The organism is Synechococcus sp. MU1625 (assembly GCF_020514205.1).
Lineage (GTDB): Bacteria > Cyanobacteriota > Cyanobacteriia > PCC-6307 > Cyanobiaceae > Parasynechococcus.
This window is the reverse complement of sequence record NZ_VTLA01000001.1, coordinates 761744-870448: the sequence shown is the minus strand read 5'-3', so window position 1 is coordinate 870448 and position 108705 is coordinate 761744. Positions and strand designations below refer to the sequence as shown.

The window sequence follows — 108705 nt, the reverse complement described above, 5'->3', positions numbered from 1 at the left end:
CGCTGCAGGAGTTGTGGAATCATCAGCGCTCCTTAGCTCCGCGTCAGCGCCTTCCCTGATTGGGGGGAGACACCACCAGTCGGATGATGCGAATCAACCTCCAGAGAGCACCAAGCAGGAGGACTCCAGCCAGAAGCGCAATAGCAGTGATCAGCACGATGGCGGCGAGCCCGAGCATGGCTTCCAACAGTTGCTGAACGCCGCGAATCAGATCAGCGATGGCTTCGCTGAGCAACAGCATGATGTCGACCTGCTGGGGCAACTGATGCAGGAGCACGGCGAGGCCCGCTCCACCAGCCAGCATCAGCACGACGACAGTGAACTGACGCAAGACGGGCCCGTAGGGAAACCGACGCCGTGGCCTGAAGACCCGACGCTGATCGAGTTTGCTGCTCCGGCGTGCCTTCTTCATGGCCTGGTGCGGATCAGGATGCCGTCACTCCGGCGATTCTGAAGCGTGTTTCCTGCACGTCAACGATCTGACTGCGTCTCTGGCTTCTCCACGGGCGCTGGAGCTGGTGATGTCTCCTTGATCTCCTGAGGCAACGGAACCAGCCATGCGGTCGCAATGGAGCACGCCAGGGCGACCCCAGCGAGAAGTGGCGGCCCTAGGCGTTTTTGCAAAGGAATGCGATCAACGATCTCCTGGCGCTGCAGGGGCCGGTCCTCGGGAAACGTCCAGGTCAGCTTGACCCTGGTGTCGATCCTCAACTGATCGAGACAGCGCACCAGGTCAGCCAATTCAGCGTCATCGAGCTTGAGCTGAAGCGGCTCAACGCCCTCTCGGCTGCTGCGTAGTTCCAGCAGATGGTTTGTCTGATTCGGTCCGATGCTCACAAAACCGCTCTCCTGGCCAAAGCGGCGTTGCACTCCAGATAAGCGATGTCTGGCGTAGGGCATCACTGCTGCCATCAAGGCCTCGAGATGATCCCGGGTGCCTTCCAGTTCCGGTGCTCCCACCAACTGCAGCCGCCAGGACGAGAGGATTCCGACCGCATCACTGGAATGCCCGGCGGAGAGATCTGGAAAGCCCTCCACCACAAGCCGTGCTGCCGTTTGTTCGTATTGGTACGTCGTTTTCAACATGGTCGGCCTATGGAGTGGGATCGAGCAAGGTGGCGCGGAGCCGATTGATTCCGCCTGGGCCTGCGCAGAACGCCAGGGTGCTGATCAGCTGACGGTGCAGCGCTCCCGCCGGCTCCATCTCGAGAAGGCGAACCACGGCTTCCCGCCGCAGATTCATTCGCTCCTCAACAAGGTCCCGCAGACGCTCGTGGAATAACTGCCAACGCTGTTGCGTGAGCTGTTCCGGCTCGCGGCTCGACAGCAGTTGGTGGAGCATCGGATACAGCCGCTCCGCCATGGCACAGACCAGGCAGATCAGGGATTCGGCATCGACAGGGTCGAGCTGGTCTCGACAGGTGGTGCGCCTCAGGGGGTTGTGACAACGCCGCTTCCAGAGCTCAACCCGGTTAGGGAATTGAGCCTGGAGGCCCATCTGCTGGCTGGTCCAGACCATCGCCTCGCCACCATTGAGGTCGAGAGCCTCGATGGTCAGCAACAGCAGATCGAGACGCTCAACGCCCCGTCGGCTAAGTCGTGCACCCCCTTGGAGAATGCTGGACGATGGAGCTTCAGTCATGGCTGCGATGATGCCAGGGGCCATGCCATTGCGTCACCTGGATTTGGATCTTCAGTCGCACATTCGCTCAATAAGCGGATTGAGGCCAAGAACCCTGTTGACCACTAGAAACTAGCCCGCTAAGGTGTCTTTATAGGTATCTTTATAGACCTTGGGGAGGCGCAAGCACGGTCCTAGGCAGCTCAAGAAAGGTGGACCTTTTTTTGCTGTCCTTCACGTGCAGCAGAAAGACAGACCTTTGGTAGGCAAAGAGCGTCTAATCAAGTCCCTACAGACCACAGACCACACCCAAGCCTTCAAGCGGTATCCAACTGCCCTCAGTCAGCTTGAGAAGGAGCTGGAAGGACTCCTTAGACCAGAGACCCTTAGAGACCGCGTAGAGGCAGTCAGAGACCCTCTGGTCCCTCCTGGTGAGACCTCACTACCTCCTATGGAGTTAGCTCGTCTCACCCTTGGAGACTTCAACCCTGAAGATGCCTCACACAATGCGGTGTATCAGTCATTTGATACAGGGCAACCTCTGCCTCCTAGTTGGGATGAAGCCCTAGAGCTATGGGAAAAGGAAGCCAAGAGACGGCACCTCTCCCCTGCCTCTGTCCCTAAGTACCAACAGGTAGTTCAAGACTTCTCACCCTTTGGTCTCCCTCATCAAATCACTAAAGACATAGTCAGAGAGTGGATTGATGAGATGGAGGAGGAGTTTGCTCCTAATACCATCAAGACTAAAAAGGGTTACTTGGGTGCTGTCTTTGAAGCTCTGATCACAAGAGACAAGATAGATACTATTAATCCATTTAAGGCTGTTAAATATCAGCCTGAGATACCTCTATCTGAACAACGTAGACCTTTCACAGACAAAGAAATACAGGTCATTCATCAGAAGCATCCTCATGTCTTCTATATGTTGATGACTGGTCTTAGGTCTGGTGAGTTCTATTCCCGTATTGAAGAAGACTTGTGTAGAGGGTTCCTTACTATTGATGATCAACCATCAAAAGACAATTGGTCTCCCAAGACACGTTCCTCTTATAGAAGGCTTCCAGTACCACCTGAGTTCCAACTAGACCTTCACAACATCAAGGTGAGGTCAAAGTCCAGAGTGCTAGCTAGAGAGCTACGCAAAGACATTAAAGACAAACACGCTCCTGTTCACTCAGCAAGACATACCTTCTATTCACTCTCTAGAAGAGCTGACTGTAATGACGCAGTGATAGAAGCAATCACAGGTCACGCTAAGAAAGAAGGCTCAAGAGTTGCTCAGAGCTATGGCAACTTCAGTGATGAGGTGTTGTTGAGGGAGATACAAAAGGTCTGGGGCTTTGTGGAAGCAAAGATCCTGAATTAGCAAGCTCTTCTCATTCCCAAAGTAAATTGAGGGTTCCTTTGTATAGCTTCTTCTCTTTTACGTCTTCCCCTTTCAATTCTGAAAGACCATTCTTCTTGCGGTAAAACAAACCGCGATAAACAGATAAAATCAGAACAGACATCAAACAGAGATGGACTCGTCATCAAAACCGAAGAAGGGGAACAGGCTACAGTTTTTGCTTCTCTATTATGTGTTTTTTGGTTTCTTCTTAGGTTCTATCGCAAATTACTCTTTCTCTGAAATTCGTCGCTATCAATGTCTGGGTACTTATCTAAAGAGTCCATTACAACGCTCTGTAGATAGAAGTTCCGAGAAATTTCTTAAATTCAGAATCGAGTACATCAGCTCACCAGACATCTATCCAGATCCACTAGAAGAAACAGTGGAGTGCATTGAACATACCTTTAATAACAAGGTGGAGTTCTGGTTCTATACCTACGCGTACGGCTGGATTCTGATCTACATAATCACCAAGACATTTTGTATCACCAAGGACAACTTCTTGGAAATCGGAAGGAGTGACAAAAAAGAGAAGTCAGACAAAGGCTAGTGATGAGCTACTGGCTTGTCTTTACTTGCGTTCTTTTCGTCCCTTGTCTCAGCTATCCCTTGTCAGAAAGAGCCAACCAATAAACGTGGATACATAAATAACAACAACTACGAACAGGTTCAAAGGTAGGAATAAATCCCAAAGGAATGACACTCCAACTGCTGTCACTCCTGCCCATCCCAAGCCTTCAAGCCAATCCATTTCACCTCCTCTTCTTCCTATCAAAGATCAGCCAAAGGACAATGCTTGAACCAAGCAGATAAAGAATATTTTGCTTATTAAGGAAGTCAGGTGCATAGATCCTGAAGGCACCAATGACCAAGAAGTCTGCAAACAAATACCAGCCCAAGGCTTGGAAGTTGTAGCTCATGACTCTTTGACGTCATCAAATTCTTGAATAAGACATTCAGCTTCAAGGGGATTTATTTGGCCAAGTAGATATTCACATCTGACTTTCAACCAGCTTGATACCTGAATCTGCTGAGCCTGTGGTGTTTCATCCACAGTGATGAGTTTCAGATTCTTTCTCCAGTTCTGCTCCCAATAGGACATGACACACCAGAGGGGACATTGAACATAACGTTTCCACTCAATGGATTCTGTTACCTAGACAACAAAGAATTGAGAACTTAATTATGCCTAGACCTAACCAGAAGCAAATTAGCCTTAAAGAATATGGATACCTCTGTGGAGTAGCTGCTGCACGGGGTTCTTTTTACGATAGATACAAGGCACAAGCCCAGTCAAAAAAGGGCTAAATAATGCACTCTAAGCCCCTTTTTTGCCTCTCTAAGGGGGTTGAATTAAGAGCTCTGGTGTACTTACACCTAAGACAGTTTACTCAGCCTTGTAGCAGACGGAACTAATCCTTGTGAAGTTAGTTGTCCTTTGCATGCCCTTTTCTTTGTACTCACCAATCATGTGAACTCACTCCAAGAAACAAGATGAGCCCTTTCTGCTACCTGCTCTTGGATGGTAACAAGATTACTTCAGGTGTTCATCCTGATGCAATCATCACTGAATGCTATACACAGCTAGACGGACAAAAGGTTTATGTGGTTCTAGGTCAAAAGGAAGAAGACGCACTTCTGCACTTACACAGGATCTTTGATGAAGATGTAGCTTGACTTTACTTCCAAGCAGTTTCAGATACTTCGCGACCTCTCTTCCTGTATTCATTGCTTAATGCTCCTAAGATCATATAAATGTATTGATCATTTGCACCTGTCTTCTTCTTGAACTTTCTGAGTACTTGATTCAGATCATCAAACAGTTCAGGCAGCTCTTTTGTCTTAGAATCCAAAGTAGGGTTTGACAACCCGTGTGAAGCAATTTCTCTTGTTGACATTAAGAAGCCTGTGGAACAGATGTGGATGATGTGTTGGTATGAGGTCTTTAGATCCTTGTCATGAATCTCTGATGTTCTGGTTAAAGCCTGATATGTCTGGAGTCCTAATCTTGTAGTCATTCATCACCGCACCTAACAGCATTGTGATGTATTGATTGTCAGCACCAGTCTTCATTTGGAACTTTCTTAGTGAGTAGTCCAATTCATCAAATAGTTCACGTACATCCTTGAGTTGTTCTTTTGAAGCCCTGAAGGTCATTGCTCTTCAAGCGCAGGATGACAACAATCTCATAGGGACTTGCTGCTGTCTGTATCCAATAAATTTTCTCTCCTCAAAAAAATGACAGAAATGTCTGAGGTCTTATATACGAGCTTGCAAGGGCACAGATACCCCCAGTGGGCTAGGACGTTTCTGAGCAGTAGGAGGGGTACTGGGGGATAGGTAATACCTCTTTTCTGCTGTGTTCTGAATATTCCTTGGCTACTCAAGCTCTCTCCGCTGCTGCTTACAGACAAGACACTAGTGATACCAAGGGATGTGAGGGGTGGGGGTAGGGGTATGCCCTGCTGTTAGTAGTCCTAACTAGACGCAACTGCTTCATCCGCAGTTCCCTTTCACTGAATCTGAGGTGGCCAGCTGCAGCAGTGGGAAACCGTGACCCGATATGCATTGTGTAGTCCTCAGAGGCCTTTGCCCCAGCGGCCAACACAACTACGAAAGCTGCCAGTGAAAGCAAAGATGCAGCTAGCACTCACTTCGATGGGACGCCGTTCTTTGATCCTTGGAGTGTTAGCCCTCAAGTGCTTTCAAGATCAGCTCCAGTACAGACTCAATTCCATTTAAACGTTGATTGATCTGGTCCAGGCTCTTTGTGATCTGGCTTGTCGATACAGAAGCAGCTTTCGAATTGGTAGCCCGGATTTCCCACATTCCGGAGGTCACCGTTTGCACGGCTATTGACCATGTCTTTTTCTTAGTGGGTGGTGGACCGAGTTGCTCCTCAATCCACTCAAATGCTGCTTTGCAGGTCTTAAACCGACTTTTGAGTGCAGACTCACCTCTCTCTTCCAGAGGAAGCAGAGGTGGAGGTGTAATTGCCAGGCGAGCAGCTTGATCAGGCTCCTCCTGCGTGAGGTCAATCACCTGTTCGGTGACGGCTCTGTTGTGGTCTCCGATGGTTCGGAATAGCTCGGCATCCGTTTTGGCCATGCGAGCCATGAGAGCACCGAACTTATCGCTGAGATCCGTCATCAGAGATCTCCTCGCATCAATGCCTTCAGCCTGCTGAAGAGGTTTTGTAATCGATAGATGGTGAAGAAGCCGACACTGCCATCTGTTCCGTCATCCATTTCCTTGAGTAGTTCGTTCAGAGCTTTTTGACGACGCTCGTGGGAGACGATCTCTTCATGAAGCTCCTGGGCCATTTCCATTGCTTCAACCTTCTCCTCAGCCAGAACTCGGAGCTTGTCTTCGTAATCATGCATCCGAGTGAGAAAGACATCCTGCGCTTCCTTCAGTTCTCTGGTCCGCCGCTTGAGTTGGCCCCTGGAGCGCTGCAGTGTCTCATGGGACATCCTCATAAGGCGGAACTGGTCATTGAGGATTTTTCGTTCCAGGCCTACGGGATCAATGGGAAAGTCCCCAGTAGGTCGAATCCGTCCAGCTCCCTTGATGTTTTCAACCGCGATACAAGGCTCTTGGGTCATGGGGTTTGTGGTTCTCGACTACCCCATCACTTTCTGAGCAACGCAGTAGTTGCACATCCCTCAACTGGTTAGGAGCTGTCGAGAAAAGATCCCCCAAATGGGGGAGGTGATTCCCAGCTGGAACGGAGATGGTGTGTTCACGGGGCGAGAGCCTCACAACACACACAGGTAAAACTAATGATGAAGACCATTGCCCGCACAGCTGCCATTGCTTCCATCTCACTAGCAGTTGGTGCTGTTGCTCTAATTGCTACTCCTCCCAAGGCTGAAGCGAACGACTGGAGAGTCTTTGGCAAAGCACTTGCAGATGGGATGAAGCAATACGGCGATAGCCAAGTTGATTACTACCAACGTCAGATGGATCGCCAACGCAGTTGCACAACCAGCTTTATTGGCAACACCGCTTATACCAACTGCTACTGATTGCCCTTTGCTGGGAAGCCTGATGCCTTGATGAAGGGGGCTGAAAGCTATACAAGACCCGCAAGGGAAAAGCAGGGGGCGTTGTGATTGTCGCTATCCATCTCCTGGCAAAACACACAAACAAGCTAATTCCACCTACTAACAAGTTAAATGTCTGAACAAAACGTCCGTGATCACTTCAAACAGATTGAGTTTTGGCAGCAGCTACTAGTCACCAGTTTCCGCAATCAAATGGATTGGTGTGACCGTCTTGCTGTCAATGTTGTGATTGAACGCATCAGAGGGAAAGATGCAGACCACATCAACACCCAGGTTCAATCATGGATTGATAACCATAAAGATGTAGCAGTTGGATATCACGGAGATGATTATGAAGCTGGGCAGTATCCATTAGAGGCTGCTCCATCAATTGAAGCCGTCATTGAACGAGCCAATGAATTGACTGCTCTTTATCAAAAGGTAGACAAGGTATCTTAATGGTCTTCATTCTTGCTGCACTACTGCTTGGTATCTATGCCAATGCAATACGAATAATTCACTCTGATGCTGACTGAACAAACTCATGAAGCTAAAATTTCTCTTGGCTATTCCATTTGCACTGACTTTATTCGTTGGTCCTAATGCAGAGGCACGACCTGGTCAGCCTGGCTTTATGACACAGGTGAAACATCATATTGATGATGAGTATGTCAGGTTCATGGTGTTGACCTGTATGGACTACAAGACCTGCACGGCATCACTACTGGCAAACCTAAATTGCAGATTGCTTGAGTCCTACGAACTAGAGGGTAAAGAGATTGTCACTAGTAAGGTCTCACCTCACAGTAAATGGGGAAAGATGTGCAGAGAGGGTTTCCCTGAATACCATTCACGAATGAACTACTGACATGTCTTTCCCGCCCAGTATCAAGTTCATGAACGGACAACGTGTCAAGTACACGTATCCAGATGGCTTTCCTGATTGGTTGTCTACGATTTCTCTTAGAGAACTTGAAGATACGATTGGTAGGGAAGCCTTTAATGTACTGGTAGCTAGATTTAATGAACAACAGCAGGAGATCTAATGGGCATTCTATTTGGTCTTCTCATTCTTTATGTTGTTGCTTCCAACGAGAAGATGCAGCACTATCTAATTGCCGGTCTCTTTATAGTTCTTTCCTTAGCTTGGCTTCCTCTAACTGCTCTTATCTTTGGCAACACCTACTATGTTGGTTACAAGAGAGGGAGAAGTAGCCATCCTAATAAGTTGAGCTACGACCCAAAGCGAGATGATCTGCCTCTTTGGTTGAAAGTCACAGGCTTCACACTCATCCCTGTTTGGTGGGTAGCTATTGCCTTCCTAATCAAAAGCTATTCCTGATGAATGAAATTATTGGCGCAATCATTCTCTTGGTGATTGCTATTGCATTTCCTCCCACCAGATATGCTCTTGCTTGTCTTCTAATGATTGCTTTCTGCTTAATACATCTCCCTGGAATTGCTCTAATGGTCTTCTCCGAAAAAGTATTGCAGTGGGAGAAGGGAGAAAAAAGAAGAAACACTCTTGAGGGTGTAGGCATTCTTCTCTCACTCCTGTGGGTATGTTGGCTGTTCTCTTGGTTTATTTAATTTATTAGAGGAAGAAGCCATATTAATTGACTGAGCCCTTGAGGCTCTTTTGTAATGCCTGCTGATAACCCTGTCTATGACTGGGATATTTTAATCCCCCCCTTCTACGGATAAGAGCAACACTTCTCTTTTCAAACTCTTTTCTATGACTGAGATATTCAGGTCAGCTATTAAAAGAGGAAACGGACTGCTGCATTCAGTTGTTTGTTTTTTTGTGTCTCTGATAACTCAGTCTCTGACTGGGAAATTTGGATCGGACATGTATGAGGAGAACAGAAGGCTAGTGATCCGCCCCTACTGCGGGGAACAACTGGGCAGTCATCTACGTAAGTCCCAGCTCTAACAGCAACTTTCACACATCACAAAGCTAGTCAATGACTGGGCTATCTCAATAGGACCTCTTTAGGGAAAAGAACAACGCTTCTCTTTTCTTTCTCCTGTCCCTGATTGCGATTTTTTAATAGGCCGCTATGGCGGAGGAAAAGACACTACCTTCGCTCTCTGTGGTAGAACCTCTTGCTGGGTTTGCAGCTCTTTGGTCACCCCTTTTGCTGTATCCACTTGGCAATATATCGAGGGATATCTGGTCTCTCCGATTTTTATTATGCTTTTCCGTTACGGCGTAAAGCATACCGTTTGACTTGGCATTGTATGAACTTATTCTTTCAACTTTTGCCCTATTTATATTGCGGGTCTAACAATTTATGTTTGGCTGATTGAATAAAGACGGTCAGCTGACCTACAAGCAGGATATAGGGGTCCGGAAGGATCTTGCCACATTTGCTCCACTACTACTTATACTTATGACAGTGATTATTAAAGGCCCGCCGCCTATCAGGGCGGTAGCTTCCTTGCGCCAAAATGGCTGCATACAGGTCTATGCCCTTCTTTGGGAATCTGCCTATATGGACACCAGGATTGATAAACGTAGGAAAATCTCTAAGAAAGACCGAAGAGACTGTGGGGGCGCTTCAGAGTGGTCAATCAAGGCCTTGGCAGGCACGCTGAGTCTTGGAGAGCGAACTGTGCGTAATGCAGTCAAAACACTCCTGGAATATGGCTTTATCTCCGTAGATGGTCTTATTCCAACAGGTAAGGGTTCACCTAAACGCTTGTTCCGAGTTACACCACCCTCTGAGTTGGATAACAGGCGTGCTGCTATCTCAGTTATGGGGACAGAGTCGCTTGATTCATGTCACCTCCCAAGGACGCAAGAATTTTTAGACCCTTCTGACCTCTTCGAGGAAGATTCTGACTTTAATGATTTTCTTGAAATTACATTCTGATTTAAATCTCTGCGTTTATATGTTCATGGCTCTTCCGCTTTTTCTGAGAGCTTGCGTCTCTCGTTCTTAGCCAGCATTGACAGCTCTGCGTACTCCTCTGGTTGGAGCAGTACCTGAACTCTGTCTAAGGCTGTTGGCACCGTGTCCTGTAGTGGATAGGTACACACCTCTACGACAAGACATCACCTTGTCAATTCAGCCCTGGTGACACCTCCCTCTCACCCCTGCTAGTACTGATGTACTTGCTTGAAGTGTGTGGAGGATTGGGCGTTTCTGGATGACCGTGAGCTTGAGAGCTTCAAAGGTCTTCGGAGCTGTGCCACCTGTCATCACTTTGGGTATGTCTCCCTTGCTCAATGCCAGGTCTTAGGTGCCTGTCACCTCAAGCAAGGGCTCCTAGTCCCTGGCTCCCATTCCCTAAGGAAGTGCAAGCACTGGTCTTATTGCTCCGCACTACCTGCCGTGTGACACTGCCCCTCAGCCTGGAGGTGTCTTTACTAGGTGTCTTTATAGGTGTCTTTTTAACAATCCTCCCAACCCCTCCACTAGTCAGTCACAGCAATGTCTCCCGTGAATCTTGACGCTCACATTCGCTCAATTCCCGACTTTCCCAAGCCTGGAATTTTGTTCCGAGACATCAATCCGCTTCTGCGATCACCAGAGGCCATGGCTGAAGTGATCCGGCAGCTGGGCCGGGTGTGCGATGAGGTGAAGCCTGATCTGATCGTGGGGATCGAATCCCGGGGTTTCATTTTTGGGGCTCCTCTGGCCAGCGACCGACGCCTTGGCTTCGTGCCTGTGCGGAAGCCCGGAAAGCTTCCTGGTGAGGTGGTTGGTTTGGATTACGCCCTGGAGTACGGCACCGATCGGCTAGAGATCCAAGCCGATGCCTTTGAGAATTCGCCGCGGGTGCTTGTGGTGGACGATCTGCTTGCCACGGGTGGAACGGCTGCAGCGACGGGACAACTGGTGGAGCAGGCCGGTGGTTGCTTGGTGGGTTTTGCGTTTGTAATCGAGCTGGAGGGGCTTGGTGGGCGCCAAGCGTTGCCCGCAGCTCAACCCGTGGAAGCGTTGTTGCGTTACGGCTGACTGTTCTGCCAGTCGAAGACCTCTTCGAGCTGGTTCAAGCTCAACAAGCCAAAGCTCCAAAGCACGATCGGCAGTGGGGCCTGTTCCAGTTCCGCCTGGCGTTGCCCCAGTTCAAGGGCACTGGGGCTCAGTCCCAGCCGACGCTGAAGAAATTGCAGCAGGGAGTCGGCTGGTGGGGGTTGCCGATGGCTGCACAACACCATGGTCTTGACCGGCGCTGCTATCAGTTTGGCAACGCCTGCCAAAGCTGCATGGGGCCGTCACTCATAGCCCGCAGGCTGAGCCTGCGCAGACCAGAAAACTGTTTCAGAAGCTGCAGAGCCAAGCGCCGCAGCGGCAACAGCAGCGGTTGGCGGTTGGAAAACACACGCACCAGAAGATCAGTCGCCAAACCCACTTGGAGCACATCCAGCCAGCGGCTCATCCCGTAGTTCCTCGCGATCGTTGCGGCGCTGCCGCCCCGTTGCACGGCGCACAGAAGACCATCAACATCGCGCCAACACAGATTGAGCCCCTGCCCTCCTACGGGATGGCAGCGGTGAGCGGCTTCTCCGATCAGCACGCCTCGACCGCGGTGAAAGCGCCGAGCTAGCAGCCATTGTTGAGGGAAAGCTCTGGGTTGATCGAGCAAACGATCTGGCTCAATTCCTGGGGGAAGAACGGCGGCCAGCTGATCCAGAAACTGACTGCGCTTCAGCGCGCTGCGCTGTTGGCAACGCTGCCAGGGTGCGCTCCACACCACTTGGAAGCGTCCCTGCCCCAAAGGCAGGAGAGCGAACGGTCCTTCCGGCCGAAACAACTCACAGGCTCTGTCGTGGGCGAGTCCCCGCAGAACGACCTTGGCAGTGAGACAACCCTGGCGATAACGCATCTGCCAGTGATGGATTCCCCAGGCTTCTCGGGTGGGGGAAGCAGGTCCATCAGCCGCAACGACCAGGGCGTCTGAGCTTGGCTCAGGGCATGGGGCAGCCAGATGCAATTCAACGTTGTTCTGGCCCTCCAGTCGGGCCAGCAACAGCTTCATCAATGGACGGTGATCCAGGATCCAACCAATTCCGTCGTGGTTCCTGTTGGCGGCAGCGAGATCGGCCTGGTCGAACAGGACCCGAGAATTCGTGGCACCGTCCCGTAAATCCAGTTCTCGGAAGGGCACCAAGGCATTGGAAAGGTCCTTCCAGAGCCCGAGGGTCGTCAGCAGCCGACGACTGGAATGTGTGATTGCGTAGGCCCGGCTTCTTGCTTGAAGTTCGGAAGCTGTCAACGGGTCAAACAGGACCACACGCTGACCATTGAGGCCGAGGGCAAGTGCTGTGAGGGCACCGGTTGGACCTGCACCCAGAACGCGTATTTCAGGAAGGGATGGAGCCATTCATCAAGTCTGGCCAGCCATCCCTCCGGAGCGCGAGAGGATCAACCCAGGCCGAGCAGCCCGTGAACGAAGGATTCGCCGCCCAGTGCCAACTCAGTGGCAAGCAGAGAAATGAAGCCGAGCATGGCCATGCGGCCGTTCAGCTTCTCGGCGCGGTCATGGAAGCCCCAGCCTTGTTCAGCTTCAACAACTTCCATGCGGGGTTCGGATGCAAAGGCGTTGAGACGGCCACCGTCTTCCGTTGTGACCGTTGCTCCGCGGATGACCGCAGCGTTGGAGGAGGGGGTCTGGGACATGGGAACCGCTGGTGAATTGCTACGAAGTGTAAACCAGCTTTAAGAAATGTTCACTGCTGGTTGCTTGTCGGCCGTTTTAACGCCGGTTGATGCGGAGTTGGCACAGCTCTTCAAAGGCGGGTCTCAGCAAGAAGGGGTATTCACCCACCCACATCTTCAAGCCAGGCAGCCAGGCATCGCTGAGAGCACCGATTTTTGAGAAATCCTTGCGCTCACTCAGCACCAGACAGCGGATCAGGCTGCCGCGGCGAATCGATTGATGTTTTTTGTCCATCGGAAAAGCCACCCGACCGAGATAACCCTCCTCGTCCTCGAGTTCAAGAAGCATCCAGGTGCGTCGGTTCTCCACAAGTTCAAGCCGGCCGCGGCTATCGGCCTGTTCGTGGCGGTTCTCGATGCGCTCTCTGGTGATCACGTCTGCCACCTCTCCTTCGAAGAGGGCTGCCGCTGGATATCGACGCAGGGTGGCATTGCGTTGACCTGCCTGAAGGATCGGTCCCCAGAGCACGTAAAGCAGAAACACCACGCCTGTCACCAGCCAGAAGGGGCCCCAGCGGCTGGACATCTGGCTCTGACTGATCAGCAGGGTGATCACCCCGCCGATGGCGGCGACCATCAGGCGTTGCAGCACCTCCTGGGGCGTGCCGAGGGAGACGCGGAATTGGTTGCCGGTTGCAACGGCTGGAATCAGTCGTTGCAGTTCACCGGGGCGGAGGGGAATGAGCATGGTGTCGCCCTCAGATCAGACGCTCGAGGCCATAAACAAGGCTGCTCAGGCTCCCCACTTTGCGCACCGTGAGCAGCACACCTGGCATGTAGGCAGAACGATCGATCGTGTCGTGACGGAGGGTGTAGGTCTCCCCGGGGGCGCCGAACATGACCTCCTGATGCGCCACTAGCCCCGGCAGGCGTACGGAGTGAAGCCGCAGGCCACTATCCCGTTGCCCGCCGCGGCAACCCGTCAGGGACTCGTGCTCGTCCACCTCGTCCGGATTGAACGTCTTGCCGAGTTCTTCCATCAGCTCAGCTGTTTTGATGCAAGTGCCGCTGGGTGCATCCGCCTTGCGGTTGTGATGCAACTCCGTCAGTTCTGCGTGGTCGTAAAACCGCGCCGCGGCTGCTGCCGCTTGCTGCAACAGCACCATGCCCACAGAAAAGTTGGGAATCACGGCTCCACCCACGGACGCTTTCGAGGAAAACTCGGTGAGGTCGTTGAGTTGCTCAGGGGATAACCCGGTTGTGCCGATCACGGGATGAACGCCATAGGCAATCGCTGCCCTGGTGTGCTCGTACACAACCGAGGGGTGGGTGAAGTCCACCAGGACGGCACCGCTGCCGCTGTCGCGTACCGACTGGCTAACAGCACAAAGACAACCTTCGAAATCGGCTGTGACGGCCACCTCCAGCTCGCCCAACCCCAGTTCCAGCCCAACATCCACGCCTTCTTTGCCAGGAGTGTTGTCGATCGCTCCAGCCAGGCTGCAGTCCTGGGCTCCCACCACAGCCTTGATGACTTCGGCTCCCATGCGCCCCAGGGCGCCGGCGACAACGACGGGAATAGGAGCGGTCATGAAAGCGCAGCAGACGCTTCAAAGCCTATGGGGCGGCTCGTGTAACGGCCGATCCAAAATCCTCGCGCCCAAGGGGCGGTCACCGTAAGGTTCTTCACATTGCTCAAAGCGCTGATGTTCACACAGGTCCGCTCCGCCGATCGCCGCGTTGCTCCTGTGGAGGGTCAGAACCACAAATCCGTGATGAAGGCGGTTTATGTGGTGCTTGAGCCCCAGTATCAAAACGCCCTAACCCAGGCAGCTACTGCGCTTAACGCCTCTGGTGGTGATCTCGGAATCGAGCTGAGCGGCTACTTGATCGAGGAACTGCGAGACGAGGACAACTACGCCGGGTTCTGTGCAGACGTGGCCGAGGCGGATGTGTTTATCGCCTCGTTGATCTTCATCGAGGACCTGGCACAAAAGGTTGTTGATGCAGTGGCGCCTCACCGAGATCGCCTGAAAGCAGCGGTGGTCTTCCCGTCCATGCCCGAGGTGATGCGGCTCAACAAGCTGGGCAGCTTCTCCATGGCGCAGCTCGGTCAGAGCAAGAGCGCCATTGCTGGCTTCATGAAGAAGCGGAAGGAAGCCGGAGGCGCCGGTTTCCAAGACGCCATGCTCAAGCTGCTGAACACGCTGCCCACCGTTCTCAAGTACCTGCCGGTTGAAAAAGCGCAGGATGCCCGCAGCTTCATGCTGAGCTTTCAGTACTGGTTGGGGGGTACGCCCGACAACCTGCGCAATTTCCTGCTGATGCTGGCAGACAAGTACGTCTTTCCTGCAGCGGAAGGAGATGAACGTCCAGCGATGGAGGTGGCGGAGCCCGAGGTCTTCCCTGACCTTGGCATTTGGCACCCCCTTGCCCCTTCGATGTTTGAGGACCTCAAGGAGTACCTGAACTGGACGTCAAGTCGTACGGATCTTTCTGAGAAAGCCCTTAAGGGGCCCGTGATTGGTCTGGTGTTGCAGCGCAGCCACATCGTGACCGGTGACGATGCCCACTACGTCGCCATCATTCAGGAACTGGAGTTTCGCGGTGCGCGAGTCCTCCCGATCTTCTGCGGTGGTCTCGATTTCTCCAAGCCGGTCAACGCCTTCTTCTTCGACCCCCTGAATCCCGAGCAGCCCTTGGTGGATGGGATCGTCTCCCTCACGGGCTTTGCACTGGTCGGAGGGCCTGCTCGCCAGGACCACCCGAAAGCCATTGAGTCTCTGAAGAAGCTCAATCGTCCATATATGGTCGCGCTTCCTCTTGTGTTCCAAACCACCCAGGAGTGGGAACAGAGCGACCTCGGCCTTCACCCTGTGCAGGTGGCCCTGCAAATCGCCATCCCTGAATTGGATGGCGCGATCGAGCCGATCGTTCTCTCCGGCCGCGACGATGCCACCGGCAAGGCCCATACCCTCCAGGATCGTGTTGATGCCATCGCTGAGCGCGCGATTCGTTGGTCGTCGCTACGGATCAAGCCCCGGATCGACAAGAAGCTGGCGATCACGGTATTCAGCTTCCCTCCCGACAAGGGCAATGTCGGAACGGCGGCCTATCTCGACGTCTTCGGTTCCATCCATCGGGTGATGCAGGAGATGAAGGCGAAGGGCTACGACGTGCAGGGCTTGCCTTCGACGCCTCGTGAGCTGCTGGAGGCGGTGATTAACGACGCCGATGCCATGCAGGGCTCGCCGGAGCTTTCCATTGCCCATCGGATGAGCGTTGAGGAATACGAACGCCTGACCCCTTACTCCGAAAGGCTGGAAGAGAACTGGGGCAAGCCTCCCGGCAATCTCAACAGCGATGGCCAAAATTTGCTGGTCTTCGGTCGCCACTTCGGCAATGTCTTTGTCGGCGTTCAGCCCACCTTCGGCTACGAAGGCGACCCCATGCGCTTGCTCTACTCCCGTAGTGCAAGCCCCCACCATGGATTTGCTGCCTACTACACCTATCTGCAGAAGATCTGGAAGGCCGATGCGGTGCTTCACTTCGGCACCCATGGCTCCCTGGAGTTCATGCCCGGCAAGCAGATGGGCATGAGTGAAACCTGCTACCCCGATTCATTGATCGGTGCCCTTCCAAACCTCTATTACTACGCCGCCAATAACCCCTCGGAAGCCACCATCGCCAAGCGTCGTGGCTACGCCTCGACCATCAGCTACCTCACCCCACCGGCTGAAAATGCAGGCCTCTACCGGGGTCTGAAGGAGTTGGGTGAGCTTGTTGGTTCCTACCAACAGCTGCGTGAAGGTGGCCGCGGCGTTCAAATCGTCAACACCATCATTGAGACGGCGCGTCAGTGCAACCTCGATAAGGATGTCGACCTGCCCGAAGATGATGCCTCTTCCATCGACCTGGAAGGGCGCGATGCCTTGGTCGGTGCCGTCTACCGACAGTTGATGGAGATCGAGAGCCGTCTTCTGCCCTGTGGTCTCCACACCATCGGTAAACCTCCCACTGCAGAGGAAGCCATTGCCACATTGGTGAACATCGCTGCTCTGGAGCGTGAGGAGGATGGCCTCCGTTCGCTTCCCGGATTGTTGGCTGAAGCGATAGGTCGTTCCATCGAGGATGTCTACAAAGGCAATGACGAGGGTGTGCTCGCCGACGTTGAGCTCAATCGCACGATCACGGAGACATCCCGAGCTGCGATCGGAGCCATGGTTCGTACGCTCACCGGTCGTGACGGTCGGGTCAGCTTGCGCAACAGCTTCGGCTGGTTCTACGACCTCCTGGCCAAGTTTGGTTTCAAGCTGCCCTCCCCCTGGCTGCGGGCCTGCTGCACCGCTGGCTTTGTTCAGATCGACGCCACCGAGCTCGACAAGCTCTTTGCTTACCTGCGCTTCTGTCTCGAGCAGGTGTGTGCCGACATGGAGATGGAGAGTCTGTTGAAGGCTCTTGATGGCGAATACATTCTTCCGGGTCCTGGTGGCGACCCGATTCGTAATCCTGGCGTGCTGCCCAGTGGCAAGAACATCCATGCACTGGACCCGCAGGCGATCCCTACCCGCGCTGCGGTCGCAGCAGCCAAGGGTGTTGTTGACAAGCTGATTGACCGTCAGCGCGAGGAGCAGGGCACATGGCCCGAGACCATTGCCTGTGTGCTCTGGGGAACTGACAACATCAAGACCTACGGCGAATCCCTGGCTCAGATCCTCTGGTTCGTTGGTGTCAAGCCGATGCCGGATTCCGTTGGTCGAGTCAACAAACTCGAGCTGATTCCTCTGGAAGAACTGGGACGCCCCCGTGTTGATGTTGTGGTGAACTGCTCCGGTGTGTTCCGTGATCTGTTCATCAACCAGATGGCCCTGATTGATCAGGCCGTGAAAATGGCGGCCGAGGCCGATGAGCCCCTGGAGCAGAACTTCGTGCGCAAGCATGCCCTGGAGCAGGCGGAGAAGGAAGGAACCAGTCTTCGGGATGCAGCCTGCCGGGTGTTTTCCAATGCCAGCGGCAGCTACAGCTCCAACGTGAATCTGGCTGTTGAAAACAGCACCTGGGAAGAGGAGGGCGAACTTCAGGAGATGTATCTCTCTCGTAAGACTTTTGCCTTCAATGCCGACAATCCCGGCGAGATGAACCAGAAGCGGGAGGTGTTCGAGAACGTGATGAAGACAGCGGATGTCACCTTCCAGAACTTGGACTCTGCTGAGATCTCCCTCACCGATGTGAGCCACTACTTCGATTCCGACCCCACAAAGTTGATCGCTGGACTCCGTGACGACGGCAAAGCTCCAACCAGCTATATCGCTGATACCACCACTGCCAACGCCCAGGTTCGCTCCTTGAGCGAAACGATTCGATTGGATTCACGCACAAAGTTGCTGAACCCCAAGTGGTATGAGGGCATGCTTAATTCCGGATATGAGGGTGTGCGTGAGGTTTCAAAACGGCTCAACTTCACTCTGGGCTGGAGTGCTACCAGTGGCGCCGTCGACAATTTTGTCTACGAGGAAGCCAATGAAACCTTCATCAATGATCCGGAGATGCGCAAGCGTCTGCTGGAACTGAACCCCAATAGTTTCCGCCAAATTGTGGGCACGCTTCTCGAGGTGCATGGTCGGGGTTATTGGGAGACCTCAGACGAAAACATCGAGCAGTTGCAGGAGCTTTATCAAGAGGTTGAGGATCGTATTGAGGGCGTTGTTACAGACTAATCGCGTTGTTTTAATGCAATTAAGCCTGCCTTAGATCAATATATTTGCTTGAATGGCTTTGCACGTTTTTTAGCGCGACTTTGCATGATAGTTGAATGACTAAAATGCATAAAAATGCGATAGCACGTCTATCTATTGACTAATTCCTGTAATTGTTAGTCTTTTGTCTGCTGTTAAGTGTTAATGGTTCAATCCTGTTTTGATTGTCCAATTAGAGCAAATGCACTTGTTGTTAGAGTAAAGGTGTCCGTCTTCGCCAACTGTGGTAAAAAATATTTTTGAAGGCTTGAGAAGGTAAATATTTTTTTCCCATGCTCTATACATCGCACGATGCTCTCTTGCATATATTTTCAACTCTTTTTGGGATTTGATGTTTTTCTCAGGGCAATCTCGCTTCATTTTTTGAATGTAAGCCTTGCTTGAATTGGTGTATATTGTGTTGACAATGATATTTTCAAACCTTGAAAAAAATTGATGCTTGAGAAAGCTGGACACCATTAAATCGCAAATTTTTTGATCTGCTCTTTTTTTGCGAGGTACTGGAATTTTTGTAAGCGATGCAATTTTTCTTCTGTCGCTTTCGCTTGAGGCATGATGTCCAAGAATAGCGGTTAAAAGTTTTAGATCAATATGCATGAGAATATGCTTCGAGAGCTGCTTCTGGTTGTTTAAATTATTGATAAATCTGCCCTCAAACGTTGATCCATTTTTAATTGCTTCGATGTAATCATCATATTCCTGATGGGGGATGCCACTCCTTGTTTTCTTGAAATCTTCGTGGAATTTCTGGCCGTAGAGATTTACGTCAAGAGTGTGAGAATGTTTGATTATTGTCGATTTCCCTGCCCCTGAGCATCCAGCAATAATCAGGCAGGTTTTTAAATCTTTTGCAGTTGAGCTGTACTCAATTTTATTCTTCTGATTTATCGGTTCTGATATTTGCATCTAGCAAGCCAGATCTAATCCTAATCTTAGCTTAATTTCTTCTTAATGTCTAGTTTTGATGGGCTCTATGCCTTTGCTTGCTCCTCTGGTATGTGCTTTGTGTTTTGAATGTGCTAGTGGTAAGCCTGGATAGCAACAATTGCAGCTCACATTAAAGAATTAGTTTTTGCTTTCGGATTTCCTGAAATAGGCGAGAATTTTGTTGAAATAATTTGGATCATTGTTCGGGCTTACTTTTGAAGTCCAGTCTGGGCAGATGCATTTATTGTTAGAGTAAAGCCCTCCGTCTTCACAGACTGTGGTAAAGAATATTCTGGAAGGTTTGAGCAGGTAAATATTTCGTTCCCACGCCTCGTACATGGCGTGATGCTCCCTAGAAAATATTTCACTTTTTTTGTTGCTTTTGATTTTTTCGTTTGGTCGATCTCTTTTCATTTTTTGCACGTAATTTTTATCGCAATCGGTGTAGACTGTGTTGATAACAATAGCGTCAAACCTTGAAAAAAATTGATGCTTGAGAAAGCTAGATACTAATAAGTCACACACCATCGGATTCACTCTGTCTTCGTGGGGTGTGGGGAATTTGGTGATCGATTTGATTTTTCTTTTATCGTTTTCTGATGCAGCACGGTGACCAAGAGTGCGGATTAAAGATTTAAGATCGACATGCATAAGGATATGCTTTGGCGGGTCTTTTTCATCCTTTAGATTTTTAATGTGCCTTCCTTCGAAGGTTGCCCCATTTCTGATTGCATCGGAATATTTATCAAATTCTTGATGGGGGCTACCACTCCTTGTTTTTTTGAAATCCTTATGGAATTCTTTCCCGAAGAGCTTTACGTCAAGAGCATGGGAATGTTTGACGATGGTTGATTCCCCTGCTCCAGAACAGCCCGCGATGATGAAGCAGGTTTTTAAATCTTTTTCGTTGTGCCCTTTCTTTTTTGCTCTTTTTTGCTCAGCCGTTTCTGCTATTTGCATCTAGCCATCTAGACCTCAATCTAACCTTAGCTTAATTTCCTCTTAATGTCTAGTTTGGAGCGGTTCTCCGCTTTTGCTTGCTCCTCAGGTCTTCACTTCTGTGTGCTGATTGGGAGTGGTCAGTTTTTATGCGTCTTCAGTTTTGCGTTGTGCCGAAATGACCACGCTCAGCACTTTCGCTGATCTCTGACGTCCTGAAATTCACCCCCGCCCATCGCTCGTAGTCATGCAGGGAGCGTTGCTCTCCAAGCCAGTAGTCGTGGATGTCAGTCACGTCACGGGCCGTCGGCCTCAGTTGCTGAGGAGCGCGATCAAGGCTTTGCAGGAGCGTGTGCACCCGCACCAAGGATTTTCGGTTCAGCTCAAACCAGTTGTCGTGATCGCTCCAATGGTTGGCTGATGGCTCGACCGGTGTGGCTTCCGTCTTGTAGAGATGGAAAAGCAGCAGACGATTCGGGGCGTAAATATTGAAGCCTGAGGTCCACAGCCGTGCCGACATGGCCACTTCCTCCCCATAGAAATAGAGCCCTGGGTCGTAGGGCACTCTGCTGGCGATCGACCCAGGCCCGAAAAGGAATCCTCCGGCGACAAATGCCCCGGGTATTGGACGCTCAGGCTTTTGTTCTGGCAATCGGAAACGACTGATGCCTTGGAACCTGAGAATGCCGTTCTCGTCAAAGCCGTCGGCTCCCATGACCGGCAGTGTTGACGTCTGTAGGAAGCACGGTGGCTGGAAGCCATTGGGGTAAACACTCAGAACTGCACCTGGATCGCTGCATTCCGCCCAGGTCATGAGCAGCAGCTCATCCCAGTGCTCCACAGCGCGCATGTGACTGTCGATCTGGAGCAGAAAATCTTCCCCGCCGTAAAAAATCTGAGCCTGTCGCCGCGCCCAGCAGGCTCCCAGGCTGTCAGAGGCACGAAACGAGCAGACGCTGAGCTGAGGATGATCCGGAAACGCATTGGTTCCCCAATGGTTCGGATCGTTATCGGCAAGTTGCAGGCAGATGCCGAAGCGCAGGAGTTCTGGGTGGGCTGCCCTCTCGATCAGGTTGTGAAGTGTGGCCGGAAGATCTGGGTCTCGGTAAGCCGCAATCTGCACGAAGATCGTGGCAGTCACCAGAGTGCGGCAGCCATGCGTAGTGTCTGGCTGATCGGGCCCACATCGTGCACCCTCAGCACGGCTGCACCGGCCTGAGCGCAACGGCAGGCCACCGCAGCGGTTCCCCAGAGCCGAGCCTTTGGTCTCGGCTCGTCGAGCACGGCACCAATGAAGCGTTTGCGTGAAGGGCCGATCAGCACAGGTCGAGGCCCCCGGGTCAGTTGTTCCAGATCCCGCAGCAGCTGCAGGTTCTGCTCGTGAGTCTTGGCGAACCCGAGGCCTGGGTCCCAGATGATCTGGCTTTCTTGGACGCCCGCGTTGATGGCGGCCTCACTGCGCTCCACTAACGCCCCTTTCACATCCGCTACGACATCGGAGTAGTTCGTGAGTTGATCCATGCTTTGACTGTTGCCTCGGCTGTGCATCAGAACCACTGGACACCGGGCATCGGCGACCACCCGCAGCAGATCGGGGTCACGTCTGCCACCGCTCACATCGTTGATCCAGCTTGCACCTGCTTCCAATGCTCTGGCGGCAACCGGAGCGAGAAACGTGTCGACGGAGATCAGGGCGTCTGGGCACCGTTCCCGGATGGCTTTCAGTGCGGGCAGGAGCCTGCGCAATTCCTCCTCTTCACCCACCTCCTCCGCGCCAGGTCGAGTGCTTTGGGCTCCCAGATCCAACACGTCGGCCCCGCTGTTCAGTTGCCGCTGGGCTTCAGCGAGGGCACGATCGCTTGCAAGGAACCGTCCTCCATCACTGAAGGAGTCGGGGGTGATGTTGATGACCCCCATCACCGTCGTGCGTTGGCGCCAGCCCTGGGGCCAGCCGTCGGCTTCAGGCTGCTTTGTAGTTGGCAATGCGTCCAAAGCTCTCTGGTTCCAGGGAAGCGCCCCCCACAAGCACGCCGTCGATGTCGCTCATGCCCATCAACTGATCAATGTTGGTGGGTTTGACGGACCCTCCGTACTGGATCACGAGATCAGGTGAGCCGACCCAGCTCCGGATCAGACCGCAGATACGGTTTGCTTCCTCGGCTTCGCAGGTTTTGCCTGTTCCGATTGCCCAGATCGGTTCGTAGGCCACGACTAACTTCTCGGCGTCGAGTCCCTCCAGACCCTGCTCGATTTGGCGTCGAATCACCCGTTCGGCTTCGCCGCGTTCGCGTTGCTCATCACTTTCACCGACACAAACGATCGGAATCAAACCGTTCGATTGGGATGACCTGGCTCGGTGGTTGATTTGCTCGTCGCTTTCACTGAAATATTTTCTTGGTTCGCTGTGGCCCACGATCGTGTGGGTGACCCCATGCTCCTTGAGCATTGCAGGGGAGATCTCGCCAGTAAAAGCTCCTTGGCCTTCCCAGTGCACGTTCTGGCTGGAGAGACAAAGGCGGGAGCCTTGGCTGAGATCCGCCATTGTGGATAGCGCCGTGAACGGTGGTGCCAAGACCAGGTCGCGGTCGTCAGGGGTGTCAGCGATCAATGGCAGGAAGGCCGCCATGAACTCCCGCGACTGGGCACACGTCATGTGCATTTTCCAGTTGCCAGCGATCACCGGTCTTCGCACGCCTTGCTTCCCCATGGAATGGCAGCCAACTTACGGCCCGGCCGCGTTTTCGCTCCCCACAACGGACTCCTCCCCAGCAAGCACAACCCGATCTCCCGAGGAAAGTTGGCGTCCTCGCCGGGTTTCAACGCTTCCATTGACTTCCACCTCACCCATCTGAATGCGCTGTTTCGCTTCACCACCTGTGGACACCCAACCCTTCCATTTCAGGAACTGATCCAGCTTCATCGGAGAGAGTTTTGAGCCCACCATTGATACTGTGCCGCGATGCTGACACCATCCCAGGCCGGTTTCCGCCGACTGCTGCCGCTGCTCCGCCCCCACCTGCGTGAACTGCTCTGGGGGGGCTGCTGCATGGTCGTCTACGTCGGTAGTTTTCCGCTCCTTGTTCAGCTGGCAGGAGATCTGTTTCCCGCATTGGGGTCGGGTGATCTCGCCCGAGTGCTTCAGCTGATTGGCTTGGCGTTGCTGATCTTTGCTGTTCAGAAAATCGCTCAGTTCGGCCAGGACTCTCTGCTGGCAGGTCCTGCTCTGCTGGTGAGCCAGGGGTTACGTCGGGATCTGTTCCGTCGCTTGCAGACCGTTGAGCTTGGTGCGCTTGAGAAGCTCTCGGCCGGTGATCTCACCTACCGCTTTACGGAAGACGCTGATCGCGTCAGTGAAGTCCTCTACAAGACCATCCACGACACAGTCCCAAGCGTGCTGCAGCTCCTCGCGGTGCTGGGGATGATGCTCTGGCTCGACTGGAAGCTGACGCTTGCCATCCTGTTGCTTGCGCCTGTGATCGTCTGGCTGATCAGCCTGTTTGGTGCTCGCGTCATGGCAGCCACTGAACGCAGTCAGCAAAAGGTGAGCGAATTGGCCGGTTTGCTGGGTGAGGCGATTGAGGGCTTGCCTTTGGTGCGAGCTTTCGCGGCTGAGCCCTGGCTGCAGGACCGTTTCGAGACGGAGATTGACCAGCACCGGCAGGCCCGTCACCGCACCTACAGCCTTGTGGCTCTCCAGCATCCGGTGGTCGGCATCATCGAGGTGGTGGGCCTGTTTGCGGTGTTGGCGCTCGGCGCCTGGCGAATCCAGACCGGTGATCTGAGCATTGCCGGGCTGAGCAGTTATTTGACGGGTCTGATCGTGCTGATCGATCCCATTGCGCACGTCACCAACAACTTCAACGAATTCCAGCAGGGACAGGCATCGCTGCGACGTCTGCGTCAGATCGAAAGAGAACCTCAAGAGGCCGCTGATCCAGCGGAGGCGCAATCCATCGGCACTCTCAAGGGGGATCTGGTCTTTGACCAGGTGAGCTTTGGCTATGACCCTGCCGAGCCGGTGCTGCAACAGCTGGATCTGTGGGTCGATGCGGGCCAGGTGTTGGCCATCGTTGGGCCCTCAGGTGCTGGCAAAAGCACCCTGCTTTCGCTCTTGCTGCGCTTCAACACGGTGCAACAGGGCCAGATTCGTCTCGATGGCACCGACATCAGCCTGATGCGCGCCCGTGAGCTGCGTCAGCAGGTGGCCCTGGTTCCCCAGAGAACGACCGTGTTCTCTGGAACGATTTCGGAAGCCATCCGGTTTGGACGTCGCGCGACGGACGACGAGGTTCGTCATGCCGCGCGTTTGGCCAATGCAGATGACTTCATCCGTGCCTTGCCTCGTGGTTACGACACCCAGTTGGAAGAAAGAGGGACCAACGTTTCTGGTGGACAACTGCAGAGAATCGCCATTGCTCGTGCGGTCTTAGGCAATCCAGCGCTGTTGCTGCTTGATGAGGCCACCAGTGCTCTTGATGCTGAGGCGGAGGCTGCCGTTCAACTCGGTCTCAAGCAGGCGATGAAAGGACGAACGGTGTTGGTCATCGCCCATCGTCTGGCAACGGTGCAGGAGGCGGATCGAATTGTGGTTCTTGAGAAAGGTGCTGTTGTTGATCGAGGAACCCACGATGAGCTGATGCAGCGTGGTGGGCGTTACCGCGAGTTGTGCGAACGCCAGTTCATTAGGGATCGGCAGACGTCCTGAATCCATCTACGATCTGGCCGCCGGTTCCACGCCATCCCGGCGATGAACGATGACTGACTCTGCAGCCAACAACCCTGTCCTGACGTTTGAGGGCAAGCGCTACGACCTCAATACACTTCCTGATGAGCTCAAGGAGCTTGTGCGTGGCATGCAGGTTGCCGATGCTCAGCTGCGGATGCATGAAGACACCCTCAAGGTTCTGGCTGTAGGACGTCAGAGCCTCGCCACGCAGCTGAATGACAAGCTTCAGTCCGTTACCCCGCTGCCTGATGGTCAGGGCTGATTGCCTGCCAATAAAAAAGGGGGCCAGGAGCCCCCTTTTTGGATGAATCTTTACGGCATCAATCGCTGAACTTGTAAGCCTTGGTGAGTTTGAACACTGTTCCCGAGAGGAGCAGAAGGGCAACAAGGTTGGGGAGGGCCATCAGCCCGTTCAGCGTGTCGGCAATCGACCAGATCACGCCACGGTCACCGGCCACAGCGCCGATCACAACAACAGCCACCCAAACCAGACGGAACGGCATCACGGCAGACTCACCGAACAAGTACGTGGTACAGCGTTCGCCGTAGAAGCTCCAGCCCAGAATGGTGGTGAAGGCAAAGACCACCAACCCCAGCGTGACCACCACGCCACTGCCGGAGATTCCGGTATTGAAAGCAGTGATGGAGAGGTCTGCCCCGCTTAGTTTTTCGCCAGCTGCATCGAGGATCAGATTGGCTTTCGTGGTGATGATCACCAGAGCGGTCATCGTGCAGATGATCAGGGTGTCGATGAAGGTGCCCAGCATGGCCACCGTGCCCTGTCGAACGGGGTCATCGGTTCTTGCGGCAGCGTGAGCGATCGGTGCGCTGCCGAGGCCTGCTTCATTGGAGAAGATGCCCCGTTTGAAACCCATCAGCACCACCTGACCAAGAGCACCACCGGCAGCTGCTTTGCCGGAGAAGGCGTTGGAGAAAATCGTTGCGAAGGCTTCAGGTACGCCCCCCAGATTGAGAAGCAGCACCAATAAGCATGCCGCGACGTAGAGGATCGACATCAGGGGAACGATGGCTGAAGCCGCTTGGGCGATGCGCTTGATGCCTCCGATCACAACAGCAAAAACAAGTGCTGCCAGAACGATTCCGGTGACCAGCTTCGGAATGCCGATCAGGCTCAAGGCAGACGAAACCTCAAAGGCCTGAACCCCATTGCCGATGCCAAACCCAGCCAACATGCCGAAGAGAGCAAACAGGCCCGCCATCCAGCTCCAGCCGCTGCCGAGCCCATTGCGGATGTAATACATCGGGCCACCGACATGGTTGCCTTCCCCATCGGTTTCACGGAATTGAACCGCGAGCACCGCTTCGGCGTATTTGGTTGCGATACCGAAGATCGCGATGATCCACATCCAGAAGACGGCTCCAGGCCCGCCAACGGCGATCGCCCCTGCAACACCGGCGATGTTCCCTGTGCCGATCGTGGCGGACAAGGATGTCATCAGTGCCTGAAAGGGCGTGATCTCCCCTTCGGTTTGTGATGCAGCAGGGCGGAGCATCATCGAGATGCCATATCCCAGCCTTTGCAGCGGCATGAACCGCAATCCCACCATCAAGAGAATGCCGGTCGCGGCAATCAAAATGACGGTGGGCCATCCCCAAACCACACTGTTGATCGGGCCATTGATGGCCTGAATGGTCGACTCGACTCCGCCCATGCCTTTCAACAAGTTTGGGCGGATGGTCTCATAGCCGGCTGGTACCGGCAATCAACTCAGAGTGATTCGAGATCTTCAAAGCGGAAGGTCTGACGTCCGGCTGGGGTGTCGCCGTGGGCTTCGGTGGTCACGACCCGCTCGGTCAGCACCCAGGGACCATCCCCTGGAAGAGGAGCGAAGGTGTCTTTGAAGCTGCTGCGGCCGCCCCGGGCTTCTCCCGTTGCTGGGTCGGCGTATTGACTTGTGTAGGTGTGGCTGAGGTATCCCGAGCCGGTGTGGGTGACATCTGTGGTGTAGATCGTCACGACGGTGCCGTGGATGTGTCGGTGAACCATGGTCACCACGTCATCCTTGATGCGGTATTTATCACCTTCTCCCTTGCCGCCGATCAGAACTTCGGTTCCCACCTCGTTGGTGTCACCGGCCGTGAAGGTGTTCTCCCCGTGGGTCTGATCGAAGCTGCGACGAACGCGATGGATCGCCACCTCCCAAAGCTGTGAGTTCACCGCCTTCAGAATGTCTTCGTTCTCAATTCCCTCAACCTTGGCCTTCAGATCAGCGCCGATTTCGAACTGGCCTTCGACCCGTTGATCGTTCTGCTCCCAGATGCAGCGTCCGCGATAGCCGGAAAAACCAGGGGCCCAGGTGTAGCGGTTCTCGTAGGCGCGACGAAAAACATCACGCAGGTCGCATCCAGGCTTGACGGGAACGGAGGCTGTCACAGCAGTGAGGTGGCTTCTGCAACCCTACCGGTGGTTTAACGCTGCATGGCGTGGACGTCTTGCAGTGCATGGATGCTGAGCCTTGGCTGTTGTTGGAGCGCGGAGATTGCTTCCACCGCAGCCCGTGCGCCCGCGAGGGTGGTAACGGTTGGTACGGCGTAATCAAGCGCTGCCCGGCGTAGATATTTGTCGTCATGGGCTGCTTGACGGCCAATCGGTGTGTTGATCACCAGCTGGACCTGATTGGAGCGGATCTGGTCCTCGATATTGGGTCGACCCTCGTGCACCTTGAGCACGGATTGCACTTTCAGTCCTGCGTTGGCGAGCGCTTGAGCGGTTCCTGAGGTTGCTGTCACATCAAACCCGAGTTCGATCAGCCGAGCGGCGATGGGCACCAACGCTTGCTTGTCGCGGTCGTGGGTGGAGAGGAACACTGTTCCTTGGGTGGGCAGCGCTTCGCCTGCGCCGAGTTCGGCTTTGGCGTAGGCCATTCCGAAGCTGTCGGCGCACCCCATCACCTCCCCAGTGGAGCGCATTTCTGGCCCCAGAACCGTGTCAGCTCCAGGGAATCGCCTGAAGGGAAGGACGGCCTCCTTGATCGACTGCAGCGGCGGCTTCGGTTCGCGGGTCAAGCCAATGTCGCTGAGGGTTTCGCCCGCCATCAGACGGGTCGCTAGTCGTGCCAGAGGTTGTCCTGTGGCTTTGGCGACGAAGGGGACCGTCCTGGAGGCGCGTGGATTGGCTTCGATGATGTAGACGACTTCCGAACCATCGGTGTTGCGCTGAACGGCGAACTGGAGGTTGATCAGTCCACGAACCTCCAGGGATTGCGCCAAGGAGCGACTCCAGTCGCGAATGGTGTTCAGCGCCGCTTCACCAAGGGAGACCGAGGGCAAACAGCAGGCTGAGTCACCGGAGTGGATCCCAGCCGGTTCGATGTGCTCCATCAGACCCCCGACAATGACGGCGCCGTTGTGATCGCAGAGGGCGTCAACGTCTACTTCGACGGCATTTTCCAGGTATTGGTCAATCAGAACCGGATGGTCGGGCTCCACCTGAACGGCCTCGCGCATGTAGCGGTTGAGCTCTTCTTCGTCGAAGACCACCTCCATGGCACGTCCACCTAAGACGTAGGACGGCCGAACGACAACTGGATAGCCCACCCTGGCGGCCACGGCCCGCGCTTCCTCCTCACTTCGCGCCAGGCCGTTGCGGGGTTGCCGGATGTTCAGATCGCGGAGGATGGCCTCGAACTGCTCGCGGTCTTCGGCGCGGTCGATCGATTCAGGGGAGGTGCCCCAGATGCTGGTGCCTGTCGCGCGTCCTTCCTCACTCTCGAGCCAGCGCAGCAGGGGAATGGCAAGTTTCAGGGGGGTTTGTCCACCGAACTGCACCACCACTCCATCGGGACGTTCCGCTTCGATCACATTGAGAACGTCCTCCAACGTGAGTGGTTCGAAGTAAAGGCTGTCACTGGTGTCGTAGTCGGTGGACACCGTTTCGGGATTGCTGTTCACCATCACTGTGGTGATCCCTTGCTCCTGTCCAGCAAAGGAGGCATGACAGCAGCAGTAGTCGAATTCGATGCCCTGCCCGATCCTGTTGGGGCCTCCGCCCAAGATCATCATCTTGCGACCGTCCTGGCGACGCGTCACTTCAGAAGAGGCTGGAAGGGGCTTGAGGGACCCATCCGCCTGCAGGGTCTGCAGGGGACGTTCATAGGTCGAGTAGTGGTATGGGGTGGATGAGGCGAACTCCGCAGCGCAGGTGTCGACGGTTTTGAAGATGGCGCGAACATCGAGCTGATGACGTCTCTGACGCACCAACAATTCATCGCTGTTGGTCTGCCAGGCGATCTGTCGGTCTGAAAACCCCAGCTGCTTGGCTTCAAACAGGCTCTCGGCATTGAGCTGCTCGAGGCTTTTGCCCTTGATGAGCCTTGTTTCCGCCTCGATGATCCGCCGCAGTTTTGCCAGGAACCACGGGTCAATCTTGCTGATTCGATGAATTTCTTCATCGCTGCGTCCGCGCACCATCGCCGTTCGCACGCTGAGGATGCGCTCTGGTGAGGGGGTCCTCAGCCGACGATCGAGCTCACCGTCGCTGTGGTTCGGTTCCTCCCGGTCGCCTCCCCAGCCCGAGAGCCCTGTTTCCAAGGAACGCATGGCTTTCTGGAATGACTCTTCGAAACAGCGGCCGATGGCCATGGCTTCGCCCACCGACTTCATCGACGTGGTGAGCACCGCCGGACTGCCCCGGAATTTTTCGAAGGCGAAGCGCGGGATTTTGGTGACGACGTAATCGATCGTCGGCTCGAAGCAGGCTGGCGTCTTGCCGGTGATGTCGTTGATGATTTCGTCGAGGGTGTAGCCAACGGCGAGACGTGCGGCGATCTTCGCGATCGGGAAGCCGGTGGCCTTACTCGCCAAAGCAGAGGATCGACTCACCCTTGGATTCATCTCGATCACCACAACGTCGCCGTTGTCCGGGTTGATGGCGAACTGGATGTTGCTGCCGCCTGTGGCAACACCGATCTCGCGAATGATGGCGATCGATTGGTCGCGCAGCCGCTGGTATTCCCGATCCGTGAGTGTTTGGGCCGGGGCGACCGTGATCGAATCCCCTGTATGCACCCCCATCGGGTCCAGGTTTTCGATGCTGCAGACGATCACCACGTTGTCCGCCAGATCACGCATCACCTCGAGCTCGAATTCCTTCCAGCCCAGTAGCGATTGCTCGATCAAGATTTGGGAGACCGGACTCGCCTCAAGCCCGCTCTTGCAGATCGCTGCGTATTCCTCCGGGTTGTAGGCAATTCCCCCGCCACTTCCGCCGAGGGTGAAGGCAGGCCGGATGATCCGGGGGAAACTGCCGATCGCGGCCCCAACGGCTTCGGCTTCCTCCTGAGATGAGGCAATCCCTGATGGGCAGACCTTCACACCGATGCGCTCCATGGCCTGCTTGAACAGCAGACGGTCCTCCGCCTTTTGGATCGCCTTGAGATCGGCACCGATCAATTCGACGCCGAAGCGCTCCAAGGTGCCGTTTTCAGCCAGGGTGACGGCCAGGTTCAGAGCGGTCTGACCGCCCATGGTGGGGAGAAGAGCATCCGGTCGCTCCTGCTCGATCACCCGGGTGACGATGTCCGGCGTTAGCGGTTCGATGTAGGTGCGATCCGCCATCTCCGGGTCGGTCATGATCGACGCCGGATTGGAATTGATCAAAATGACCTCATATCCCTCGGCTCTGAGGGCTTTGCAGGCCTGGGTTCCGGAGTAGTCGAACTCGCAGGCCTGGCCGATCACAATCGGACCTGACCCCACCAGGAGAATGCGACTCAGGTCAGACCGCCTGGGCATGGGAAATCGTCCTAGGCCAAACAGTTCAAGCCTCTCACGCGGCCAAGACCTGAGCCCCGAGCTTGGCCTCGCTACGGTGATGGAATATCAGCGCCAGATTTGCGATGAGTGAGCTCCAGCGCCTGAAGGGGGTGCTGCCACCGGAAATGCAGAGCTGGGTGTTTGTGGAATCAGCTGCTGCAGTTGATCCTCCATTGATCACCCTTGAAGAGATCGGTCGGGATGAAGTGGAGATCCAGGTGGATCTCGACGAATGGGACTCCCTCGCGTTGGACCACCGAAATTTGCTGTTCTGGCACGAGGTTGGTCGCATTCAGAACGACACCATTCCCAGGGATGGTTGGGAGATGGCCGCCCTGGCCATCGGCCTCGGCGGTGCCATCGGTGAATTGTGGGTTCAGGACGGCCTGCTGCTGCTGATGGCCCTTGGCCTCTCGGGCTTCGCGGGATACAGGCTCTACTTGAAGAACAACTCGGAAAAGCGTCTTCAGGACGCCATCAGTGCCGATGAGCGTGCGATTGATCTGGCCTGCCGGTTTGGTTACAGCGTTCCGAATGCCTATCGGAGTCTGGGGGGAGCACTGAAAGAGTTGGTCGAAAAGACCCGCAAGAAGAGTCGCCGCAGCTACTACGAGGACCGTCTGGAAGCCCTGCGGAAGAGCGCCAGCAAGGCCAGAGCCGAAATGGCTCAGCAAGAGGGCTCGCGCAGCTCAGTCACTAGCGAGAATGTCTATGGATAGTCAAAATCTTGCCGAGCTGGTCGCCGACGCTTGCGATGACCGTAAGGCCACCGACATCCGTCTGATTCGCGTTGATGAGGTCTCCAGCCTGGCCGATTGGATGGTGATCGCTGGTGGTCAATCCGACGTTCAAGTTCGTGCCATTGCAAGGTCTGTTGAAGACCGGCTGGAGGCTGAGGTAGATCTCTTGCCCTTGCGTAAGGAAGGTCTCAATGAAGGGCGCTGGGCTCTTCTGGATTACGGCGATGTCATCGTTCATGTGCTGATGCCCGATGAGCGCGGCTACTACGACCTTGAGGCTTTCTGGAGTCACGGTGAAAGTAGAACCTTCTTACCGTCAGCTCAATAGCCGCTTTTCCCATGCCTGAAGCGGTGTCCTGCCCCGTTCCTCCGGAGCAGCGGCCTCTTGAGGAGTTTCAGCAGCTCTGTGAGTCGTGGTTTTTTTCTTGGCCGGCCGGCCAGGATTCCCGTTTGATGCAACGCCTTGCAGGCAGCTGGCTGTTGATGCTGCCGGTGTGCAGTTTGATCGCCAGTGGCAGTTGGACTCTCAAGCAGGATCCGCCCAGGCTCGTGGCTGCAGCCGCAGTTGCGGCTCTCGTTCTGCCTTTGCTGCTCCTTGTGCGCCAATGGCTGGGATGGACCTACGTCATGCAGCGTCTGCTGCGTGAATCCGTCGACTACGAGGAATCCGGCTGGTACGACGGGCAAACCTGGGAAAAACCCTTGTCATGGCGAGAACGAGATTTGCTTGTAGCTCGCCATGAGGTTCGACCAATCCTTGGGCGTTTAGGCCGTGCAATGGCCACCTCGGCCGGTTTGATGCTTGCTGGTGCCAGTCTCTGTCAGGCTCTTTGAACCACTCGGGGTGACCGATGACTTTGCCCTCGGGCTTCAGCCCTGCAGCCCGGTCCGGGTCAGCGCCCCTTGAGGTTTGTCTTCGGCGGGGATCCATCACGGAGTCGTTCCATCGTGTCCATGCGGTGGTCTGCGATGGACGTGGTCGGGTGCTGATGTCGGCTGGAAATCCTGGCTTGGAAAGTTTCATGCGCTCGGCGCTCAAGCCGTTTCAGGCTTTGCCCTTTCTCAGCAGTGGCACCGCCGGCCAGATGGATGTCGATGACCGGGGCATTGCCATCAGTTGCGCGTCCCATGCGGGCACCAATGCCCATGCGCGGGAAGCCTTCAGGTTGCTGTGGAAAGCGGAGTTGGACAGCGCTTCACTTCAATGTCCGGTTCCGGATGGTGCTGACAGTCCGCTTCAGCACAATTGTTCCGGCAAACACGCTGCTTTTCTGGCCACCAGTCGGAAGATGGGATGGCCGCTCGAGTCGTATCTGCAGAACGACCATCCGCTGCAGGTTGAAGTGAACCGTCGGGTTGCTGAACTGATTGGCCTGCCTGCGGAGGAATTGGTTGCAGAACGGGATGATTGCGGCGCTCCGACCTTGGTGCTGCAGTTGGCCCAGATGGCGCTTCTGTATGCCCATCTCGGGGCCTCACAGCATGCTGAACTTGAACAGATCAGTCGGGCCATGCTGAGTCATCCCGACCTGGTGGCAGGCGAGGGGCGTTTCGACACCGAGCTAATGCGCCGCAGCCATGGTCAGGTCTTGAGCAAAGGTGGAGCTGAGGGCATTCAATGTCTGAGCCGCATTGGTGAAGGTCTTGGGGTAGCCATCAAGGTTGAAGACGGCTCCCGTCGTGCCAAGCAGGCGGTTGCATTGCATGTGTTGCGTCAACTGGAGTGGCTCACGCCCATGGGGCTCGACGAGCTGGACGAGCAGGTGCTGGTCGTGAACCCGAGCGTCAAGCTCACCGTGAATGGTGCTTTGCACACCTGACCTCTGCAGTCATGCGTGACACCGACATGTATGATTTTCAAGTCGCCGCGGGGTAGAGCAGTCTGGTAGCTCGTCGGGCTCATAACCCGAAGGTCGGGAGTTCAAATCTCCCCCCCGCCACCAACTCTGATTGAATGAATGATCTCCCTCAGGGGGGATCTTTTTTTGTCTGTGGTCGTTCCATGAGCAGTCGCTCTATGAACTGCGATGGTCCCTGGGACGCCATCGTCGTTGGCTCGGGAGCGAGTGGAGGTGTGGCAGCCATGACGCTGGCTGAGGGCGGCGCGCGGGTGCTTGTGGTGGAGGCTGGCCCTAACCTCACCAGCACGGAGGCCTTCGGGTCTGAGCCGGGCAATCTGTTGCGGCGGATCGTGGGACTGACCAGCGGCAGTCATCGCCGGCAGTCGCAGCATCCTGGCTACTGGAAAGCAAACCCTCGGCTGTACGCCGACGAGAGACTCCACCCTTACGACCACCCGACGAACCAGCCTTTTCTCTGGACGCGAGGTTTGCAGGTTGGCGGTCGCAGCTTGACCTGGGGTGGCATCACCCTGCGTCTTTCCGATGAGGATCTGGCCGGTGTCAACGTTGACGGCGAACAGGTTGGTTGGCCCCTGCGTAGCCGTGACCTGATGCCGCATTACGCCGAACTGGAGCGCTGGCTCGGCGTTCATGGTGGGCGCGATGGTTTGGATCATCTGCCGGATGGAGAGACGCAACCGGCTCTGGTGGCGACGCCGGCAGAACAGCGCTTTGCCGAGGTTGTGCGGCATCGGTTGGGTTACCCCGTGATTCAGTCCAGGGGGTTTGGTCCCTGGCTACAGGAGACAAACGCACCTTGGCCTCGCTCAAGCAGCCGCGGCAGCAGCCTTCCTCGTGCCATGGCCACAGGACGCACACAGCTGATGTCTGAGCATCTGGTGGAGCGTCTACTGGTGAATGCAGGTGGCGACAAAGCCACTGGTGTGGTTGCCGTTGATCAAGCCAATGGCAACAGAAAGGAGTTGAAGGCGGATCTCGTGGTCTTGGCTGCTTCGACGATTCAGACCGTTTCCATCCTGCTGCGTTCCCGTCGTGGAGAGCAGAGCAACGGTTTTGACGACCCTTCAGGACGTCTCGGTACACGCCTGATGGATCACGTCTCTACGTCGCAGTTTTTTGCTTTCCCCGAGCAAGTCCATGCAGCGCAGCCACCTCTCACGGGGGCCGGAAGTTTCTTTGTGCCCTTTGGGCGGCACCTGTCATCTGCTGAATTTCAGGGCGGCTATGGACTCTGGGGAGGTATTGGGCGGTTTGACCCACCTCGATGGTTGAGGCGTCGCCCGTCCTGCATCACCGGGTTCCTCATTGGCCACGGTGAAGTCCTCCCGAGAGTTGAGAACAAAGTGACGCTGAGTGAGCGCAGCGATCGCTGGGGCGTGCGTGTTCCCTTGATTGCGTGTCGTTGGAGTCCCAATGAGCTGGCGATGGTGACGCACATGCGCGCCTCCATCAAGGCCTGTATCGACGCTGCCGGAGGTGAGGCCAAGCCAATTAAGGACCTTTTCCATCTCCCCTTCGTTGAGCCTTTCCTGGATGGGGCGGTTGCGTTGTCTGACGGTGCAGCACCACCGGGCTATTACATCCATGAGGTTGGAGGGGCTGCGATGGGCTCGAACGAGACAAGCAGCGTTCTCGATTCCTCCAACCGGCTCTGGCGCGTCCCCAATGTGCTGGTGGTTGACGGTGCCTGTTGGCCCTCCTCGGCCTGGCAGAGCCCAACCCTCACGATGATGGCCCTGAGCCGTCGGGCGTGTCTGCTGGCCCTTAGTGGTCGGGGCGGATAAACAAATCGTCGAGATAGCGCTCGGTTACGGCGCGGTCGTCACTGCCGTTCTGAAACAGAAAGTGGGCAAGGGCGGAACTCATGACGCGGTATTGATCCCAGGTGGGGTTCTCACCGATGAAATCCTTCATGCCTCGATAGAGCACTTCGGGAATTTCAGTCTCCAGGCTCACGTAGCTGGCTTTTGCAGATGTTCCGCGTTCCGTTGTCCCCATCTCATGGCATCGCTCGAGATGATTTCGCTCCATGTTGTCTAGCTCGCCCATGTCCAACGCCACTAAGAAAGCCACACAACCGCCATTTGCGTCAAAGCCGTCTCCATTTGCTGAATTACGAATGAGACGAGATGAGACCGCAGTCTGAGACTGGGGTTGGATGCATGAAGGGCGACGAAGGTGGCTTGGTCTAGGGAGTTGGAGCGGACTGTCAACCCGATGGCGCCCTTCCCGTGGAAATTCACAGGTTGACCGTCACGTCCGGCAAGCCACCTTCAGCCTGTGGAAAAGGGTTGTGTTTCCTGTGGAGAAAGCGGGCGAACCCCTGTAAAGGATGTTCGATAAGCAAATCTGATCTTTGCCCCGTCGCTCCTGTCGCTTTCAAGATCCGTGTCATTGGTGACCGAGGAACGCTTTTCCTTAAGGGTTATGGATTCAATCTTTAGGAGCGTCGCTGGTGCGCTTCAGCGTGGTGGGCCCCAAGGGGTGATCGGCATGGGGATAAGGGGGGTGATGATGGTCATGGCTGTGATTTGCCCCATGGCTGTGGTCTGCCCCATGGCTGTGGTCATGGGCAATCGGTAGGCCGTCGGGTTGGCAAGCCCCTGTGCACTCCAGTTCGCAGAGCGTGCAGCTTTCCGCAAGTCCTTCCACGTGATGGTGGTGGCTTTCCTGCGCACGCCCCACGTCCTGTTCGAAGCCCAGCACCTGGGCTCTGTACTTGCAGAGCGAGCAGTTCATGGCAGTGTCGCCTCGCAACACTTCCTCGACCCGCTCTTTGAAGGTGTCCACCACCAGTGTGTGGTCGCCCAGGTACCCCGCCGAGAGAAACTCCACCTCAGGGTGGTCCGCTTCTACTAGAGCGGTGTGTTGGCGGATTCGGCTCACCAAAACCCCTGAAAAGAGGAAGTAGGGCACCACCACAACACGTTTGAAACCCAGCTTCACCGCATGGCGTAGCCCTGGTTCCACCAGCGGGAAGGTCACGCCCGAATACACCGTTTCTCCCCAGCCGAAGCCAAACCCTTCCACCAGTAGGCGCGTCACCTTGGCCACGTTGGAGTTGGCGTCTGGATCGGATGAACCTCGACCCACCACCACCAAGAGGGTTTCGGTCAGCGGAACGGTGCTCGTGGCGGCGTCGAGACATTCCTGAACCCGTGCTCCGGCAGCCGACACCATCAGGCGATCCACGCCCAGCTCACGGCCGTAATCGATCGTCAGACCAGTTTCGGCGGTGTAGGTGTTGAGAACGGAGGGGATGTCGTTCTTGGCATGCCCCGCGGCGAAAAGCATGGCTGGAATGGCCAGCACCCTGGTGACGCCCTGTTGCCGAAGCGAGTCAAGGCCATCCCGAAGGATGGGGCGGGCAAATTCCAGGTAGCCGTGTTCCACCGGCATCGGGGCGAGCCGAGGCCGTAGGGCTTCCACCATCTGGGCGAACTCTTCAACGGCCAGTCGGTTGCGACTCCCGTGGCCGCAGATCAGAACGCCAAGATGCTCATTGCCGGTTTCCGCGTGCTGTTCGGCCAAAAGGTCGCTCTGCTGTTCCAATGGATTGACGATATCGGTCGCATCGCGATGGATTCAGACCGTCCCGTTTTCATCAATGCGCAGGCGGCTGATGCGAGGTGCTCCGGCCTGGTATCTCCACGGCCGGAAACCTTGAGTGATTGCATTCGGGATTGGAGTGGTCCGCGGCCATTACGACTCTGTGGGGGTGGCACCACATCTCGCGCCGCCGCCGCCGACAACTGGACGGTGGATGTTCAAACCCACTTCAAACGTCTTGATTGGGAGCCTGCCGATCAGACGGTGTTGATCGGTGCAGGGTGCCGAATGGGAGAGGTGCTCGATGCGTTGCTTCCTTACGGCCGAACGATGGCTGCCGGTTTGTCGGGGCTGCCCGGGCTTGGTTATGTGCTCACCGGCGGCATGGGGCCGCTGAGTCGACAAGTGGGGCTGGCTGTCGACCAATTGCTGGAGATTCATGGTGTGTGGGGTGATGGCACCCCCTTTGCGCTGTCACGAGCAGCTGATGGTGGCTCGTTGGAGTGGCGCGGCCTGTGTGGAGCAGCACCGTTTCTGGGTGTGGTGAGCGAGGTGCGCATGACCACCCATCCCGTTCAGCCGCTGTGGGTGGAGCAGCGTTCGGTTTCTCCGGATCAACTCGCTGCACTCATGCTCCAGGCGGAAGCATCGGACTCCAGCGCCAGCCTGCAATGGCATTGGGAGAGCGCCGACGCGGTGCAGTCGCTTTGGGTTGGTCATGCTGCATGGGCCGGAGCGCAGCGGATCGAGGGGTTGCATCAGCTCCCATCGTTGAGAGGATCAGCTTCGCTGCCTCCCCGTTGTCATTCGGAGGTCGTTGGTTTGTTGGGCCCTGCAGCTGCTGAGGCCTGGGGACATTTGATGCCGGAGCTACGCCATCTACTGCAGCACCGTCCGCATCCGGGCTGCAACCTGGCCTGTCAGCAGCTTGGTGTGGTGACAAAAAAGGTTCCAGTCGCGGCTACCTCGTTTGTCCACCGCGATGCCGAGTGGAAACCTTGGATCACGGCGGCTTGGACGCCAGGGGATGCCGATGGCCGATGCCGCAGCCTCGCTTGGCTGCAAGCGGTTTGGCAGATCCTCCAACCGGTCTGCCCTGGAGTGCATCTGGCGCAGTTTCATGACCACCTGCCGTTTCACCAAAGGGAGTTGGAGGCAGCGTTTGGACCCTGGTTGCTGGAGTTGCGAAAGCTGAAACAGCGCTTGGATCCGGCAGGCATCCTGCCGGCGCTCTGATTTACGGTCGCCCCTAACCGGCATCCGCTGATGGCCAAGCGATCCAACCCAACCCTGGTGAATCAGTGGTTTGCTAATCCCAGCAAAGACCTTCTTTCCGGACTTGTGGTGGCTTTCGCCATGATCCCGGAGGCCATCGCTTTTTCTGGGATCGCTGGAGTGGATCCCAAGGTCGGTCTGTTCGGAGCGTTTTGCCTGTCGCTGACCATCGCTGTGGTTGGGGGCCGGATGGCGATGATCACGTCGGCAACCGGCTCCACGGCGCTCTTGATGACAGGCCTGGTGGCGACGGGTGAGGCTCGGGGGCCAGGCCTTGGGGTGCAATATCTGATGGTGGCTGGTCTGGTGACGGGCCTGCTCCAGATCCTTTGGGGGTATCTGCGATTGGCGTATCAGATGCGCTTTGTTCCCCAAGGGGTGCTGAGCGGGTTTGTGAACGCGCTGGCCTTGCTCATCTTTCAGGCCCAGTTGCCTCAGCTCGGTTTGAATCTCCATGCTGGAGAAGCCGATCACGGAGCCTCCTCTCTGTTGCCCCATGGCGGGCAGATCCCAGTCGTCTGGGGGTTGGTCCTGCTCGGCCTGGTCATCATCTATGGCCTTCCAAAGCTGACCCGTGTGGTGCCATCGCAGCTGGTCGCCATCGTTGTGCTGACGGCGATCAGCGTGGGTTTCAGCTTCGACATCCCTACGGTCAGCAGCCTGGGCACCCTTCCCTCTGGCCTCCCCTCCTTCAGTCTTCCCTTCGGCGCCGGAGGTGTTCCCTTCAGCCTGGACACTCTGGGGCTGGTGCTGCCCACCGCCCTGGCCATTTCGCTCGTGGGCCTAATGGAAACCTTCCTGACCCAGGACATCCTCGACGACAAGACCGACACCACCACCAACAAAAACGTTGAGGCCCGGGGTCAGGGCATTGCCAACATTGTCGCGTCCTTGTTTGGTGGCATGGCTGGCTGTGCCCTTGTGGGCCAGTCCGTGATGAACGTGGACAACGGTGGTCGCACGCGCCTCTCAACCTTGTTTTCTGGAGTCAGCCTGCTGGCGATGATCCTTCTGGCTGGACCTTGGCTGAAGCAAATTCCGATGGCGGCTTTGGTGGCCGTGATGATCAGTATTGCCGTCAGCACGGCTGACATCAATGGCCTCCTCAACTTGAGTCGCATTCCGAAGAGCGACACGTCGGTGATGCTGATGACCTTCGCCGTCACCATGCTCACGACCCCTCACAACCTCGCCCTTGGTGTTTTGGCTGGCGTGGCCTTGGCAGGAATTCTGTTCAGTCGCAAAGTTGCCAAGGTGATTCAGGTGGAGACCATCGAGATCAGTGATCAGGAGCGTCTGTACCGGGTTGAGGGGCAGCTGTTTTTTGTGAGCAAGGTCTACTTCCTTCAGGCATTTGATCTTCACGACCATCCCAAGCGCATCACTCTTGATCTGTCTAAGGCCCATATCTGGGACCAGAGCGGCGTGGCTGCACTGGATCAGGTCATCCGCAAATATCGCAACGGTGGTTCGGTCGTCAGCGTTGTAGGCCTCAACGAAGAAAGCCTTGATCTGTTCGAGCGGATCGGGGGGCAGGAATCAGCGCATGCCTGATCTTGAGCTTTGATTTCAGAATCTTGAGGCTGAATTGGGAGCCCCCATCGTGGCGAGACAGACACTGAGGTCTTGGTGCATGGCCAGGAGGCGTTGCTGAACCTGCGCATCTTCAGGGTTGGTCTCCACGTACCTTTCGGTGACGTCGTTGCTAATGCTCAGCAACAGGCAAAGCGTCTGAAGGTCACCACCAGCGCGTTGCTGAGCACTCTCTAAAAGAACCCCCAATAGAGCCATTTTGTTGTTGTAAGCCCCCCGATCGCTGCCCTCCCATGAGAGAGCAGGGGGGGCGGTGGTTCCAGCGATCAGTCCGGCCAAAAGCCCGGCCAAGACTTTCATTGCGGTGAATTTAATTAAGGCGAAATTAAGTCGGTTCCAATCGATTTGCCCGGGATCTGGGACAATCCCACCCGATCCGTACCAACGCTGATGTTCCGATCCCATTCGCGTGCTCTGATCGCTGCATTGGCAGGTCTGTCTGCCCTGCTCAGCTCTTGCGCTTCACTGGATAGTGCGGGTGGTTCGCGCCTGGATCTCGTTAAAGCGCGAGGCGAGTTGCTCTGCGGGGTGAGCGGCAAAATTCCAGGTTTCAGTTTTCTTAGTCCTGATGGGCGTTACACCGGATTGGATGTCGATGTCTGCCGTGCCATGGCAGCTGCTTTTGTGGGGGACGCTGAGAAGGTTCAATACCGGCCTTTGACCGCGCCCGAGCGATTCACTGCATTGCGATCGGGAGAGATTGATCTGTTATCCCGCAATACGACCCATACCCTCAGTCGCGATGCGGTGGGGGGGAACGGTCTGCGCTTTGCTCCAGTGGTGTTCCACGATGGCCAGGGATTAATGGTGAAGGCAGCCAGCGGTGTGCGCTCTCTGGCTGATTTGAGCGGCAAGTCCATTTGCGTGGGATCAGGCACCACCACCGAACAGAACCTCAACGACGCCTTCGCATCTCAAGAGCTGCCTTATACCCCGATCAAATATCAGGATCTCAATCAGGTGGTCGGTGGCTACCTCCAGGGGCGATGTGAAGCCATGACCTCGGATCGGTCACAACTGGCGGCTGCACGTTCCGGCTTTAGCGATCCACAGCAGCATTTAATTCTCGACGACAGGATCAGCAAAGAGCCTTTGGCTCCGGCCGTGGTGGGTGGTGATCAGCCCTTGGGCGATGCCATGGCATGGGTGGTCTATGCCCTGATCGAGGCGGAGGAGCGGGGCATCACTCAGGCCAATGTCGACGCCGTGGTGAAGCAAGTTGAAGCCGACCCTTCCCAGACGGCTCTGCGGCGATTCCTGGGTGTGGATGCAGGCCTGGGTCGCAAACTCGGGCTCCCCGATGACTTTGTTGTTCAGGTAATTCGTTCGACCGGCAATTACGGCGAGATCTACAACCGCCATCTGGGTCCGGAGAGTGCGGTGGCCATCCCAAGGGGTGCCAATCGCCTTGCCGGTGAGGGTGGTTTGATGATTGCTCCACCCTTCACCTGATGCGGCATCGTCGTCTTCTGCTTCAGGTTGGTGTTGCCGGGGTTCTGTTCGGCTTGCTGGCCCTGTTGGTCAATAATCTGGCCGTCAATTTGATTCGCACGGGGTTGGGGCTGGGTTTTGGCTGGCTTGGCCGACCGGCAGGCTTCGCTCTGGCGGAAACCGCTCTCCCTTATGCCCCATCCGACAGCTACCTCTGGGCGCTGACCATCGGTTGGCTCAACAGCCTCAAGGTGATCGTGGCTGGTCTTGTGCTGGCCACCATCTTGGGTGTGGCTGCCGGTGCAGCCCGCAGCAGCGGCAACCGTCTGCTTCGCAGCCTGGCCGGGGGGTACGTGGCGCTGATTCGTCAGGTTCCCCTGCTCCTGCAGTTGCTGTTCTGGTATTTCGTTGCCTTCCTCGGTCTTCCTGCAGCACCGATCGGCGGCTTGATCAGGCTCTCGAATCAGGGCATTCAGTTGTTGGGCTTGAACCTCAGCGTTGAATTTTGCGCTGTTCTCGTCGGACTCACCGTGTTTACCGGTGCATCGATTGCCGAGATTGTGCGCGGTGGCATCAATGCAGTGCCAAGGGGCCAATGGGAGGCCTTCCGCAGTCTTGGACTCGGAGAAGGTCTCGGGTTGCGTCGCATCGTGCTGCCCCAGGCGTTGCCGGCGATTCTTCCTGCGCTAACAAGCCAGTACCTCAATCTCGCCAAGAACAGCACGTTGGCGATTGCGGTGGGTTATGCCGATCTCTACGCCGTAAGTGACACCACCATCACGCAAACCGGCCGCGCGATTGAAGGATTCCTGCTTCTGTTGTTCAGCTTTCTGCTGCTGAATTTGCTGATCAGCGGTGGCATGGCCGCCTTCAACAGTGCGGTGCTGGGCCGTTTGAACAGGAGCCGCTGATGAACCGTTGGTTGGATCGTTCGATCACCCTCCTCCTGGTGGCCCTGCTCGGTTGGGCCGGCTGGTCGCTGCTGCATTGGTTGATATACACCGCCGACTGGTCTGTGGTGACAACGAATCTGCCGCTTTATGCGGTGGGCAGTTTCCCGGCGGATCAACGTTGGCGCCCGCTGCTGTGGATAGCTGGATTGATCACCCTCACGTTGCTGACCCTCTGCGGCCCGAAGCGTGGTCCCGTTCGCCGTTGGCTGCCGCTGCTCTGGATCGCAATGGCACCGCTGGGGCTGTGGCTGTTGGCAGGAGGCCTTGGCCTTTTGCCGGTGGGATCGCGTCGTTGGGGTGGGCTGACACTCACGCTGCTGCTCACGGGAGGCAGCGGCGCTTTGGCGCTGCCGCTAGGAATCCTGCTGGCTTTGGGCCGCCGCAGTGACCTTCCGGTGTTGCGCTGGAGCAGCGCCACTTACATCGAATTGATGCGGGCTGTCCCGCTGATCGCCGTTTTGTTTTTCGGACAACTGCTGATTCCGCTGTTCCTTCCGCCAGGGCTTGAGATCAACAGGGTTGTACGGGCGGTCTTCGCCTTCGCCTTGTTTGCAGCGGCCTATATCGCTGAGGATGTGCGCGGTGGATTGCAGGCGATTCCGCCCACCCAGCGGGAAGCGGCAGCCGTGCTTGGCCTTTCACCACGTCAATCGCTGCAACTGGTGGTGCTGCCCCAGGCGCTGCGGGTGGCACTGCCGTCGCTCACCAACCAGGCGGTGGGTCTGCTGCAAAACACCAGCCTGATGGCCATTCTCGGTTTGGTCGAATTGTTGGGCATCAGCCGCAGCCTGTTGGCGAATCCCGCTTTCATCGGTCGCTATCTGGAGGTGTATCTCTGGCTTGCTGCGGTTTACTGGCTGGCGTGTACGGCGATGGCTCTGCTGGCCCGGCACCTGGAACTTCAGCTCGATCCTGCCCGCTCTGCCCCATGACCGTTGCCATTCGTGCCACTGAGTTGGTCAAGAGCTACTCCCAAGGGGTGAAAGCTCTTGATGGCGTCACTTTGGAAGTGAACAGCGGCGAAGTTCTGGTGGTGATGGGTCCTTCGGGATCCGGAAAGAGCACTTTGATCCGTACCTTCAATGGTCTGGAATCGCTGGATGGCGGTGTCTTGGATGTGCTGGGGGAACGCTTGGATGCCACCCATGGGGAACGTCAGGTGCGGTCGATTCGCAAACGTGTGGGCATGGTGTTTCAGCAGTTCAACCTGTTCCCCCATCTCTCGATCCTCGACAACATCACGCTTGCCCCGATCAAGGTGCAAAAGCGAGCAAAGGTTGATGCAGAGCAGCGCGCCATCGAGCTTCTCGACCAGATGGGAATTCGGGAGCAGGCACGGAAGTACCCGGCGCAACTCAGTGGTGGTCAACAACAGCGGGTGGCGATCGCCCGGGCTTTGGCCTTGGATCCGGAGGTGATGCTGTTCGACGAGCCCACGAGCGCTTTGGATCCGGAGCGGGTGAAGGAAGTGCTGGATGCGATGCGCCAATTAGCCCAGGGCGGCATGACGATGGTGGTGGTGACCCACGAACTGGGCTTTGCCCGTGAGGTGGCGGATCGGGTGATGTTTATGGACCGGGGCCAGGTGGTGGAGACCTCCGACCCGCAGACGTTCTTCACCAACGCCAGAGAAGAACGCAGCCGCAGATTCCTGAACCAGATGCAGCACTGAAAGAGCTGAGCGACTTCGTTTCAGCCATCAGGCTGACTGTCGTTCCCTCCACGGTTCAGCGGCCTTTCTGCTGTTGGCTTGAGGTAATGGAGCTTTGCTGGATGTGGTTCGCGTCGACTGATGCCCCTTCCAATGGAAGTAGGCGGTGACGCTGACCAGCCAAAACATCACAAAAGCGAGGGTCAGCACCAGACCATGCATCCGAAAAAAGGTCAGCACAATATGGATCGAGAGGGCAACTGAACCACCAAATAGAAACGTATTGCTCAGGACCGAAGCGACAGCTGCCTTGAAGGATTTCAACGCTGTCGCTCCATTCCGGCTCACCATACCGAGCAAGCATTGCTGTGCCAGCCCCATAATCTCTGCAGGAGCGTATTGGTTGTTCAGTCCTCAATAAAAAAAAACCTCCCATGGATGGGAGGGGTTGGAAGAGGTTGTGAAACTTCAGAAGATGGATCTGCAGATTACTCGTCTACTTGGTCTGCGGCTTCGCTGTGCTCTGCAGCTGCACCTGTGGGGATCAGACGGATGGCTTTTTTGCCCAGTTTGATTTCAAACTCATCACCTGGCTCGAGATTCAGCATGGCGGTGTAGGCCTTGCCGATCAGCAGGTTGCCGTTGCCCTGCACTTTGGCGATGTAGCTCAACTTGCGGCCACCTTTGCCAATTGCAGCACCGCCGCTGCTCAGATTGACGCCTTTGGCCTCAAGCAAGGCCTCGTAGAAGGCAGTGAAATTCAGGCGATCGCCGCCGTCTTTCTTGTCAGAGACGTAGCCACAAGCTCTCACTAGATCGGATTTGGAAACATCCCCTAGTTCTTTGACCTTTGTAAGCAGCTCGGAACCGGTCAGCATTGTGAATGCATCTCATTGGATGATTAGTTCATAACTGATTGGTTGGCTGGGTGTCAATCAGTTGACCCAACATTTTCATGACTTAGTGGCCTGATTTTTGGCATCTAGGGATGCGTCTCTGTGGTCTGACACTTGAGACCGCTTTCTTGTTATGAACCTTGACTGGGTGATATTGAGTCCTGTGCAGCGGTTTTACGGCAGGATCATTCAACCGGTCGTTTCACGCTCGAGTCGTGGAGACTGTCTGAACCCTCACCGATGATCGTGTAGTCGACACGATCATCGTCAGAACAGCAGAAATCGCTGTAGTACCGCTCAAGTTCATCGTATGCAGCGTCGTAGCTGTCAAAACGTTGCCGCGTCAGGCGGTCCTCCGTACTGTCGCTACGCACGATGCGATGGCGTGAAGCTGGATTCATCAGCTGGGTTCACGCGACATGCCGGAATGCAGATTAGGCGCGTTCGTGGGTGAATTAGGACGGCGTCTTCATGGAATCTGCTTGTCGTTCAAGCTGTCGTTGTTGCGCGATTGAACGGTTTTGGTCTGATGCGTCAGCTGCCTCAGCTTTCTAGGGTCGTGATTTGATCCGGATGTGCCGATGCTTCGGTTTTTGCTGGAGCTTGCGCCTTCCCTGCTGATCGGGTTTTGGGCTGGAGGACGCCATGAAACCCTCGCCGCCCGCTTGGCCACACCGTTGGTGAGGTTTGGGGTACCGATCAGTGTGATGGGCCTGCTGTTGAAGGGTGGCCTGAGCGGCGACATGTTGCAGGCAGCGGGTATTGCGGTGCTGGCCATGGGCCTTGTGCTGGTGGGGGCGTCGCGGTTACCGGGATTGGCTGAGCTGGTCTCTCCAACGCTGCGGTTGGGCAGCTGCACTGGAAACACGGCCTATTTCGGAGTGCCTCTGGCCTTGGCCTTTCTGCCTGATGAGGCCCTCTCTATCAGCATTGGCTACGACCTTGGGGCGACACTGCTGACTTGGAGTCTTGGTCCGCTGCTGATCGGTGAGCGGGTCAACGGTTCTAAAAGGCTGCACGGTCTCATGAGCAGCGTTGCGGCGAGCCCAGCGACCCGCGGGCTGATCGGTGCATTGCTGATTCAGGCGACCCCCTGGTCTGAGCTGGTAACCGACGCTTTGTGGTGGCCTTCCCGCTTGGTGATCTTGCTGGCTCTGATGGTGGTGGGCATGCGCCTGGGCAGCATCCATCGCAAGGGAATCACTCCATCGGCCCGACCGTTGCAACTGCTGAGGCCACTGGTAGCCAAACTCCTGCTTTATCCGTTGCTGCTGCTGCTGCTTGCATCTCTGCTGCGGTTCGATCCGCTGATGGTTCAGGCGGTTGCGCTGCAGGGGGCCGCGCCGACGGCGATCTCACTGCTGTTGATTGCGGAGTCTGTGGGGGTTGATCAGGAGCGGGCTGCAGGTCTGGTGTTTTGGAGCACGCTGCTGGCGTTGGTCACGGCGCCTGCTTGGGGTGTGCTGCTGCGATCTCAGTTTTGAAAACGGCGAAAGGTGAGATTGATGCGCGTGGTTTGTACTTTTCGCCGTTGCGGAACACTGTGCATCCATTGGCTCTGACACCCCGGGTGCATCACGAGCAGATCACCATCGGCCAAAGGCAGCGATATCCGGCGTTGGGGAGTGCTGCGATGGCGGAGCTGAAAATCGCGTGTCGCCCCGAGTGAAAGGGAGGCAATCGGAGCCCGTTGATCAATCTCCGGTTCGTCATCAGCGTGCCATCCCATGCGGTCGTCCCCGTGGCGATACAGATTGAGCAGACATCCGTTGAACTCGCTCTCACAGGCTGCATTGACCTGAATCAGCAATGGCTTGAACCATTCGGGCCAACCACAGCCCTTGTGAACGGCACCGCTATAGCGATATTGAATGCCTTCGTTGGCAAGAAACACCGTCATCCTGGGGACTGGATGACGCTTGCCATAGACCTGCACGATTGGCTGTTGCCAGAGGAGCTGTTGTTCAAGCAGCGTTTGCCAGCGCCTTGCTTCGTTTGCCTGGAGCCACCCCTCTTGCAGGGACCATTCCGTTTCGGGAGCGGCCGGATTGACGTTCATTCGTGACGTCGGATGACGAGGTCGGTTCCATCTCGAGACTGTCCCATACATTCGAATGCATGGGAGCCCGAATCACTGAAGAAGAATTCCTCAAGCGCGCTGTTCAGCGTTTTGGTGATCAATTCGACTACAGCCTGATCCGCTGGCGTAGTTACAAGAGCCCTGTTCAAATCCGCTGCAAAGAACATCCGGTTCAACTGATCACAATCACGCCGGAAAAGCATCTCCAAACCTTGGGCGGATGCCGCCACTGTCTTCGTGAAAGGCGCATTGCCTCGCTGGAGCGGGAACTCAACCGTAAGTCCGCTCAGCGTCCTGATTCCGTTCCTCTTGAGTCTTCTCCTCTTGAGTCTTCAATAACCCTCGAAACAACCCCTAACCGTACGGTTTAAAGCTCGCGATGGTGGTGTCGCTGGTTGGAGTTCTGGGGCTCACCCTGACGGGATGGTGGATCAGTCGCTCGACAGGCATTGGACGCCAGCTCGGAACCACGATGGTGGTTCTGCTGATCGGATTTCTGGTGACGAATGTCACCGGTTGGCAGCCGCAAACAGCTGCAGTGAATTGGGTGAGCGGTCCGCTGACGTCCTTGGCCATCACGCAGCTCCTGCTCGCTGTTGATCTGCGACGGATCTGGCCAGAGGCTCAGCGTCTTTTCGCTCCTTTTGTTGTGGCTGTGGTGGCGACGCTGCTCGCCGTTCTGCTCGGGGCTGTTTTGCTCAAGCCCTGGCTTTTGGGCAACAGCACTGTTCTTGCAGGCATTTACACCGCCACTTTCACGGGAGGAAGCCTCAACTTTGTATCCGTCGCCCGCACCCTTCAGCCGCCGGAGCCACTGCTCCTCTTGGCCACGGCAGCGGATCATGTGGTCTTTGCCACTTGGTTCGGCCTCAGCATCCTGATCGGTCGTCGTTGGGGGAAAGAGGTGGAGTCCGTTGCCCCCCAGTTGCATCGAGACGAGCTCGATGCGCCATCGCGATCTGATGGTTCCCGGGTCCTGTGGTCACTGCTCTGGGGCGGTGCCGTTCTGTGCACAGCGGAGTTGATGACGGCTCTGATTCAGCGGGGTTGGAGTGACTGTCCATCCATCCTGGTGCTGACCACGACGGCGTTGATCGCTGCCCAGCTCCCTGGTGCGTCTTTGCGCTCGGGTTGCTACGGGCTTGGCTTGCTGTTGATCCAACCTTTCTTCACTGTGATTGGACTCAGCTCTCCCTTGACCGGGTTGTTTGGTTCTGGATGGCCTGTCTTTTTATATGCCGTCTGGATTGTTGCTGTTCAGGGGGTTCTGTTGTTGGTGCTGCGTTCCTGGCAACGTTGGCCTCTGGTCGAATCTCTGGTGGCATCCCAGGCAGCCATCGGTGGCCCAAGCACTGCTCTGGCCCTGGCAACATCCCTCAACCGCCCAGCGCTTGCCATGCCTGGGGTAGCCATCGGTCTGCTGGGCTACTTAATCGGCACCTACCTCGGCTTGTTGTCTGCGTTTCTATTGGGTTTGACCTAACGCAGCTCAGGCCCTAAGGCTGACCCGCTGGTAGCAGAACCACAGCCATTGTTGGAACAGAAGGTTCCGATGGGACCGCCAGAGAGTCTGGGGACGGGCGGGATCAAAATTCTCGGGCGGGGGAACATCACCCCGGGCCCGGTCACGTTCCATTTCTCCGACGATTCGCCCGACGTTGTATTCGGGGTGGCCCAAGTGCATCAGCTGGCGTTGATCCGGGGTCTCGAAAATGGTGTAGCCCACCTGCTCGCCGTGGGCGAGCAGACGGAGACGTCCATCCCGTTGCGCGGCTTCCATGGCAGCGTCCGGCAGCCCTGCATGACGGCTTTGGGGACAGACGAAATCATCGTCTTGGGTGCCCATTAAGGAATGACCAGGAACCAGGCTGCGCATGGGGTAGATCCCGAACAGTTTCTGCGGGAACGAAACCTTGTCGACGCCAGCCAGGTAGGCGAGGGCGAAACCGGCCCAGCACAGGCCAAGGGTGCTGGCGCAAGTTTGTCGCGCTTCCTCGATCAATTTGACCAGCTCTGTCCAGTAACTGACCTGTTCAAAGGGCAGGTGCTCCACGGGGGCACCGGTGATGATCAGGCCATCAAGGGGACCCTGGGACAAGGCCTCATCCCAGCTCACATACAGCTGGTTGAGATGGTTCTGATCCCAACTTTTGTAGGCATGGGAGTTGAGTCGAATCCAAATCGGTTCGATCTGCAGCACCGAAAGGCCCAGCGGATGCAGCAGGTTGAACTCGTACTGCTTGCCCAGCGGCATGATGTTGAGAATGCCAATACGCAGGGGCCGGATGTCCTGGCGTTCGGCCTGTTCAGGCTCAATCCAGGAGATCCGGTTGCGTTCAACCTCCGCGATTTTGTGGTAGCTGCGAGGAAGGATCAACGCCATGGGGGCTGTGTCGGCATTCAGCTGAGAACGGCGAGGGCCTGCTCGAAGTCGGCCTTGATGTCGTCGATGTGTTCGAGTCCGACGGAGACCCGCACCATCGTGGGCGTGACGCCAGCAGAGGCCTGTTCAGCCTCACTGAGTTGCTGGTGGGTTGTGGACGCGGGATGAATCACCAGCGTTTTCGCATCGCCCACGTTGGCGAGGTGGCTGGCCAGCTTGAGGCTGTCGATGAAGCGCACGGCATCGTCATAGCCGCCGTTGAGGGAGAACATCAGCATGCATCCCATGCCCCGTCCTGTCAGGTATTTCTTGGCGGCAGCGTTGTAAGGATCGTGCTCCAGGCCGGGATAGCTCACATGGGTGATGGCGGGATGCGAATCCAGCCAAGTGGCCAGAGCCATGGCGTTTTCGGTGTGGCGCTCCACGCGCAGGCTCAGGGTTTCTAGACCCTGCAACAGCAGGAAGCTGTTGAACGGACTGACGGCCGGACCCCAATCCCGCAGACCTTCCACCCGGGCCCGCAGCGCGAAGGCGATGTTGCGGTCTTCCGGCAGGCCAAGCATCTTGCAGACGTCACTGCCGAAGCCAAAGGCATCCCAGTGCACCAAACCGTGATATGCCGCACTGGGCTGGCTCATCAGCGGGAACTTGCCGTTGCCCCAATTGAAGGTGCCGGCATCCACGATCACGCCCCCGAGGCTGGTGCCGTGGCCCCCGATCCATTTGGTGGCACTCTCCACCACCACATCGGCGCCATGCTCAATCGGTCGCAGTAGAGCACCACAGGCGCCCAATGTGTTGTCAACGATCAAGGGGATGCCTTTCTCTTTGGCGAGCGCTGAAAGGCCCTCGAAATCGGGGATGTTGAAGCGGGGATTGCCCATCGCTTCGACATAAAGCGCTTTGGTGTTGTCGTCGATTTGTGCCGCAAAGCTTGCGACGTCGTCGCCTTCTGCAAAACGCACGTTGATTCCCAGCCGCGGGAACTGCACCTTGAACTGGTTGTACGTGCCGCCGTAGAGGTACGACGTTGAGACGAAATTGTCTCCCGCCTGCATGCAGTTGGTGATCGCAAGAAACTGAGCCGACTGCCCTGAGGCGGTTGCTAGAGCTGCCACTCCGCCTTCGAGGGCGGCAACGCGTTTCTCAAACACGTCTGTGGTCGGATTCATCAGTCGGGTGTAGATGTTCCCGAATTCCTTTAGACCGAAGAGGTTGGCCCCATGTTCGGCGTCATTGAAGACGTATGAACTGGTCTGATAGATGGGAACCGCCCGCGCGTTGGTTGCACTGTCGGGCGATTGCCCAGCATGAAGCTGCAGGGTCTCGAAGCGGTGAGACATCGTCCTCGGCGTTGGGCACTGCCCCTGTTCTAGTCGTCAGCGAGCTCAGGTTTGTCGGTTTCCGCCAGAGAAGGGAATGTGCTGCGAATGACTGCCTGGATGTCGCGGTGGGCTTCGCTGCGGAATCCAGCCACGCCGTCGGCACTGAGCAGGGGGTAGGTGCGATCACTGGAATCCACCTCGCGTAGGTGCTTCCACCGGTTGCTGCTGTCTTCCGCTTTGAGTGCGATGAGGGGCGCCTGGAAGTCGTAGGCCTTGGTGTTGCCGAGGGCGGCCACCTGGGCGGTGAGCTTTTCACGCACTGGGCTGAGGGCTTTGGCCTTCAGCGTGTCCGGCAAGCCAAGCACAGGCTCGTAATGGTCGAGAAGACGGAGTTCGGCCTCCAGCAGCACGGGCCAGGCACCGCGTTCGCCTTCTGTCAGGCCCATCGCCGCCTCGGCCTCGGTCATTGCCTCTAGATGGAAGCGCAGCCATCGGTAGTAGGTCTTCTCTTTGATGGGTTTCTTGGCCGCAGCCCTTCCAGACACAATCGCCGGGAGAGCTTTCTCGGCCTTACGCAGGAAGAGACGATCCTCCCGTTCCAAATTCATGGCCCCCCAGCGCTGCCGGTATTCCCAGAGCTCGATGTAGCGAGCCACATCAATCTCGGACCATCCGAGACCTTTCAGTTCATCACCGCGATGGGAGGTTTCCTTGGACACCCGCTTCCTGGATCACGCCAGTTCTCAGCGTAGGTGTCGATGCTCACCGGTTTGGTGATCTGCTGGCGGGGTTGGTCTGCAGATACTCCTGAACACTGATCCGCTGCGGCTGGTTGTAGCCCACCGGCAACCAAAGATCACCGGCTGCAGCATTGAAGTGGATTTCCCAGTGATACAAACCGGTGTAGGCCGCGGGATCCTCCTTCATCAGCGAGGCATAGAGGAGCACCGCGCGGCCGTAGTAATCGCTGTTGTTGTAGCCCCAAAGGCCGCGGCGAATGTCCTGAAGTCCGCCCCGACGCACCAGATATCGCGCCGCAGCCTGGATGGCGTCGTGGGGATCGCGGATGCTCCCGGCGCCAATCCCTGGTTCTGCCCAGGTGGTGGGCAGAAACTGCATGGGCCCCTGGGCATTGGCCACGGAGACGCCATCGATGCGCCCCATGCCGGTTTCCACGAGGTTCACTGCAGCTAGAACCTCCCATTCAATCCCCGTCGCCGCCTCGGCTTTGCGGTAGTAGCTGAGCAGCTTGTCCGCTGCTTCGGGTTGAATGATCCGCCAGGCGGGGAGCATGGACGGTCCACGGCCACGGCTCATCCGCACGAATTCGCGCCGTGCTGCGAGGTGCCTTTCTGCCACGCTGCGCCAGCGCGGAGGCAGGCCGTTGATGACCGCTTGGGCTCTGGGCTGCTCCGTGGACAGCACCCGGTAGATCACCTGTTGTTGATGCCCAAGATCGGGCAGCGCATCGGCCGGCGTGGCTGGGTCCCGTAACGCCTGTTCAACAGCTGCCAGCAGCGTTGCCAGTTCGGTTGTGTCGGCTGGCACAAGGGGGTATCGCCTGCCGTCTCGTGTTTTGGGTTGGGTCGCTTGGGCAGGAAGTGCTACAGGCGCCGTCATCACTGCCGCGGTCACCACCGGTGCGGTCACGAACGCTTCTGCTTCGGCCCGTGGCTGTTTCGGTTTAAGCCACAGCCCCCCCAGCAGGGTTGCCGTGAGAGCCGAGACAATCAGCACGTTGCGGCTGCGCATGGTGAGGCAGGGGCGCTGTGCTGACACTACCGGTGCGGTTCAGGCCGTAAGGAAGGTGCTGCGGTCGTGAAAGTCCGGCTTGCGTCCGTGGCAGAGAGCCCAATGGCTCAGACCGTCCTGACCGCGATCGATCACGGCCGTCAATGCCAGGTCTGGGCAGCCCCCTGGCGTCCACCAGGGCTCCAAAGCAATCCTGGCGTCCAGCCGCAGTTGATGCGCCCCGCGTTGCAGCCGCACCGTTGGGGGTGTGCTGAGCTCTTGCTGGGTCTGGCCACTGCGGTAGTGATCAAAGCGATAAACCGCCCAATCCCCATTGGGAGCCAGATTTACTTCCCAATAACGTTGCTCGCCAGGGGCGGCGAGAAACGCCTCGAAGCACGTGGTGGTCCAGAGATCATCCCTGCGATGTCCCTGTTGTGGCCCATCATTCAGATCCCTCGGCAGACGCAGCGCATTGATGCCTGTGGCCGAGCGGGCCAGGACTCCATAGCTGAGTTCCAGCCATCCATCGCGCGTCCAGACGAGCTCGGCGCTGATCTGGAACCCTGGAGGCATGGACCGTTCAAAGGGGATCAGGCGGCATGCCTGACGCAGCATCACTGCAGAACGACCCATCTCAGTGGCTTGGTCCCTTCTGACGCTGCAGCCGCTTGACCAGGTGTTCCAAGTCGCTGAACTGTTGTTCCACCGCTTCTGTGAGTCGGAATTGAACCAGGGCCCGTTGCAGATTGTGCCCAGGTCGATCGCAGCGGAAATACACGTCGCCCTCAAGATGATCGGTGAGGAACCTCAGTCCCAGTTCCATCGGGATCAGACGGATGCAGTGGGGCAGATAGTGCAGGTCCCAGTCACTCAGAAATCCACCAGCAACTGACAGATAGCCCTTGAGAATGGCCTCACAGAGGTTCATGTCAAATTCCACATCGTCCAGGGAGAGTGTTTCTTCTCCGGCTGGATTGCAGCAGGACCGCAAACAGTCGCCGATGTCGTAGTGAACGAGTCCCGGTTTGACCGTGTCCAGGTCAATCAGACCGATGGCCTGACCACTGGCCTCGTCAATCATCACGTTGTTGATCTTCGGGTCTCCGTGGATGGGACGGTGATGGAGTTCGCCGCGTGCAAGAGCTGCTTCGAGAACATCCACGCCCTGGCGGCGCTGCTCTACAAACGCGCAGGCGTCACGCTCGGCAGGGCCCATGCGGCCCGTGGCCGCGGCGGCGACATCGAAGCGTTGGAGATAGGCCGGTGTGACATGGAAATTTTCCAGGGTGTCAGCCAGTTGATCGGTCGGCAGGTCACTGATCAGGTGGTGGAACATCCCGAGCCCGTAACCCACTTCCTGGGCGTGGGCACTGTCCCTGATCACATCACTGGTGGTGGCTGCACCGATGTAGGTGATCGAGCGCCAAAACTCGCCGTTTTGTTCGATCCAGGGGGAGGCTTCCCTCCGACAGGGAACCACTCTGGGTACTTCCCAGCGGCGTCCCTTCAGTTGTGGAGGTGGAGAGGCGAGACGGCGCTCCATGTGTTCGCCCAGGGCCTGCAGGTTCTGCATCACCAGGTCGGGACGATCGAAAACGCTCGTGTTCAGCCGCTGCATGACGAAGGCGCCGTCTTGTCCCTCATGAGTCACGAGGAAGGTTTCGTTGACGTTGCCGGAGCCAAGGGAGCGGATGGCTTTGATCCCCTCGCGAGGATGGAAGCGATCGGCGATGGCTTCCAGGGCCTCGGTCATGAACGGTCGCATGGGTCTCAAGCCGCACATTGCCGCGCTTCCTGCGTTCTGCCCCGTTCAGGTGTGCAGAACAGAAGCCGACTCAGGCTTTGAGCTGGCTTTCGATGACGTCCATCAATTGCAGGTAGGCCGGTGTTCCGGTCTCACCGTTCTCGTCGAGGGCCATCTTTTTGCGCATGGCCTGATTGGCATTGTCCGCAATGACGGCATTCACCACGAGGTCTAGAGCTTTAGGCACCTCCAGGTTTTGCAGAGCCTCGGCATACCGACGGCTGTGGCTAGGTCGTACTGATTCCTGGCAGTAGCTGGAGAGTTCCCGGCTTTCCGTCATTACCCGGTAGGCGGTGTCCTTGACGCCAGCACGCCCGTAAATCGCCATATACAGCAGATTCACCATGGAAGCGTCGTGGGCTGGGATCGCGTATTTGCGGGCGATTTGAGGCCAATACCGCAGAGATTTCAAACCCTCTAGTCCGCCTTTGCGCAGGCCTGCGGCTTCACACCACTGTTCCAACTCCTCCATGGAATGAGGACAGCGGCCCTGATCGCGCATCTCCTGTGCCATCACTTGGCCGGCCTGGAAATTACGGGTTGGGCTACCGGAGACGGGCAGCATCATGCTGCCGCGCACATCAGCCACCATGGCCGTGAGCTGGCTGAAGGTGTGGTCCCGTACCCGCTCGAAGTCGCCGTCGCGCACCAGGGTGGATTCAATTCTTGGTACGGCGTAGCCCAGTTCTGTTAGAGGGAAGGGCTGACGGTGGTACAGCCGTTGCCGGTCGGGTCGTGCCATGGACACGGTGGCCGCCTGATCCAGGCACTGGTTCAGAAGCAGGGTTAGGAGCGTTGGCAACACACCTGGGTTGTCCTGATGGAAGCCATAGCCGAAACCGGCAAACACCGACGCCATGTTTTTGGCGGCTTTGATGAACTGCCCCTCCACGTTGTGAACACCAGCGGAGACCTGGATGTTGGGGGACAGTTGATCCATCAGCTGGGCACCCAACATCGCTGTTAGGGCGTTGGGATGGCAGAAGTTGGCGGTGAAGCTGTCGAAGGGATTGCGTAGAGCTCCATGGCGGTGAAAGCCGGAGAAGAAAGCGAGCTCCGGTTGTTGCTCACAGAGCACATAGGCGCTGTTGTTGATCGGGTCATGGCTGAAGGACCCCGCCAGGCAGGCCAGCACCACTTGGTCTCGATTGAGCTCTTGCCGTAAACGACAGGCTTCGTGGAGATCTTCTTCGATGTGATTGCTGTTGGCGCTGAGCACAACCAGGTCGCAGCGCTGGATGAGATCGCTGAGGGTGTTGGCCACAAGCTCACCGCCGCTGCGATGGCAACCCATCTCGAGCACGGTCTCCACGTGCTCGTCGTCCATGTTTTCAATCGTTTCTCTGGGGAAGGCTCCCAGCAGGTCCCGGCCAGGACGAGGGGCGAGTAGCAGACGCCCTTCTGCGTTTTGCATGGCGCAGTTGTATGCCAGCGACGCGGGGTAGAGCCCGACGCTGTAGAAGCCGACCTTGCCGTTCGACAGCTCCTGCACACGCCGCCGTATCGCTCCGGCATCCAGGCTCTGGTCGAAGAAGGAGTTGCGCATCTGGCAAGACTAAGCAGCGCCCTGGGTGAAACTGCTCACAGCAGACAGATACCGTTTCCAATCACGATGCAGAGGTCTCTCGGCATCGTTTTTGGGTGGGATTGGGGTGATGAGTTGACGGTAGAAGCGGGTTGGTTGAATGCACGCCATAGACGATCAATAGAAGCTTTGACATTGGGTGATTGTCTTCGGAACCTTGGTAGATCCAAATTTTGGAATATTTGAACGCAATCAATCATCTGGCTGGAGTTTCAGGTGAATACCTTGAGGGCGGCACCGTGTGCCTTTCTTTTGTTCTGTGCTTGGTTGGGCCCAGAGTCGAACGCTGAAGGATGTCGTGCAGGTTGATGGGTCTGGTGTGGTCAGTAACCAGCTTTGAATTTGTTATTGGGTGATTTTGTAATCATGTAGATCTCATATTGCTTCTTAATCTTTAGGCTCTGGGGTGAATGTTTTGCTGGTTTTGAAGTTTGAGTTTTGCTACCGCGCTAACAAGTTAACCTCAGATCAGGCTGGATCAAAGGCCCATGATCAGTCTGTAATTTTGGTTGGAGCGTGTCCGCTCATTGAGGGACTGGATTTCTGGATAGGCTGAGAGATCTTCGTTGGGATAAAAAATGGGGAGGTAGCCGAGATATGCGTTGACTGCACAATCGGCGGCAGTCCAGCAATCCCCCACCAAAAACTTTTTCTTGCTGTAGAGGTCATTCAGTGTCGCCATAAGTCTTGGAAACTCCCGCTCCTTATTGGAGGGAACAAATAAAGCTATCGCCAGTGTGGAGTTGGCGAAAAGAATCCACTGGATGATGGAGGCGCGTGTTGCCTGGTCTTTGACTTCGTTGGTGTAATTCTCGGAGAGATACTGAAGAATGGCGCCTGACTCAAACAGCACTAAACCATTGCTGTCGTCTTTAAGGGCAGGTAACTTGCCGAAAGGATTCACCTCCAAATAGCTCGGATCAAGATTTTGTCGAGCTGCCAGGTCAATGTTGACGTAATTGTAGGAAATACCTTTTTCTGCTGCGTACCATTTTGGCATCGATGCACGGGTCTTGGGGCCGCCATAGAGATAAAGCGTCATCACTGGTTTGCGATCAAATCTATGCTAGCTCTAGTGATGCTTCCTGGCATTTTCATTGCCTAGCGGCTTAGTTTGTTTCGGGAGTCGTGATGGGTTTGCTGGGCAAGATTGTGTTTAAAAGGGATTCAATTAATAGTTTTAACCTGGCACTTCCAAGCCTTCAAAAGTTGCTCTTGTTTGATGGTTTTATGAATTTATCTGTCGCCTGATTCCCCTTGATGTATCGATCGAGAGGTGGTGATGGCATCTGGGCGGGCGTGTTCACTCCAAACACGCTGTAATGCGCTCAAGTCATTGTTCACATGCCAGTGTCCAGCCGTGATCTGCTGATGGCGTACCGCTGGCCTGCGGCGGTCGTCCTGTCCAGCCTGGTTTTGGCGGCCACGGCAGTCAAGCTGCTGAGTAGGCCAATTCCTATCTCCATTGAAGGTGGATTGCAGGTGGACAAGCTGGTGCTTCCGCCCAGTGTCACCATCCGCTCTGATGCGCCTTTACCGGTGGTGGTGCAGGAGCAGGTGACCATCTCCGGAGATGCCCCCCTTGCGATTGAAGGTCCCGTGTCGGTGAAATCGATTGCGGGGGCGGTGACGGTGAATGCCGATGCACGGGTCAGTGGCCTTGACGGCGAGGTGTCCGTTAAGGCGGATCAACCGCTCCCTGTTCGAGCCGATGTGTCTGTCGACAACAAAGTCACCATCGGCGGCAAGGTCGACATTGAGGGCAAGGTGAAACCGACCTTGCTTCCTGTTCCAGGGCTCTGATTAGCGGTTGCGGGGGGCCTGGCCGTCGCCGACGGTCAGGCCCTGCTCCCAGCGGTTGAGCTGTCGCAGTACTAGGCCCGTCACTGCGGCGGTGACCAATCCGACGCTGCTCCAGGTGTTGCCTTGTTCGATGCCAACAAGAACGGCGGAGCCCCAGAGCAACGCCCAGGTCCATGGACGAGCCTTTTGGATGTTCGCCAGAGCTGCAGAGCAGCTGCGGCAATGGATGGTGTGGCTTTGGTACCGATCCATGAGCTCTGTTGTGGTTTGCCTGGGTGGGAGGCGTTGCCCTGCGAAGGGCTCGCCGCCGTTGGCGTTCAACCAGCGATGCAGGGCAGCGACGTAGACGTCTGACGTTGTGGGCATAAAAAAGCTGCGCTCCACGGCGGAGCTACCGCCGGCCTGCTCCAGTACCCGTTCCTGCCAGTGCAGAAACACCTGATCGTCCTCTAGCACCTTGTGGTTCGCGATGTGCTGCAACCAGCGGGGACGCAATCCGATCAGGACGCGAGGTAACGCGGATTGGAACTGGAAGGGGAAGCGGGCGAACAGGCGGCACTCGCCGCGTCGGATCGGGACGGCATACACAACGGTGAGGATGCGGCCAAACCCCTTGGCGGTGAGGTCGTGCCACATCAGTTGGGGCGCCCGAAAGCAGGTGGACTGGGCGCCGAGCTTGCCCCGGCGAGGCCCCTCCTCCCAGAACGCTTTGAAGCCATCAGCGTCTTCATGGGTGACTTTGGCTTCAACGGGGGCAGCGTTGTCCCGCTTGCCCACGGTTTTGTGGTGGGTGAAAGGAACGTGACTGACGTCGAGCACGTTTTCCAGCAGGGTCACCGCATCCATCGGCAGATCTCGGAAGGTGTCTTGCACCGTCCAGCTTTCGGGGTTGTCTTCAAGAGCTGGAACCAGGGGGAGCTGACTTGGGTCTGCGGCATCGGGGGCACCCATCCAGACGAACAGCAGTCCCTGCCCCGTCGCTGTCGGCAAGCTGGCGCAGCGGGACCGTCGGTTGTTGGGCTGAGTGTTCTCGAGCGCTTGCGGCACGCGCTGGCACTGGCCGCTGCCATCGAAACTCCAGCCGTGATACGGACATTCAAGGAGCCCTTCGTCGTTGATCCGACCTTCGCTGAGGGGAACCAAACGGTGGGGGCAGACATCGGGGAACACTCGCCAGCGTTCCTTGCTCTTATCCCACCAGATCACCAGATCCCGCTCTAGCAGGGTGAATCGACTCGGCTTTTTAGGGTCGAGGTCCTGCACATAGCTGATGGGCCACCACTGTTCGGTCCAGGTGGGGTGCATGGCAGGAGCATCAAGGCCGCCATGTTCGCTAGCCGGATGGCTTGACCGCGGTGTTTCGCTTGCCATCAGCGCTGCTCCGTGCCTCCGCCACTGGACTTCTCACTCGTTTGGAACTAAGGAGTTGCGCGAAGAAATTGCACTGTTGTGCATTCGTCTGAAGCGACATCTCTGAATCTCCATGCCCCGTCTGACGCCCGACCAGTTCCTGCAAGAGCTCACAGGTGCTGAAGACCTGTTGATCGTGCAGGACCTCGATGGCGTCTGCATGCAACTCGTCAAGGATCCACTGACACGGTGCATGGATCCTGCCTATGTGGAAGCAGTCGCTGCCCTGGATGGCCAATTCGCTGTGTTGACCAATGGTGAACATGAGGGCCGTCGCGGGGTGAACCGTCTCGTGGAACAGGCCCTGGCGGATCCCGATTTACCCAAACGTGAGGGCCGTTATCTGCCGGGTCTGGCGGCTGGAGGGGTGCAGTTGCAGGATCGCTTTGGCGACCTGAGCCATCCCGGCGTCTCGCAGGAGGAAATGACCTTCCTTGCTCAAGCCCCCAGCAGGATGGAAGCCTTGCTGATGGAGCGGCTGCCGGCCCTGCTTCCGCAGCTGCATGGTGACGATCTGGCTCAGGTTGCCAAAGCTGCCGTGTTGGACACCCAGGTCTCACCGACGATCAATCTCAATGGGATTTTTGCTTTTGTCCCCGGTGATGTGACTTGTCAGCAGGCTCTTCAGACGATGCTGTCTGAGCTGATGCATCAGTTGCTTGCCGAAGCTGCAGATCAGGGGTTGGAGGGGTCTTTCTTTTTGCATGTGGCTCCCAACCTGGGCCGCGATGCACAAGGGGATGAACGGATCAAACCCGCTGCTTTCGGGGATGTCGGAACCACCGACATTCAATTCATGCTCACAGGTTCCATCAAGGAGGCTGGCCTTTTGGTGCTGCTCAATCAGCACATCAAGCGCCGTTGGGGTGAATCCCCCTTGGGTGATGCCTTCAACGTGAGAACGGCTCCCCACGCACCCGATGCGCTGTTGGCCTTGGTGAAGGAGCGGATCCCCGCGGAACGGATGCCGTTGTTGGTGGGGGTGGGCGACACCGTTACCTCCACGGCATCAGCTGATGGCGCGGGGTGGCTGCGAGGCGGCAGTGATCGAGGCTTCCTCAACCTGTTGCAGGACCTCGGGGCCTGGTCTGGTCAACCCAACCGCGTTGTTCTCGTCGACAGCAGCCATGGCGAAGTGGATCGGCCCAGCCACGCCGATGGGAGCTTGCAAGGAATCACCGATCCAGAGGATTCCCTGCGGATTGACGTGCTGATGCCCGACGGTCCGGACCAATACATCGCCTGGTTCCGCCAGCTTTCCGCGCGGCGCTCTGCGGACCCTGTGCGCTAAATCACAACCGCGCTTGACCGGTGTCATCGGGAATCAGCGCTGAATTGAGGAGGGTTGCTTCAGCACCAACCCAGTTCTCATGTTTGCCAAAACCGTCGCTGTTCTCGCTGTCCTCAGCGGTACCGCCCTTCCGATCGCCGCCTTGTCGATTCATGCGGTGATGGAAGCTCAGATCCCCCACTGCACGATTGATTTGCCGGCTTCAGCACCTATCTGTACTGATGCGGTTACCGGCCTCAAGTTCGACCATCAGTATCACCGCAGTGGAATGTTCGCCTCCGTCGGTGAACGCAGCTGATCAAGAGAAGACCCGTTGATTGTGTCGACAAGAACCCACTCCACTCCGATCTGCTGTCTGGAAGAATCGGCTTTATCTGTTAGGTGCCGGTGACTGTCGTTGAGAGGGTTTTCCCGCCACTGAAGCGCGGACTGCTCACAACGTTGCAGGTCAATCTTGGGTACCGCTGCAACCAAAGCTGCGCCCATTGCCATGTGAATGCTGGGCCGACCCGCACCGAGATGATGGCTGCGGATCTTCTGGCGTTGATTCCTCAGATTCTTGAGCGCCATGGGATCGCCTGCCTCGATCTCACGGGGGGAGCACCGGAGCTGCATCCGGGCTTTCGTGATTTGGTTCGGCAGGCACGATCACGCGGAACCGCGGTGATTGACCGCTGCAATCTCACAATCCTGAGTGAACCGGATCAGGAGGACCTGGCTGAATTCCTGGCGGATCAGGGTGTTTGCATCACAGCCTCCTTGCCCTGTTACAGCGCTGAGAATGTCGATCGCCAAAGAGGTGATGGCGTGTTTGAACGCAGCATCAGCGGCCTACGACAGCTCAATGCTCTGGGCTACGGAACGGGCGATCCCAACCGGCAGCTGGATCTCGTTTACAACCCCCTTGGCCCGGTTTTGCCTCCCCCCCAGCAGGCCTTGGAGGCTGATTACAAGACCGCATTGGCTGGGTTGGGGATCCGGTTTGATCGTCTACTGACGCTGGCCAATATGCCCATCCAACGCTTCGCCAGGCAATTGGAACTCAACAGCGAATTGCAGTCATATCAAGCCCTTCTGGAGGAAGCGCACAACCCCGAAAATCTGGAGTCTGTGATGTGCCGCCAGCTGATCAGTGTGGACTGGCAAGGCCATCTTTATGACTGCGATTTCAACCAGCAGCTCGGACTCCCCTGTTCCGGGGAGCTCCGTCACCTTCGTGATCTGATGCGCCTCTCAACCGTTCCTGCGGATCAGTCGATCCACACGGCTCAGCATTGTTTCGGCTGTACCGCTGGCGCAGGGTCAAGTTGTGGTGGAGCACTTCAGGGCTGATTCTCTCTTCATGGGCATAGTGGGGAGATATGTGTCGAGGCCATGCCGCTGAATCGCATTTTTTCCTCTGCTGTTGTTCTTCTGATGTCTGCGACGGGAGCCATGGCTGAGGCGCATGGCCAACCCAAACAGGCGATGTTCAGCTCCAAAGCTGAAGCCGAAGCGGCTGCCCCGGGATTTGGTTGCAAGGGTGCGCATCAGATGGGTGAGATGTGGATGGTCTGCGACAAGCACGGTGAGGCGGATCACCATGGAGCGCACTGATTCATGAGTGAAGGTGGGCACTGCGGCAGCAAGCCGAAGCGAATTGCGATCGGGGTAGCTCCTCTGGGCACCATCTCCATCGGCATCGTGCCGATGGGGGTCATCTGCATTGGGGTGGTGCCGATGGGGGTGGTCTCGATCGGTGTGGTGGCGATGGGCGTGATCAATGCAGCCATCGTTGGGATGGGATTGGTGGCGGTGGGTGTCAACACCATGGGGGTGATCACAGCCGGCCCGATGAGCATGGGCTTGATTCAGATTCGCTCCACGACCAACCCGCGCTATCTGGCTTATCCAAGTCGAGAGGAGGCGGAGGAGCAGGCACGCAAGTTGGGCTGCAAAGGAGTGCACCGCATGGGCGATCGCTACTGGATGCCTTGTAACGAGCACCCTCAGTAAGGCCTCCACAGGAAGGTCTCCAAGGGTTCGCTTCACAAAAGCTTCGGAAGACTTCTGTTGCAGGCACCTTCTCAGAGGTCGTTCTGCTGGCTTCAGTGTGAGAAAGAGGGGCGTACCCGATGTCATCGTCTCCACGTGAGCGTCTTCAATCCCTACTCAGTGCCCGATGGCTGGAGATGGGTGAGGTGTCGTTGATGCATCACCGCCAGGTTCAAGTCTTGTTGAACACCTTGAGGCGCGAAAAAGAGCTTGTTTCCGTGCAGCTCATTGACCTCCTTGTGACAGATCTCTACGACAGGGAATTTCGCGCTTAATGATCAGCTGTTAGGCGCTTATCCCTGGCACTTGGGGCAGATCGCGCGCACATTCAGGCTGGATTCAATGAGTTGAAAGCCAACATGTTCTGCGGCAGCAGCCCCTGCTGCAAGAACGGATTCGCTTTCAAATTCTTCTGTCCGTCCGCAGCGGATGCAGACCACATGGTGATGTTGACGATGATCTTCGACGGCCAGCTCGAAGCGTCGTCCACCCTCACTGAGTTCCAGTTCTTGGAGCAATCCCATGTCGGCCAGGAGGCGCAGGGTGCGATACACCGTGGCCAGGGACACCTTCATGTCGAGTGCCGCCAGCTGCTGGTGCACCTCTTCGGCACTGAGGTGGCAACCGGATCCACAGTGTTCAAACAGTTCAAGAACACGTTTGCGCTGCGGGGTGAGTCGACGCCCGTCCTGATGCAGGCCCCGCTGCAAAGTTGTGTCAGTTGAGGCAGGCGCGGAGGACGATGTCACAGCTTCTCCTCGCTTGTTCTCAATAGTAGTCCTTAATGAGAGTGCCGTCTCGCCTCTATTTCATTGTCGTGATCTAATCCCCTCGGTTGCCGAGAAGCAAGACGAATTCTGGTGATAACGTCCGCCAGCGATGTCGTTCTGGTCGATGGAAACCCACGTCCTCACCTTCACGATCACTAAGTCATTTGCTGAATGGGTCGCCACCTATGACGCATCTCTGCCGCTTCAGAAAATCGCTGGTATTACTTCCCTCTACCGGGGAGTCAGCAAGGAGGACCCCACCAAGGTCTGCGCCGTGATGCAAGCCTCTCCCGGTGTGATGGAGCAATTCATTGCCGACAACACCGACATGATCGAGGCTTCAGGGCATGTGATTGAGAGCACCATCAGCCAGGTGTTCGTCGCCAGCTGATGGTTTGGCGTCCTGCGCGGGCCTGGACCAGCCAGAGCCCGGTTGCCGGTTATCGCCATTTCGAGTTGATCACGCAGGGTGGGAGCGGTGATCAGCGCTGGGTGGAATTGGCCGCTGTCCTGAAGCCATCCCATCGGGAACGGGTGCTCTGGAGCGAGCTCAAAGATTCAAATCGCTGGAGCAGCGGCTGGCAGTCCATTCCTGAGGACGATGCGAATTCTCCAACTGAGTGATCCACACCTGGTGGGAGCTGATCAGGGTTTGGTGCGGGGAAGGCTGGCCCTCGCACACCTGGAGCAAGCTCTGCGGGTTGGCTGCGCCATGGACCCCGATCTGGTTCTGGTCACGGGTGATCTGTGCCAGGACGAAAGCTGGGGTGGTTATGTCCGGCTGCGAACAGCTCTGACCAACCACGTGCGCTGCAAGGTTGCTCTGGTGCCCGGTAACCACGATCACCCGCTGTTGCTGGATGCGGTTTTGGGGAGGGCGTGCGTGACAGGCCCCGCTGATTTTGTGGTTAGAGGAGTGCGCTTGGTACTGCTGAACAGCCACAAGGTTTCTTCTGCAGCCGGTCAGCTCGGCTTGGCTCAGCTCCAGTGGCTGGAACGGCGTTTGCAGCATTCAGAGCGCCGTGATCTGCCCCTTGTGGTTGCTCTTCATCATCCTCCGATCGCCATCGGTGATGACGGCATGGATGCGATCCGGTTGCTTGATCAAGATTCTCTTGAGGCTGTGTTGCGTCCCCATCTCGCTCTGCGGGCGGTTTTGTTTGGCCATATTCATCAGCATTGGCTAGGCCACTGGGCGACGCGCCCTGATGTGACACTTCTGGGCTGCCCTTCCACGCTTTGCAGTTTCAAGGCAGTGCAGGATTGTCCCCTCGACCGAGCTGGTGATCCAGGCGGGAGGCTTCTCGACCTGACGTCTGATGGAGATCTTCAGCATCAAGTGCTGCGTTGGTCTGACGTCAGCCCATCCCTTTCTGGGATGCGCGGAAGGCCTTGAGCTTGTCGATGTCTTTTTCTTCGTCGATGGAATAGTCCGTCAGGATCAAGGCCTTGCCAATGGTGCCCAGGGCATACTCGATCCGGTCGAGATCCCGACGTCCCTCTTGATCCAGCCTCGCTGAGCGAATCACTTCAGGGCGCAACTGATCGGCCAACTGCTCCAACGCCGATGCGATCGCTTTGGCCTGCTCGAGTGGCTCTGTTTGACCCATGAATCCTGAACAGATGCAACCAGTTGACTCTGGCAGCTCTTCTCAGAATCCCTTGGCGGTGGGGCGCTGACTCGAGAGGGAGACGTTGCCAAGGGGGTGCTGCTGGGCGGGCTGTTGCATTGCGGTTGGTGCAGCACCAGGTGCTGCCATGGCATTGAAAGCGAGGGACCAGCGCTCCCCTTCACCACGGAAGGGCATCACCGAATGGGGTTGCCAGGCCGGGAACACATAGAACTCTCCGGGGACGGGCAGCACGTAGTGCGCCATTCCGGTGCGGAACGATTGCAGATGCCAGTCTTCCGGACCGTGGAAGCACAGTTGGCCATCAAAACTATTGGCATTGATCTGGGGTGGCACCTTTAGAAAGATCACCCCGGAAAAGCTGCCGCCATGGGTGTGGGTGGGGTTGTAGTCGCCTGCGGTCTGGCAATTGAGCCAGAGATCAATCATCTGCAAGCGGTATCGACCGGGAACCCAGGGGCCGCGACCTTGGGGAGGCTGACGGTCCATCACATGGCGGATCCAGCGATCACAGGCAGGCAGCAGGTAGTTGTTGCTGAGGTCCTGCACGCCGGGTTGGTCCGGCCGCAGTTCGCGTTGCTGACGCAGTTGACCGGCCAGCTTCGCTGATGCATCGGGGCTGGAATCAGGATTGGCGAGAACGCTTTCGCTTAGATCAATCAGCTGCTGGAGCAAAGGGTCCGGCAGGGTGCCCCGAAGGATGGAGCGTGGAAACAGATCGAGAACGTCCACCAATGACTGGTCTGCTGCAGGTCATCGTGGCAGCCCCAAAGTGGGTGGACTGTTCATGCCGATCGTGATGCTGCGCCACGCACTCCTGCTGCCTTTGGTGCTTGTGGGCTCCGTTGCTGTGGCGGCTCCTGATCTACTGGGGCAACAGGGGCCCACGACAGCCTTGCTGCAGGGAGGGGCACTGCAGCTCAGTACCCGCCGAACTGCTGAGCGGTTCCCTGACGGCAACCGCATCTGGAAGGTTGAGCTGCATCGAGGCTCTCGACTCCTGGCCAGTTGGCCAGCAGCCAGTGGTGTTGCCGGGCGCCAAACCGCTGATCGCCGCTGGAGTCCCGGTAATGCTGCCCCCTTACCCGCCGGCGAGTACAGCTTGGGACGTCCCGAACCTTGGGGTAACGATCTTTGGTTTGACCTGACCCCTCGCTTCGACACCACTCGCAGTGCTCTGGGAATCCACCGCTGTTACCCCGGCACAGGGTGCATCTGCATTCCAAAGAGGGCTGACATCGATGCACTCGCAAGTTGGGTTAAGGCCTCGGGAATTCGCACTCTGAAGGTGGTGAACTGACTTTTTGCGGCCTTAATCAAAAATCGACTCTTGATAGGTCAACTCGGTTTTCAGTGAGATTGTTGAGCAATACAGACTGCTTCTTGAAACCAGCAGACGTATTGAATTCATCGTCACAGGGCTTTGGCTCATTTGAACAATGTCGTTGACTCATCGGAACGCCATCGAACATTTCACTGAGAGATATTCGTAGTGGACGCTTGGAGAAGCATCCAAATCGATGATTGATCGTGTCATCGGGCGCTGGTACACCAACTGACTTCTTCGTCGTAGGGGGAGTCGGTCCAGCGTTATCTCACCCTGATGAGTCGTCTTGCAACTTGCTCCCGTCTCATTTGGTCAAAGTCACTGCTTCATCGGAACGGTAATTGCCACTTTTCAAGGTCATCGTTGCTTTGAAGGGCAGCTTGACGGCGCCTCTTCACCCGATGATTCTGGCGAGCCATCGGGCGCTGGAGCAGAACTGACTCTTCTTCATGAGCGATGGAGAGTCAGTCCAGCGTTACCGCATTTGTCTTCGGCAGCTTTGAAACGAGACCTGGTTTCATTTGAGTGATGCCAACTTCTCATTTTTATGCAACGCCTGCGTGAGCAGGAGGCAAGATGAAATTTGAAGGTTCTCGCGAGGCACCTTCAATTCGATGACTTATCCGGGTCATCAAGCTGGGGTTACAGCTGACTCTTCTTCATGAGCGATGGAGAGTCAGTCCAGCCAATTTTGTTTTGATTGCAATTTTATTTTCATGGCTAAGAGCAAAGGTGTTCGAATTGTTGTCACTCTTGAATGTACAGAGTGCAGAACAGCTGCAACTTCCGAAAAACGCTCGCCAGGTGTATCCCGTTATACGACCACAAAAAACCGGAGAAATACTCCCGATAGGCTTGAGCTTATGAAATTCTGCCCGCAGCTCAACAGAATGACATTGCATCGTGAAATCAAGTAATAAGAGCAAGAGTTTATTTGTGCTGGTTTTGGAGTAATTGAATTGTTCAAAAGCTCTAATGTGAGACAGGAAGATGCACTCTTATAGGCAGTTTTATCTTCCTGATGTATCTTTGCCTAGGTGTCGCGATGAGCTCCTATGAGCACAATTGGCGATGAGGGGATAGTGGATTCGATTCATGCCAGCGTGCCTCTTCTCTCTTGGTTCTAAGTGAATACCATGGCAATGCTCATTGTCAATGATTGGCGAATTATTAATTGATCAGCTCTTAGGTGTTTGAATATTTTTGCGTATCAATACGATTGGCCATTGGTAGAATTTAAGACGACCCTTGAGCAGCAATCAGGCTAATTTCTAGGCAACTGCATTCTAGTCATGACAAACATCGAAGCATTTGCCCATATCATTGACTTGGCAAACCGAACCACTGATAAGACTACCTATGACTATTTAATGCAGGAGGCTCAGGAGATCATGAGAGATAAAGAGACAGAAGATATAAGCTATTGTGATTTTGCGGAGTTGGTGAAAGAGCGGCTTGAAAATGAATCGCAAAGACTCAAGATTGACTGATTTTGACTCAACCCAAAAGGGATTGCGGCATCGGTGGATATGGTTGGGTGAAGCTAATGGCAGTCACTGAAGCGCATTGTGAGGGAACTGTTGTTGCTTCGGCTTGGCACTGACTCGTCAATCCTGTTCTTGGCAGACCAGCCAGTCAGGCTTCATGTTTAGGAGCTAGCCGAGAATGACTTGTGGATTCCAGGGGAACCAGCCTGAGAACCCACTTGTGGTTTGTCACACCGTTCTCAAGCCTTGCCACTCCACCACCACTGTTTCATGGAAGATCGAGAGAGTTGATCCCTCAGTCTGGGGTTGCATTGGTCACGTTGTCATTGCTCAAAGGAATCTCGCTGTAGCGGCATTGGAAGCACATCTTTCCAGGGAGCCAGCCAATATTTGTTTGAACAGTTCATTCCAGCCGGAGCTGTTCCTGCAATGGATTCGCTGCTGTCGAATTCATTGGCGTCGTCTGACCCTTTTCCCCTCCAGGTTTAAGGGTCAGTCAGACGTGCACTAAAAACAGTATTAATGTCGGTGCTGATTGGGTTGCTTTTTGCGCTAATCACTCGCCTGCATGAGTCTTTCCCACTCTGGCCCTGCTCTCTGATGTCCCGTAAGACAACTCGTCTCACCAACCTTGATGCATCAGTTTTAGAAGCAGAGATGCGTTGTGGAACTGAATGGCCGATTGGTCTTATTGATGCTATTGCACAAGCCCATCAGACCACAGTTCGATGCGTTATTGAGCGGCGTCGAGTGTTGCGTCCCACCGTTTGGAATGATCCCTATAATCCACACTCCACCAGTAATTCGTAATGCTGATGGTTTGCTAGGTCTCAGGAGTAAAAAACAATAGTCAAAATATTGTTCCATTGTTTTGACGCCTCTTTTTGGCTTTGATATGAACGTTGGTGGAATTGCCCATATTCTTCAATCTGGTGGTAAGGATGGTTCGAAGTCATCGCATATGCATTGCCTTCTGGATGGGCATCACTAAAGGTGTCGCTCTTCCTTTCGATCAATTGACTCGATCAACGTTTTAGATTTAACATGATCTTGATGCGTTAATTACGTGCCTGTGCTGTCAAGTCTTGATAATAGTTAGGTCGCCCTTGGACGGGGTTCGGCAAAAACATAAGTGATTTACTCCTCGTCAATAATTTCGAGGGGTAGATCTCTTTTTTATTCTGTATTTAAAAGACAAGCCATGGGTGGATGAACCATGGCTCGCCTGAGCCTGCAAAACCCCTGCAGGCTCAGGCGAAATCTAAAGACTGTTCTTCTATGCCTGCGCATTCATTTGATACTTCGAATGCTCTCAATTGCTTTTGTGCTTTGTTGTGGATGCCGGTGGATTTTTGCAGCTAGCACGATCCAGCATGTTCTTGATTGATCCACTGCTTGCTACAATTAGTCTTTCCTGCTGTCTCCATTGATGCGGTCAAGGTTTAATTTGTGCAAATGATTCTTTTGCTGGTTAAATAAGATCTGCCCCTAAAAAGTAATGTAAAAATAAGGCGAATTGGGTCGGGCCAATTCTTAAGTTGCGAATGCCACATTTTTTTGAAAATGCAGTCTTATGGAAGTTCATCAGTCAGTTATGACTGGTGGGCTGGAAACTCAGGCGTGGCTAAACGCAGCGGCTCTTTTATTGCAGCCCATGCAGCCCATGCAGGCTTGATCATGTTTTGGGCTGGTGCCTTCACCTTGTTTGAGTTGGCCCGTTATGACGGAACACTGCCAATGGGAGAACAAGGGCTGATTTTGATTCCACATCTCGCCGGCCTTGGCTTCGGCGTAGGAGAAGGTGCTGTAATCATTGACCAGCAACCCCTCATCGCGATCGCAGCATTCCATCTGGTTTCATCTGCTGTACTTGGAGCAGCTGGAATCTGGCATACGCTTCGAGCTCCCAAAGACCTTTCAGAAGCTGAGGGCCGCGCCCAAAAGTTTCATTTTGAATGGAGTGATGGCAAAAAGCTCACTTTCATCCTGGGTCATCACCTGATTTTTCTTGGCCTAGGAGTCATCGCCTTCGTTGAATGGGCAAAGCGCCATGGAATTTACGACAGCGCCATCGGAGCTGTTCGACGGGTGGAGCCAAACATTGACCTCGGCATGGTGTGGGGTTATCAGGCTAATTTTCTTTCCATCAGTAGTCTTGAGGACGTGATGGGTGGCCATGCTGTTTTGGCCTTCATTCTCACGATTGGTGGTGTTTGGCATATCATCTCCAGCCCTTTCGGTCCATTCAAAAAGGTCTTGATCTACAACGGCGAGTCGATTTTGTCTTACTCGCTTGCAGGTATAGCTCTGATGGGATTTGTGACCGCTATTTGGTGTGCACAAAACACAACAATTTACCCCGTTGAGCTGTATGGCGATCCATTGAAATTGAATTTCGCTTTCTCTCCCTACTTCAGCGACGCAACTACTCTTGAAGGTGGTGCCCACTCAGCCCGGGCTTGGCTGGCCAATACGCACTTCTACCTTGCATTCTTCTTCCTGCAGGGGCATTTTTGGCATGCCTTGCGCGGCATGGGCTTTAACTTCAAGCGCGTTTCTGAGGCGCTTGACAACATGGGGAATTCCAAGATCAGTGCCTGATTGATCTGCCGTTTCTGATGTACCCCTCATCTCAGTGAGATGGGGGGATTTTTTTGTTTCGTGATTCGGCCGGAAGTCCGCCTGGTCTGATTCTTTCTGAAACCACATCATCCTTTTCCTGGATTATTTCGTCTTGTCGGTAACCTCTTAGCCGTATTTTTTCAGGCTGCGGTGCAGATATCCACTTCGTTGTCATGAGACCTATGGACTGTCTCGCGTCAAACATCTCAAGGGCTACAAGAGTATTGCAAGGGCTTGTCGAGCTCCTGACCGGCCTATTTTGTATTGGATGGATTCTCTAAATGAAGACTTTTGTCTTTGTATTTGTCGACAAAATGTCGACCTATCGTCTGCGATTTTGTTCTTTGCGTCTCGTTTTGGTTGCTTCAAGCCTTTGATCGCTGCTTTCAGTGATGCCTGCCAGGCGCTGGGATTCGCCTTGGTTTTGGCTTGTGTCAAGTCTCTTCGCCCCTTAAGAAATTCGGTGGTGTATCGGTAGGCACGGATTTGTCCGTCAACGTAATTCCGTGGTCGAATCGCTCCGGTGGTGCATCGCCGTCGACCACACAACATTCATCGTCGACGCGCAGATTGCAGCGGACGGATCAGATGCCATCCGATGACTGGGTGGTCTGTAGCACCGACGTTCCCTTGGCAGAGCACTACAACGGAGTCAATCCAGCACCTTGACCGGTTTCATGGACGTCAGCCTCTGGATGATTGTCGGTTTCCTCCTGGCGGCGTACTCCATCGTCGCGAACGACTCTCTTCAGACCCTCGGCACTTACATCTCGTCCAACAAAAAACGCACGCCAAAGCCGGTGCAGATGCTTTTCATCTGCTCGGTAACGAGCGTGGTGTTGATGCTGGGCTGGGTTCTGTCCAATGGTGATCCCGCCTGGGGAAGGCTCAGTGTTCCTGGCAAAGAGTTCCCTTTGCCTGAACCCTTTACCTGGGTTTATGTCCTTCCCCCGCTCGCTGTTCTGGCGTTAACCCAATGGGGGGCGCCGGTGAGCACTTCGTTCTTGGTGTTGTCCTCGTTCCAGCCGGCCAACATCGGCAAGCTGCTGAACAGTTCTCTAACGGGCTACGTCCTCGCCTTCGCCGTGGGCCTTACCGCCTATGGCCTGGGCATGTGGTTGCTGGAGCGCTGGGTGTTCCGCTGCTCTGAGGAGGGCAACGTTCCCAGCAAAATCTGGTACCTACTGCAGTGGTGCTCCACCGGTTTCCTTTGGAGCATGTGGTTGGTGCAGGACTTGGCCAATATCTTTGTGTTCCTGCCCCGTCAGCTTGGGTTCTTCCCCATGCTGATCTGCACGCTGGTGCTCTGCGTGGGCCTATGTGTTCTGGTAGCCACCGGGGGTGGTCCTATACAGGCTGTGCTCCGCTCCAAGACGAACACGTCCGATCTTCGGTCGGCCACGGTGATCGACTTCTTTTTTGGCCTTTGTCTGCTCTATAAAGCGTTTCTTTCGACGTTCCCTTTGAGCACCACCTGGGTGTTTTTGGGGCTGCTCGGCGGTCGAGAGATTGCCCTGAGGAGCAAGGAAAGGGAATTTGAGTACGTGTTCACCAACCAGGAAAGCGGCACGCTCGCCAAGATCATTGGTAGTGATCTTTGGAAAGCCGCCATCGGCGTGGTGGTGAGTCTGGTGATTGCCCTCAGCATCCAGCCTCTCGCTCAGTTCACTGCAGGTTGACCGCTTGATCTCATGGCAGCTTCCCGATCCACGTCCAGAGATTCTGGTGGTCGCTTTCAGGCCAGCAAGGAACCCAAGGCCAAGCCGGTGCAGGTTTGGTTGAAGCCTGATGTCTTGCAACGGCTCGACACCTACTGCGCCTTTTACGGCGTCGGACGTGGTCGGGCCATTGGCCACCTCCTGCAGGGTGCTCTGCCTGACCCCAACTGGTTGCCCCCGGTGATTGATTTGCTGGAGGAAGCTGAGCCTGCTGCTACACGTGGAAATGAGCCTGATCATTCACAACATCAACAGGGGCAGGCGTTGACGCCGATGCCTTGTTTTCATGTGGGTGATCGTGTGTGCAACAAGGCCAGCGGCCGTTGCGGTGTGATTGCTGATGAGCCCCTTCTTTGGGTCGAGCCGGGGCCATCTTCCACCGGAATGCGCGGTGAAGGCCATTGGAGTTACGCCGTGGCCTGGGACGGTCAGCTGGGATTAACGATCCGTTATGCGGAGTATCTGCTTGTCCCAGAGGGTGTGGCCTGAGTCGCCTGATCCTGTGGTCAGCCGATGAATCCATGGCTATGGCAGAGAGGGATGAGGCCCTGCATGGGACGTTGTGTTCTCCTATCGCTTTTGCTCCCCTGGTTGATGGGAGGGTCGGTGCTTGCCAAGCCTGAGCCCCAGCTCAGTGCCAGACAGACCATCCTCGAGGCGAACCGCCATCTGATCGCCGATGGTTGGCGTCCTGCCCCTGAACAAATGCCAACGCCGGAAGAGCGGCGCTGGTCGTCTGTTGCACTCAAAAGTCTCTCCGCCTGTTCCGGCACAGGCGTCGGCTTCTGCCGTTTTGATTACCGACGTGATCTGCAGCGGTTATCGGTGGTGACAGTACCTAGTAAACCGGGCCGCCCTTCTGTTGGTCGCGTCGATCGTTGGTGGTGATTAGGGGTTTAGCGATTGCTCCTGCCAGTGCGTTGTCGCGCTCCAACGCGTGCGTTCATGGGGATGAGCTCCCAGGTGGAGCCGCTCGACGGTCTCTATCTGCAACCGCAGCACCACGAAATGGTTTGGTAGCGGTGACGTTTCACTGAGTTGCTCGGGGAAAGTTGCTGAGGGATCCAGTGGATCGGCCGGTGTGGGCCAGCCCCAGACAGCACGCCCTGTATCGGAGAGCTGTTGCCAGCGCTGCTGACAGAGTTCAGCTTGTTCGGCAGGTGTGATCAGCTGCACCATGCCGCGAAGCCTGAACTGCTGGCGGGCTTTGGGGAACAGCCAGCACAGTTCTGCTGCTCCATCGTTGGAGAGTTCTTTCCCTTTCTCGCTGCGTTGATCAGTGAATAGTTCCAGCTGGTCCACACCGGACCAGCCTCGGAACACCAACGTCCGCACCCGGGGCGTTCGATCGCGCCCGTTCGTGGCCAGTTGCACCCAGCGGGCGCTAACGGAGCGCCCCTCCCGCTGCAAGGCAGCGCGAAGCAGAGGTCTCCAGGGGGGCAAGGCCTCAGTCATGGCAGATCGAACAAGCGAGCTTGCTCGGCAGCGGCACGCACAACGATGGCGTGGCGCTGCACCAGCGGGGTGAGGGCGTCATAACCACCACCGATCACGGTCGCGGTTGGAATTCTGCGGCGCAGACAGGCATCGAGCACGAGTCGATCCCGCATCATTAATCCCGCATCGCTGAGTGCAAGTCGGCCGAGCCGATCATCGCGGTGGGGATCGACGCCGGCGTTGAAGAGAACCAGTTCCGGCTCGGTGTTGTCCAAGGCGTCTGGCAATCGATCGGCAATGGCGGCGAGATAGTCGTCATCGCTGGTGTGATCGGCGAGGGCAATGTCGATATCCCCCTGCACTTTGCGCAAGGGGAAATTGCTGCCGGCGTGCACCGAGAGGGTGGTCACCCTGGGGTCGTGTTGAAAACAGGCTGCTGAACCATCGCCCTGGTGCACGTCGAGATCAATGATCAAAATCCGCTGCACCTCCCCTGTTGTCAGCAACACCCGTGCGGCGACAGCACAGTCGTTAAAAATGCAGAATCCGCTCCCGAAGTCGGGGTGGGCATGGTGGGTGCCGCCAGCGAGATGACACGCCAGGCCTCGCTGTAGAGCCAGGCGTGCCGTTAACAAGGTTCCGCCCACGGCGAGCCAGGTGCGTTGCACCAACGGGCGTGTGGCAGGGAGCCCAATGCGGCGTTGCGCCGGATGGGGCAGGCGGTCGCGGCTGAAGGCTTCGTGATAACCGCGGGGATGCACATGTTCCAGATCCTTGCGGGCGATGCTCAAGGGCCGATGGACCTGGTTGGCCTGGATCACCCCCTGCTCCAGCAGAAGTTGATGCAGCAGCCGGAACTTCGCCATCGGAAAGCGATGGGTGCTCGGCAGCGGAGCGGAGTAGCGCGGGTGGTAGACAACCGAAAGCGTCAAGGGGTTGTTCTCACCCAAGAGTTCTCAGGCCCATTCAAGGATTATGCAGGCTGCTGGTGCAGCAACCAGTCGTTGAAGCCACTGGTGTTGAGTTCGCTGATGCAGCTCTGTATTTTGCGCAGATGACTCTGTTTGATCTGGGTGAGCCGTTGGCCCTCCTCGGATGATGCTCCGACGCGGATTCGCTGTTGGTTGAGGAGGTCCATTTCGCGATCCAGATGCTCCATCAGGTTGAGCAGTGCGTATCCCTGCTTGACCTCTTGCGCGCTCAGCTGCTTTGCGAAGTAACCCATGCAGCGCCCCTTAAGGATCGCTTAATTATTTCATGGTGAGACTCGCCGGTCTCTTTCATGGGTTCAATAAAAAGGCCCCCGGATTGAACGGAAGCCTTTGGTCCGCGTGTGAGGGGTGTCTCGCCCCCGAGCTGAGTGTGGTCTCAGCGAGCGGATTAAGGATGACCAGGCTGTGCCGAGGGAGTGTCCAAGTGTGACTCCCTCGGCATGGAGTGGGTTGAGCTGAAGTGCAAATCCGGGATTTCAAGTTTCTGCTGGGGCCAGATCAGGCTGGTCCCTGTGCTTGAGCTGATCCGTAAAACCCCATAGACAACTTCGCTTCCGAGATCGATGCGTGCATTGCAGCTGCGGGTTGTGATCCCGTCTTGGTGGCTCATCCGCCAGCGCCCCAGGCGCTTTGCTTGCAGCATGAGATCGGGTTCAAGCTTCAGTTCAAGGCTGTTGTCGTCGAGCTTGACGCTACAGACAGCTTCTCTGGTGCCATTCCTGCAAACCGTCTGATCAAGCTCAGCGGCCTTGGCTGCCTCTGGTGCGATGGCACATGCGGCGATAAGTGCTGCGAACAGCATTGGGATCGATCGCTGAAGCTGAATCACTTGCGGTCAGTTCGGGACAAGCTTGTCGGTAGAGACACACCGGGCCCAGCCAGTTGATGGCAGCTCGGGGTTGTCACGGTCAGCAATTTTGTAGATCAGCTTGAACTGGCAGAAGCCAGCGGCGTCTTTCTTCGGTGGAACATGAACACGTACTTCCGGCAGCTGCAGCAGAAGCTCTTGCTTGGCTTGAGGTTTGGAATAAAACGACGTGCCGGGTTTGACGGTGAAAACAGCTGCTTGCCCTGCAGGGAGAAGCGTGCAAAGCAGGAATCCAGCCGTCAGAAATCCGCGCATTCGGCTGAAGTGGGTGCGGCAAAGCTAAGAAGTGTCGGTTCCACCGTCAACGTCAGGCCTGACTCTCCGATCAGCTCTCGTAGATCGAAGTGGTTATGGTCTGATGGATTTGATGCATGGACATGGGTGACTACGCAACAGCGATCTGGGTCACCATCGGCTTAACAGTCATCATCACAGTTCCTGTCGTTTGGCAATTTCTTCAGCCAAACGACGATGATTTTGGAGACCTCACGCGTAGAAAGTGAGCCAACACGAAGCCGTCACCATCCGTTGCTGGCAATTGACGGGTGAAACAGCCCTTGAAGACATGGTTCTCGGTGTCGACGAACGTGCTGTTCGCGATGGCGTCAATGTTTTGTCCTCCGAAGATTTTGATGCCTGTTTGGCGATCGTCTTATGTCGAATGGGGCTGAATTTCTACGCACACCTTTCGCAGGTGGTGGGGCATTACAAGGGGGACCCCAATGGGATCTGGGACCGCAGTCGAGGCGGCGGTGCTCCCGAAGGAACGGCCTATGAAATCAGGCCGATCACTCGTATTCATCGGGTTCCGGATGCTTTGATCGGTCCCGATTGCTCCGATGGAGTTGGGGTCGCCCATCGAGTTGCGGTGATGCACTATCTGCTCGACATGGGCTGACCTCTACAGCGGATGGATTTGATTTGGCCATCAATGCAGGAATTGTGATCGAACAGTGTCGCTTTCTTGTGCCAATCATCGCCGTTAAGATTGCTTCTGATTGAGACAGGGATAGATCACATGCGACCCGTTGAAAATGCTTCTGAATATCCTCGTCCCCCCTTGGTTGAGCTGGTGTCGGGTTCTGTCGAAATTTGGATTTTGGGAGAGTTGATTGCACAAGATCAGCGCTATGTGCGTGTCTGTGAGACATTCCACCCTCCTACGATTTATCTTCATCCTTCGGCTTTTAAACCTGGCACGCTCCACCCTTCAACGGGGCGGCCGTCGTTTTGCGAATGGAAAGGAGTTGCTTCCTACTGGGATGTAAGCGCTGATGATGGAACCAGTCGTCGCGTTCGTGCGGGGTGGAGCTATCCCGATCCAACCCAATCGTTTGCTCTCTTAGCCGGATGGATCAGCATTTATCCAAGAAGTGTTGATGGTTGCAGGTTGGAAGGGGAGACGGTTTTGGCTCAGCCAGGTTTGTTTTACGGAGGCTGGATCACACCTTGGACACGTGGTCCGTTTAAGGGGGATCCCAACCATCCGGAACTGATATGAACAGGACGTGTTCAGTTCGATGGAGCCATGGGATTGGGATCTGTATCCAACATGAATTGGTTGCTGAAGGTGTTCATCAGAATCTCCCAAAAACCAGGTCGGCGAGCGAGTTCATGGCTTGCCTCTTGGATGGCTAAGTCTTTTTGAAGCTCCGTAAGATCAAGACTCTGAGTTAATTGATCGAATGCTTTGCGTTCTGCCGAGTTAACAGCAAACCCGTAGTCCTCTCGGCTGCAGCCAATCACCATATAAGCGAGCTTCGCGGCCAGAGGGCGGTCGGCAATTGCAATCTCCTGGGCGAGTTGCTTCAGATCCATCGGGTTTTCAAAAGCCTGATCCCAGCTATCGAACTCTGACTTCTTGAAGTATTGCTTGCTCAATCTCTCCAACATCACAAGCTCCTCTGGTGCAAGGACACCATCGGCAATTGCCATCAGCACCAAGATGCGAAGCAATGCACCTGAAGAACGAAGATCCACAGTCGGTTGTGCTCAGCTTTTCAGATTCATCTTGCAGGAGCTGTCATGTATCGAACATGCCCCTGTATGACCTTGACATCTGATTGGTACGTCTAAGAGCTGGGGCGGTGAAACGGAGCTGCTGATGACTCGAGCTTGGCGTGAGCCTTGTCAGCCTTCTTCAGGATCTTCTGGGCTTCGTCGCGGGTCTTGCACTCTTCAGCAGCGAGCTGGAGGGACTCGAGACGTAGGTGAGCAGTGCTTGTCTTCATCGCTTCATAACCAATTCATAACCTTCTAACGCAAAACGTCCATAACTTCAAGAGTCATTGCAACAAGCGGGTTTAAAGGCGGCTTCTGCATGATTTCCCTTGTAGTGGCGATGCGATGAGTGGCAGTCCCCATCGAAGGCTTTTGGGGATGGCCTGCAGATATCGATGGAGTGGGGGCCTGGGAGTCACTGCTGAGGTGTCCAGGAAGCCCCCGAAGTAATTAGTTGCAGCCGAAAACCCCGAAGGTGATCTGACTGACGATCCCGTGTCCCGTCAGGGCCTCCGTCAGGACGCCTACAACAAAGCCAATCATTGCGGTGCGGCCATTGAGTAGTTCGGCTCGCTCAAAGCGCTCGTTGCGGATTTGTGCAGCGGCGGCGTTTTGGAACCAGTCGTCATTGGGGGTGGAAGAAGCCATGACTGTTCTGAAGATTTCAAAATGTTAAGCCCTGCGTAACGCTTTGTAAAGCGCGAGCTGAAGAGTCGTCTCGCTAAGGAGAGTCATCGACTGCTGGCAAAGGGATTGGTTTGGATGCAGGCCGGAGGCATGTCATCTCCGCCAGCCATGTCAGCCTCGAGAAACCGAGCCCAGACACGCTTCTCGTCCCTCCGGATCGATCAGGAATTGCGGTGGTTGCCGGCGCGGATGTCCTGTTGCTTAACGAGTTCAGCCCCTAGTCCCTGGCAACCTTGGTTCCCATGCTTTGTCCTCAGGCAGAGGCGCGCCCTGCTCGGGCCTCCATCGTGCTGGCAGCATTTGGGGGCAACCCTGCCGACTTGAAGCTCTACGCCAAAACTGGGGTGGATCTGAACATGCGCTTTGCGCTGAGATAAGTCGCGACAGCGGAGCCGGTCATGGTTCAAGGCGCACCAACTGCAGGGCATCTGTGCAGCCTCGATGCCCCTGGTCATAGATGCTTGGGACGAAACAGCCTCGCCATCCGGCCGGCAGCTCGGCCAGCAGAGCCTCTGCATAGGGATGGCGGAGGGCGTTGAGGGCGATGGTGTGGGCCGGATAAAGCCGAACCTGTCGGCGACTGACACGGCACAGTTCCGCCAGAGCACGACGATGCCAGGTCAGATCCAGCCCCTGACCAGCCATCAGCCCCCCATCGGCCAGGGGCGCATAGGAGAACAGCAGGTGACCGCAGAGCACCAGATCAAAGCTCTGATCCTTGAAGGGCAGATCGGGTAAGGCCGCACTCAGATAGCGATCTGGATGGGCCCGGTGGTCGTCGAGAAATTCTTTTAGGGCGACTAGGTGCTCCTGTCGACAGGCCTCAAGATCAAAGTCGCTGCGCAGTGTGGGGCTGGTGGCTTGTATGGCCATGGTCTGCTCCAGATCCGCCAGGGCGCGGCGCTCCAGGTCCGCCCGGGGGAGCGCATAGACAGGATCGATGGCCGTGACGTCGCAGCCTTCGGCGCGCAGGTGGGCCGCCAGGGTCCCCGGACCTCCAGGGCAGTCGAGAACTGTGGAGCCCCGCCAGCGGTCGAGTTCAGCCGCGAGACCGAACATCTGCATGGCCTGCTCCCCAAGTCTCCCGTAGAAAACGACACGATCTAATTTCATGAGGGAGAAATCTTCGTGAGAGGCCCAATCCACGAACATCAGCCATGGATCTTTCGTTCAAGTTTATCGATGTGAAATGACAAGCCTGGGTAATTGTTGAGGCCGAGACAACGAGGGCTTGCAGACTGCATTTTTCACAACAAGGATGAAAGTTGGTCTGTCTCATGTTGCGATGTTATTTGTGTAATGTCTCCACGGAACTCTCGTTAGATAAAAGTATTTCTAGTTCATGCAGAGAGATATTTTTGCAAGCTCTGCTACCAATTAATGCTTGCCGGGATTATGCCTTTCAAGCATATTGGTTGAAAAGACAACACAACGCCAATTAACAGTCCGCAGGTATTGGCTAGAAAATCCATGCATTCTCCTTGGCGATTCACACGGGGCTGGATCAGTTCGATGAAGCCGCTGTAGAGCGCAAAGCCGAGGATGATGAGCCTCGTCTGGGCTGGCGCCTTGCGGTTGGAAAGGCCAGCGCTGCGTAGGCAACGAAATGATGGGTTTTGTCGGAACCTGGAACTTCAGGAAGCGTGTTGAGGGGATGTAACGACAACGCTGTGATGCACACAAGCAGGGTTGAGCTCAGGTTGAGCCAGTGGCGTTGAATGAATTGCGTCACTGTCTTCCTCTGTGCATTGGCCTGAGGCCAGATCATTCGCACTTAAGCGAAGCGTCGGTGACGTTCTTCCCGCTTCTTCTGTTGTTGGGATCCGATGGCCAAGTGGTGAAGTTCCTCTGCATTCAAGGGACGCAATGCAGAGATGAGTGCGTCATCAGTCCAGTAGTCAGGACTGTCGAGAAGTCCTAAGTGCAATGGGCAGGACGGGCCAGCAATCATGGCTGCTCCCTTAAGAATGTCTTCATCATGGCGCAGCATGATTCCATCGCTGTGTTGACGCTCTCCACCAGATCTAGTGTCTGGCCAATCACTAGCTTGTCGCCGCGACAAGCATGGTCGATGTGGGTGAGGATGCCTAACTACCGCTAGCACTAGATGCAGTGCTGCCCGCGCCTGATGCAGCTTCGTTACGCATATTCATTTGAGTCTTAAGTGACTGTTGTCGTCCCCTACATCTGGGGGCTAATGGGTATTATTTTTTTATTGCATCAAAATCTGGTGCAGATTGCCGGGTGATGGGGATTGCTACGGCTCTTGAAACCGCTCCTGCGATGGGGCGGTTTTTTGTCTGCACCGAACGATTTATAACCTCGGTCTCCCTTCGAGCAAGCCTTTTGCGGCTGGATGCGGTCAGCTGTTGATCTGCACCTGCAACCCTTGCTTTGGCAAGCCATGGTTCGCACTCAAGGAGCTTGTGGAGCCTGATCAGGCTTGGGTTGTTTGTTGGCGCCGCTGAAGGCCGCTTGCAGTGGTGACGGTTTTTCTCTTGCGCGCCAGGCTTGTCAGCACCATGCCAAAGCCAGCTAGCCGGATTGAATGCAACAACGCTGCGGAGAAAAGGACCGATCGGGTGGCGCCATTGGAGTGAGGTACTCCCATCGCCAAAGTGTTGATGAATTCATCTGGAGACTGGATGAAGCCATCGATTACGAAAGAGGAGCAACTTCATGAAAGCGTCAAAGAACTCAGCACATCTCGAAATCAAGATCGATCTCTCAGTGCAGAGATTAATGGGTTTTGCATATTTGTTTTTATAGCTTAATAGTGATTTTTAGTCACACGGATGCATCGGGTGAAGTGTTGATATGGCTTAATCAGTCACGCCGATGGCGTGGAGCATCACCAAGCAGAATATATGTTCTTAATAAGCCCAATCCAAAAGCGAGGTATAGGCAAAATTCTGCCCATTCTTGATCGATATTAATTATAAAGTCAGTTCCCGATTCCGTGGCTACGAAATAAGATAGAAATGCGGCGCAGAAGAATAGCGGCCAGAAACATCTTGGCACAAAGAATACTGTGGGAGAGGTTGCCCCGCCGCTAAGAAGTCTTGATCGGATAAAGCCAACAGAAGGTCGCCATAGCACCAAAATCAGGATCAAGGCTGAAAACAAGAAAAGGTTGAGATCGAGATGGTTTTGGAAGAACTTTAGGTTGTGAAATGTGGTTTGATTCTGAGCGTTAACAGCTGCAATATTCTCTGGTGTTTTCCATCCAAATAATACTTGACCCCAAGCAATCTCCTCTAGGCCAACGAAGAACATGCCAAAAGAAATGATGGCGTAAATGACAGCGTGCAAGCGCATTAATAGACGTCTCCATAGATCCCTGGAGATCAGCCAAGAAACCCACGCCGAAGTAAATAAGATCAGGGCTTGCAAATACTCAAGAATTCCTCCCTCACCAAGCAGGCGCTTGTAACGCAAGACATCCTGAACGGAAAACTTGAGCAGAACCAGGCAGCCCATGATCAAGCCCGCAAGGGCAAGCATGAGCAGTGAACGTCGAGCTCGAGCTGAAGGGCTGAATTCCGAAAGCAAGGACGTTGAAAAAGCTGATTTTCGGACAATGCTTCCTGAGATAACCAACACCAACCCAACGGCTCCAAGCAGCAGCTCGGGCCAGGGAGAAACATTGAGCCAAAAAGCGCTAAAAAATTTATAAAGTGAAACCCCCAGAACAACGACTCCAAAAAACACAAAGGCTTGGCCACATATCTTCTGCACAGTCTTTTGCCTCACCAAGCTCTCCGATTGACCATCTCCAGAGGATTGCTGAGCCTCAGGACTCGGCTTCAGGGAGCGATTCATGCGGCAGTGCTCTGCTGTTTAACAGGAGGTTATGACGCGATGCCTTTCATTGGTGCAGGCCGATGAAGAGAGGGTGATCATGCAGCTGCTGCTTGCATGGCGCAACCCATGCTGAAGCCCCGCCATTGCTCAGCCTGGGCTGAGCCTCTCGTTCATCGTGGAGAGGTTGTCCCGATGTAACGCCGCACTGGCATTCGAAGTCGATCGAGCCAGTCGATCGTTGAATTTCATCCGCCCAGTGCGGTGGTTTGTTCTGAGGGAAGCCCTCACATGATCGTCAAGACTCAACCAGCAATCCTGGCTTGACGAATCGATTCAAAGTCGAATCCCATCACCTTGGTTAAATAAAAATAGGCGCCCCAAGCGACGATGTTGAGAGCAAGGGCCCAGATGAATAGCTTTCGTCTGGCTTGCGATGTCTCTTCTTTCATGGATTATTGCCGGTTCAGCAGACACCAAGCTCCGTAGATGGCCAGCCCAAGCAGAATCCACGGGAAAATGGCCCGCAAAAGCGTTAAACCGACCAAGACGACCACAAGCGTGATCGCGGATCGTTTGACCATTGCTTTGCTGCTGTCAGTCATGTACTGCCAGCGGGGAATCAAGGCCATAACGATAAGTGTGTTGACTTGCGTTCTAGGGGACTGGGGCTGAAAGCGCCAACTCCCCTAGAGCTGTGAGACCTCCATGGCATTTCGGCCGAGATCCTGCTATTTAATCGGGAGCTCTTGGCGCGGGGGGGGGGATTCTGAGTTCTTCCAGTGGGATCACTTGAAAATTCGAAGTGGCTTCTTCATTCACTTCGCATCCATGGTTTTGGCAGGTTCAGCAGTCGTATTCAAGAGTTGATTTCTGCTGTCTCTTAATTTCATTTGCTTCTCTCATCTGCGATTCGTCGTAGGCAAATTCGCTGTAAATTGTTGACTCTGAAAAGCTTTTTTTCAGACGTAGAGCGGCGATGCGCTGACCCAGAAGATCAAATGACCATTTGGCTGCGGAAAGAACCTTGCCCATGACAACTCTTTTCAACTCTTCTCTGGTGATAGCGCATTGCTACTGCCTGAACATTGGTGCATATACTTATTGCAGGCTGGGCCAATACGCGATTTTGGTTAAGTCACCTGATCGTTGTTGAGGATTCAAGCCTCGGTTGCCCCATCGGCCTCTTGCTTCAAGGCATGTCGGCGACGTTTCGCTTCACAGTTCCGGCACTCTTTGCTGTCCAAGCCAAAGAAATTCAGGATTTTGATGTCACCGCAGCTTGTGCACTGACGTCCCTCTGCAGGGGGAGCTTCAAAGGCCATGGTTGTTGCATCACGCACCCAACACTTAGCAACTGAAACGCAGCTGTAGCAGCCGGCAGTGTCTGAGCTCAGTTGCAGAGAATCAGTTCGAGGAGTTTTGCTGCCAGCCTCCGTTGGCCTGAGGGGAGACAAGATCGGAGATCCTTCTTCTATCAACGACAAGTCGGACACTCACAGTCGTCGTCCCATTGCTGTCGCTGACGGTATCGACCGAAATAAAAATGACCGACCGGTTTGTCACCAGAGTTTTAACCCCAGCTTCAGAACCCATGGGCTAGTAACGGCCTCTTTTGAAGCACTGCACTGAGCGGTCATCCCATCCGAGGAGCGGGATGCCTTGCCAAAACACCCCAATACGAGTCATCGTCCGTGCTGTCTTCAGATTGGTTTTGGCTGGCTCTTCCTTACTTTGAAACGATCAGCACATGGATTGGGTCTCCATGTTTCTCTCTGCGCAGTTGCCCTAAGGCTGCTCAGATCGTCCGCTTTTACGTTGCACTGAGGGCAGTCGACTCTCACGCTCGAGTGCATGTGACCACAGTGAGCACAACAAATGAGTGACATCCTTGTCTTTGCTGATGAACCACGTTGATCGTTCAGATCATGGAATGCATCGGTGTTTGTCCCTAGGCATACCGATAGCCCTGTTCCCTAGGTCATGGCCATCGAGGTAAGAGCATCAGATGTGAGTGATCAGGATTGATCAAAGATCTTTTGCAGGATGTTTTTTTCATTCTGGAGTGAATTAGCTCGCATCGGTTTGCCCAAGGGTCTTGGCTGTCGAGGGCGATTCAAAAAGACCTTGCTGAGCCACCACAGCTGAAGACCGACAAAAGCAAGAGTGAGCAGTGCCAGTTCTGTTGCTCCCTGCATCAGTAGTGCTTGCTGCGGTTCTCAATCGCATCTGCTTTAAAGCATTCCAGCTCTTCAGGTGTGTGCAATGGAGGCTTTTCCCGTTTGCCTACCAATCGCTGAAGCAGTCGCTGCAGTCGTTTCATTTTCCTATTTTGGTCAATCACACTCAGTTCTGCTCAGGCCATAACGGTGAAGGGTGAGCCTATCGATGTCTGCCCAGAGTTTAACGCCATCGATGATGGATGATGGATTCATGCAGGCTGAGAGACATCCAATCCTCTCTGAGCGTTCCTTATGATAAGCAGGTTTAAAAGTAGCTGATTCCAATGACGTTCCAGGAGCTTGTTGCCAGTTTTAATCAACAACAAACAACATGGGAAGAGCTCTGCCTGGAAATCAGGTGCGAAAGCTGCTTCGCTTCGGTTTTTGATGAAGTCACCGAACAAATGGGCTCCGCAAGCCATGCGCTTGTTCTTCTTGCAGATGAATTCCCGAATCATTTCAAGAGTTATGCGAAGGAGAGAGGTCTTGATCAACCTTGATAATTTCTTTCCTAATCATCTGTTTGAAGACTAGCTCTTGATTGATGTGGAGAGCAGTTCTCTTTTATAGATTCTCAGAGTTGAACTCAAGCTTCTTAAACGTTTTGCTGGCTTCGACGCTAATCAGGCTAAATGAAGTTTCTCCACTAACCTTCGGGTTTAAATCGCCATGTAATTGAAAAACTCGATTAAAATGCTTGTATCCACCTCTGGAGCTGTAAGGCTCAAAAATATAATTCTTTTTGTATGTAGTTATTGTCAGGCTTCCAGAGTTGAAGTGCTGCATTGTGCATGATTGCTTGCGTGGCTGTGAGTTCCCTTTCGTCCAGGTGCAGGTGCCCATCACGCTCTGCTGAGCGAGCGTGCTTGTGGGCATCATCGATACAAATATAGAAACGACAACTAATCCGAATGAAGAGGCTCCGAAGTGGTTTTTTCTCAAGCCAAGAAGAGCAATGCATCTTTATTGTTAGCAATACATTTAAATTGTGCCAATTCTTTGCTCGTCTAGGCCTTGCAACCGCTGATGTCGCTTTGAGCAAGTGCTCTAGATGGAGCCATTGGCTCCATTCTCGCTCATTTTTATCGCTCATACCCGCGAGGCAGGTCATCGAGTGCTCCATTGAGGTGCACCTGAATATCTCTACTCATGGGCGGCTCAAGCTGAAGCCATAACTGATCTGATGGCTCCACTCAAGGCCGAATCACCTTGTCTTAGACGACTGGAGTTGCTAGAGCGCAACCAAGCAACCATCCGTCCATGAACAGAGCACTCTTCGCGCTGCTGCCTTTGGCACTTGCTTCAGCCATGCCTGCTGCAATGGCTCAAAAGGAGATCCCTAAAGCTCCGGGGCATGACCAGTGCCCGCTTGGTTACGTCAATACCCTTGGTACGACATGTGTGTCGCCCATCTATTACGAGGTGGCCCCTACTGCCGGCGAAGCTTGCCCGTCAGGATGGATGAATATTGGCGCTGGCTACTGCAAGAAGAAAAAGGGACCTCTCGGCATCCTCTGAGCTCTTAAGCGGGGCTCAGTTTCGAGGGACCCCCCCCATTCCTCAGCTGAGCTCAGGAGGTCAAGGTTCGCTGCTCCATCGCGATCTTCAGATCCTGGTGTGGGCGATGCCATGCCCGCCTGACCTGAACAAAAAATAGGCAATTGTTCCCCACGTATGCAATTGAGAGAATGATCCTTTGACGGTCAAATAATGAAAAGAAAATAATTACCTATTTGCGTAATATAAAGCCTTTGGCTTGGTTAAGCGGGTAAGTGCTTAAGTCCACTTGTATTTTATGGAGGACAGTATGCACAGCCAGAAGAACTCCCCTGCGTGTTTCTTGCGCTGGTCTGTCAGTAAGGTCGCTGACAAGCTCTATGCCGTAGCAGCAACGGTTGATGGAAAAGAGTACGATTTTGTCGGTAATTTTAAAAGTGTCCGTGAAGCACAAAAAGCAGGTCGCCAATATGCTCAAGATTTAGTTCATAACTCGATGGCTGGAGGTCGCTTATCTCTTAAGCAACAGTCTTTGGCTGCATAATTACAATGTTTCTGCTCTGTTGATCCTTTCTGGGTTGTTCCTGAATTGGTCCAAGGCTGATGGGTGTTATCGCTAGAAGAAAAATCGCCTTTGGTGTGTTTCCACTCCAAGGGTTTTTTATTGCTTCTCAGGATTGCTGCTGATGCTTTCCCGGGTGTCGGTGCTGAGTGGGTATCGCTGTGTTCCACTCAAATGCTGCTTTTCAACGCAGCTGCCGTTGATGAGGCGCCAGAAAAGGAGTGAAATGGCCGACAGCTCGTTAACCACGCATCCATCGAACAACCGCGCCCGATGTGGTTTCCCTCTCGCATCTAGGCGACAGGTCTGCATAGAGATTATGGCTGTGTGATGCTGATTCACAGTGAGACCATCATCGAAGGTGGAGCGACGATGCAGAAGTTAGGCCGTCTGCGTTGCAACCCTCCAAGCGAAGAAACGCTGGTCTGACTCCCCGCATCGCCAGAAGAGAGTCAGTGCAGTGACCAGCGCCCAATGGTTAACGGAAATACCATTGGAAAGAAGGTGCCTTCGTATGCGCCTTCTTTGGTCAGCTTGGCGCTTACAAGACCTCTCGTGTCTGACTTATGAGCAGATTGCGCCGCTCAAAAGATCCTGGCGCGGGTTCAGGATTGGCCAGCATCTCTCTGTTAGGCATCAAAAACGCCTTCTACGAGACCAGTTGATGGATTAGTGGGTTGAATCGGTACAGCAGGAAATAATGCTGCCGCTAATTTGATGTAATAAGATAATAATCGTGTGGGCTATTTTATTGATAATTGATGAAAGTTTCCAGTTGTGTTATTGCCTGTTGGACGTCAATCGAGTGCAGAAGCAACGAAGGAGCATTGACTCATTACATAATTTTTTTGAATGCCATTCAACAATCTGGCCTCCTGTTTGGAAGATGCCTATGAACATGATTCCAGAGCCTGGTTAGGTACTCACGTTTCTATGTCCTGCTACTTGCATTTCGTGCATCCAGCGTTTCGGCAAGCAGATCAACAGGACGCTTGATAGGAACCTCAGCTCTTCTGCGTCATCCCAGTGGACATCTTTTGAATCACGGCGTTGCAGCCATGATTCCCATTCGTTGACTGATCGCGATTCAAGCATTCCTCTACTTCAGCATGGGCCGAGACGGCAGAACCGCTTCTGAGACTCTTCTGAACATTGCACGAATAGCTCACCCCGTATTCCGTCCGTCATCGCTTTGCCTGCGCGGAACTCGTGATGAACGTGGAAAAATTTGGATGCCATGAAGCGGACGGCTTTCGGCACATCCTGGGTTGAGAACTCAGCCTTCGTTGTGGCTTGCAGCACTCTGCAGGAACTGACTACTACTTGGTTAAGTGCAGGCCGCCACGGTGCCGCCGGCTCTCATTAGTTGGGTGATTCAGCCTTTGCCTCCTGTTACTCGGCCGGCGACGAAGCCGACGCCGCCAGCGACGACGGCAGCCTGCATCTGCCAGATAAGACGCCGGTTACGCCATGCAGTCTTGTTGAGCCAAATCCCAGTTCCTATCGCCAGGATCAGCAGGATGATCAGGACCGCCTGATTGAGGTTTCTCATGTGATCTCAGCTCCGACCAACTGTCTTGGCAAGGGCCTGCTCCATGCGCACATACAGCGGGAGAAGTTTCGATGGGACCTGCTTGAGAAACTCCCTCTCCGCTTTGACTGTTGCCAAAGCGTGGATCTCCTGTCCTTTCGGGTCTTGGTAGGTGAAGATCTCAAGCCCTTCTGGTGAGACGGCAGCCCCGACCTTGTTCCCGTCTCTGAGTAGAAAACGCGCCACGTTCATTTGAAACCACCGGTCATTTTTAGATGGTTTTTGCCTGGCTAAGCCGTTGTCTGTATACCGAGACCTGGGGGCCCTAGCCCGCTTCTGGTGCCCAGCCCATTTCCTTCTTTCAGATGGGCGCCCAAGGCTTGCAGCTCTTTTTTATGCGAGCTGTAGCTTTGCCGATGGTTTGTTCCAACACAGTTCTCACCCCTGCAGACGCCTTACAACGGAGTAACAACCGAAGGTGGTGCCATGAGCCGATCAAGGTCGTTCAACCGCTTTCATCGTTATTTGGCTCGGCAGAAACGTCGTGGACTGCGCTCCGTCCTGCCGCAGTTCCAGATGGATTTCGAGTACTACGGATCGCCCATCGATCACAGCCGCGACATGCTCAACAGGCTGAAAGGGCGTGAAGTGGAGATTGAGCTTCTGGACGCTGAGTCCTGACTGACTAACCAGCCTGAGGTGCCCAGCCCATCTCCTTCTGCCAGGTCGGTGCCCAATGCTTGCATCGCTTCTTCAGGTGCTTCCGCTGTTGCAGGTGCTTTGGCATGGGCTCGCACCCCACCAGGCAGCCAACGCTTGAAGAGGTCAGAAGTCTTGGCTCGTAGTGCTGCCACGAGTTCCCCCAGCAGGAACAGGGCAATGCGGGTGTCGCGGGTCATGGTTGAGACGTGACTGCCCTGAGAGTTCTCCGCTCCAGACTCCGGATATGCCGAACAAGGACCGCAGCTTTCACGAAGCGCCAAAGAAGCCGGGCGTTGAAGGCTGGTCTCGGTAAAGTAGCTATCTGGGTAAATGATCGTTATGAATAAGAGGGAGTACACCGGCAAGCAAGAACCATGGTGAGAAAGATTTCGCATTAACTGGTGTGGATGGTCTCCGGTCCTCATGAGCAGTTGCACACCTCACAAACCCGCCAACCTCTACGAAGCACGGATTGATGCGGAAGTAGCCTCAAAAAACTGGATCAATGACGAGGGTGTAGTCAAGATTTATGTGGACCAGACTTTTAGCAATAAAGTCCTTTTTGAGGAGGAAGCAGAAAGGCTCAATCAGGAATGTTTGCAGACGCCTCGAATGCAACTCAAATCCTCAAAAGCAGCATGCACCAAGCCAGCCGATTACAATTCAGATTCCTGTTTCTGCGACAGCACTGACATCAAGCTGGTCAACAACAATGGACGCACATTCCTGATTAAACCCAAACAAGCATGCGCCTGGGCGCAGGATGAGAAATTGTTCATCTGCCAACAAGTGGCCTTTACAGCCGATTACGCCACACGCGATCAGTGGAGTGAAGCGAAGAGAAACTCTCAAGCCTTCCGTTCAAAGTGACCTTCAGCTAAGAGCACCATCAAGAAGACAGCAATGCGGGTGTCTTGAGGCATCGAACAGATGTGACTGCCTTGAGAGTTCCCTGCTATCACTTACCCGGAATCTCGTCAATACATCTTTGAAAGCCAGAAGCGTTGTCAGGGGAGGTCGTCACCAAGAAGTATGTCTCCACTGTTTCTTATGCATGAAGCAGAAAGAACCTGTAATTAGCTTGGCTACCTTAAAAGCATCTTCTGCGTCATACCCAAATCCAGCGGTGAATAACCCGGTTTTACAGTTCACTGAAAGTGCAGTAGGTATATCCAATCTGTTTTTATCTTTGGCTTGATTTTTAGTCGTAATCGCAAGAGCAAATAAAGCATTGTCCTGCGCTGATCTAGCGTAACTCACTGACATCAGGTAAGGCTTGTTAAATGCAAAATTGCCAAACTCGATGTTTGGCTCCACAGCACCTTTTGCAAGCGCAGGGTGCAAGGTCATAAGCAGTGCAATGAATAGTCTTTTCATTGTTTGAGTTGTTTCCGATGTTGAGCAGTTGACCTTGGCCTTTTCAGATGGAGTCCGGGGCGCTCAGCTTGATCTTCGAGACCGTCTTCGACTTAGTAGCTAGTAGCGCTAGGGGTGCTTCAACCTTGTCAGTATTGCTTTCAGGCAGACAGTGGTTCCTCATGTAGCAACGTCTGCCCCACCCTGAGGGGTGTTTGGGCTGAATTTCGGGCTTCGCATCCCCCATCTGGGTAGGCGGCTCAATTCATCAGCGGTCAACCACCTTCACCCCAAGGCAATAAACCACCCTCTTCTTCTCCTCTGTTCACATCAATGGATGTGGTCCTGCCCTCTCACCACACCGTGACCCAACACGTCTGCGCAAGCAACAAAAAACCGCCCCTTGCGGAGCGGTGGAGATGTCAGCTGGGGACTGACTTTGATGGGCATCGGGGAGACAGGATTCGAACCTGCGGCATCTTGCTCCCAAAGCAAGCGCGCTACCAAACTGCGCCACTCCCCGGCGCCTTAAGAGGTTAGCGGTCAGCGTGCAGTTGTTCAGCGAGGTCGACACCGCTGCGAATCGCTCCTTCCGCTGTTCCAAAGCCAGGGCCCTCGATCCAATCCCCGCAAAATCCCACTCTGCTTTTGGGGCACCACTGAAGCTCTGGGTCAAGAGGGTGGTCGAGGGGGCGTGATGCTCCCCAGCGCATCACGCCGAGGGGTTTTGCCTCGTTCCCCGCGGCTGACAGAACCGATGAAGACTTGAGCAGTTCGGGCAACAGGTTTACAAGACGATGTTGCTCTTGCGCGAGCAGGCGAGCCTGGCTTTGGGGCGTGATCGCTTCTCCCGAATCCAAACCATGCACCACCAGCCCCCAGCGTCCATCGCTTTGAGGCTGAAAAACGAGCCTTTCCACCTGCCAGCGCGCCTTGGCAGCTTCGTTCAACCAGATTTGAGCAGGGATGACGTCACCCTTGAGGTCGGGCACACCGATGTCCACCATTAAGTTCCAGCGCACCTCGGCGCGCATGCGTTGGAGCTGACTCAGAACGGCATCGAGGTCGACGTCCACGCCCTTTGCAACGGCTGATCTCAAGGGGACGTCGTCCCACGCCAGCATCTTCAGGGAGCGGGGATGGGCCAGCAGGGTTCCACTAAGCACCAGTTTCTGGGCCTTAAGGCTCCAGCTCCGATCTTCGTTTTCGAGAATCCAATGATCGCTGCGTCGTTCCAGCCAGCGCACGCGGGTTTCGAAATGACGGCTCACTTGCGCTGAGCCAACACCATTAAGCAGCTCTTCGCAGATGCGGGCCATGCAGGGAACGCCATGCCACCACCCGCCCTCCGGGCAGGCCTCAGGGCTTGTGGCGGCAGACAAGGCTGCGTCTGCGTCCAGCGAAAGCACAGGACGCTTGTTGCGCTCCAGGACTCCTGCCGACTGCAACGGTGACAACAGTTCCTTCATCCCAAGGGATGGAGGGTTTTTGAGAGCAAAACCAGGGGCTCCATGGTCGAGCAACCAGCCGCTTTGGTCTCTCCTGCGACGGCTGGCAGCCCTGCCCCCCGGCCCCCGGCCGGCTTCAATCAGCGCAATGTTCAGATTGGATTGCAACTGGTGGAATCGACCGATCAGGCTGCATCCGGACAGCCCAGCTCCGACGACGGCGAGATCAACCTCAGCCACGTTCGCTGCAGCCACCGCTCTTGATCACATCCAATAACGTTCTGCAGCGACCCTGGAAAACAGTCCGCCCAGCAGAGCCAGAAGAATCGTGACGCCAAAGAACGCGAAATACGCCATCTGAACCGCAGGCCTGATCAAGGATTCACGGCTTTCTAACAGCCGCCGCAGTGATGGCCAGCCTGAGTCACGAGACGACATCAAAGCGTTGATATGGGTCGCCTGAGATTCGAACTCAGGACCAGCCGGTTAAAAGCCGGATGCTCTACCGCTGAGCTAGCGACCCGTGCCCGCTTGGGCATGCCGTTTTTGGCACCAGCTGAGGTTATCACTCAGGTCGCCGGAGAGACTGGTGGCTGCCGAACCATGGTCATGACTGGATCGAAGCCGTGGCCCGATCCTCAGATCGACGCTGATGCTTGGGTCGCCGATTCCGCCGTCGTCATTGGCAATGTCCGGATGGCAGAGGGCAGCAGCCTCTGGCCTACGGCAGTGGCTCGCGGTGATTTGGAACAGATCAGCATCGGAGCGGGGAGCAATGTTCAGGATGGCGCCGTGCTCCATGGCGATCCGGGGCAGCCGGTACGTATCGGTATCAACGTCACCATTGGTCACCGGGCCGTGATCCATGGCGCCACCCTGGAGGATGGGTGCCTGGTGGGGATTGGGGCCATCGTTCTGAATGGCGTCACCGTTGGTGCAGGTGCTCTGGTCGCCGCCGGATCAGTCGTCACCAGGGATGTGCCCCCTGGGACTCTGGTGATGGGCGCCCCGGCCGTCGTGAAGCGGGATCTTCCTCCGGAAGCGCTCGAAGAGCAGCGCCGCCATGCCCAGCGCTATGCGCGACTGGCGGTATCCCACGCTCAAATCACTCCTTGAACTCAACCCCTTGATTGCTGCGAATTTGATCAGCTTTCAAGGAAGGTCGTGGGATCCACGTAGAAGTCCGTAAGATCGGCGACACTGATTTCCGTTTTCAAGAATGGTCCGAGTTGCCATCGGTCTGGTCCTCATCCTGGTGATCGTCGGTTACTCGGCCTTCAGCGTGATCACCACGGGCCAAGTACTGGGTATTGATGCCCGTCTGTTCCTTGTGGTCGCTCCGATCCTCGCCGCTGTCAGCTGGGCTGCCTTCAACATCGGCCGTGCTGCGGTGGGTCAGTTGCAGCTGATGCTCAAGCGCAGCCGCGCTTGATTCACAGGCGAGCAAGCTTCGTAGGCTGAAGGCTGCTTGATGCAGCTGGTTGTCTCAATCTCCCCATGTCACTGTGCTCGGTGCCGGTCTTGCCGGTACCGAAGCGGCTTGGCAGATCGCCCGTGCTGGGGTTGCAGTCACCCTGGTGGAGATGCGTCCGATTCGACGATCTCCCGCCCACCACAGCAGCGACTTCGCTGAGTTGGTCTGCAGCAACAGTTTCGGCGCCCTGAGCAGCGACCGTGCAGCGGGTTTGCTGCAGGAGGAGCTGCGTCGGCTGGGATCCCTCGTGATCGGCACGGCCGACACCCACGCTGTCCCGGCGGGTGGGGCGTTGGCCGTCGATCGCGGTCGCTACAGCGCTGCGCTGACTGAAATTCTGGATCAACACCCTCTGGTCACGATTGAACGCCGCGAGCAGCACACCCTGCCGCCGGCTGATGCGATCACGGTGCTGGCGACGGGGCCGCTAACCAGTGAACCCCTCGCGGAGGATCTGCGCTGTTTCACCGGCCGAGCTGATTGCCACTTCTTTGATGCGGCGAGTCCAATCGTCCATGGCGACAGCATTGATCTGTCGGTGGCTTTTCGCGCCAGCCGCTACGACAAGGGTGATGCGGACTACATCAACTGCCCCATGGACAAGGAGCAATACCTGGCCTTCCGCCAGGCCTTGCTCGACGCCGAACAGGCCGAACTCAAGGACTTTGATCAGAACGACGCCACCTTCTTTGAGGGCTGTTTGCCGATTGAGGAGCTGGCCTGTCGGGGTGAAGACACCATGCGCTATGGCCCGTTGAAGCCGATCGGGCTCTGGGACCCTCGTTGGGGTGATGTGAATGATCGCGACGTGCGCCGGGCCAAGCGCGCCTACGCCGTGGTTCAGCTGCGGCAGGAAGACAAGGATGGTCGTCTGTGGAATCTGGTGGGCTTCCAGACGAATCTCAAATGGGGAGAGCAGAAGCGTGTTCTTCAGATGATTCCTGGGTTGGGCCAGGCGGAATTCGTGCGGTTCGGTGTGATGCACCGCAACACCTTTCTTGAATCGCCGCAGCTGCTGCAGCCCACGCTGCAATTCCGCCAGCGTCCCACCCTCTTGGCTGCTGGTCAGATCACGGGCACCGAGGGCTATGCCGCCGCCGTTGCCGGTGGCTGGTTGGCCGGCACCAATGCGGCTCGCTTGGCCCGGGGGCTTGAGCCCATTGATCTGCCGTCGACCTGCATGAGTGGAGCCCTCACCCATTTCGTTAGCGAGGCGCCCACCGCGAAATTTCAGCCGATGCCCCCCAATTTCGGGCTTCTGCCGGATCTACCAGAGCGAATCCGCGACAAGCGAGCCCGCTATGGCGCCTACCGCGATCGCGCTCTGCATGACCTGGAGCCGGTGCAGGCCCTTCAACCCGAGACTCTGACGGTATGAACACCCCTGCTGAGGCTCGCCGGATCGAACAGCGCTCTCTGCGCTTTGGGGTCGGAGCCAATGCAGTGATGGCACTCGCCGGGTTTTCCGCCCATGTGCTGACCGGTTCTTCGGCCCTGCTGTTGGACGGTCTCTATTCCGGTGTGCTGGTGGGTTCATCGTTGATTGCCAGCCGCATCAGCATGAATGTTGTGCGTCCCCCGGATCGAGCCTGGCCCTATGGCTATGAGGGGCAGGAGGCCCTGTATGTGTTGTTCCGCTCCCTGGTGCTGCTGGGGGTGATCGGCTTTGGCGTCGGCAGCGCCTGCTCCACCCTGATCGACTGGTGGCGGGGCTCCAGCATTGCTCCTCTGCATCTGGAACCGGTAGGGCTTTACACCGTTCTGATGACAGCGCTGTGCGGGCTTTTGGCCTGGCGGCATCGGCGGGATTGGCGCCGCACCGGGGGGGTGTCCCTACTGCTGTTGACGGAGGCCCGTAATGCTCGGATTGATGCGGTGATCACCCTGGCCACAGGCCTGGCCCTGCTGGCCTCTCCGTTGTTGCTGGCAACGCCGCTTTCCGCTCTGGCGCCGATTACCGATGCACTGCTGGTGCTTGCGGTCAGCCTGGCCTTGTTGCGCGAACCCTTGGCGGCGCTGCGTGATGCCATGGCCCAGGCCGCCGGCTGCGCCGCCGACCCGGATGTGTTGCAGCGCACGCGGATTGTGTTGATGCAGGAACTGGTGGGGCTTCAGTTGCAAATGATGGACTTCACCGTCCAGCAGCTGGGCCGTACAGCCTTTGTCGTGGTCTACATCAATCCTCTGCAGCCCCAGGAAAGTTGGGTGATTGATGGGCTGCGCCATCACATTGATGCCCGTTGCAGTGCCGAACTCGGGCGTCCTGTGCGGTCTGAAGTGATCCTCACGGTGATGCCGCCGATTCATCGTCCGGATCCAAGGCCGCAGACGGCCCCTTAGCGTCACTTCAAAGAAGCGATGCCATGAGCGAGAAGCAGCAGTGGGATGCCGTTGTGATCGGTTCCGGCATCGGTGGCTTGGTCACCGCCAGTCAGTTGGCGGCGAAAGGAGCCAAGACTCTTGTCTTGGAGAGGTATCTGATCCCCGGAGGCAGTGGGGGAGCCTTCAAACGTGAGGGCTACACCTTTGACGTTGGGGCCTCGATGATTTTCGGCTTCGGGACGAAGGGATACACCAACCTGCTCACTCGGGCCTTGGCGGACGTGGGCGAGCACTGCGACACCATTCCCGACTCCGCCCAGCTGGAGTACCACATGCCCGGTGGCCTGCGCATCGCGGTGGATCGCGACTACGAGCAGTTCATCGCTGACCTCACGGCACGGTTTCCCCACGAGGCCGAGGGAATCCGCCGCTTTTACGACACCTGTTGGCAGGTGTTCAACTGCTTGGACGCCATGCCGCTGCTGTCCCTGGAGGATCCGGCCTATCTGACCAAGGTGTTCTTTAAAGCGCCACTGGCCTGCTTAGGCCTAGCTCGCTGGCTGCCGTTCAATGTCGGAGCGGTGGCTCGACAGCACATCAAGGACGAGCAGCTGTTGAAGTTCATCGATATCGAGTGCTTCTGCTGGTCGGTGATGCCGGCGGATCGCACGCCGATGATCAACGCAGGCATGGTGTTTTCCGATCGCCATGCAGGGGGGATCAACTACCCCAAGGGAGGGGTTGGCGTGATTGCCGAAAAGCTAGTGCAGGGATTGGAACGCCACGGTGGCGCCATTCGCTACAAGGCTCGGGTCACCGAGGTATTGATCGAGAACGATCAGGCGGTGGGCGTGAAACTGGCCGATGGCGAGATCATCCATGCCAAGCGGGTGATCTCCAATGCCACCCGATGGGACACCTTCTCGGGTGATGGTGATGAAAAGCGCCGCTCTGGCCAGGCCCTTGTGGATGCGGCCCACACGCCTGACAAGGAGCAGTTCTGGCGCAAGCGCTATGTGCCTTCGCCGTCCTTCCTCTCGCTGCATCTGGGCGTTCGGGCCGATCTGATTCCGGCCGGCACTCACTGCCACCACCTGCTTCTCGAAGAATGGAGCCGGATGGAAGACGAGCAGGGGGTCATCTTCGTGTCGATGCCTTCGCTTTTGGATCCGGATCTGGCCCCGGCGGGCCATCACATCGTCCACACCTTCACGCCGTCATCGATGCAGGCCTGGCAAGGGCTATCGCCCAGTCAGTACCGGGAGAAAAAGGAAGCCGATGCCGCGCGATTGATCCAGCGACTCGAGGCGGTCCTGCCCGGCCTTGCGGAGGCCATCACCCACAAGGAGATCGGCACGCCCCGCAGCCACCGGCGTTTTCTTGGCCGCTTTCAGGGCAGCTACGGCCCGATCCCGGCGATGCAGCTCCCGGGTCTTCTACCGATGCCGTTCAACCGCACCGGACTGAAGAACCTCTATTGCGTGGGTGATTCCTGTTTCCCCGGCCAGGGTCTGAATGCTGTGGCCTTCAGTGGGTTTGCCTGTGCTCATCGGGTTGGGGCCGATCTGGGCCTGAACCCCTGGGCGCTGCCGGCCTGATCTTTTTCTTAGCGTGATTTCATCTAGGAGTTGGGATGCCGCCTGAGTTTCAGCCGTCGTCGGAAGATCTGGCCCGCTACCTCGAGCAGAGGGGTGAGCTCAGCAAGCCCTGGAATCTGCAGATGCTGCGGCTCAAAAAGCTCAAGGAAGCCAAAGACTCGATGGATCCTCAGCTATATCTCGAGAAGGTGCAGGAGGCCCACGCCGATCTAATGCGTTTGGGCCAGTTCTGGAAAGGCCGTGAACAGGAGGTGTTTGGTGGCACCTACCAACCCTCCGAACTGATCGAACCGCTGCCGGGGTCCCCGGACGACCGATGACCGGAATCGAACGGTTCGGCCTATCACCCCTGATCCGCTTCACCCTGCTCAGCCTCTATGGGGCCTTGGTGTTGCCCTTGCCGTTGCTCGCTCCTGCTGAGCTTCGATGGCTGATGGTGGCAGGGCTGCTGCTGGGCCTGGTGTTGGTGATCGGTTTGTTGAGTGAACGGGTGGAGACCGATGCCGAGGGAATTCAGGTGCGTTACCCCGCCTGGATCCGCTGGTTGCTGCGCCGCGGCTGGACCATGCGTTGGCAGGACATCCGTGGCTTGGTTCCCGTCGGTACCAGTCAGGGCGGAACGGTGTACTACGTGAAGGCAGCCGATCTTCGTCACCAGCTGTTGCCGCAACGCATCGATCGCTTTGATCGATTCCTGGCTCTGCTGGCGGCCAACACCAATGTGTCGACCAAGGGCATCGGGCGTTTGACACCACCCTGGACCTATCAGCTCTTGGCCGGCCTAGCCGTGATGATGATTGCCGGCGAACTGCTTGCTTCCCTGGCCCTGGCTCAAGGCTGGATCGGCTTGCCTGCAGGTTATCCAGGCTGACGAAAGAAAGCCCCGGATCGTGCTTCTCGGTGGCTTTGTGATTGATACAGGCTTCAACACCGAGGAACCCAAGGACTATTCCTACCCACCCTCCGGTGCAGAAATCCGGCGAAGACGTCTGGTTCGTTAACGCCGAACCGCAACTGAACCGCAACTGGTCTGTCAGCTCAAGCAGATGCAGCAGCAGTTGATTCTCAGAGAGTGCCTTGCTGCAGGGGGCCAGCACATTTTTTCCAGCCCATCGACTTGAGCGTGTTCCATTTCTCCAAAGCCTCTTGGCGCGTCATCAGCTGACTGCCCTGGGGGATTGGGTCATCAGGTGGTCGCCAATGAAAATTGCGCAGGCAAATTAATTCATTTCGAGAGCCATCCCGATGGCTTGTGAACTGGCAGAACATCTGCTGTGGCTCATTGCTTAGCCAAGCGCCTTCAGTTTTGTAGGAAAGATCTTCAGTAATGGTTTCGCTCCATATGAGCTTGCCTTGATTCGGAAACCAGCTGCTGCTTTTGGTATTGGAGCTGGCGGAGTTTCTCAATGTGCTGCGCGTGCTCTCCGCTGCTCCAGTGTTGAGGGAATGCAACTCGGGCCTGAAGCTCTGAAATTTCGTTATTGAGTGTTCGCGCTGGGTCCTCGGACCGAAGTACCCCTTCACTGTGAACCATCACAGCCATCTATGCCGCAGAACCGCTTGGGGATACCCAGGCACAAGACCGTCCATCGAGGATGTGGAGCCAATGCTGAATCCAGCCAGGCCAACCCAATGAGCAAAGTCAAAGGCCTCATCAATGCTCACCTTTGTCCTGTACTGATCAGCTTTGTGGTGATCGATGCAGCCATCCAGATCGCACCGATCGGTGGCACTTCAACCAGTGCGTTGAAACCATTGAGAAAGTGACCGGGAAGCCTCTGAACGGCATTGGTGCTGTAGCCGTCTGTAACGGTCGCCCCGCGGCTGACGTGGTGATCGTCGACTGATTTCAGACAGGTATTTCTGCTTCGATCTCCCAGCCTTCATTGGCAAGCTCTTCCGACGTCTTGGGGGCGTCTTCAGAAACGACATCGATGAGGAGAAACTTCTCTCCTTGGTTGCAATAAATCCTGGTTAATCCGATCACGGCGGGGGCTCCCGGGTGTCGACCCCGCCATGGTTACCCGTGTGAACGGATAAATCAACTGCGCCTGGGCTGGAAACAACTCTTGATTTCGTTCAGATGTTTGCGGTTGCCAAGTCGCTTCAAGACGCTCAAATCGACCCAGTTGGTCTTACGGGATGACAACCGAGCTAACAAACCTCCCCTGTGGAACGGTTCAGGTCAAAGTCTGTTTGAACCACGTCTGTGAATTGGGTTGGGTGACCTCACACCATTTGGTCCCGCCTAAAGAGGCTCAACTGAAGAAATCAATCCGCCTCCACTCGGAAGGCATTAGCGAATCTCTCTGAATGCTGCCCTGGCGGTGATTCGTGATGGAGCGGTGGGATTTTGTCGTCTCCTCATGGCTGCTTGTAAGCGATCCCTTGCGGTGACTTTTGGCGTCTGGAACCCAGAGCGAACCAAGAAAGCTGCATGAACATTGGAGCCGTACATCAACACCAGAGGCCTTAGACGGTCTCCAAGGGGTGTGAGCAAATATCCCAGGGTTGTGAGGACGTCGATTTCAACTCATCCAACGACGGTAAGAATCCAGTTTCTGACTGGAATGACGACACCTGATCTAGCTCGCCGGCAGGTTGTCCAGGCTGAAGCGATAGCCCCGCTGACGCACGGTGGTGATTCCACCGCCCTCGCCCAGACCAGCCTGTTCCAACTTGCGGCGCAGGGTCAGCACCTGGGTGTCCACGGAGCGGGGGCCACCACTGAAGGGTGGCCAGGCCATCCGCAGCAGTTCCTGTCGGCTACGCACCAGCCCAGGGGGCATCAAAAGGGCACAAAGCAGGGCGAATTCTCGAGGGCTGAGCTCCACCGGCTGCTCCCTCAGCGTCACTTGGCGCAGCAGCAGATGCACTTCGAGCGGTCCGACGGTGACCCGTTCCTGCAGACCGCTGTGCCCCCGCTTGAGCAGGGTGCGGCAACGGGCGGCCAATTCCTCAAGACCGAAAGGCTTGCGCAACACATCATCGGCGCCGTCATCCAGCAAGCCCACCACTGGTTCTGCACCGGTACGTGCCGTCAGCACAATCACAGGGCAACGCAGCTGTTCGGCCAGACGGAGTGCAGAGCTGCGCTCCAGCAGTTCCGCGCTGATCAACAGATCGGGAGACTGTTCCTGACAGACCTCCAAAGCTTCAACGGCATTGGCAACAGCTGCCGTGAGATGTCCGTCATGACGGAGCCGCTGGACCAGCACCGTGCGCAGGGTTGGATGCGGCTCGACCACCAAGACCCGAGAAGGCTCCTGACCGGTGTTTGAGGTTGGCATCACAACCGAATCGGAGCTGGCTGCAGACGTTTCAGCCGAAAGGTTGTGGGGAGTGGAGGTCACTGGATCGGCTCAGGCGCGCCTACGCTAAGCCGAATTTCCTGGCAGGCTGGTAACAGGGGCTGCTGTTGCATCTGATGACATCACTCGACGACCCTGAAGCTATCCGTCATTTCCAGTCGCTGTGCGATGCCTGCCAGGAGCTGACCACGCGCTATCACACCCCTTCGGAGCTGCGGCTGTACTCCGACGGCTATCTGCATGCCTTGAGAAAATCAGGTTCTCTTGACCCTCGTTCTCAGCATCGCCTTGAGCAATTAATCGATCGCTGGATCATGGATCCCTCCAGCTTTATTGGCCCTGACGGGGATGTCAGCACTTTGTATATGCAGCATCCCCGGGGCTATTGAGTTAGCTCGCCAGAGCAATTTCCAATTTTTCCCTGAGTTCGCCGGAGTTGTACATCTCGATCAGGATGTCAGAGCCGCCCATGAATTCCCCTTTGACGTAAACCTGGGGAATGGTGGGCCAGCTGGAAAAGTCCTTGATTCCCTGGCGAATTTCCATATCGGAAAGAACATCGAATGTCTCGAATGCCACACCGAGCGAGTGCAAAATTTGGACCACGTTGTTTGAAAAACCGCACTGGGGCATCAACTTGGAGCCCTTCATGAACACGAAGATCGGGCTGGAGGCGACCAGAGTTTCGATTCGAGCTTTGGTGGAAGGGTCCATCGTTGATCGTGGGTTGAGCGTTAAGCGGACGCAGCGTCCGAAGGAGTTGAGGTGTTGAGCGCGAGGGCATGAATCGCCTCGCTGGCTAATTCTTGCTGCAGAGCGCCGTAAACCATCTGATGCTGACGGATGCGTGAGAGGCCCGCAAAAGCGGACGACACAACCGTCACTTGGAGGTGGTCACCGCCGCCGGTCAGATCCTCAACGGTGACCTTGGCGTCTGGAATGACCTGTTGGATCGCGGCTTCAACGGCATCCGGCTGCACCATGGCGGTGGTTGCGCAAGTGGGAACTGGCTCAGATGCTGACAGACCGGCTCATTGGCCGGCTGCAGATGCACCTCGGAATTCCGTTTCGACAAAGCCCAGTTCCAGAAGGCTTTGGTAGGCCTGCTGACCCTGGGGCTTGGCGGGTGTCATCAGCTTGACCACCTCGACCAGCACTGGAACAGCCACTTCCGGCTGGTTTTGGCGACGGAACAAGGCTGCAAGTCTCAGGTTGGTTTCGGCCAGCAGCTCGAGGGCTTCACGGCCCTTGTTGTCCATCTCACGGGGAATGCGCGCGTCCAGCCCGCGGAAGGCACCACTGAGATCGCGGTAGAAGGCCAGCAGTTGCTTGGACGCTTGACGGGCCTTGTCGTAATCAGCCCGTGCCGCTGCAAGGTCTCCCCGGCTGGCGGCAGCATCGCCGCTGGCGAGCATGGATCGAACAGCCGCAGGGTTGAATCCACCCTGGGTTTGAGCAAGTACGCGGTTTCCTGCTGACGTTTGTGCGATGCCAGGAGCCGCAGTGACACCCAGGGTCGCCACCAGTGCAGCAGCTGTCAGCAATGCGCGACAACCCATGAGAACAGCAAGAAAAGTTTGGCGGACTTTAGAAGCCTTTTAGTGGTCGGCCAACGGCAGTACGGGCCGCTTGTTCAGCCGTATGCATCGCATCCGCCAATTGGATGTTGAACTGGCGTGTTGCCTCACGTTCGCCTTTTGGTGGCACCGTCAGGGCGGAACCGAAACAAATGGCAGCCCGGCTGAAGGGCCTTGGTGGGGCCTGGCTGTACCCGAGCCCGACGGGAACGACAGGAACGGAAACGCCTTGGCTCTGGGCGAGCTGAGCCAGACGCACCAGACCCGGCCACAGCTGAATGGCCTGGTCGATTCGATGGATCCTTCCTTCGGGGAACATCACCAGCTGCTGTCCGGCGGCCAAAAGATCGATGGCGAGGCGCAAGGTGGTCATCGAGGGTCGTCCCTGGTCCACCGGAAAGCAGCCCAGCCGTTGGAGAAACCATCCCTGCAGCCCACGCATTTCTGTGGTTGTCACCATGAATCGACAGTCGCGGCCACTGACCCGTCGGCCTGCGGCCATCGGCAGCATGAGGGCATCCCAGCGGGCGCGGTGCGTTGGCGCCAAAATCACCGGTCCTTGATGGGGCAGATGCTCCGGATGCAGCACCAGCCGCTCACGAAACTGAAGACGCAGCGCGAGGTCCTGGGTGGTGAACATCGCCAGGGGCGCCCAGAAACGGTCGATTCCGACACTTAGGGCGCTTTCTCGGTTCGCCAGGGCCGCTTGCAACGGGCTCTACAAATTCGACGTTTGAGAACTTAAGGCCCCCAGGCAAAGCTGCATAGGATCCGGCCAACGACTGCCTCGTCATGGCCAGCCTCGGCGTCAATATCGACCACATCGCCAACATTCGAGAAGCGAGACGAACCGTGGAGCCAGACCCAGTGTCGATGGCTCTTTTCGCCGAACTCGGCGGTGCTGATGGGATCACCGTGCACCTGAGGGAAGATCGCCGCCATATCCAGGATCGGGATGTGGAGTTGCTCAGGCAAACCTTGCGCTCCAGGCTCAACCTGGAAATGGCAGCCACCGAAGAGATGGTGGCCATTGCGCTGAGGATTAAGCCCGACATGGTCACGCTGGTGCCGGAACGGCGTGAGGAGGTCACGACCGAGGGAGGCCTGGATGTGGCAGGACAAAAAGACTCCCTGCGTGGTTTTGTGCAAACCCTTCAGGCCGCCAACATTCCGGTCAGCCTGTTTGTGGATCCGGAGTCCAATCAGCTTGATGCCTGCAGAAGCACGGGTGCCTGCTGGGTGGAATTGCATACGGGACGGTATGCCGATGCCAACTGGACCACCCAGCCGCAGGAGTTGGCGCGGTTGCACGAAGGCACAGCCATCGCTCGGCAGCTGGGTTTAAGGGTCAACGCCGGCCATGGCCTGACATATCAGAACGTTGAGCCAATTGCAGCCATTCCCGGCATGGAGGAACTCAACATTGGCCACACGATCGTGGCGCGTTCCGTGGCCGTCGGACTGCAACAGGCGGTGCGGGATATGAAGGTCTTGGTTCAGAATCCCCGCCTGGATCCCCTTTTTGGACAAGCGCCCGGATGACGACGTATCACTTCATTGCCGCCAGCGAGCGCTTCCTCACGGTTGAGGAGCCGCTGGAAGAGGTGCTGCGGGAGCGTCAGCGCAACTACGCCGAGACGGGCAAGGAGATCGATTTCTGGTTGGTGAAGCAACCGGTGTTTCTTGAGGCCGCTGAGATGGCTGACGTCAAGGCGAAGGTCCCTCAACCAGCTGCTGCAGTGGTGTCCACCGACCCCACCTTCATCACCTTCCTCAAACTGCGTCTCGAATACGTCGTGGTGGGCTCCTTCGAGGCACCGTCCGAGGTGATTCCCGATGCTCTTGCCAATGCCGTCTGATGAATCCCAGTTCCCTTCCTGTTCAGCAGCGCATCGCACTTCTGGTTAAAGCCCTCGATGGTGCTGAGAAAACCAATAAGGCGTTGGCAACCTGTGCCGATGGCGACGCGATGGTGGACATCCTTCTGGGTGCTTCGACCAAGCTGGGGTTAAGGCTGACCCGTCGCGATCTCACCGAGACGCCCCCGATTCGTGACTGGATTTGGTTCAAAAACAATGACCCTCTGGTCACCGTCGGTGATACCAAGCCCCGTTATCGACGAGCAACCCCAGAACAATCCAAGCCAGACTCTGCAGAACAGCCGGAACGCAAGCGTTTTCTCGGATTGTTCTGATCTGCTTTTTGGTTGATTGCTGGGGTCCGTGGGGTAGACAGAATTGGGAGATCTCCATGGCCTTGTCTTGAACCAGAGCAGACGCAAGCACTGGGTGATTGGAGATGTGCACGGCTGCTACCAGCCTTTGCTCAATTTGCTTGCGATTCTGCCGCCGAACGACCATCTGGTGTTCTGCGGGGATGTGATCAACCGTGGTGAGGCCATCCCCGCAACGATGGATCTGGTCTGGGATCTGATCCAGACGGGCCGTGCGACGTGGTTGCGCGGTAACCACGAGCAAGATCTCATCCATGCTTTGGAGAACCACGTTGTTGCTTCATCGCAGGATGGCTTGAGCCAACACGCCACCGTTGGCCAGTTGGGCGAGAGCAGCGCGAGACAGTGGCTCCCGCGACTGCAACAGCTCCCCCTCGTGTATCGCGGTGAAGGCTGGTGCGCCACCCACGCCGGATTCAATGCTGATGGCCTGCCAGATCTCTCCATTCGCGACCCGTTCTGGGAGACCTATGACGGTCGTTTTGGCCTCGTTGTTGTGGGCCACACGCCCCGTCCCCAGGTGGAGCGCCTGGAGCGCATCGTGTTGATCGATACAGGTGCGGTCTACGGCGGTTGTCTATCGGCGTTCTGCCCTGAAACGGATGCTGTTGTGCAGGTTCAGGGGGTTGCAGCGGACACATCCTTTCCCAGGCCTTCGGATCTCCAGCAAAGACCGTCTGTGCTGTCTGCAGATACAGGCTCTTGCTGACGGTTTACCGAAGCAACAGGGCTGAATTTTTGGCTCGCTTGCTGTCTCGGCAGTTGATTGAGCAGCAGCTGGGGCCTTTGGAGACGGTTGAGGTGATGGTGAACACCTGGCCCACCAGCCGATGGCTGGGGGAGCAGCTGGCCATGGCCAATGGCATCAGTTCTCTGGTGCGTTTCCCGTTTCCGGGCAGTCGCTTGCGGCAGCTGGTGCGCCAGGTGCTCCATCTCCCTGCGCAGGAAGATGATCCCTGGCGGGCGGGCCAGCTGGTCTGGGCTGTGCTCGAGCTGCTTCCCGAACTGTTGGACCAACCGGTCGCCCAGCCTCTTCAGGTGTGGTTAGCCCAGCGAGAGGGAACCGCCTCGGGGTTGACGCGGGATCGCTGGCAGCTCGCACGGTCAATCGCCGATGCCATGGACGATTACGCCCTCTACCGCCCCGATCAACTGGAGCAGTGGAAACGGCCGCGGCCCGATGACGACTGGCAGCCCGTGCTCTGGCGACTGCTGGCCCAACGGCTGCCCCGCGCCCCCTTTGGCCTGCAGGTGCGTGAGGCTGTTGATCGTCTCCGGCGAGGAGACATTGATCCATCCCTGCTGCCGGAGCGGCTGCGGCTGTTTGGCATCAGTGCTCTGGCGCCAGTGCAGGTGGATCTGATTCAGGCCTTGTCTGGGCTGCTGGAGGTGGAGATCTACCTGCTGACGCCTTGCCCGGACCTCTGGCAGCGTTGCGGCAGTCGGCGGGCCTCACTTGGGGAGGACTGGCTTTCCCCTCCCGATGGTGGCTGGTTGGCTGAAGCGCCTCGTTTGGAGGCTGTTCTCGGGCGGATGGGTGCTGAATTTCAGCAGTTACTGGAAGGCTCCGGTGAAGCGCAGCTGGGGGAGCGACGCGAGGGTGACCTGTTTGCGGGTTCTCTGCAGATCGCCGCTGCTGAACAGCGTCAGCCCACTCTGCTCGATCAGCTTCAGCAGCAGCTTGTGGATGCCGAAAGCATCTCCGCGTTAACCCGTTCCACCGACGACCAGTCGCTGTTGTTTCAGGCAGCGCCGGGGCCTTGGCGGGAGGTGCAATTGGTGCGTGATCGCATTCTTCAGTGGTTGGCGGCCGATCCCGATCTTGCGCCGCGGGACGTGCTGGTAATGACGCCGCAGATTGAGCGCTATGCACCGCTGCTTAGCTCTGTGTTTAACGACACGGCTGCCATCGGTATCGATTTGCCCTGGCGCCTCACCGACCGCAGTCAGCAGAGCAGTCCTGGGTTGTCGATGGCGATGTTCACGTTGTTGGAGCTGGCGGCCACGCGCCTCACCGCTACGGGTCTGGAACGTCTTCTGGCCAACCCGGCTATTCAGGGCCAGCAGGGACTCACGGCGGAGGACGCGGTGTTGATGACCCAAACGCTTCAACGCAGCGGTTTTCGCTGGGGTCTGGATTCCCGGGAGCGCGGGAGTGATGAGGTGCACAGCCTGCGCTGGTGTCTGGACCGCTGGCTGCTCGGGCTGGTGCTGCCGGTCGAGCCGGGCCTGGCGCCAGCGGGGGCGGCACCGTTTCAGCAGGGGCTCGACCCCGACCACCTGGTGCGTTGGTGGAGTCTTCTGGATCGTCTGGCGCGCATGCTGGATCGCTTGCGCCAGCCCCGGCCATGCCATGGCTGGGTGCAGCTGCTGCAGTCCCTGCTGGAGGAGCTGTTCGCTGATGGTGGAGCCTGGGCCGACGAGTTGCAGAGCTGGGCTGCGGCGCTGGAGGAGTGGCGGCTGCGGGCGGAAGACTGCCCCTTGGACCTCGACGCTGCCGTGGCGCTGGAGGTGCTGCAGGAGGCGTTGTCGGTGGACAGCGGCCGCTTCGGTCACCGCAGTGGTGCTCTCACCATCAGCGCCCTGGAGCCGATGCGAGCGATTCCCCACAAGGTGATTGTGTTGATGGGGCTCGACAGCGCTGAATTCCCTCGCCCGAGCCGGCGTCCTGGCTTCCATCTGCTGGAGCAGCAACGGAGTCTGGGGGACCCCCGTAGCAGCGACCAAGACCGCTACGTGTTGCTGGAGGCTTTGATGTCCGCTCGGCGTCATCTGCTGATCAGCTGGTGCGGTCGGCTGGAGCGCACGGGTGAACCCCAGCCGCCAGCGGCGCCCGTGGAACAGTGGCTTGCCGTCCTGCAGGAGCAGTTGCATCGGGCCAGCGCTTCTACAGAGGGGTTGGTGATCACTCCGGCGGCCCACCCCCTGTCCCCTGAAAACTTCAGCCCCGAGGCGCCGCTGAGTTGTGATCGACGCCAGCTGGAGGCCAGGCGTTGTCTCGATCGCGCCCCAGCATCGGCCCAGGACTCCCTGGGGCTGGCCTGGTCATCGCTTTGGCGGGAACCGCTGGCTAGGGACGGTGACGTTCCGACCTCAGTCTCGGCGTTGGACCCTGAAGCGTTACTGACCTGGATGCAGCAGCCCCAGAAGGCCTGGTTGCAGGCGCGGGGGTTGCGTCCAGGTGAAGGCATTGAGGCTGTGGAAGACCTTGAAGCCCTCGAGCTGGACGGTTTGCAGCGCTATCTGCTGCTCAATCACGAGCTTGAGGAGCAATTCATTCTTGGATCGGCTCCGGATTGGACGGAGTTGCTGGCGGGCCAGGGCGTGCTTCCTGCGGGTGCTGGCGCTGCTCTGGAGCAGGAGGATCTGCAGCAGCGTTGGCAGGCCCTGCAGCGTCAGCTGGCATCGCTCGGCCCCTGCCGGCGGGAGGTACCTGTCCTCGCGGGCTTGCCAAGGCCCCTGCTTTTTGCCGGGGACACCCAGGTGGTGGTGCAGCCCGGCATGCTTACGGCCGCGGCCGTGATGCGCGGTTGGTTGCAGCATCTGCTGCTTTGTGCTGAGGGTCTGGCGCCTGCTGGTGGTTCAGCGGTGGTGGCCCGCAGCACACGGGTTGCCGGAGCTGAGGTGCATCTGCGTTGGGCTGCGTTGCCGGAGGCTGAAGCCATGGATCGGCTGCACCAGCTTCAGGATTTGGCGCAACAGTGCCTGGTGCGGTGCTGGCCGGTTCCCCCGAAGAGCGGCTGGCAGATGGTGGCCAAAGAGCAGCGCAAGCCAGGTTCGGGGGAACTGGGATTTCGAGCCACCTGGCAGGAGGAAGGAACCACCCCTGTGATGCAGCTCTGCTTTGGTACGGAGATCTCCGCGGAGCAGCTGATGGAGCAGGACGGATTCCAAGAGGCTTGTCAGCTGCTCTATGGCCCCCTCCTGGCGCAACTTCGCTAAGCGAAAAGCTCGTCCAACATCTCGCCCATGCGTTCATTCGATATCACCACGGGATCTCCTGCCTGACGTCGAAAGAAGTAAGCCCGATGTTCCTGGCCGATGCTTTCGACAGCGGCGGCCTTGCTCACGAGCAGCTGAGCCAATTTCTGACGACGTTCAGGAGACACAACAACGCAGGTGCTTTTCACCAACCTGTTCGCTGCTGGCACCGCATCGATACAAGCCCCTGTTCTCTCAAGGGTTGATTCGTATCGCTTCATAAGCCCACAAAAAAGCGAGGGTTCTTCAGGCCCTCGCTCAGGTCGTCTTCTGTTCTGGGATGTGAAAGCACCCAGTCCAGTTCGCAGCTTTCGCCGGCAACTTCATAGAAGTTAACACTGCTCTTGAGGTCTGTGCCGATCAGACTTCATCTATGGCTCAGCGCTTCGATGCCAACTCTTACCCCCTCAGTCCCGGGGTCCGCTTGCTCGAGGCAAGTGCTGGGACAGGCAAAACCTTTGCCCTGGCCCATCTCTGTCTCCGTCTGATTACGGAGGCCGATCACGCTCTCGACAGTCTGTTGGTGGTGACGTTCACCGATGCGGCGGCTGAAGAGCTGCGTTCCCGCATCGGCCAACGCCTGCAGCAGGCGTTGCAGGGTCTGGAGCAACTGGAGCAGGGTCGAGATGCTTCCGCCCCAGATCCTGTTCTTGAGGATTGGCTGGCGGGAACGGACTCAGGGGATGCGCGTCAGCTTTGGATTCGCCGCTTGCTGGTGGCTCTGGAGCAGCTGGACCGGGCTGATATCACCACTATTCATGGCTTTTGCCGACGCAGTCTTCGCCGTTTGGCCCTCAGCAACGGTGCTGCGATGGAGCCCCAGCTCGACCCCGATGCCACCGCGCTTCAGGCCGAAGTGGTGCAGGACCTCTGGCAACAGGAGCTGTTGAGCCTGCCGCCGGACCAGCTCAAGGGTTTACGTCAGCGTGGACTCTCCCCGCAGGCTCTCCGCAGGGGGTTGGCGCAACTCGATGGTGAACAGCAGCCGCGCTTCAGAGCCAGCGAAGCGGCAATCGATGTGGACGGCTCCCTCGCACCGCAGCTGGACCACTGGGTGGCGCAACTCTGGGAGGACTTTCTCCCGCTCTGGCACCGGGACCATGCCGCCCTTGATGCCGGGTTCCGCCAGGCCGCGGAACAATGGAAAGCCCAGGGATGTGGTTCCACCACCCCCTACTCCGCCAAGCCCAAGAGCGATCGCTGTGCGCAGATCAATCAGTGGCTCAGTGTCCAGATGGCTGTTCCCTCGCTGCTGGAGATTGCATCCCATGAGAAGCCACTGAAGGAGTACTTCCACCCCTCCAGTTGGTGCCGTATCGCGCGGAAGTGCGGTGAAACCGACCCCAGCCTTGTGATGCCGGGATT

At 56.3% G+C, this 108705-nt stretch carries 130 protein-coding genes and 3 tRNA genes (2 of these 133 only partly in view); 65 read left to right on the top strand and 68 right to left on the bottom strand.

Translation table 11 applies throughout. The features are described 5' to 3' along the window. Positions 1-59, top strand: partial view of an EF-hand domain-containing protein gene (locus FZX13_RS05115; RefSeq protein ID WP_226407893.1) — the 3' portion only. It extends 406 nt beyond the left edge of the window; the window shows 59 of its 465 coding nt (coding positions 407-465); its start codon lies off the left edge, out of view; its stop codon occupies positions 57-59. Here FZX13_RS05115 and FZX13_RS05110 read toward each other — a convergent pair. Genes FZX13_RS05110 through FZX13_RS05100 form a run of 3 tightly spaced genes read right to left on the bottom strand, consistent with a single transcriptional unit; the run spans position 44 to position 1642 of the window. Further along, positions 44-412: a hypothetical protein gene (locus FZX13_RS05110; RefSeq protein WP_226407892.1), complete on the bottom strand. Its 369-nt coding sequence runs from the start codon at positions 410-412 to the stop codon at positions 44-46. The two genes, FZX13_RS05115 and FZX13_RS05110, sit on opposite strands and share 16 nt — an antisense overlap. A 59-nt stretch (positions 413-471) precedes the next feature. Next, positions 472-1086 (bottom strand): DUF4335 domain-containing protein, encoded by a 615-nt coding sequence (locus FZX13_RS05105; protein ID WP_226407890.1) that lies wholly within the window; start codon positions 1084-1086, stop codon positions 472-474. 7 nt (positions 1087-1093) lie between these two features. Then, a complete protein-coding gene (locus tag FZX13_RS05100; protein ID WP_226408255.1) occupies positions 1094-1642 on the bottom strand; it encodes a DUF3038 domain-containing protein in 549 nt (182 codons plus the stop codon). Between the two features lie 151 nt (positions 1643-1793). Between FZX13_RS05100 and FZX13_RS05095 the strand changes: the two genes are divergently transcribed. Then, positions 1794-2987, top strand: a complete 1194-nt coding sequence (locus FZX13_RS05095) for a hypothetical protein (protein WP_226407888.1) — start codon at positions 1794-1796, stop codon at positions 2985-2987. 937 nt (positions 2988-3924) lie between these two features. Here FZX13_RS05095 and FZX13_RS05090 read toward each other — a convergent pair. From FZX13_RS05090 to FZX13_RS05075, 4 genes are all read right to left on the bottom strand, one after another. Next, positions 3925-4110: a hypothetical protein gene (locus FZX13_RS05090; RefSeq protein ID WP_226407886.1), complete on the bottom strand. Its 186-nt coding sequence runs from the start codon at positions 4108-4110 to the stop codon at positions 3925-3927. Positions 4111-4964: 854 nt separating this feature from the next. Then, positions 4965-5165: a hypothetical protein gene (locus FZX13_RS05085; protein ID WP_226407884.1), complete on the bottom strand. Its 201-nt coding sequence runs from the start codon at positions 5163-5165 to the stop codon at positions 4965-4967. 531 nt (positions 5166-5696) lie between these two features. Next, positions 5697-6158 (bottom strand): hypothetical protein, encoded by a 462-nt coding sequence (locus FZX13_RS05080; protein ID WP_226407882.1) that lies wholly within the window; start codon positions 6156-6158, stop codon positions 5697-5699. After that, the gene (locus tag FZX13_RS05075) at positions 6158-6613 is read right to left on the bottom strand and encodes a hypothetical protein (RefSeq protein ID WP_226407880.1); all 456 of its coding nucleotides are present in this window, start codon (positions 6611-6613) and stop codon (positions 6158-6160) included. The genes FZX13_RS05080 and FZX13_RS05075 overlap by 1 nt, the downstream gene beginning before the upstream one ends. A 177-nt stretch (positions 6614-6790) precedes the next feature. On the opposite strand from FZX13_RS05075, the gene FZX13_RS05070 reads away from it, so the two are divergent. From FZX13_RS05070 to FZX13_RS05050, 5 genes are all read left to right on the top strand, one after another. Then, positions 6791-7036 (top strand): hypothetical protein, encoded by a 246-nt coding sequence (locus FZX13_RS05070; RefSeq protein ID WP_226407878.1) that lies wholly within the window; start codon positions 6791-6793, stop codon positions 7034-7036. A gap of 150 nt (positions 7037-7186) precedes the next feature. Next, on the top strand, positions 7187-7513 hold the full coding sequence (locus FZX13_RS05065) for a hypothetical protein (RefSeq protein WP_226407876.1): 327 nt from the start codon (positions 7187-7189) through the stop codon (positions 7511-7513). Positions 7514-8099: 586 nt separating this feature from the next. Continuing rightward, positions 8100-8396 carry a hypothetical protein gene (locus FZX13_RS05060; protein WP_226407874.1) on the top strand — a complete coding sequence of 99 codons (297 nt, stop codon included), beginning with the start codon at positions 8100-8102 and terminating at the stop codon, positions 8394-8396. A gap of 1051 nt (positions 8397-9447) precedes the next feature. Next, positions 9448-9930, top strand: a complete 483-nt coding sequence (locus FZX13_RS05055) for a hypothetical protein (RefSeq protein WP_226407872.1) — start codon at positions 9448-9450, stop codon at positions 9928-9930. A gap of 561 nt (positions 9931-10491) precedes the next feature. Further along, complete coding sequence (locus FZX13_RS05050) at positions 10492-11019, top strand: adenine phosphoribosyltransferase (protein ID WP_226407870.1); 528 nt, start codon at positions 10492-10494, stop codon at positions 11017-11019. Here FZX13_RS05050 and FZX13_RS05045 read toward each other — a convergent pair. The 5 genes from FZX13_RS05045 to dapB all read right to left on the bottom strand — a co-directional run bounded on the left by FZX13_RS05045 (position 11010) and on the right by dapB (position 14255). Continuing rightward, complete coding sequence (locus FZX13_RS05045) at positions 11010-11222, bottom strand: DUF2949 domain-containing protein (RefSeq protein WP_115025373.1); 213 nt, start codon at positions 11220-11222, stop codon at positions 11010-11012. The genes FZX13_RS05050 and FZX13_RS05045 overlap by 10 nt on opposite strands. A gap of 20 nt (positions 11223-11242) precedes the next feature. Next, positions 11243-12388 carry an FAD-dependent monooxygenase gene (locus tag FZX13_RS05040; RefSeq protein ID WP_226407868.1) on the bottom strand — a complete coding sequence of 382 codons (1146 nt, stop codon included), beginning with the start codon at positions 12386-12388 and terminating at the stop codon, positions 11243-11245. 41 nt (positions 12389-12429) lie between these two features. Beyond that, positions 12430-12684, bottom strand: a complete 255-nt coding sequence (locus tag FZX13_RS05035; protein WP_226407866.1) for a high light inducible protein — start codon at positions 12682-12684, stop codon at positions 12430-12432. A 76-nt stretch (positions 12685-12760) separates the two neighbouring features. After that, positions 12761-13411, bottom strand: a complete 651-nt coding sequence (locus FZX13_RS05030) for a hypothetical protein (RefSeq protein WP_226407865.1) — start codon at positions 13409-13411, stop codon at positions 12761-12763. Between the two features lie 10 nt (positions 13412-13421). After that, entirely contained in the window at positions 13422-14255 is an 834-nt protein-coding gene (dapB, locus tag FZX13_RS05025) for a 4-hydroxy-tetrahydrodipicolinate reductase (RefSeq protein ID WP_226407863.1), read from the bottom strand. A gap of 114 nt (positions 14256-14369) precedes the next feature. On the opposite strand from dapB, the gene FZX13_RS05020 reads away from it, so the two are divergent. Further along, positions 14370-18380, top strand: coding sequence for a magnesium chelatase subunit H (locus FZX13_RS05020; protein ID WP_226407861.1), 4011 nt, complete (start codon positions 14370-14372; stop codon positions 18378-18380). A gap of 180 nt (positions 18381-18560) precedes the next feature. On the opposite strand, the gene FZX13_RS05015 is transcribed toward FZX13_RS05020, so the two are convergent. The 6 genes from FZX13_RS05015 to FZX13_RS04990 form a co-directional block, all read right to left on the bottom strand. After that, a complete protein-coding gene (locus FZX13_RS05015) occupies positions 18561-19325 on the bottom strand; it encodes a hypothetical protein (protein ID WP_226407859.1) in 765 nt (254 codons plus the stop codon). A 159-nt stretch (positions 19326-19484) separates the two neighbouring features. Beyond that, complete coding sequence (locus FZX13_RS05010) at positions 19485-20306, bottom strand: hypothetical protein (RefSeq protein ID WP_226407857.1); 822 nt, start codon at positions 20304-20306, stop codon at positions 19485-19487. A gap of 136 nt (positions 20307-20442) precedes the next feature. After that, positions 20443-21426: a GlcNAc-transferase family protein gene (locus FZX13_RS05005; RefSeq protein ID WP_226407855.1), complete on the bottom strand. Its 984-nt coding sequence runs from the start codon at positions 21424-21426 to the stop codon at positions 20443-20445. After that, positions 21423-22277 (bottom strand): dihydropteroate synthase, encoded by an 855-nt coding sequence (gene folP / locus FZX13_RS05000; protein WP_370630777.1) that lies wholly within the window; start codon positions 22275-22277, stop codon positions 21423-21425. Before folP ends, FZX13_RS05005 begins: the two co-directional genes overlap by 4 nt. Further along, entirely contained in the window at positions 22246-22977 is a 732-nt protein-coding gene (gene tpiA, locus FZX13_RS04995) for a triose-phosphate isomerase (RefSeq protein ID WP_226408253.1), read from the bottom strand. The genes folP and tpiA overlap by 32 nt, the downstream gene beginning before the upstream one ends. Positions 22978-23007: 30 nt before the next feature. After that, entirely contained in the window at positions 23008-23205 is a 198-nt protein-coding gene (locus FZX13_RS04990) for an RNA-binding S4 domain-containing protein (RefSeq protein ID WP_170952230.1), read from the bottom strand. A 39-nt stretch (positions 23206-23244) separates the two neighbouring features. On the opposite strand from FZX13_RS04990, the gene FZX13_RS04985 reads away from it, so the two are divergent. Both FZX13_RS04985 and FZX13_RS04980 read left to right on the top strand, forming a co-directional pair. Next, a complete protein-coding gene (locus FZX13_RS04985) occupies positions 23245-24990 on the top strand; it encodes an ABC transporter ATP-binding protein (protein ID WP_226407852.1) in 1746 nt (581 codons plus the stop codon). A 49-nt stretch (positions 24991-25039) separates the two neighbouring features. After that, on the top strand, positions 25040-25273 hold the full coding sequence (locus FZX13_RS04980; RefSeq protein WP_115093491.1) for a DUF6447 family protein: 234 nt from the start codon (positions 25040-25042) through the stop codon (positions 25271-25273). Between the two features lie 58 nt (positions 25274-25331). Here the strand turns inward: FZX13_RS04980 and FZX13_RS04975 are convergent, their stop codons facing one another. From FZX13_RS04975 to carB, 3 genes are read right to left on the bottom strand one after another with little or no spacing between them, the layout of a single operon-like run. Continuing rightward, positions 25332-26684 (bottom strand): sodium:alanine symporter family protein, encoded by a 1353-nt coding sequence (locus FZX13_RS04975; protein ID WP_226407850.1) that lies wholly within the window; start codon positions 26682-26684, stop codon positions 25332-25334. Between the two features lie 56 nt (positions 26685-26740). Further along, positions 26741-27406 carry a DUF3386 domain-containing protein gene (locus FZX13_RS04970; protein ID WP_226407849.1) on the bottom strand — a complete coding sequence of 222 codons (666 nt, stop codon included), beginning with the start codon at positions 27404-27406 and terminating at the stop codon, positions 26741-26743. A gap of 35 nt (positions 27407-27441) precedes the next feature. Continuing rightward, positions 27442-30765: a carbamoyl-phosphate synthase large subunit gene (carB, locus tag FZX13_RS04965; protein WP_226407847.1), complete on the bottom strand. Its 3324-nt coding sequence runs from the start codon at positions 30763-30765 to the stop codon at positions 27442-27444. Positions 30766-30869: 104 nt separating this feature from the next. On the opposite strand from carB, the gene FZX13_RS04960 reads away from it, so the two are divergent. The 6 genes from FZX13_RS04960 (at position 30870) to FZX13_RS04935 (ending at position 35172) form a co-directional block, all read left to right on the top strand. Then, positions 30870-31505, top strand: a complete 636-nt coding sequence (locus tag FZX13_RS04960; RefSeq protein ID WP_115025203.1) for a DUF3318 domain-containing protein — start codon at positions 30870-30872, stop codon at positions 31503-31505. Next, a complete protein-coding gene (rsfS, locus tag FZX13_RS04955) occupies positions 31498-31854 on the top strand; it encodes a ribosome silencing factor (RefSeq protein ID WP_226407845.1) in 357 nt (118 codons plus the stop codon). The genes FZX13_RS04960 and rsfS overlap by 8 nt, the downstream gene beginning before the upstream one ends. Positions 31855-31865: 11 nt before the next feature. Continuing rightward, a complete protein-coding gene (locus FZX13_RS04950) occupies positions 31866-32360 on the top strand; it encodes a CGLD27 family protein (RefSeq protein ID WP_226407843.1) in 495 nt (164 codons plus the stop codon). 17 nt (positions 32361-32377) lie between these two features. Then, a complete protein-coding gene (locus FZX13_RS04945) occupies positions 32378-33346 on the top strand; it encodes an asparaginase (RefSeq protein WP_226407841.1) in 969 nt (322 codons plus the stop codon). A 46-nt stretch (positions 33347-33392) separates the two neighbouring features. Further along, positions 33393-33469, top strand: a tRNA-Met gene (locus FZX13_RS04940). 59 nt (positions 33470-33528) lie between these two features. After that, positions 33529-35172 carry a GMC oxidoreductase gene (locus FZX13_RS04935; protein ID WP_226407839.1) on the top strand — a complete coding sequence of 548 codons (1644 nt, stop codon included), beginning with the start codon at positions 33529-33531 and terminating at the stop codon, positions 35170-35172. Here the strand turns inward: FZX13_RS04935 and FZX13_RS04930 are convergent. Both FZX13_RS04930 and FZX13_RS04925 read right to left on the bottom strand, forming a co-directional pair. Next, the gene (locus FZX13_RS04930) at positions 35153-35419 is read right to left on the bottom strand and encodes a DUF2811 domain-containing protein (protein ID WP_226407837.1); all 267 of its coding nucleotides are present in this window, start codon (positions 35417-35419) and stop codon (positions 35153-35155) included. The genes FZX13_RS04935 and FZX13_RS04930 overlap by 20 nt on opposite strands. Before the next feature lie 402 nt (positions 35420-35821). Further along, positions 35822-36919 carry a sirohydrochlorin chelatase gene (locus FZX13_RS04925; RefSeq protein ID WP_226407835.1) on the bottom strand — a complete coding sequence of 366 codons (1098 nt, stop codon included), beginning with the start codon at positions 36917-36919 and terminating at the stop codon, positions 35822-35824. On the opposite strand from FZX13_RS04925, the gene FZX13_RS04920 reads away from it, so the two are divergent. Together FZX13_RS04920 and FZX13_RS04915 are read left to right on the top strand one after the other, a co-directional pair. Continuing rightward, positions 36884-38173 carry an FAD-binding oxidoreductase gene (locus tag FZX13_RS04920; RefSeq protein WP_226407833.1) on the top strand — a complete coding sequence of 430 codons (1290 nt, stop codon included), beginning with the start codon at positions 36884-36886 and terminating at the stop codon, positions 38171-38173. The genes FZX13_RS04925 and FZX13_RS04920 overlap by 36 nt on opposite strands. A gap of 30 nt (positions 38174-38203) precedes the next feature. Then, on the top strand, positions 38204-39766 hold the full coding sequence (locus FZX13_RS04915) for a SulP family inorganic anion transporter (protein ID WP_226407831.1): 1563 nt from the start codon (positions 38204-38206) through the stop codon (positions 39764-39766). A gap of 15 nt (positions 39767-39781) precedes the next feature. On the opposite strand, the gene FZX13_RS04910 is transcribed toward FZX13_RS04915, so the two are convergent. Beyond that, the gene (locus FZX13_RS04910; protein WP_226407829.1) at positions 39782-40105 is read right to left on the bottom strand and encodes a hypothetical protein; all 324 of its coding nucleotides are present in this window, start codon (positions 40103-40105) and stop codon (positions 39782-39784) included. A gap of 90 nt (positions 40106-40195) precedes the next feature. Between FZX13_RS04910 and FZX13_RS04905 the strand changes: the two genes are divergently transcribed. From FZX13_RS04905 to FZX13_RS04890, 4 genes are read left to right on the top strand one after another with little or no spacing between them, the layout of a single operon-like run. Continuing rightward, complete coding sequence (locus FZX13_RS04905) at positions 40196-41257, top strand: amino acid ABC transporter substrate-binding protein (RefSeq protein WP_226407827.1); 1062 nt, start codon at positions 40196-40198, stop codon at positions 41255-41257. Continuing rightward, positions 41257-42147 carry an ABC transporter permease subunit gene (locus tag FZX13_RS04900; RefSeq protein ID WP_226407825.1) on the top strand — a complete coding sequence of 297 codons (891 nt, stop codon included), beginning with the start codon at positions 41257-41259 and terminating at the stop codon, positions 42145-42147. Before FZX13_RS04905 ends, FZX13_RS04900 begins: the two co-directional genes overlap by 1 nt. After that, complete coding sequence (locus FZX13_RS04895) at positions 42147-43121, top strand: amino acid ABC transporter permease (RefSeq protein ID WP_226407823.1); 975 nt, start codon at positions 42147-42149, stop codon at positions 43119-43121. The genes FZX13_RS04900 and FZX13_RS04895 overlap by 1 nt, the downstream gene beginning before the upstream one ends. After that, a complete protein-coding gene (locus FZX13_RS04890) occupies positions 43118-43861 on the top strand; it encodes an amino acid ABC transporter ATP-binding protein (RefSeq protein WP_226407821.1) in 744 nt (247 codons plus the stop codon). Before FZX13_RS04895 ends, FZX13_RS04890 begins: the two co-directional genes overlap by 4 nt. A gap of 27 nt (positions 43862-43888) precedes the next feature. Here the strand turns inward: FZX13_RS04890 and FZX13_RS04885 are convergent, their stop codons facing one another. Together FZX13_RS04885 and FZX13_RS04880 are read right to left on the bottom strand one after the other, a co-directional pair. Further along, complete coding sequence (locus FZX13_RS04885; protein WP_226407819.1) at positions 43889-44164, bottom strand: hypothetical protein; 276 nt, start codon at positions 44162-44164, stop codon at positions 43889-43891. A 164-nt stretch (positions 44165-44328) separates the two neighbouring features. After that, positions 44329-44718, bottom strand: a complete 390-nt coding sequence (locus FZX13_RS04880) for an AbrB family transcriptional regulator (RefSeq protein WP_226407817.1) — start codon at positions 44716-44718, stop codon at positions 44329-44331. Positions 44719-45317: 599 nt separating this feature from the next. On the opposite strand from FZX13_RS04880, the gene FZX13_RS04870 reads away from it, so the two are divergent. Further along, positions 45318-46220 carry an AEC family transporter gene (locus FZX13_RS04870; RefSeq protein ID WP_226407814.1) on the top strand — a complete coding sequence of 301 codons (903 nt, stop codon included), beginning with the start codon at positions 45318-45320 and terminating at the stop codon, positions 46218-46220. Here the strand turns inward: FZX13_RS04870 and FZX13_RS04865 are convergent. Continuing rightward, positions 46211-46795: an alpha-ketoglutarate-dependent dioxygenase AlkB gene (locus FZX13_RS04865; RefSeq protein ID WP_226407812.1), complete on the bottom strand. Its 585-nt coding sequence runs from the start codon at positions 46793-46795 to the stop codon at positions 46211-46213. The genes FZX13_RS04870 and FZX13_RS04865 overlap by 10 nt on opposite strands. 59 nt (positions 46796-46854) lie before the next feature. Between FZX13_RS04865 and FZX13_RS04860 the strand changes: the two genes are divergently transcribed. Both FZX13_RS04860 and FZX13_RS04855 read left to right on the top strand, forming a co-directional pair. After that, entirely contained in the window at positions 46855-47187 is a 333-nt protein-coding gene (locus FZX13_RS04860; protein WP_226407810.1) for a hypothetical protein, read from the top strand. A gap of 8 nt (positions 47188-47195) precedes the next feature. Continuing rightward, the gene (locus FZX13_RS04855) at positions 47196-48299 is read left to right on the top strand and encodes a DUF819 family protein (protein ID WP_226407808.1); all 1104 of its coding nucleotides are present in this window, start codon (positions 47196-47198) and stop codon (positions 48297-48299) included. Between the two features lie 6 nt (positions 48300-48305). On the opposite strand, the gene FZX13_RS04850 is transcribed toward FZX13_RS04855, so the two are convergent. The 8 genes from FZX13_RS04850 to FZX13_RS04815 form a co-directional block, all read right to left on the bottom strand. After that, entirely contained in the window at positions 48306-49199 is an 894-nt protein-coding gene (locus tag FZX13_RS04850) for a homoserine O-succinyltransferase (RefSeq protein WP_226407807.1), read from the bottom strand. A gap of 17 nt (positions 49200-49216) precedes the next feature. Then, a complete protein-coding gene (locus tag FZX13_RS04845; protein WP_226407805.1) occupies positions 49217-50542 on the bottom strand; it encodes an O-acetylhomoserine aminocarboxypropyltransferase/cysteine synthase family protein in 1326 nt (441 codons plus the stop codon). Between the two features lie 29 nt (positions 50543-50571). Beyond that, positions 50572-51243 carry a hypothetical protein gene (locus tag FZX13_RS04840; RefSeq protein WP_226407803.1) on the bottom strand — a complete coding sequence of 224 codons (672 nt, stop codon included), beginning with the start codon at positions 51241-51243 and terminating at the stop codon, positions 50572-50574. A gap of 43 nt (positions 51244-51286) precedes the next feature. After that, entirely contained in the window at positions 51287-52276 is a 990-nt protein-coding gene (locus FZX13_RS04835) for a transglycosylase SLT domain-containing protein (protein ID WP_226407791.1), read from the bottom strand. Between the two features lie 39 nt (positions 52277-52315). After that, on the bottom strand, positions 52316-52891 hold the full coding sequence (locus tag FZX13_RS04830; protein ID WP_226407789.1) for a DOMON-like domain-containing protein: 576 nt from the start codon (positions 52889-52891) through the stop codon (positions 52316-52318). Between the two features lies 1 nt (position 52892). Then, entirely contained in the window at positions 52893-54023 is a 1131-nt protein-coding gene (locus FZX13_RS04825; RefSeq protein ID WP_226407787.1) for a phosphotransferase enzyme family protein, read from the bottom strand. Between the two features lie 70 nt (positions 54024-54093). Then, the gene (locus tag FZX13_RS04820) at positions 54094-55608 is read right to left on the bottom strand and encodes a hypothetical protein (RefSeq protein WP_226407776.1); all 1515 of its coding nucleotides are present in this window, start codon (positions 55606-55608) and stop codon (positions 54094-54096) included. Between the two features lie 517 nt (positions 55609-56125). Then, the gene (locus tag FZX13_RS04815; protein ID WP_226407774.1) at positions 56126-56689 is read right to left on the bottom strand and encodes a glutathione S-transferase family protein; all 564 of its coding nucleotides are present in this window, start codon (positions 56687-56689) and stop codon (positions 56126-56128) included. A 302-nt stretch (positions 56690-56991) separates the two neighbouring features. Here FZX13_RS04815 and FZX13_RS04810 point away from each other — a divergent pair, with 302 nt between their 5' ends. Further along, positions 56992-57450 carry a hypothetical protein gene (locus tag FZX13_RS04810; protein WP_226407772.1) on the top strand — a complete coding sequence of 153 codons (459 nt, stop codon included), beginning with the start codon at positions 56992-56994 and terminating at the stop codon, positions 57448-57450. Here the strand turns inward: FZX13_RS04810 and FZX13_RS04805 are convergent, their stop codons facing one another. Continuing rightward, positions 57451-58755 carry a Rieske 2Fe-2S domain-containing protein gene (locus FZX13_RS04805; RefSeq protein ID WP_226407770.1) on the bottom strand — a complete coding sequence of 435 codons (1305 nt, stop codon included), beginning with the start codon at positions 58753-58755 and terminating at the stop codon, positions 57451-57453. It abuts the gene before it with no gap. 178 nt (positions 58756-58933) lie between these two features. On the opposite strand from FZX13_RS04805, the gene stpA reads away from it, so the two are divergent. The 6 genes from stpA to FZX13_RS04775 all read left to right on the top strand — a co-directional run bounded on the left by stpA (position 58934) and on the right by FZX13_RS04775 (position 62460). Continuing rightward, on the top strand, positions 58934-60151 hold the full coding sequence (gene stpA / locus FZX13_RS04800; RefSeq protein WP_226407769.1) for a glucosylglycerol 3-phosphatase: 1218 nt from the start codon (positions 58934-58936) through the stop codon (positions 60149-60151). Positions 60152-60230: 79 nt separating this feature from the next. After that, positions 60231-60449 carry a hypothetical protein gene (locus tag FZX13_RS04795; protein ID WP_226407767.1) on the top strand — a complete coding sequence of 73 codons (219 nt, stop codon included), beginning with the start codon at positions 60231-60233 and terminating at the stop codon, positions 60447-60449. Positions 60450-60538: 89 nt separating this feature from the next. After that, complete coding sequence (gene arsS / locus FZX13_RS04790; protein ID WP_226398136.1) at positions 60539-61483, top strand: arsenosugar biosynthesis radical SAM (seleno)protein ArsS; 945 nt, start codon at positions 60539-60541, stop codon at positions 61481-61483. Positions 61484-61525: 42 nt separating this feature from the next. Next, the gene (locus FZX13_RS04785; RefSeq protein WP_226407765.1) at positions 61526-61747 is read left to right on the top strand and encodes a DUF3721 domain-containing protein; all 222 of its coding nucleotides are present in this window, start codon (positions 61526-61528) and stop codon (positions 61745-61747) included. Between the two features lie 3 nt (positions 61748-61750). Beyond that, a complete protein-coding gene (locus FZX13_RS04780; protein ID WP_115025176.1) occupies positions 61751-62146 on the top strand; it encodes a hypothetical protein in 396 nt (131 codons plus the stop codon). A 119-nt stretch (positions 62147-62265) separates the two neighbouring features. Further along, positions 62266-62460 (top strand): hypothetical protein, encoded by a 195-nt coding sequence (locus tag FZX13_RS04775; protein ID WP_115025175.1) that lies wholly within the window; start codon positions 62266-62268, stop codon positions 62458-62460. Positions 62461-62478: 18 nt separating this feature from the next. On the opposite strand, the gene FZX13_RS04770 is transcribed toward FZX13_RS04775, so the two are convergent. Then, entirely contained in the window at positions 62479-62934 is a 456-nt protein-coding gene (locus FZX13_RS04770) for a Fur family transcriptional regulator (RefSeq protein ID WP_226398135.1), read from the bottom strand. 145 nt (positions 62935-63079) lie between these two features. Between FZX13_RS04770 and FZX13_RS04765 the strand changes: the two genes are divergently transcribed. From FZX13_RS04765 to FZX13_RS04755, 3 genes are read left to right on the top strand one after another with little or no spacing between them, the layout of a single operon-like run. Next, entirely contained in the window at positions 63080-63346 is a 267-nt protein-coding gene (locus FZX13_RS04765; RefSeq protein WP_115025365.1) for a DUF3764 family protein, read from the top strand. Further along, complete coding sequence (locus FZX13_RS04760) at positions 63346-63579, top strand: TIGR02450 family Trp-rich protein (RefSeq protein WP_166017163.1); 234 nt, start codon at positions 63346-63348, stop codon at positions 63577-63579. Before FZX13_RS04765 ends, FZX13_RS04760 begins: the two co-directional genes overlap by 1 nt. After that, the gene (locus FZX13_RS04755; RefSeq protein ID WP_226407763.1) at positions 63557-64351 is read left to right on the top strand and encodes a metallophosphoesterase; all 795 of its coding nucleotides are present in this window, start codon (positions 63557-63559) and stop codon (positions 64349-64351) included. Before FZX13_RS04760 ends, FZX13_RS04755 begins: the two co-directional genes overlap by 23 nt. On the opposite strand, the gene FZX13_RS04750 is transcribed toward FZX13_RS04755, so the two are convergent. Next, positions 64314-64565 (bottom strand): hypothetical protein, encoded by a 252-nt coding sequence (locus tag FZX13_RS04750; RefSeq protein WP_166017161.1) that lies wholly within the window; start codon positions 64563-64565, stop codon positions 64314-64316. The two genes, FZX13_RS04755 and FZX13_RS04750, sit on opposite strands and share 38 nt — an antisense overlap. A 42-nt stretch (positions 64566-64607) precedes the next feature. Then, positions 64608-65318 carry a putative 2OG-Fe(II) oxygenase gene (locus tag FZX13_RS04745; RefSeq protein WP_115093571.1) on the bottom strand — a complete coding sequence of 237 codons (711 nt, stop codon included), beginning with the start codon at positions 65316-65318 and terminating at the stop codon, positions 64608-64610. A gap of 40 nt (positions 65319-65358) precedes the next feature. Between FZX13_RS04745 and FZX13_RS04740 the strand changes: the two genes are divergently transcribed. The 7 genes from FZX13_RS04740 to FZX13_RS04710 all read left to right on the top strand — a co-directional run bounded on the left by FZX13_RS04740 (position 65359) and on the right by FZX13_RS04710 (position 72628). Next, positions 65359-65886: a hypothetical protein gene (locus tag FZX13_RS04740; RefSeq protein ID WP_370630776.1), complete on the top strand. Its 528-nt coding sequence runs from the start codon at positions 65359-65361 to the stop codon at positions 65884-65886. A gap of 743 nt (positions 65887-66629) precedes the next feature. Next, the gene (gene rpmG, locus FZX13_RS04735; protein ID WP_115025170.1) at positions 66630-66830 is read left to right on the top strand and encodes a 50S ribosomal protein L33; all 201 of its coding nucleotides are present in this window, start codon (positions 66630-66632) and stop codon (positions 66828-66830) included. A gap of 375 nt (positions 66831-67205) precedes the next feature. Next, positions 67206-67403, top strand: coding sequence for a hypothetical protein (locus tag FZX13_RS04730; protein ID WP_115093525.1), 198 nt, complete (start codon positions 67206-67208; stop codon positions 67401-67403). A 1560-nt stretch (positions 67404-68963) separates the two neighbouring features. Then, a complete protein-coding gene (locus FZX13_RS04725) occupies positions 68964-70001 on the top strand; it encodes a chlorophyll a/b binding light-harvesting protein (protein ID WP_226408251.1) in 1038 nt (345 codons plus the stop codon). A gap of 698 nt (positions 70002-70699) precedes the next feature. After that, the gene (locus tag FZX13_RS04720; RefSeq protein ID WP_226407761.1) at positions 70700-71701 is read left to right on the top strand and encodes a hypothetical protein; all 1002 of its coding nucleotides are present in this window, start codon (positions 70700-70702) and stop codon (positions 71699-71701) included. Between the two features lie 12 nt (positions 71702-71713). Continuing rightward, complete coding sequence (locus FZX13_RS04715; RefSeq protein WP_226407750.1) at positions 71714-72229, top strand: hypothetical protein; 516 nt, start codon at positions 71714-71716, stop codon at positions 72227-72229. Positions 72230-72292: 63 nt separating this feature from the next. Next, complete coding sequence (locus tag FZX13_RS04710) at positions 72293-72628, top strand: hypothetical protein (RefSeq protein WP_115025165.1); 336 nt, start codon at positions 72293-72295, stop codon at positions 72626-72628. Here FZX13_RS04710 and FZX13_RS04705 read toward each other — a convergent pair whose 3' ends face one another. From FZX13_RS04705 to FZX13_RS04685, 5 genes are all read right to left on the bottom strand, one after another. Then, positions 72629-73195 (bottom strand): pyridoxamine 5'-phosphate oxidase family protein, encoded by a 567-nt coding sequence (locus FZX13_RS04705; RefSeq protein WP_226407748.1) that lies wholly within the window; start codon positions 73193-73195, stop codon positions 72629-72631. After that, positions 73192-74109, bottom strand: coding sequence for a histone deacetylase (locus FZX13_RS04700; protein WP_226407746.1), 918 nt, complete (start codon positions 74107-74109; stop codon positions 73192-73194). Before FZX13_RS04700 ends, FZX13_RS04705 begins: the two co-directional genes overlap by 4 nt. Positions 74110-74150: 41 nt before the next feature. Further along, the gene (locus FZX13_RS04695; RefSeq protein ID WP_115093540.1) at positions 74151-74402 is read right to left on the bottom strand and encodes a hypothetical protein; all 252 of its coding nucleotides are present in this window, start codon (positions 74400-74402) and stop codon (positions 74151-74153) included. 155 nt (positions 74403-74557) lie between these two features. Then, a complete protein-coding gene (locus tag FZX13_RS04690; RefSeq protein WP_226407744.1) occupies positions 74558-74998 on the bottom strand; it encodes a hypothetical protein in 441 nt (146 codons plus the stop codon). A 6-nt stretch (positions 74999-75004) separates the two neighbouring features. Further along, the gene (locus FZX13_RS04685; RefSeq protein WP_115025161.1) at positions 75005-75292 is read right to left on the bottom strand and encodes a hypothetical protein; all 288 of its coding nucleotides are present in this window, start codon (positions 75290-75292) and stop codon (positions 75005-75007) included. Between the two features lie 122 nt (positions 75293-75414). Between FZX13_RS04685 and FZX13_RS12905 the strand changes: the two genes are divergently transcribed. The 3 genes from FZX13_RS12905 (at position 75415) to FZX13_RS04675 (ending at position 76538) form a co-directional block, all read left to right on the top strand. Continuing rightward, positions 75415-75540 carry a hypothetical protein gene (locus FZX13_RS12905; protein ID WP_255617931.1) on the top strand — a complete coding sequence of 42 codons (126 nt, stop codon included), beginning with the start codon at positions 75415-75417 and terminating at the stop codon, positions 75538-75540. Next, positions 75537-75935, top strand: coding sequence for a hypothetical protein (locus FZX13_RS04680; protein ID WP_226398124.1), 399 nt, complete (start codon positions 75537-75539; stop codon positions 75933-75935). The genes FZX13_RS12905 and FZX13_RS04680 overlap by 4 nt, the downstream gene beginning before the upstream one ends. Before the next feature lie 120 nt (positions 75936-76055). Further along, entirely contained in the window at positions 76056-76538 is a 483-nt protein-coding gene (locus FZX13_RS04675; RefSeq protein ID WP_115025159.1) for a DUF427 domain-containing protein, read from the top strand. Between the two features lie 11 nt (positions 76539-76549). Here FZX13_RS04675 and FZX13_RS04670 read toward each other — a convergent pair whose 3' ends face one another. After that, positions 76550-77017, bottom strand: a complete 468-nt coding sequence (locus FZX13_RS04670) for a hypothetical protein (RefSeq protein ID WP_226407742.1) — start codon at positions 77015-77017, stop codon at positions 76550-76552. A 471-nt stretch (positions 77018-77488) separates the two neighbouring features. Beyond that, a complete protein-coding gene (locus tag FZX13_RS04665; protein ID WP_115093545.1) occupies positions 77489-77686 on the bottom strand; it encodes a chlorophyll a/b-binding protein in 198 nt (65 codons plus the stop codon). A gap of 272 nt (positions 77687-77958) precedes the next feature. On the opposite strand from FZX13_RS04665, the gene FZX13_RS04660 reads away from it, so the two are divergent. Beyond that, positions 77959-78102, top strand: coding sequence for a hypothetical protein (locus FZX13_RS04660; protein WP_226407740.1), 144 nt, complete (start codon positions 77959-77961; stop codon positions 78100-78102). 19 nt (positions 78103-78121) lie between these two features. Here FZX13_RS04660 and FZX13_RS04655 read toward each other — a convergent pair whose 3' ends face one another. From FZX13_RS04655 to FZX13_RS04635, 5 genes are all read right to left on the bottom strand, one after another. Further along, on the bottom strand, positions 78122-78838 hold the full coding sequence (locus FZX13_RS04655; RefSeq protein ID WP_226407738.1) for a methyltransferase domain-containing protein: 717 nt from the start codon (positions 78836-78838) through the stop codon (positions 78122-78124). Positions 78839-79499: 661 nt separating this feature from the next. Further along, a complete protein-coding gene (locus FZX13_RS04650) occupies positions 79500-79715 on the bottom strand; it encodes a hypothetical protein (RefSeq protein ID WP_115025155.1) in 216 nt (71 codons plus the stop codon). Positions 79716-80551: 836 nt separating this feature from the next. Beyond that, positions 80552-81547: a pectate lyase gene (locus FZX13_RS04645; RefSeq protein WP_226407736.1), complete on the bottom strand. Its 996-nt coding sequence runs from the start codon at positions 81545-81547 to the stop codon at positions 80552-80554. A gap of 284 nt (positions 81548-81831) precedes the next feature. Further along, the gene (locus FZX13_RS04640) at positions 81832-81978 is read right to left on the bottom strand and encodes a hypothetical protein (protein WP_226407734.1); all 147 of its coding nucleotides are present in this window, start codon (positions 81976-81978) and stop codon (positions 81832-81834) included. A gap of 394 nt (positions 81979-82372) precedes the next feature. Then, positions 82373-82561 carry a hypothetical protein gene (locus FZX13_RS04635; protein ID WP_226407732.1) on the bottom strand — a complete coding sequence of 63 codons (189 nt, stop codon included), beginning with the start codon at positions 82559-82561 and terminating at the stop codon, positions 82373-82375. A gap of 1471 nt (positions 82562-84032) precedes the next feature. Between FZX13_RS04635 and FZX13_RS04630 the strand changes: the two genes are divergently transcribed. Further along, positions 84033-84248, top strand: coding sequence for a hypothetical protein (locus FZX13_RS04630; protein ID WP_115025151.1), 216 nt, complete (start codon positions 84033-84035; stop codon positions 84246-84248). Positions 84249-84472: 224 nt separating this feature from the next. Here FZX13_RS04630 and FZX13_RS04625 read toward each other — a convergent pair whose 3' ends face one another. Continuing rightward, positions 84473-84859, bottom strand: coding sequence for a hypothetical protein (locus FZX13_RS04625; protein WP_226407730.1), 387 nt, complete (start codon positions 84857-84859; stop codon positions 84473-84475). A 149-nt stretch (positions 84860-85008) separates the two neighbouring features. On the opposite strand from FZX13_RS04625, the gene FZX13_RS04620 reads away from it, so the two are divergent. After that, positions 85009-85266: a hypothetical protein gene (locus FZX13_RS04620; RefSeq protein WP_226398118.1), complete on the top strand. Its 258-nt coding sequence runs from the start codon at positions 85009-85011 to the stop codon at positions 85264-85266. Between the two features lie 289 nt (positions 85267-85555). After that, a complete protein-coding gene (locus tag FZX13_RS04615) occupies positions 85556-85789 on the top strand; it encodes a hypothetical protein (RefSeq protein WP_115025361.1) in 234 nt (77 codons plus the stop codon). Positions 85790-87182: 1393 nt separating this feature from the next. Here FZX13_RS04615 and FZX13_RS04610 read toward each other — a convergent pair. The 3 genes from FZX13_RS04610 to FZX13_RS04600 all read right to left on the bottom strand — a co-directional run bounded on the left by FZX13_RS04610 (position 87183) and on the right by FZX13_RS04600 (position 88237). Then, positions 87183-87359 (bottom strand): hypothetical protein, encoded by a 177-nt coding sequence (locus FZX13_RS04610; protein WP_226407728.1) that lies wholly within the window; start codon positions 87357-87359, stop codon positions 87183-87185. A 6-nt stretch (positions 87360-87365) separates the two neighbouring features. Continuing rightward, entirely contained in the window at positions 87366-87590 is a 225-nt protein-coding gene (locus FZX13_RS04605) for a hypothetical protein (RefSeq protein WP_226407726.1), read from the bottom strand. Between the two features lie 356 nt (positions 87591-87946). Further along, positions 87947-88237 carry a hypothetical protein gene (locus FZX13_RS04600; RefSeq protein WP_226407724.1) on the bottom strand — a complete coding sequence of 97 codons (291 nt, stop codon included), beginning with the start codon at positions 88235-88237 and terminating at the stop codon, positions 87947-87949. 226 nt (positions 88238-88463) lie between these two features. On the opposite strand from FZX13_RS04600, the gene FZX13_RS04595 reads away from it, so the two are divergent. Continuing rightward, complete coding sequence (locus FZX13_RS04595; protein WP_226407722.1) at positions 88464-88910, top strand: hypothetical protein; 447 nt, start codon at positions 88464-88466, stop codon at positions 88908-88910. Between the two features lie 150 nt (positions 88911-89060). On the opposite strand, the gene FZX13_RS04590 is transcribed toward FZX13_RS04595, so the two are convergent. The 5 genes from FZX13_RS04590 to FZX13_RS04570 all read right to left on the bottom strand — a co-directional run bounded on the left by FZX13_RS04590 (position 89061) and on the right by FZX13_RS04570 (position 91367). Next, positions 89061-89390, bottom strand: coding sequence for a hypothetical protein (locus FZX13_RS04590; RefSeq protein WP_226407720.1), 330 nt, complete (start codon positions 89388-89390; stop codon positions 89061-89063). Between the two features lie 455 nt (positions 89391-89845). After that, positions 89846-89919: transfer RNA gene (locus tag FZX13_RS04585), tRNA-Pro, on the bottom strand. A 13-nt stretch (positions 89920-89932) separates the two neighbouring features. Beyond that, positions 89933-91099 (bottom strand): NAD(P)-binding protein, encoded by a 1167-nt coding sequence (locus tag FZX13_RS04580; RefSeq protein ID WP_226407709.1) that lies wholly within the window; start codon positions 91097-91099, stop codon positions 89933-89935. A 9-nt stretch (positions 91100-91108) separates the two neighbouring features. Next, entirely contained in the window at positions 91109-91282 is a 174-nt protein-coding gene (locus FZX13_RS04575; protein WP_226407707.1) for a hypothetical protein, read from the bottom strand. A 13-nt stretch (positions 91283-91295) separates the two neighbouring features. Further along, a tRNA-Lys gene (locus FZX13_RS04570) sits at positions 91296-91367 on the bottom strand. Between the two features lie 86 nt (positions 91368-91453). Between FZX13_RS04570 and FZX13_RS04565 the strand changes: the two genes are divergently transcribed. The 7 genes from FZX13_RS04565 (at position 91454) to FZX13_RS04535 (ending at position 97109) form a co-directional block, all read left to right on the top strand. Next, the gene (locus tag FZX13_RS04565) at positions 91454-91960 is read left to right on the top strand and encodes a gamma carbonic anhydrase family protein (RefSeq protein WP_370630775.1); all 507 of its coding nucleotides are present in this window, start codon (positions 91454-91456) and stop codon (positions 91958-91960) included. A 193-nt stretch (positions 91961-92153) separates the two neighbouring features. After that, positions 92154-92276, top strand: coding sequence for a photosystem II protein Y (locus FZX13_RS04560; protein WP_025362202.1), 123 nt, complete (start codon positions 92154-92156; stop codon positions 92274-92276). Positions 92277-92325: 49 nt separating this feature from the next. Beyond that, positions 92326-93696 (top strand): FADH(2)-oxidizing methylenetetrahydrofolate--tRNA-(uracil(54)-C(5))-methyltransferase TrmFO, encoded by a 1371-nt coding sequence (gene trmFO / locus FZX13_RS04555; protein ID WP_226407703.1) that lies wholly within the window; start codon positions 92326-92328, stop codon positions 93694-93696. Next, complete coding sequence (locus FZX13_RS04550) at positions 93693-94658, top strand: cation transporter (RefSeq protein WP_226407701.1); 966 nt, start codon at positions 93693-93695, stop codon at positions 94656-94658. The genes trmFO and FZX13_RS04550 overlap by 4 nt, the downstream gene beginning before the upstream one ends. 23 nt (positions 94659-94681) lie before the next feature. After that, positions 94682-96238, top strand: a complete 1557-nt coding sequence (crtH, locus tag FZX13_RS04545; RefSeq protein ID WP_226407699.1) for a carotenoid isomerase — start codon at positions 94682-94684, stop codon at positions 96236-96238. 35 nt (positions 96239-96273) lie between these two features. Further along, positions 96274-96558, top strand: a complete 285-nt coding sequence (locus FZX13_RS04540; protein ID WP_226407697.1) for a hypothetical protein — start codon at positions 96274-96276, stop codon at positions 96556-96558. Continuing rightward, positions 96555-97109: a hypothetical protein gene (locus FZX13_RS04535; RefSeq protein WP_226407695.1), complete on the top strand. Its 555-nt coding sequence runs from the start codon at positions 96555-96557 to the stop codon at positions 97107-97109. Before FZX13_RS04540 ends, FZX13_RS04535 begins: the two co-directional genes overlap by 4 nt. Positions 97110-97303: 194 nt before the next feature. On the opposite strand, the gene FZX13_RS04530 is transcribed toward FZX13_RS04535, so the two are convergent. Beyond that, the gene (locus tag FZX13_RS04530; protein ID WP_226407693.1) at positions 97304-97690 is read right to left on the bottom strand and encodes a hypothetical protein; all 387 of its coding nucleotides are present in this window, start codon (positions 97688-97690) and stop codon (positions 97304-97306) included. 215 nt (positions 97691-97905) lie between these two features. Here FZX13_RS04530 and FZX13_RS04525 point away from each other — a divergent pair, with 215 nt between their 5' ends. Beyond that, positions 97906-98085 (top strand): hypothetical protein, encoded by a 180-nt coding sequence (locus FZX13_RS04525; protein WP_226407691.1) that lies wholly within the window; start codon positions 97906-97908, stop codon positions 98083-98085. A 2-nt stretch (positions 98086-98087) separates the two neighbouring features. Here the strand turns inward: FZX13_RS04525 and FZX13_RS04520 are convergent, their stop codons facing one another. Both FZX13_RS04520 and FZX13_RS04515 read right to left on the bottom strand, forming a co-directional pair. Then, entirely contained in the window at positions 98088-98225 is a 138-nt protein-coding gene (locus FZX13_RS04520; RefSeq protein ID WP_170952217.1) for a hypothetical protein, read from the bottom strand. Between the two features lie 598 nt (positions 98226-98823). After that, positions 98824-99591, bottom strand: a complete 768-nt coding sequence (locus FZX13_RS04515) for a response regulator transcription factor (protein WP_115093037.1) — start codon at positions 99589-99591, stop codon at positions 98824-98826. A 74-nt stretch (positions 99592-99665) separates the two neighbouring features. On the opposite strand from FZX13_RS04515, the gene FZX13_RS04510 reads away from it, so the two are divergent. Beyond that, positions 99666-99938, top strand: coding sequence for a DUF6761 family protein (locus FZX13_RS04510; RefSeq protein WP_115025131.1), 273 nt, complete (start codon positions 99666-99668; stop codon positions 99936-99938). Between the two features lies 1 nt (position 99939). On the opposite strand, the gene grxD is transcribed toward FZX13_RS04510, so the two are convergent. Genes grxD through FZX13_RS04490 form a run of 4 tightly spaced genes read right to left on the bottom strand, consistent with a single transcriptional unit; the run spans position 99940 to position 101838 of the window. Further along, positions 99940-100263 carry a Grx4 family monothiol glutaredoxin gene (gene grxD / locus FZX13_RS04505; RefSeq protein WP_115093059.1) on the bottom strand — a complete coding sequence of 108 codons (324 nt, stop codon included), beginning with the start codon at positions 100261-100263 and terminating at the stop codon, positions 99940-99942. A 20-nt stretch (positions 100264-100283) separates the two neighbouring features. Beyond that, entirely contained in the window at positions 100284-100532 is a 249-nt protein-coding gene (locus FZX13_RS04500) for a BolA family protein (RefSeq protein WP_115025129.1), read from the bottom strand. A gap of 48 nt (positions 100533-100580) precedes the next feature. Next, positions 100581-101108, bottom strand: coding sequence for a hypothetical protein (locus FZX13_RS04495; RefSeq protein WP_115025128.1), 528 nt, complete (start codon positions 101106-101108; stop codon positions 100581-100583). 28 nt (positions 101109-101136) lie between these two features. Next, positions 101137-101838, bottom strand: coding sequence for a lysophospholipid acyltransferase family protein (locus FZX13_RS04490; RefSeq protein WP_226407689.1), 702 nt, complete (start codon positions 101836-101838; stop codon positions 101137-101139). Positions 101839-101918: 80 nt separating this feature from the next. Between FZX13_RS04490 and FZX13_RS04485 the strand changes: the two genes are divergently transcribed. From FZX13_RS04485 to FZX13_RS04465, 5 genes are all read left to right on the top strand, one after another. Further along, the gene (locus tag FZX13_RS04485) at positions 101919-102668 is read left to right on the top strand and encodes a pyridoxine 5'-phosphate synthase (protein WP_226407687.1); all 750 of its coding nucleotides are present in this window, start codon (positions 101919-101921) and stop codon (positions 102666-102668) included. Next, complete coding sequence (locus FZX13_RS04480; protein WP_226407685.1) at positions 102665-102985, top strand: MgPME-cyclase complex family protein; 321 nt, start codon at positions 102665-102667, stop codon at positions 102983-102985. Before FZX13_RS04485 ends, FZX13_RS04480 begins: the two co-directional genes overlap by 4 nt. Next, positions 102985-103320, top strand: a complete 336-nt coding sequence (locus FZX13_RS04475) for a hypothetical protein (protein ID WP_226407674.1) — start codon at positions 102985-102987, stop codon at positions 103318-103320. Before FZX13_RS04480 ends, FZX13_RS04475 begins: the two co-directional genes overlap by 1 nt. A 67-nt stretch (positions 103321-103387) precedes the next feature. Continuing rightward, on the top strand, positions 103388-104068 hold the full coding sequence (locus FZX13_RS04470) for a metallophosphoesterase (protein ID WP_226407672.1): 681 nt from the start codon (positions 103388-103390) through the stop codon (positions 104066-104068). Beyond that, a complete protein-coding gene (locus FZX13_RS04465) occupies positions 104062-107301 on the top strand; it encodes an exodeoxyribonuclease V subunit gamma (protein WP_226407670.1) in 3240 nt (1079 codons plus the stop codon). Before FZX13_RS04470 ends, FZX13_RS04465 begins: the two co-directional genes overlap by 7 nt. Here the strand turns inward: FZX13_RS04465 and FZX13_RS04460 are convergent. Continuing rightward, on the bottom strand, positions 107298-107468 hold the full coding sequence (locus FZX13_RS04460; protein WP_226407668.1) for a hypothetical protein: 171 nt from the start codon (positions 107466-107468) through the stop codon (positions 107298-107300). The two genes, FZX13_RS04465 and FZX13_RS04460, sit on opposite strands and share 4 nt — an antisense overlap. Before the next feature lie 245 nt (positions 107469-107713). Between FZX13_RS04460 and FZX13_RS04455 the strand changes: the two genes are divergently transcribed. After that, a protein-coding gene (locus tag FZX13_RS04455; protein ID WP_226407666.1) for a UvrD-helicase domain-containing protein crosses the window boundary here: on the top strand, positions 107714-108705 show its 5' portion. 2617 nt of this gene lie beyond the right edge of the window; the window shows 992 of its 3609 coding nt (coding positions 1-992); the start codon lies at positions 107714-107716; its stop codon lies beyond the right edge, outside the window.

Bases quoted from the DNA above. Each gene is read 5' to 3' on its own strand.
- FZX13_RS05110 (WP_226407892.1), bottom strand. From the start codon at position 412: ATGAAGAAGGCACGCCGGAGCAGCAAACTCGATCAGCGTCGGGTCTTC.
- FZX13_RS05105 (WP_226407890.1), bottom strand. From the start codon at position 1,086: ATGTTGAAAACGACGTACCAATACGAACAAACGGCAGCACGGCTTGTG.
- FZX13_RS05100 (WP_226408255.1), bottom strand. From the start codon at position 1,642: ATGACTGAAGCTCCATCGTCCAGCATTCTCCAAGGGGGTGCACGACTT.
- FZX13_RS05090 (WP_226407886.1), bottom strand. From the start codon at position 4,110: ATGTCCTATTGGGAGCAGAACTGGAGAAAGAATCTGAAACTCATCACT.
- FZX13_RS05085 (WP_226407884.1), bottom strand. From the start codon at position 5,165: ATGACCTTCAGGGCTTCAAAAGAACAACTCAAGGATGTACGTGAACTA.
- FZX13_RS05080 (WP_226407882.1), bottom strand. From the start codon at position 6,158: ATGACGGATCTCAGCGATAAGTTCGGTGCTCTCATGGCTCGCATGGCC.
- FZX13_RS05075 (WP_226407880.1), bottom strand. From the start codon at position 6,613: ATGACCCAAGAGCCTTGTATCGCGGTTGAAAACATCAAGGGAGCTGGA.
- FZX13_RS05070 (WP_226407878.1), top strand. From the start codon at position 6,791: ATGATGAAGACCATTGCCCGCACAGCTGCCATTGCTTCCATCTCACTA.
- FZX13_RS05065 (WP_226407876.1), top strand. From the start codon at position 7,187: ATGTCTGAACAAAACGTCCGTGATCACTTCAAACAGATTGAGTTTTGG.
- FZX13_RS05060 (WP_226407874.1), top strand. From the start codon at position 8,100: ATGGGCATTCTATTTGGTCTTCTCATTCTTTATGTTGTTGCTTCCAAC.
- FZX13_RS05055 (WP_226407872.1), top strand. From the start codon at position 9,448: ATGACAGTGATTATTAAAGGCCCGCCGCCTATCAGGGCGGTAGCTTCC.
- FZX13_RS05050 (WP_226407870.1), top strand. From the start codon at position 10,492: ATGTCTCCCGTGAATCTTGACGCTCACATTCGCTCAATTCCCGACTTT.
- FZX13_RS05045 (WP_115025373.1), bottom strand. From the start codon at position 11,222: ATGGTGTTGTGCAGCCATCGGCAACCCCCACCAGCCGACTCCCTGCTG.
- FZX13_RS05040 (WP_226407868.1), bottom strand. From the start codon at position 12,388: ATGGCTCCATCCCTTCCTGAAATACGCGTTCTGGGTGCAGGTCCAACC.
- FZX13_RS05035 (WP_226407866.1), bottom strand. From the start codon at position 12,684: ATGTCCCAGACCCCCTCCTCCAACGCTGCGGTCATCCGCGGAGCAACG.
- FZX13_RS05030 (WP_226407865.1), bottom strand. From the start codon at position 13,411: ATGCTCATTCCCCTCCGCCCCGGTGAACTGCAACGACTGATTCCAGCC.
- dapB (WP_226407863.1), bottom strand. From the start codon at position 14,255: ATGACCGCTCCTATTCCCGTCGTTGTCGCCGGCGCCCTGGGGCGCATG.
- FZX13_RS05020 (WP_226407861.1), top strand. From the start codon at position 14,370: ATGTTCACACAGGTCCGCTCCGCCGATCGCCGCGTTGCTCCTGTGGAG.
- FZX13_RS05015 (WP_226407859.1), bottom strand. From the start codon at position 19,325: ATGCAAATATCAGAACCGATAAATCAGAAGAATAAAATTGAGTACAGC.
- FZX13_RS05010 (WP_226407857.1), bottom strand. From the start codon at position 20,306: ATGCAAATAGCAGAAACGGCTGAGCAAAAAAGAGCAAAAAAGAAAGGG.
- FZX13_RS04990 (WP_170952230.1), bottom strand. From the start codon at position 23,205: ATGAAGCTGGATCAGTTCCTGAAATGGAAGGGTTGGGTGTCCACAGGT.
- FZX13_RS04985 (WP_226407852.1), top strand. From the start codon at position 23,245: ATGCTGACACCATCCCAGGCCGGTTTCCGCCGACTGCTGCCGCTGCTC.
- FZX13_RS04980 (WP_115093491.1), top strand. From the start codon at position 25,040: ATGACTGACTCTGCAGCCAACAACCCTGTCCTGACGTTTGAGGGCAAG.
- FZX13_RS04975 (WP_226407850.1), bottom strand. From the start codon at position 26,684: ATGGGCGGAGTCGAGTCGACCATTCAGGCCATCAATGGCCCGATCAAC.
- carB (WP_226407847.1), bottom strand. From the start codon at position 30,765: ATGCCCAGGCGGTCTGACCTGAGTCGCATTCTCCTGGTGGGGTCAGGT.
- FZX13_RS04960 (WP_115025203.1), top strand. From the start codon at position 30,870: ATGAGTGAGCTCCAGCGCCTGAAGGGGGTGCTGCCACCGGAAATGCAG.
- rsfS (WP_226407845.1), top strand. From the start codon at position 31,498: ATGGATAGTCAAAATCTTGCCGAGCTGGTCGCCGACGCTTGCGATGAC.
- FZX13_RS04950 (WP_226407843.1), top strand. From the start codon at position 31,866: ATGCCTGAAGCGGTGTCCTGCCCCGTTCCTCCGGAGCAGCGGCCTCTT.
- FZX13_RS04945 (WP_226407841.1), top strand. From the start codon at position 32,378: ATGACTTTGCCCTCGGGCTTCAGCCCTGCAGCCCGGTCCGGGTCAGCG.
- FZX13_RS04935 (WP_226407839.1), top strand. From the start codon at position 33,529: ATGAGCAGTCGCTCTATGAACTGCGATGGTCCCTGGGACGCCATCGTC.
- FZX13_RS04930 (WP_226407837.1), bottom strand. From the start codon at position 35,419: ATGGAGCGAAATCATCTCGAGCGATGCCATGAGATGGGGACAACGGAA.
- FZX13_RS04920 (WP_226407833.1), top strand. From the start codon at position 36,884: ATGCTCATTGCCGGTTTCCGCGTGCTGTTCGGCCAAAAGGTCGCTCTG.
- FZX13_RS04915 (WP_226407831.1), top strand. From the start codon at position 38,204: ATGGCCAAGCGATCCAACCCAACCCTGGTGAATCAGTGGTTTGCTAAT.
- FZX13_RS04910 (WP_226407829.1), bottom strand. From the start codon at position 40,105: ATGAAAGTCTTGGCCGGGCTTTTGGCCGGACTGATCGCTGGAACCACC.
- FZX13_RS04905 (WP_226407827.1), top strand. From the start codon at position 40,196: ATGTTCCGATCCCATTCGCGTGCTCTGATCGCTGCATTGGCAGGTCTG.
- FZX13_RS04900 (WP_226407825.1), top strand. From the start codon at position 41,257: ATGCGGCATCGTCGTCTTCTGCTTCAGGTTGGTGTTGCCGGGGTTCTG.
- FZX13_RS04895 (WP_226407823.1), top strand. From the start codon at position 42,147: ATGAACCGTTGGTTGGATCGTTCGATCACCCTCCTCCTGGTGGCCCTG.
- FZX13_RS04890 (WP_226407821.1), top strand. From the start codon at position 43,118: ATGACCGTTGCCATTCGTGCCACTGAGTTGGTCAAGAGCTACTCCCAA.
- FZX13_RS04880 (WP_226407817.1), bottom strand. From the start codon at position 44,718: ATGCTGACCGGTTCCGAGCTGCTTACAAAGGTCAAAGAACTAGGGGAT.
- FZX13_RS04870 (WP_226407814.1), top strand. From the start codon at position 45,318: ATGCTTCGGTTTTTGCTGGAGCTTGCGCCTTCCCTGCTGATCGGGTTT.
- FZX13_RS04865 (WP_226407812.1), bottom strand. From the start codon at position 46,795: ATGAACGTCAATCCGGCCGCTCCCGAAACGGAATGGTCCCTGCAAGAG.
- FZX13_RS04860 (WP_226407810.1), top strand. From the start codon at position 46,855: ATGGGAGCCCGAATCACTGAAGAAGAATTCCTCAAGCGCGCTGTTCAG.
- FZX13_RS04855 (WP_226407808.1), top strand. From the start codon at position 47,196: ATGGTGGTGTCGCTGGTTGGAGTTCTGGGGCTCACCCTGACGGGATGG.
- FZX13_RS04850 (WP_226407807.1), bottom strand. From the start codon at position 49,199: ATGGCGTTGATCCTTCCTCGCAGCTACCACAAAATCGCGGAGGTTGAA.
- FZX13_RS04845 (WP_226407805.1), bottom strand. From the start codon at position 50,542: ATGTCTCACCGCTTCGAGACCCTGCAGCTTCATGCTGGGCAATCGCCC.
- FZX13_RS04835 (WP_226407791.1), bottom strand. From the start codon at position 52,276: ATGCGCAGCCGCAACGTGCTGATTGTCTCGGCTCTCACGGCAACCCTG.
- FZX13_RS04830 (WP_226407789.1), bottom strand. From the start codon at position 52,891: ATGGGTCGTTCTGCAGTGATGCTGCGTCAGGCATGCCGCCTGATCCCC.
- FZX13_RS04825 (WP_226407787.1), bottom strand. From the start codon at position 54,023: ATGCGACCGTTCATGACCGAGGCCCTGGAAGCCATCGCCGATCGCTTC.
- FZX13_RS04820 (WP_226407776.1), bottom strand. From the start codon at position 55,608: ATGCGCAACTCCTTCTTCGACCAGAGCCTGGATGCCGGAGCGATACGG.
- FZX13_RS04815 (WP_226407774.1), bottom strand. From the start codon at position 56,689: ATGACGCTTTATCTCTATGGCGGCCCCAAGACCCGTGCATCGATGCCA.
- FZX13_RS04810 (WP_226407772.1), top strand. From the start codon at position 56,992: ATGCCAGTGTCCAGCCGTGATCTGCTGATGGCGTACCGCTGGCCTGCG.
- FZX13_RS04805 (WP_226407770.1), bottom strand. From the start codon at position 58,755: ATGCACCCCACCTGGACCGAACAGTGGTGGCCCATCAGCTATGTGCAG.
- stpA (WP_226407769.1), top strand. From the start codon at position 58,934: ATGCCCCGTCTGACGCCCGACCAGTTCCTGCAAGAGCTCACAGGTGCT.
- FZX13_RS04795 (WP_226407767.1), top strand. From the start codon at position 60,231: ATGTTTGCCAAAACCGTCGCTGTTCTCGCTGTCCTCAGCGGTACCGCC.
- FZX13_RS04785 (WP_226407765.1), top strand. From the start codon at position 61,526: ATGCCGCTGAATCGCATTTTTTCCTCTGCTGTTGTTCTTCTGATGTCT.
- FZX13_RS04780 (WP_115025176.1), top strand. From the start codon at position 61,751: ATGAGTGAAGGTGGGCACTGCGGCAGCAAGCCGAAGCGAATTGCGATC.
- FZX13_RS04775 (WP_115025175.1), top strand. From the start codon at position 62,266: ATGTCATCGTCTCCACGTGAGCGTCTTCAATCCCTACTCAGTGCCCGA.
- FZX13_RS04765 (WP_115025365.1), top strand. From the start codon at position 63,080: ATGGAAACCCACGTCCTCACCTTCACGATCACTAAGTCATTTGCTGAA.
- FZX13_RS04760 (WP_166017163.1), top strand. From the start codon at position 63,346: ATGGTTTGGCGTCCTGCGCGGGCCTGGACCAGCCAGAGCCCGGTTGCC.
- FZX13_RS04755 (WP_226407763.1), top strand. From the start codon at position 63,557: ATGCGAATTCTCCAACTGAGTGATCCACACCTGGTGGGAGCTGATCAG.
- FZX13_RS04750 (WP_166017161.1), bottom strand. From the start codon at position 64,565: ATGGGTCAAACAGAGCCACTCGAGCAGGCCAAAGCGATCGCATCGGCG.
- rpmG (WP_115025170.1), top strand. From the start codon at position 66,630: ATGGCTAAGAGCAAAGGTGTTCGAATTGTTGTCACTCTTGAATGTACA.
- FZX13_RS04730 (WP_115093525.1), top strand. From the start codon at position 67,206: ATGACAAACATCGAAGCATTTGCCCATATCATTGACTTGGCAAACCGA.
- FZX13_RS04725 (WP_226408251.1), top strand. From the start codon at position 68,964: ATGCAGTCTTATGGAAGTTCATCAGTCAGTTATGACTGGTGGGCTGGA.
- FZX13_RS04720 (WP_226407761.1), top strand. From the start codon at position 70,700: ATGGACGTCAGCCTCTGGATGATTGTCGGTTTCCTCCTGGCGGCGTAC.
- FZX13_RS04715 (WP_226407750.1), top strand. From the start codon at position 71,714: ATGGCAGCTTCCCGATCCACGTCCAGAGATTCTGGTGGTCGCTTTCAG.
- FZX13_RS04710 (WP_115025165.1), top strand. From the start codon at position 72,293: ATGGGACGTTGTGTTCTCCTATCGCTTTTGCTCCCCTGGTTGATGGGA.
- FZX13_RS04705 (WP_226407748.1), bottom strand. From the start codon at position 73,195: ATGACTGAGGCCTTGCCCCCCTGGAGACCTCTGCTTCGCGCTGCCTTG.
- FZX13_RS04695 (WP_115093540.1), bottom strand. From the start codon at position 74,402: ATGGGTTACTTCGCAAAGCAGCTGAGCGCGCAAGAGGTCAAGCAGGGA.
- FZX13_RS04685 (WP_115025161.1), bottom strand. From the start codon at position 75,292: ATGCGCGGATTTCTGACGGCTGGATTCCTGCTTTGCACGCTTCTCCCT.
- FZX13_RS12905 (WP_255617931.1), top strand. From the start codon at position 75,415: ATGGGTGACTACGCAACAGCGATCTGGGTCACCATCGGCTTAACAGTC.
- FZX13_RS04675 (WP_115025159.1), top strand. From the start codon at position 76,056: ATGCGACCCGTTGAAAATGCTTCTGAATATCCTCGTCCCCCCTTGGTT.
- FZX13_RS04665 (WP_115093545.1), bottom strand. From the start codon at position 77,686: ATGGCTTCTTCCACCCCCAATGACGACTGGTTCCAAAACGCCGCCGCT.
- FZX13_RS04655 (WP_226407738.1), bottom strand. From the start codon at position 78,838: ATGAAATTAGATCGTGTCGTTTTCTACGGGAGACTTGGGGAGCAGGCC.
- FZX13_RS04650 (WP_115025155.1), bottom strand. From the start codon at position 79,715: ATGCTGCGCCATGATGAAGACATTCTTAAGGGAGCAGCCATGATTGCT.
- FZX13_RS04645 (WP_226407736.1), bottom strand. From the start codon at position 81,547: ATGAATCGCTCCCTGAAGCCGAGTCCTGAGGCTCAGCAATCCTCTGGA.
- FZX13_RS04640 (WP_226407734.1), bottom strand. From the start codon at position 81,978: ATGAAAGAAGAGACATCGCAAGCCAGACGAAAGCTATTCATCTGGGCC.
- FZX13_RS04635 (WP_226407732.1), bottom strand. From the start codon at position 82,561: ATGGGCAAGGTTCTTTCCGCAGCCAAATGGTCATTTGATCTTCTGGGT.
- FZX13_RS04630 (WP_115025151.1), top strand. From the start codon at position 84,033: ATGACGTTCCAGGAGCTTGTTGCCAGTTTTAATCAACAACAAACAACA.
- FZX13_RS04625 (WP_226407730.1), bottom strand. From the start codon at position 84,859: ATGACCTGCCTCGCGGGTATGAGCGATAAAAATGAGCGAGAATGGAGC.
- FZX13_RS04620 (WP_226398118.1), top strand. From the start codon at position 85,009: ATGAACAGAGCACTCTTCGCGCTGCTGCCTTTGGCACTTGCTTCAGCC.
- FZX13_RS04615 (WP_115025361.1), top strand. From the start codon at position 85,556: ATGCACAGCCAGAAGAACTCCCCTGCGTGTTTCTTGCGCTGGTCTGTC.
- FZX13_RS04610 (WP_226407728.1), bottom strand. From the start codon at position 87,359: ATGAGAAACCTCAATCAGGCGGTCCTGATCATCCTGCTGATCCTGGCG.
- FZX13_RS04605 (WP_226407726.1), bottom strand. From the start codon at position 87,590: ATGAACGTGGCGCGTTTTCTACTCAGAGACGGGAACAAGGTCGGGGCT.
- FZX13_RS04600 (WP_226407724.1), bottom strand. From the start codon at position 88,237: ATGACCCGCGACACCCGCATTGCCCTGTTCCTGCTGGGGGAACTCGTG.
- FZX13_RS04595 (WP_226407722.1), top strand. From the start codon at position 88,464: ATGAGCAGTTGCACACCTCACAAACCCGCCAACCTCTACGAAGCACGG.
- FZX13_RS04590 (WP_226407720.1), bottom strand. From the start codon at position 89,390: ATGACCTTGCACCCTGCGCTTGCAAAAGGTGCTGTGGAGCCAAACATC.
- FZX13_RS04575 (WP_226407707.1), bottom strand. From the start codon at position 91,282: ATGTCGTCTCGTGACTCAGGCTGGCCATCACTGCGGCGGCTGTTAGAA.
- FZX13_RS04565 (WP_370630775.1), top strand. From the start codon at position 91,454: ATGACTGGATCGAAGCCGTGGCCCGATCCTCAGATCGACGCTGATGCT.
- FZX13_RS04550 (WP_226407701.1), top strand. From the start codon at position 93,693: ATGAACACCCCTGCTGAGGCTCGCCGGATCGAACAGCGCTCTCTGCGC.
- crtH (WP_226407699.1), top strand. From the start codon at position 94,682: ATGAGCGAGAAGCAGCAGTGGGATGCCGTTGTGATCGGTTCCGGCATC.
- FZX13_RS04540 (WP_226407697.1), top strand. From the start codon at position 96,274: ATGCCGCCTGAGTTTCAGCCGTCGTCGGAAGATCTGGCCCGCTACCTC.
- FZX13_RS04535 (WP_226407695.1), top strand. From the start codon at position 96,555: ATGACCGGAATCGAACGGTTCGGCCTATCACCCCTGATCCGCTTCACC.
- FZX13_RS04510 (WP_115025131.1), top strand. From the start codon at position 99,666: ATGACATCACTCGACGACCCTGAAGCTATCCGTCATTTCCAGTCGCTG.
- grxD (WP_115093059.1), bottom strand. From the start codon at position 100,263: ATGGACCCTTCCACCAAAGCTCGAATCGAAACTCTGGTCGCCTCCAGC.
- FZX13_RS04500 (WP_115025129.1), bottom strand. From the start codon at position 100,532: ATGGTGCAGCCGGATGCCGTTGAAGCCGCGATCCAACAGGTCATTCCA.
- FZX13_RS04495 (WP_115025128.1), bottom strand. From the start codon at position 101,108: ATGGGTTGTCGCGCATTGCTGACAGCTGCTGCACTGGTGGCGACCCTG.
- FZX13_RS04485 (WP_226407687.1), top strand. From the start codon at position 101,919: ATGGCCAGCCTCGGCGTCAATATCGACCACATCGCCAACATTCGAGAA.
- FZX13_RS04480 (WP_226407685.1), top strand. From the start codon at position 102,665: ATGACGACGTATCACTTCATTGCCGCCAGCGAGCGCTTCCTCACGGTT.
- FZX13_RS04475 (WP_226407674.1), top strand. From the start codon at position 102,985: ATGAATCCCAGTTCCCTTCCTGTTCAGCAGCGCATCGCACTTCTGGTT.